Below are 83,617 nucleotides of genomic sequence, written 5' to 3'. Positions count from 1 at the left end.
CCCGGCGACGGCACACAATGGGTCCACTGGGGCATGTCGGGCGACGACTTCGCTGCCCGGGATCGGACCTACTTCGCCCAAGGGCTGCGCCTCGGCACTCTGACGACCGATAACGGGCGGCTCGCCGCAGTGTGGCGTCCGGGGGACGGCACCCAGTGGTGCAGTTGGCGGCGACACGTTGTCGACTTCAAGACCGAGGACGGCGCGTACTTCCAGCAGGGGCTCAGGATTGCGTGCCTTGACCTCGACGAAGATCCGGTTGGCGCCTACCGGTACCCGTGGAAGGGCGGGGTCGCTCACAGAGTTGGACAAGGAAACAACAACCCCGCCGGCTCCCACAATGGCAGCCAGTCCTGGGCTTTCGACTTCGACCTGCCCGCAGGCACGGAGATCCGCGCCGCCCGCGAAGGTACCGTCGAGTGGCTCCAGGAGAACCAGACAACGACCTACGACCCCAACCAGCCGACCACTCCGGCCAACACCCCGTTCCCGAACGGGAGCCTGCAGAACTGGGGCAACGCCGTACGGCTCCGCCACGCCGGCGGATTCACGACCTGGTACTTCCACATCCAGGCCAACGGTGTGCTCGTGAACGTGGGCGACCAGGTGACGCAGGGACAGGCAATCGCGCTCTCAGGCAACACGGGCCGGTCGACCGCACCGCACCTGCACTTCCAGGTGCAGGCCGACTCGACGGACTGGGGCCAGTCCGTGGCGCACACCTTCGGCGCGGACTGCGAGCAGCCGGCGACCGGGGCGTCCGTGACGTCGGACAACGTCACCTGACCGCCGCCGAGCGCGAGCTGGCCCTCGCCATGATCCTGCCAGCGCCTCCGCGCCCCTTCGGGCCGGCGTCGGTCCTGGTGGTGATGGGTGGGCGCCTGCCACCACGGGCACCGCCCACTATGGAGGCGGGGAGGATGCTTCAGCTACGAGAGTCACAGGGCGAGTATGGCGGTTCGGGTCTCAGACCTCGAAGCGGAACTCCACCACGTTCCGGCACGGAGGGCCATCTGGACTCGGCTCCGGGCGTCGGCTCAAGCTATTGGCTTGAACGACATGGTGACACGCGGTCACGGCGGCTTCTCGAAGTCTGCGCCCAGGTCACCGACTGTGTCAGTCGAATTTCGGGCGCAGCGCTTCGCGCATCTCCCTGTAGTTCGCCGGCTTCACCGCCCAGCGTTCCTCGTCCGTGTCCTCGAACGTCACCTGGTACCTGCCGGTCGTCCGGTCGAACTGCACGAGGATCTTCACGGGCAGCAGATCACCGGGCTTGTAGTGGCTCCCCAAGTACGCATGGACCGCCGATTCGATGCTCGACCAGTCACAGGCCACTGCCGTGATGACGCCGTCGGGCGAGTACGCGTACCCGTGCGCACTGCGATAGCCTTCGCCGAACTCCAGGATCATCGCTAGCGACTCCCAGCCCTCCACGGGCCCGCGCATCTCCCTGGCCAACGACGGTCCGGCCATGGCCTCGATCAACGACCGGATGAGATCGACGGTGGCGTCCTCCGACATGGTTCTCCTCGGATCCAGATTCAGACGGTCAGCAGCACCCTGCCACGAGTTCTCGCGTTTCTGACGCTGTGGTCGGCCAGGTGCGTCAACGACTCGCCCGCCTTTTCGGAGCCCTCTTGCCAGTGGATCGGCTTGCAAGGTTTCCGAGCATCGCTGGAGAGCCGCCCCAAGCGCTTTCGAGTCGGGCTCAGACCGGCCGTTGCAGAAACACGGGCCGCAACGCGCGGCAGCGGCCGGCGCGCGCCCAGGCGGCGACGTGTGCGGCCCGTTCAGGGCCGCCTTGATGCCATGCGGCAGGCGCTCGGGAAGCTCGACGGACGGCTCTCGTAACCGCTGTTGCTGTCACCGCCCCGGGGAGTGATCTTCTCGGGGGCGGTTTCCGCTGGTGGCATGTGGTGGGCGCGGCAGGTTTCGAACCTGCGACCCCTCGCTTGTAAGGCGAGTGCTCTCCCACTGAGCTACGCGCCCGGAACGCCCGTACGGCGGGCCGGAGGCTGGCAAGCTTACCCTGCCACCCGCCGGCCCGGTCGTACGGTGTGCCCGGTTGGTCAGGCCGCGACGGCCTCCGCCAGGGCCTTGCGCCAGCCCTGCTGGTCGCGGGCCTCGCCCGGCATGTTCATCTCGGCGAAGCGCACCACGCCCGCCTTGTCGATGACGAAGGTGCCCCGGTTGGCGATGCCGGCGACGTCGTTGAAGACGCCGTACGCCTGGGCGACCGCGCCGTGCGGCCAGAAGTCGGCCAGCAGCGGGAACTGGTAGCCCTCCCGGTCGGCCCAGATCTTGTGGGCGTAGACCGAGTCGACGCTGACGGTGAGCACCTGGACGTCGTCGTTGACGTACTCGTTGAGGTTGTCCCGCACCTCGCACAGCTCACCCTGGCAGATGCCGGTGAAGGCGAGCGGGTAGAAGACCAGCAGCACGGTGCGCTTGCCGCGGAAGTCCGAGAGCCGGACCTCCTGGTTGTTCTGGTCCTTGAGCACGAAGTCCGGCGCCTCGGCGCCAACCTCGATCGGCATGCGAGCTCCTCAGGATGGGGTCGGATGGGCACCAGCCTGCCACACCCGGCGATGGGCACCGCCGGGTGCCACAGAGGCGCCTACTTCTTGCCCTTGGCCCCGCGCCGCAGGACGAGGCGGGCGCCGCTCCAGTCCCGGCCGGCGTTGACGGTCGAGGTCTGCTGGAGGCCGGCGGTGGGCGCGGACTCGGCGATCTCGCTCGGCTCGACGTGCCCCTCGCGCCCGGCCTTGGGCGTGAGCAGCCACACGACACCGTTGTCGGCCAGCGGGCCGAGGGCGTCGACGAGGAGTTCGAAGAGATCACCGTCGCCGTCGCGGTACCAGACCAGCACTGCGTCGACCACCTCGTCGGTGTCCTCGTCGACCAGCTCTCCACAGCGGTCGGTCAGGGCGTCCCGGAGATCCTGGTCGACGTCGTCGTCGTATCCCATCTCCATGACGACCATCCCCGGCTCGATTCCGAACCGGTCCGCCAGGCTGCGTACCCCGTCGGCGGCCTGACCAGCGGTCGCGCTCACTGTCGCGTGCCTCCTCATCTCATCCCTGCTGGCGACGTCGTGCGACGCCGTCAGGCAAGTCCACACAGTTGTGGCTCCCCGCGCAAGTGGCGCACCGGGTGGAACGGAATTTACCGTGCCAGCAGCGTACGGGCACCCTGGGTAATTGCTTCCTCGGAGACCAGAACCTGACGCGCCGCCGGACCTAATGGTACAAACGAGTCAACTCCGGCTACCCGCCGCGCCGCCCCGACATATCCGGCGTCGACCAGGGCCGCGATCACCCCTTCGCCCACCCCGCCGGACCGGCGCGTCTCGTCCACCACCAGCACGCGGCCGGTCGCGGCGGCCTCCCGGATGATGTCCGCCACCGGCAGCGGGGCGAGCCAGCGCAGATCCACCACCCGGGCGCCGATCCCCTCGTCGGCGAGGGTCGCCGCCGCGCGTAGCGACATCCGCACCCCGTTACCGAATGTGATGATCGTGACGTCCTCGGCGGAGCCGACCCCGTAGACCCGGGCCCGCCCGATCGGCACGTGCCCGCCGGTCCACGCGCCCGGCTCGGCATAGGGGGCCAGCCACTCGCCGTCGCCGTCCGCGTAGAGGTCGCGGGTGTGGTAGAGCGCGATCGGCTCCAGGAAGACGCAGACGCTGCCGTCCACCGCCGCGCTGGCCAGGCAGGTGCGCAACATGGGCGCGGCGTCGTCCGGCCGCGCCGGCACCGCGATCACCAGGCCCGGCACGTCCCGGAGTACGGCCACCGAGTTGTCGTTGTGGAAGTGCCCGCCGAAGCCCTCCTGGTACGCCAGCCCGGCCACCCGCACCACCATCGGGTTGCGGAACGCCCCCTGCGAGAAGAACTGCATGGTCGCCGCCTCGCCGCGCACCTGGTCCTCGGCGTTGTGCAGGTACGCCAGGTACTGGATCTCCGGCACGGGCAGCATCCCAGCCAGCCCGGCGCCGAGCCCCAGCCCGAGGATCGAGGTCTCGTCGAGCAGGGTGTCGAAGACCCGGGCCGCGCCGAACCGGTCCCGCAGCCCCTTGGTCACCCCGTACACGCCGCCCTTGGCCCCGACGTCCTCGCCGAACACGGCCATCTGCGGGTGGTCGAGCATCCCGTCGGCGAGCGCGGCGTTGATGCTCTGCGCCAGGGTCAGCGGGCCGGTCAGCTCGGGCGGCTTGCCGCCGAACGCCTCCGCCCGCGCCCCGGCGCCGGGGCCGCTGGCCCGGGCCGCCGCGTCCGCCACCGCCCGGGCGACCCGCACCGGCCGGCGGGGGGCCAACGGCGCCACCACCTCGGCCGGCGCGGCGAGCTTCGGCTCGTCCAGCACCTCCTCGGCGATCCGGCGCACCAGCCAGCCGATCTCGTCGTAGCGGGCCAGCAGCTCGTCGCCGGACGCGAAGCCCGCCTCGACCAGCAGCCGTGCGGTGCCGACCAGCGGGTCCCGGTCGAGGTCGGCGGCGATCTCGTCGGCGCCGCGGTACGCGGTCTCGGCGTCCGCCCCGGCGTGCCCCATCAGCCGCACCGTCGACAGGTGCAGCACGGCCGGGCGCCGGTGCCGGCGGACCCAGGCCGCCGCCTCGGCCGCCACCTCGTACGCCCGCACCAGGTCGCCGCCGTCGGCCGCGAAGTAGCGGATGCCCGGCCTGGACCGCAGCGCGGTCTCCACCCACCCCTTCGGGGAGCGGACGCTGATGCCGAGGCCGTTGTCCTCGCAGACGAAGAGCACCGGGATGCGCAGGCCGGCGTGGTCGTACCAGCCGGCGGTGTTGAACGCGGCGGTGGCGCTGGCGTGGTTGACCGAGGCGTCGCCGAACGAGCAGACCACGATGGCGTCGGGCGGCCAGGGCGCGTGCGCCGCTCCCCCGCCGCTGCCGACCCGCACCCCCTCCCCGGCGCGCCGGCCGGCCGTGTCCAGCCGGCGCAGGCGTTCCACGGCCAGCCCCATCCCGACGGCGCGGGGCAGGTGCGAGGCGATGGTGGAGGTGGTCGGGACGACGGCCAGGTCGGCCCGGCCGAAGACCTTGTGCCGCCCGCCGGCGATCGGTTCCCGGCTGGAGGCGACCATCCCCCGCAGCACGTCGCGGGCCGCCTCGGCGCACCCAGGGGGAAGCGGCCGGTCCGCGGCGGCCCCGGCGGTCGGCGGCGTGCCGGCCGGCTTCTCCGGGCCGGGCTCGTCCGCGCGGCTGGCGTCGTCGTCGGGGGGTGCCGGGTCGGCGTCGGTGGGCCGGTCGGGCCGGGCGGCGTCGGCGGCCTGACCGGCGCGGACGCAGTAGAAGGCGCCCGAGCGGTAGTGCAGCAGCGCCGGATCGGTGGCGCGCAGGGCGGCGGCGACCGCGGCGTTCCCCTCGTGGCCGGCGGAGCCGATCGTGTAGAACCCCTCGCCGAAGCTGCGCAGCCAACGCCCCGCCAGGTCGAGCTGGCGGCTGGTCACCTGGGCGTCGAAGAGGTCCAGCACCCGGGCTCCGGTGAGCGTCGCGTCGTCGGTGACCGGCCGCGCCGGGTCACGCGGCTGGTGCGGGGCGGCCAGCGCGGCCAGCGCCTCCCGGAACCGGTCGTCGAGATCTTGCGGGGTGGTCACGTCCGACAGCATTACCGACGAGCGCCCGACTCGCCCACCCGGACACGAACGACGCGGGGCGGTTCAGGCGTCGCCGCACGACTCGGGGCAGCCGCCGTCGGAGACCTTCCACACCAGCTCGCGCAGGCTCGCCAACTCGTCGACGGTGAGCCCGGCGAGCAGTCGGGAGTCCGACATGACCTGCCGCACCCGGGCCCGCACCCGCCGGCCCTCGTCGGTCACCACCAGCGTCTTCTGCCGCCGGTCCGCCGGGTCGATCCGCCGCTCGACCAGCCCGGCCTGCTCCAGCTTGTCGACCAGGGCGGTCACGTTGGAGCGGTCGCAGCCGAGGACCGTGGCGAGGTCCCGGGCCGGCAGCGGCCGGTCGGGGTCGAGCTCGTGCAGCGCCCGGGCGGCGGCGGGGGTGAGCCCCAGCTCGCCGACCTCGACGTCCTGGTGGTGCCGCATCGCGGAGGCGACGTGCATGATCCGGCGCACCACGTCGCCGGCCAGCTCGGGCCGGTCGCCCGGAGCGGGACGGGCGGGGAGGTCGGTGTGCTGCGCCATGCCTCACATCCTACTTGCGGTTCAATAGTTGAACAGCTCTACTATCGAGCAGCTCACGCAAATCGCGATGGGCACCCGACGGAGGAGTTCCCGCATGTCCGACCTCTCGGTCCTCGCCATCTCCGGCAGCCTGCGCGACGCGTCGTTCAACACGGCGCTGATCCGGGCCGCGCAGCGCCTCGCCCCCGAGGGCATGACCATCCAGCGGTACGAGCACCTCGGCGCCATCCCGCCCTTCAGCGAGGACGTCGAGCCCGAGCCGCCCGCGCCCGTGGCGGACCTGCGGGAGCGGATCGCGGCGGCGGACGCGCTGCTCATCGCCACCCCGGAGTACAACTACGGCGTGCCGGGCGTGCTCAAGAACGCGCTCGACTGGGCGTCCCGGCCCAGCTTCCCGATCACCTCGTGGGTGTCGCCCCTGGCGCACAAGCCGGTGGCCATCATGGGCGCGGCGCCGACCGGCATGGGCACCGTACGGGCCCAGCTCCAGCTCCGGCAGCTCTTCCTCTGGACCGACTCGGCCGTGCTGAGCAAGCCGGAGATCATCGTGACGAACGCGCACGAGAAGCTGGCCCTCGACGGCACCGTCAAGGACGAGACCACCGAGGCGCTGCTCCGCGGCCTGCTCGACGCGCTGGTCACCCGCGTCCGCGTCACCCAACTCGCCACCGCCGCCTGACCGGCGACGCGGAAGGCCCACCCGGCACCGCCCCTGCCCGATGCGGGGCGGGGGCGGTCAGCCGGGGAGGAAGGAGAACCGGACGGTCCGGGTGGGGTTGTCGCCGTTGGGGTCGACCAGGCAGAGCGACTGCCAGGTGCCCAGCGCCAATCGCCCGTCCACCACGGGCAGCGTCGCGTACGGGGGGACGAACGCCGGCAGCACGTGGTCGCGCCCGTGGCCGGGCGAGCCGTGCCGGTGCCGCCAGCGGTCGTCCGTGGGCAGCAGGTCGTCGAGCGCGGTGAGCAGGTCGTCGTCGGAGCCCGAGCCGGTCTCGATGAGCGCCAGCCCGGCCGTGGCGTGCGGCACGAAGACGTGCAGCAGGCCGTCGCCCTGACCGGCGACGAACCGCTCGGCCTCCGCCGTGATGTCCCGGACGGCCGGCCGGGACCCGGTCTGGACCGTGATCACCTCACTGCGCATACGTCGCATTCTGCCCGAGGGGGTGACCAACCGCCGCCGGAGTCCCCGCCACCGGACCGGACATGGACGGGCGGATCGACTGGTGGATCGCCGGTCGCAGAAAGTTACCGACGGGTACCTGTGTTCAGCGTCGCGTCTCGGGGCGGTGGGCGTGACGGCGGGTGCCACCAGGGGGCAGGATGACGCTAGAGACCTATCCCACACAGAACCGAGGGAACGCCTGTGGCTACGGAACGCAAGCGCCCGGTGATCACCGCTGGTCTGCCGAGCCAGCTTCCGGACATCGACCCTGAAGAGACCAGCGAATGGGTCGAGTCGCTCGATGGTGTCATCGACGAGCGCGGAACCAAGCGCGCCCGCTATGTCATGCTGCGCCTGCTGGAGCGGGCCCGCGAGCGCCAGGTCGGGGTGCCGTCGCTGACCACCACCGACTACATCAACACCATCCCGCCGGAGCGCGAGCCGTGGTTCCCGGGTGACGAGCACGTGGAGCGGCGGATCCGGGCGTACGTCCGGTGGAACGCGGCCATGCTCGTGCACCGGGCGCAGCGCCCCGAGATCGGCGTCGGCGGGCACATCTCCACCTTCGCCAGCTCCGCCTCCCTCTACGAGGTGGGCTTCAACCACTTCTTCCGGGGCAAGAACCACCCGGGCGGCGGCGACCACATCTTCTACCAGGGCCACGCCTCCCCCGGCATGTACGCGCGGGCGTTCCTCGAGGGGCGGCTGACCGAGCACCAGCTCGACGGCTTCCGCCAGGAGCTGTCCCACCCGGGTGGCGGCCTGCCGTCGTACCCGCACCCGCGGCTGATGCCGGACTTCTGGGAGTTCCCCACGGTCTCCATGGGCCTGGGCGGCCTGAACGCGATCTACCAGGCGCGGTTCAACCGCTACCTGCACCACCGGGGCATCAAGGACACCTCGGACCAGCACGTATGGGCGTACCTGGGCGACGGCGAGATGGACGAGCCGGAGACGCTCGGCGCGATCGGCGTGGCCGCCCGCGAGGAGCTGGACAACCTTACCTTCGTGATCAACTGCAACCTCCAGCGGCTCGACGGGCCGGTGCGGGGCAACGGCAAGGTCATGCAGGAGCTGGAGGCGTTCTTCCGGGGCGCCGGCTGGAACGTCATCAAGGTGGTCTGGGGCCGCGAGTGGGACCCGCTGCTGGCGGCGGACACCGACGGCGCTCTGGTCAACCTGATGAACACCACGCCCGACGGCGACTACCAGACCTACAAGGCGGAGTCCGGGGCGTACGTCCGGGAGCACTTCTTCGGCCGCGACCAGCGGACCCGCAAGATGGTCGAGGACCTCAGCGACGACGAGATCTGGAACCTCAAGCGGGGCGGGCACGACTACCGCAAGCTCTACGCGGCCTACAAGGCGGCGATGGAGCACACCGGCCAGCCGACCGTGATCCTGGCCAAGACGATCAAGGGCTGGACGCTGGGCTCGCACTTCGAGGCCCGCAACGCCACGCACCAGATGAAGAAGCTGACGCTGGAGGACCTGAAGACCTTCCGCGACCGGCTCTACCTGGACATCCCGGACAAGGTGCTGGAGGACAACCCCTACCTCCCGCCGTACTACCACCCGGGCGAGAAGTCCGACGAGATCGCCTACCTCAAGGAGCGGCGCCAGCAGCTCGGCGGCTACCTGCCGTCCCGGCGGCCGGGGAGCAAGCGGCTGGCCATCCCGGGCCCGGAGCGCTTCGCCGACGTCAAGCGCGGCTCGGGCAAGCAGAAGGTGGCCACCACCATGGCCTTCGTCCGCCTGCTCAAGGACGTGATGAAGGACAAGGAGTTCGGCAAGCGCTGGGTGCCGATCATCCCGGACGAGGCCCGCACCTTCGGCATGGACTCGCTCTTCCCGACGCAGAAGATCTACTCGCCGCACGGCCAGCGCTACACCTCGGTCGACCGGGAGCTGTTCCTGTCGTACAAGGAGGCCATCGGCGGGCAGATCCTGCACGAGGGCATCAACGAGGCCGGCTCGGTCGCCTCGTTCACCGCGGCGGGCTCGTCGTACGCGACGCACGACGAGCCGATGATCCCGATGTACATCTTCTACTCGATGTTCGGGTTCCAGCGCACCGCCGACGGGCTGTGGGCCGCCGCCGACCAGATGGCCCGGGGCTTCCTGCTCGGCGCCACCGCCGGCCGCACCACGCTCAACGGTGAGGGGCTCCAGCACGAGGACGGCCACTCGCTCCTGATCGCCGCCACCAACCCGGCGGTGGTCGCGTACGATCCGGCGTTCGCGTTCGAGATCGCGCACATCCTGGAGAACGGCCTGCACCGGATGTACGGCGACGCCCAGGAGAACGTCTTCTACTACCTGACGGTCTACAACGAGCCGATCCTGCAGCCGGCCGAGCCGGCGGGCGTGGACGTCGAGGGGATCCTCAAGGGGATCTACCGCTACGCGCCGGCCCCGCAGGTGGACGGCCCGAAGGCGAACATCCTGGCCTCCGGCACGGGCATGCAGTGGGCGCTCAAGGCGCAGCAGCTGCTCGCCCAGGACTGGGGCGTGGCCGCCGACGTCTGGTCGGTGACCTCCTGGACGGAGCTGCGCCGCGACGCGGTGGAGTGCGAGGAGCACAACCTGCTCAACCCGGGCGCGGAGCAGCGGGAGCCGTACGTGGCACGGAAGCTGGCCGACGCCGACGGGCCGAAGGTCGCGGTCAGCGACTGGATGCGCGCGGTGCCGGACCTGATCGCCCGCTGGGTGCCCGGGGACTACACCTCGCTCGGCACGGACGGGTTCGGCATGTCCGACACCCGGCACGCCCTGCGCCGGCACTTCCACGTCGACGCCGAGTCCGTGGCGGTGGCGACGCTGCGGCAGCTCGCCCTGCGCGGCACGGTGCCGGCGAACGTCCCCGCCGAGGCGGCCAAGAAGTACGCCATCGAGGACGTCAACGCCGCCCCGGTCGGCGAGACCGGCGGCGACAGCTAGGTCGTCCGCGACGAGGGGCCCGGCACATCCGTGCCGGGCCCCTCGTCGTGTCTGGGGGACGAACGGTGGTGGCCCGGAGTCCCTGGCGGGGACACCGGGCCACCATCGTCGCGCGGGCGGCGCCAGGACCGGCCCGGTCAGCCGACGGCGGCCAGGTCGGTCAGCCGGGCGAGCGAGTCCTCCAGGTCGGCGCCGACCCTGCGCAGGCCGAGGCGGAGCAGGGCCGCCTTGACCGGACCGGCGGGCCACCGGACGACGATGAGCCGTACGATCGTCCCGCCCTCCTCCTCGTCGTCGGCGGTGAGCTGGACGTAGATCTCGGTGCGCGCCTCCGCCCGGGCACCGGCGCCCTTGGCGCGTTCGCGCCAGCCGATCAGGGTCGGCTCCTGGTAGGCGATCACCTCGGCCTCATGCGCCGCGCCACGGCCGGCCTGGACCAGTTGTCGCCGCCCGAAGCCCTCTCCCGAGAGCACCTCGGCCGCACGGACCCCCGCCAGCCAGGCCGGCAACTGCTCGGCCCGCTGCACGACGTTCCAGACCGCTTCCACTGGCGCCATCACGTGCGCACTGCGTTCCACGAGGATCATTTCCGTCTTTCCTCCAGTGAGGACATCCCACGATATCGGCACTCTATGCGCAAATTCGGACGTACCTGGACGTGTTCGGAAAAAGACACGCCGAAATCCATTGCGCCGCGGCGTCGTACGGCCTATGGCGCATCGCCCGGCCGACCCCTAGAGTCGCGAACACGATTCACGTACGACGGGAGGGCGCATGTCGACCGCAGCGATGCCCGAGTTCCCCGCCGGATTCCGCTGGGGAGTGTCCACCTCCGCCTACCAGATCGAGGGCGGCGTCGGCGAGGACGGACGCGGCCCGTCCATCTGGGACACGTTCGCCCACGACCCCGGCCGCATCGCCGACGGCAGCACCGGCGACGTGGCCTGCGACCACTACCACCGACACGCGGAGGACGTCGCGCTGCTGGCCGGGCTGGGCGTCTCGGCGTACCGCTTCTCCGTCGCCTGGCCCCGGGTGCGACCCACCGGCGACGGTCCGGTCAACGCCGCCGGGCTGGACTTCTACGACCGGCTGGTCGACGACCTGCTGGCCCACGACATCGACCCGGTCGCCACCCTCTTCCACTGGGACCTGCCCCAGCCCCTCGAGGACGCCGGCGGCTGGCTGGCCCGGGACACCGCCCACCGGTTCGCCGAGTACGCCGACGCCACCGCCGCCCGCCTCGGCGACCGGGTGAAGCTGTGGATCACCCTCAACGAGCCGTTCATCCACATGAGCCTCGGCCACGCCACGGGCGAGCACGCACCCGGGCGGACGCTGCTCTTCGACGCGTTCCCGGTCGCCCACCACCAGCTCCTCGGGCACGGCCTCGCCGTCGCGGCGCTGCGGGCGCGCACCACGAGCCCGGTCGCCATCGCCAACAACTACTCGCCCGTGCGGCCGGCCGGCGACAGCGACGCCGACCGGGCGGCGGGCGCGGCGTACGAGGCGCTGCACAACCGGCTCTTTACCGACCCGCTGCTCGGCCGGGGCTACCCGGTCGGGCTCGGCTTCGACGAGACCGTGGTGCGCGACGGCGACCTGGCCGTCGTCGCCGCCCCGATCGACGTGCTCGGGGTCAACTACTACAACCCGACCGGCGTACGCGCCCCGGACGAGGGCTCGCCGCTGCCGTTCGAGCTGGTGCCGCTGGACGGGTACCCGCGCACCGCGTTCGACTGGCCGGTCGCCCCCGACGGGCTGCGTGAGCTGCTCGGCTGGCTGCACCGCACGTACGGCGACGACCTGCCGCCGATCCAGGTCACCGAGAGCGGCTGCGCGTACGACGACGTGCCCGACGCCCACGGCCGGGTGCACGACCCGGAACGGATCGCGTACCTCGACGGGCACCTGCGCGCGGTACGCGCCGCGATGGACGAGGGCGTGGACGTGACCGGCTACTTCGTCTGGTCCCTGTTGGACAACTGGGAGTGGGCGGAGGGCTTCACGAAGCGCTTCGGCCTGGTGCACGTCGACTTCGACACGCAGGCCCGTACGCCCAAGTCCTCGTACGCCTGGTTCCGCGACCTGATCAGCCGGCCGTGACCACCGTCGACCCGACGCCCGGGTCGCTGCCGGCGGCGCTCGCCGAACCGACCGTGCCGGTCCGGCGGAGCTGGGTCGCGCTGGTCTTCGCCGCGAACCTCGGGGTCTGGATGGCGTTCTTCACCCCGATCCAGGTGCTGCTGCCGCAACAGGTGGAACGGATCGCGCCGGCCGACAAGGAGGCCATGCTCGCCGTGGTCACCGGGTTCGGCGCGCTCGCCGCGGTGCTCGCCAACCCCCTCGCCGGGGCGCTGTCGGACCGGACCTGCCCGCGGCTGGCCGGGCGGGAGTTCGGCCGCCGGCATGTCTGGACCGCCGGCGGCGCGGTGCTCGGCGCGGCGGCCCTGGTGCTGCTGGCCCAGCAACGCACCGTCGCCGGGGTCGCGCTCGGCTGGGTCGCCGCCCAGGTCTGCTTCAACGCGATGCTGGCCAGCCTGACCGCCGCCGTGCCGGACCGGGTGCCCGTCGCCCAGCGGGGCGGTGTCTCCGGCTGGGTGGGCATCCCCCAGGCGCTGGGGCTGGTGCTCGGGGTGGTGCTGGTCACCGCCCTGGTCACCGGCACCGCCGCCGGCTACCTGGCGGTGGCGGCGGCGGTGCTGCTGCTGTCCCTGCCGTTCGCGCTGCTCACCGCCGACGACCCGCTGCCCCGGGCGCACCGCCCGGCGCTGCGACCGCGCGCCCTGCTCGCCGCCATGTGGGTCTCGCCCCGCCGCCACCCCGACTTCGGCTGGGCCTGGATCACCCGGTTCCTGGTCCAACTCGGCAACGCGCTCGGCACGCTCTACCTGCTCTACTTCCTCACCGACGAGGTGCGCCACGCCGACCCCGAGGGCGGCCTGCTGGTGCTGATCCTGCTCTACACGGCCGGCCTGGCGGGCACCGCCGTGGTGGCCGGCCGGCTGTCGGACCGGACCGGCCGGCGCAAGGTCTTCGTCATCACCGCCGGCGGGATCATGGCCGTCGCCGCGCTGCTGCTCGCCGTCGCGCCGGTCTGGCCGGTCGCGGTGGCCGCCGCGCTGCTGCTGGGCGCCGGCTACGGCGTCTACCTGTCGGTCGACGCCGCGCTCATCACCCAGGTGCTACCGGCCGCGGCGGACCGGGCCAAGGACCTCGGCGTCATCAACATCGCCAACTCGGCCCCGCAGGTGCTCGGGCCGGCCATCTCCGCCCCGCTCGTGGTGCACCTCGGCGGCTATCCCGCGCTCTACGCGGTCACCGCGGCGGTCACCGTGCTGGGCAGCGTGCTGGTGCTGAAGATCCGCTCGGTGCCCTGAGGCGTACCCCTGGCCGAATCCGGTCGCGCGCCGCCGTAGGCTGGGGGGCGTGACGGTACGTGTACGCTTCGCCCCTTCCCCGACCGGTATGTTCCACGTCGGCGGCGCCCGCTCCGCGCTGCAGAACTGGATCTACGCCAAGCAGCAGGGCGGGGTGTTCGTGCTCCGCATCGAGGACACCGACGCGGCGCGCAACAAGCCGGAGTGGACCGAGGGCATCCTCTCGGCGCTGGACTGGATCGGCATCGAGCGCGGCAGCTACGAGGGCCCCTACTTCCAGTCCCAGTACGCCGGCGAGCACCGGGCCGCCGCCGCCCGGCTGCACGAGTCCGGCCGGGCGTACTACTGCGACTGCACCCGGGAGGCCGTGCAGGCCCGCACCGGCTCGCAGTACCAGGGCTACGACGGCTTCTGCCGCGACCGCGGCCTGCCGCCCGGCGAGGGCCGCGCCCTGCGCTTCCGCACCCCCGACGAGGGCGCGACCGTGGTGGTCGACCTGATCCGCGGCGAGCCGACGTTCGAGAACAAGCTGATCGAGGACTTCGTCATCGCCCGGGGCGACGGCTCGCCGGTGTTCCTGCTGGCCAACGTGGTCGACGACATGACCATGGGGATCACCCACGTGATCCGGGCCGAGGAGCACCTGCCCAACACGCCGAAGCAGCAGCTGCTCTGGGACGCCCTCGGCGTCAAGCCGCCGGTCTGGGCGCACGTGCCGGTGGTGGTCAACGAGAAGCGGCAGAAGCTCTCCAAGCGGCGGGACAAGGTGGCCCTGGAGGCGTACCGGGACGAGGGCTACCTCGCCGCGGCGATGCGCAACTACCTGATGCTGCTCGGCTGGGCGCCCTCCGGCGACCGGGAGATCGTCCCGTGGTCGGTGATCGAGGAGGAGTTCCGGCTGGCGGAGGTCAACCCCTCGCCGGCGTTCTTCGACGAGAAGAAGCTGCGCGCGTTCAACGGCGAGTACATCCGGGCGCTGCCGGTCGAGGAGTTCGTCGAGGCCTGCCGGCCGTGGCTGACCGGCACCGGCACGATCGCCCCGCCGCCGTGGCAGCCGGAGGAGTTCGACGCGGACGCCTTCGCGGCCGTGGCCCCGCTGGCGCAGACCCGGATCGCGGTGCTGAGCGAGATCGTGCCGAACGTCGACTTCCTCTTCCTCGCCGCGCCGCTGGTCGACGAGGCCGCCTGGGCCAAGGCGATGAAGGAGGGCTCGGCGGAGCTGCTGGACGCGGCCACGGCGGCCTTCGAGGGGCTGGAGTCCTGGGACGCGGAGACGCTGAAGTCGACGCTGGAGGCGGTCGGCGCCGAGCGCGGCCTCAAGCTCGGCAAGGCCCAGGCGCCGGTGCGCGTCGCGGTCACCGGCCGCACGGTCGGGCTGCCGCTGTTCGAGTCGCTGGAGGTGCTCGGCCGCGAGCGCACCCTGAGCCGGCTGCGGGCCGCCCGGGTCCGCCTCGTCTGACCTCGACAGACGTACCGTCAGCGCCCGGGCCGGCCCGACCGGCCCGGGCGCTGGACCGTCGGACCGTCGGGCCGGCGGTGACGGTCAGCGGCGGGCGGAGCGGCGGCGGAGCAGCAGGCCCGCCGCGAGGGCGGCCAGCGCCACGGCGCCGCCGAGCGCCCACAGCCAGCCCCGCCCCGCCGCGCCCTCGCTGCGCCCGGCCGTCGGCACCGCGGCCACGGTCGCGCCGCCCGTCGGGACGGGCGCGGCCGAGGTCGGCGCCGCGGCGTCGGTCGGCGACGGTACGGCCGAGGCCGGCGCGGTCGGACCGGTCGACGGGGGCGGTTCGGCGGGGGTGCCGGTGGTGAGGGTGAACCGCACCTCGCCGGAGACCGGGTGCCCGTCGCTGGACGCCAACCGGTAGCCGACGACGTACAGCCCCGCCCTGCCGGGCGTGAACGGGATGCTGACCCGGGAGCCGGAGAAGGTCGGCGGGCCGCCCGACGCGACCACGTTGTCCGGCCCGGTGACTGTGATCTTCGTCGTGCCCGGGTCGGGCTTCGCCAGGAACCGGAGTTCGATCCGGGTCGGCGCCTCGGCCACCCGGGCGCCGTTGCGCGGATCGCTGCCGGTCAGCGAGTTGTGCGCGGCGGCCGGCGCGGCCGGCAGCGCCAGCGACACACCGAGCGCCACGCCGACCACCACTGGCCAGGTACGTGCCGCCCGTGGGACCCTGCCCCCCATGAACCCCTCCGTAAAGGTACGATCCGCCCGCTGATCAACGGCTGCCGCTCATTAGTCGGGCCCAGATCGCAGATAGTTCCAATTACTGTTCCACGAGCTGCAACCGATCGACGTTCTGCGGAGTCTTGAGAGTGGGCACCCGATGTGTGCGGGTTCGGTCACTCCGTCGGCCAGGCAACGCGCGTGACCTGCAGCAAGCCATCCATCGAACGGGGCGAGGAGGCGGCGATGGTCCGGACGATGCGGCGACTGGTCGCGGTGCTGGCGGGCGGACTCGCGGCGACGGTCCTGTCGCTCGGCCTCGCCGGGGCGGCGAAGGCGGCGCCGAAGCCTCCGCCCGCCGCCGTGGAGATCACCGGCGAGGGCCTGGCCGAGCCGCTGCGGCTGCACGCCGACGCCCACCCGGCACACGTCGTGGCGGTCGTCGACCAGGTCAACTTCCTCGGCCGCACCGGGCAGGCCCGTGGCCCGAAGGCGGCCGACCTCGGTCCGAAGTACACGGTCGTGGTGTTCGCCGGCGACGTTCCGAAGCAGACGTACGACCTCTACCCGAAGGCGGTCGGCGGGCCGCGGGTCTACCGGCCCGCCAAGCAGCCCGACTCCCGCAAGACCACCGCGGGGTGGTTCCTCGGCCGGCTCAGCATGTCGGAGACGCTCCGCACCGCCGGTGTGCCGCTGGAGCGGCAGTACGACACGGTGAGCGGCGGCGTCGGCGGCGGCGAGCGGGTCATCCCGGAGGACGCGCTCAACCCGGCGAAGGACATCGGCGAGGCCCTCGGCGAACTTCAGCGACTGCTGCTGCTCAACGTGGCGGTGGTGCTGGTCATCACGTCCGGTCTCGCCGGGATCGCGCTGCTGGTCCGCCGCCGCACCCGCTGACGGCCGCCCCCGCCGCCGTCACACGCATCGCCGCCGGGCCCGCCGTCGCCCGACCGGCCCGTCGTAGGCCGCCCGTGGGGTCAGCACCAGCGGCGCGGCGGTCGCTCCCGGCGGACGACACGGTGCCGTGGGCGGACCGGGCCGTGCCGGTGCGCGCCGGCCCAACCGGGCAGGTCGCTGCGGCAGCCCTGCGCCGCCGCCGGCTCGACCTCGCCGGGCAGGGCCGCCTCGGCGGCACGCTGCCGGGGCGCCGGGGCGTCCTCGTCGGCGCGCTCCGCCGCACGGCCAGGGGGCTCCGGCGCATGGGCCGGGAACCCGCCGGGCAGCCGGCGGTGATGCTTGGCGGCCGCCTGCTGGTCGTGGTGGCCCGTCCGGCAGGGCTCACCCTGGGCGCAGCCGTGCTCGGCCTCCCCGTGCGCCATCCGGTCTCCTCACGCTCGCCACGCCCGCCGGGGTCGCCCGACGTGCCCTGTCACCGTACTGGCCGGCACCGACGGGCCGTGCAGCCGGACCCGGGTCAGCGCCGCGCCCGGCGCGGGAAGATCGTCTCCCAGACCGGGAAGGCGACCAGCCAGATGACGATGGCGAGGGAGAGCCGGCCGATCCAGTTCGTCAGCTCCCGGGTCCGCTCGGCGTCGTCGACCCAGACGATCGCCGCCCCGAGCAGCGCGCAGGCGATCGCCCACCCGAGCAGGCCCTTGCCCCACTCCCGCCACTCGTGCCGGGTCCGTGCCCACCCGTGCCGCGGCGGCTTGACCGGCGGCGGGCCGCTGGCGAAGCGGTACGCGAAACGCTGGTCGGCCCAGCGGACCATCGAGTGCCCGAAAGCCACCGAGAAGCCGAGGTACGCGGCGGCCAGGCCGTGGGTGACGTCCGCGATGGCGCCGCGCCGCAGGTCCAGCGCGCTCGCCGCGAGCAGCACCAGGTCCACCAGCGGTACGCAGACCAGCAGCGCGGCGCCCAGCCGCGGCCGGCGCAGCGGATACCGCGCGACCAGCCCGGCGGCGAGCACCACCCAGAACCCGATCTCGCAGGCGACGATGACTCCCAGCAGCATTTCTGCCCCTCCCCGTTCGTGCCCCACCACCCTGCCCCGCCCCGGACGCGCGACCCTCACCGCCGAAGACGAGATCTCCCTCCCTCCTTCGACGGACCCACCCCACCGCCGACTGACGCGGGACCGGCGGGAGCGGGGCGGGCGTGGTGGCGTACATCTTTTGGTGGGGGTGGGGCGGGGCGGGGTCCTCCGGCGGTCGGAGCCCGGGCGGCGGTCGGTGTGGTGGGATCGGGGCCATGCGAGCGCCGACCTGGCTCGGGCCCGGCACCGCCGGCCGGGACCTGATGCTCGCCGCCGCGTCCCTGGCCGGCGGCGCGGTCATGTACGCCCTGGGCACGCAGCCGCAGCTGTCCCGGCAGCCGGGCCTGCCGGAGCCGCTGTTCCTGCTGCCGCTGGCGGCGGCCTGCGTGGCGGTGGGCCTGCGCCGGGTCGCCACCCGGACCAGCCTGACCCTCGGCACGGTCGCGGTGGTGGTCGACCTCGCGATGGGCGGCTCGCTGGCCACCGTCCTCGTCTACACCCAGGTCCTCTACGACGCGTGCGTGTTCGGTTCGGCGCTGACCTGGCGCTGGCTGCTGCGGGTCATGGTCGGGCTGAGCGTGCTCGGCACGGCGGCGGGGGTGCTGCTGATCGGTGACTGGCGGGGTGTGGGCGTCGGGATGCCGTTGGTGCTGGCCGGGGTGCTGCCGGTGCTCACCGGGATCAGCGTGCGGCAGTACCGGGACCAGGCGGCGGCCGAGCGGGCCCGGGCCGAGCAGACCGCGCGGTTGGTGGAGCTGGACCGGCGGCAGGCGGTCGGCGCGGAACGGGCCCGGATGGCCCGGGAGCTGCACGACGTGATCGCCAACCACCTGAGCGCCGTGGCGATCCACGCCACGGCCGCGCTCTCCGTGCCGGGGCTCGACCGGGCGCAGGTCCAGTCGGCGCTGCGGGTGATCCGGGAGAACAGCGTGCAGGGCCTGGCGGAGATGCGGCAGATGATCGGCCTGCTCCGGGAGCCGGCGGGGAGCGGGTCGGCCGTCGACGCGACGGACGAGACGACCCGGGCGCGGCTGAGCGAGGTCGACGGGCTGGTCGACCGGGCCCGCGCCGCCGGGCTGGCGGTGCGGGTGACCCGGCGCGGCGAGCCCCGCCCGCTGCCGGTCGGGGTGGACCTGGCCGCGTACCGGATCGTGCAGGAGTCGCTGACCAACGCGCTCAAGCACGGCGCCGGCGAGGCCGACGTGCTGGTCGCGTACGAGCCGGCGGGGGTGGTGGTGGGCGTGGACAACCCGGTGGGTGCCGGTGGTGGCGCGCCGAGCGGCGCGGGCGCCGGCCTGATCGGGATGCGGGAGCGGGCGGTGCTGCTCAACGGGCGGTTCGCCGCCGGCCCGGCGCAGGGCCGCTGGCGGGTACGGGTGGAGCTGCCGACGGGCGAGGCGGCGTGAGGGGACGGGGCGTGTCATGGCCGAGGTGATCCGGGTGTTGCTCGCCGACGACCAGCCGGCGGTGCGGGCCGGGCTGGCGCTGATCCTGGCCGGCGCGCCCGGCGTCGCCGTGGTGGGCGAGGCCGACGACGGCGCGGAGGCCGTCCGGCTGTGCCGCGAGCTGCGGCCCGACGTGGCGGTCATGGACGTGCGGATGCCCCGGCTGGACGGCATCTCGGCCACCCGGGAGATCGTCGCCGACCGGCTCGCCGACGTGCTCGTGCTCACCACCTTCGACCTCGACGAGTACGTCTTCGGCGCGCTGCGGGCCGGCGCGGCGGGCTTCGTGCTCAAGGACATCGACGCCGAAGGGCTGGTGGCGGCGGTGCGGACGGTCGCCCGGGGCGAGGGCTTCATCGCCCCGGCGGTGACCCGCCGGCTGATCACCGCGTTCGCGGCGACCGCCCCGGCCGCCTCCGGGGCGACCCGGGCGGCGGTGGACACGCTGACCCCTCGGGAGCGGGACGTGCTGGCCTGCCTCGGGCTCGGGCTGTCCAACCAGCAGATCGCCGACCGGCTGGCGATGGCGGAGAGCACCACCAAGACCCATGTCAGCCGGATCCTCGCCAAGCTGGACCTGCGCAGCCGGGTGCAGGCCGCCATCCTGGCCCAGGAGCTGGGGCTGCCCGCTCCCCCGCCCGCCTGACCCGACCGCCGGCCCGCCCGGGGCCACCGCCGAACGCGGGCCGCCCGGCGTGAAGGTCCAGGTCGGGACGTGTCAGGCTGGAGCGGTGAGCGAGCCGGGCGGTACGGAACTGTCGGCCACGCTGCGCCGGATCGAGCGGGCGGCGGGGGCGCTGGCCACCGCCAGCGTGGCCCGGATGGACGAGGCCCTGCCCTGGTTCCGCGACCTGCCCGCCGACCACCGTTCCTGGGTGATGCTGGTGGCCCAGGCCGGCGCCCGGTCGCTGGTGCAGTGGCTGCGCGACGGCGGCGGCACGGCGGACAGCACCCAGGAGGTCTCCGACGAGGTCTTCGCCACCGCGCCGCAGGCGCTGGCCCGCTCGATCAGCCTCCAGCAGACGGTGGCGCTGATCAAGGTGATGATCGACGTCGTCGAGGAGCAGGTCTCGCACCTGGCCGCGCCGGGCGAGGAGCAGCAGTTGCGGGAGGCGGTGCTGCGGTTCTCCCGGGAGATCGCCTTCGCCGCCGCCCGCGCGTACGCCCGGGCCGCCGAGTCCCGCGGCTCCTGGGACGCCCGGTTGCAGGCGTTGCTGGTGGACGCGCTGCTGCGGGGCGACTCGCCGGACGTGCTGGCCAGCCGCGCGGCGGCGCTCGGCTGGGCGGACGCCCCGCCGGTGGCGGTGGCGGTCGGCCGCTCCCCCGGCGGCGAGGTCTCCGCCGTGCTGCACACCGTGCACCGGCAGGCCCGACGCATCGGCGCGGAGGTGATCGGCGGGGTGCACGGCGACCGGCTGGTCATCGTGCTCGGGGGCGCCGCCGATCCCGTCGCCGCCACCGTCAAGCTGCTCGGCGCGTTCGGCGACGGGCCGGTGGTGGTCGGCCCGGCCGTGCCGAGCCTGGACGAGGCGACCGAGTCGGCCCGCGCCGCGCTGGCCGGCTTCCGGGCCGCCCCCGCCTGGCCGACCGCGCCCCGGCCGGTGCCGGCGGGCGACCTGCTGCCGGAGCGCGCGCTGGCCGGTGACGGGGAGGCGCGCCGGCGGCTGCGGCACGACGTCTACGCCGCGCTCGTGCGGGCGGGCGGCGAGTTGCTGGAGACCCTCGACGCGTTCTTCGCGGCCGGCGGCACGCTGGAGAGCGCCGCCCGCGCCCTCTTCGTGCACCCGAACACGGTGCGCTACCGGCTGCGGCGGATCGCCGACGTGACCGGCTTCTCGCCGCTCGCCGCGCGGGACGCGTTCGCCCTCCAGGTGGCGCTCACCGTCGGCCGGCTCGACCCGGTGGTCCCGGTGGTCCCAACCCAGACAATGACCCCAGCCGTCAGGAAAACATCACAGTCGGGTGATGATCACCGCCGATCTTTGTAGGAACCCTCCAAAGGTTCTAGTGCGGTTTGGTCGAGGGCGGCACAGCGCTACCCGCGCGTATCCGGGAGAGTCATAGACGTGCTCGCCGTACTCTCTCCCGGCCAGGGTTCCCAGAAACCCGGCTTCCTGACCCCCTGGCTCGACCTGCCCGGCGCCGAGGCCCGTCTGCGGTGGTGGTCGGCGATGGCCGGGGTCGACCTGGTGCACCTGGGCACCGCGGCCGACGCCGACGAGATCAAGGGCACCGCCCGCACCCAGCCGCTGCTGGTCGCGGCAGCGCTGCTCGCCGCCGAACACCTGCCGATGTACGACGTCACCGTCACCGCCGGCCACAGCGTGGGCGAGCTGGGCGCGGCGACGCTCGCCGGCGTGCTGCCCGCGGAGACGGCGATCACCCTCGCCGGCGTACGCGGCCGCGAGATGGCCGCCGCCTGCGCGCTGGAGCCGACCGGGATGGCCGCCGTCCTGGGCGGGGACCCCGACGAGGTGCTCGCCACGATCGCCGCGCACGGGCTGCACCCGGCCAACCGCAACGGCGCCGGCCAGTTCGTCGCCGCCGGCGCGGTCGCGGGCCTGGAGAAGCTCGCCGCCGAGCCGCCGACCAAGGCCCGGGTGATCCGCCTCAAGGTCGCCGGCGCCTTCCACACCCCGTACATGGCCCCCGCCGAGGCGGCGCTCGCCGCCGTCGCCGCCGGGATCACCCCCGCCGACCCGACCCGGATCCTGCTGTCCAACATCGACGGCGCCGCGGTCAACCACGGGCGCGACATGGTGCAGCGCCTGGTCCGGCAGGTCACCGCGCCGGTGCGCTGGGACCTCTGCATGCGCACGCTGGCCGACCTCGGGGTGACCGGCGTGATCGAGCTGCCCCCGGCGGGCACCCTCGCGGGCCTGGTCAAGCGGGAGCTCAAGGACAGCGGCCTCCCGGAGATCGTCACCCTGAACACCCCGGACGACCTGCCCGCCGCGCGGGACCTGATCGCCCGGCACGGGATGGCGCCGAGCCACGAGCCGACCATGCAGTTCCGCGTGGTGGTGGCCCCGTCGGCCGGCACCTTCGAGCCGGCGGAGGGCCTCGCCGAGGGCGACACGCTCGACGCCGGGCAGGTCGTCGGCCACATCGCCACCCGGCAGGGCCCGGTCGAGGTGGCCGCCCACGGCAGCGGGGTGCTCACCGAGTGGCTCGCCCACCACGACGACCCGGTCGCGCCGGGCCAGCCGCTCGTTCGCATCGGAGGTCACGCATGACCGGCAGCCGGATCCTCGCCATGGGGCACTACCAGCCCTCCCGGGTGGTCACCAACGACGAGATCGCGCAGCTGGTGGAGACCAGCGACGAGTGGATCCGCGACCGGGTCGGCATCGTCACCCGGCGGATCGCCGACGGCGAGTCGGTCACCGACATGGCCGCCGCCGCCGCCGGCAAGGCGCTGGCCAACGCCGGCCTCACCGCCGCCGACATCGACCTGGTCGTCGTGGCCACCTGCAGCGCCGTCGACCGCAGCCCGAACGTCGCCTGCCGGGTCGCCGCCAAGCTCGGCATCACCGCGCCCGGGGCGTACGACATCAACACGGCCTGCTCCGGTTTCGCCTACGCGCTGGGCACGGTGGACCACGCCGTCCGGGCCGGCGCCTCGCGCAACGCCCTGGTGATCGGCGCGGAGAAGCTCTCCGACATCGTCGACTGGACGGACCGCTCCACCTGCATCATCTTCGCCGACGGCGCGGGCGCCGCGGTGGTGACGGCCACCGCCGAGGACGAGCCCGCCGGCATCGGCCCGGTGGTCTGGGGCTCGGCCCCGGAGAAGAGCGACGCGGTACGCATCGAGGGCTGGCGCCCGTACATCCAGCAGGAGGGGCAGTCGGTCTTCCGCTGGGCCACCACCGAGCTGGCGCCGCTGGCCCGGCAGGCGTGCGAGCGCGCCGGGGTGGACCCGTCGGAGCTGGCCGCCTTCGTGCCGCACCAGGCCAACGCCCGGATCATCGACGGCATCGTGAAGCGGCTCGGCATCCCGAACGCGATCATCGCCAAGGACATCGTCGAGTCCGGCAACACCTCGGCGGCGAGCGTGCCGCTGGCCCTGTCCAAGCTGGTCGAGCGGCGGGAGGTGCCCTCGGGCGCCCCGGTGCTGCTCTTCGGCTTCGGCGGCGGCCTGACCTACGCCGGTCAGGTCGTCCGCTGCCCCTGAAGCCCCTCCGGCGCGCCAGCGCCGGGGAGTGACGGCCGGCGTCGTCGGCCGTCGAGTGAAACCGATGAGAGGAACCAAACCGCAATGACCCGTGACGAGATCACCGCCGGCCTCGCCGAGATCCTCGAAGAGGTTGCCGGGGTGAACCCGGACGACGTGGCCGAGGGGAAGTCCTTCACCGACGACCTGGACGTCGACTCGCTCTCCATGGTGGAGGTCGTGGTGGCGGCCGAGGAGAAGTTCGGCGTCAAGATCCCGGACAACGAGGTGCAGAACCTGAAGACCGTCGGGGACGCCGTCAGCTACATCGAGGCGCAGTCCTGATCATGGCGCACACCGACGTCGTCGTCACCGGGCTCGGCGCGACCACTCCGCTGGGCGGGGACGTCGCGTCGACCTGGGACGCCATGCTCGCCGGCCGCTCCGGGGTGAGTGCCCTCACCCAGGAGTGGGCCGAGCAGCTGCCGGTCCGGATCGCCGCCCAGCTCGCGGTGGATCCGGCCGGCCTGCTCGACCGGGTCAAGCTGCGCCGGCTGGACCGTTCCGAGGCGATCGCGATCATCGCGGCGCAGCAGGCCTGGGCGGACGCCGGCCTGGCCGACTCCGGGCTGGACCGGGAGCGGCTGGGCGTCAGCGTCGGCTCGGGCATCGGCGGCGCGCTGACCCTGCTCGCCCAGGACGACGTTCTGGAGGCGTCCGGGCCGCGGCGGGTCTCCCCGCACACCATCCCGATGCTGATGCCGAACGGCCCCGCCGCCTGGGTGGGGCTGGAGCTGGGCGCGAAGGCGGGGGTGCACTCGGTGGCCAGCGCCTGCGCGACCGGCGCGGAGGCGATCGCGCTCGGCCTGGACATGATCCGCGCCGGCCGCGCCGACGTGGTGGTGGCCGGCGGCACCGAGGCGGTCATCCACCAGCTGCCGATCGCCGGCTTCAGCTCGATGCGGGCCATGTCGACGCGCAACGACGAGCCGGAGCGGGCCTCCCGGCCGTGGGACAAGGGCCGCGACGGCTTCGTGCTCGGCGAGGGCGCGGGCATCCTGGTGCTGGAGCGCGCGGACCACGCCGCCGCCCGGGGGGCCCGGGTGTACGCGCGCCTGGCCGGGGCCGGCATCACCTCCGACGGCTACGACATCGTGCAGCCGCACCCGGAGGGGGAGGGCGCGATCCGGGCCATCGCCAAGGCGATCGCCGACGCGGACGTCGCCAGGTCCGACATCACGCACGTCAACGCGCACGCCACGTCGACCCCGGTCGGTGACGTGGCGGAGATCAAGGCGCTGCACGAGGCGCTCGGCGACCACCCGGTGCTGTCCTCCACCAAGTCGATGTCCGGTCACCTGCTGGGCGCGGCGGGGGCGCTGGAGTCGATCGCCACCATCCTGGCGATCCGCGACAGCGTCGTACCCCCGACGATCAACCTCGACGACCCGGACGACGGCCTCACCCTGGAGGTGGCCGCGAACAAGGCGCGCCACATGGACATCCCCGCCGCGCTGAACAACTCGTTCGGCTTCGGCGGGCACAACGTGGCTCTCGTCTTCACGCGGGCCTGAGACCACAGCCTTGGAGGCTCACGTGACCACCACCGCCGTTGGTGCGGACACTTCACCCGTCGTGGACCACCGGGATCCGGAGTTGCGGCTGCGGGCGCTGTTCGATGCCGGTTCGTTGCGGTTGATGGCGCCCCGGGACACCTCCGGCGTCCTGTGGGCGCGGGGCGAGATCGACGGCACGCCGGCGATCGCGTACGCGACCGACGCCACGCGGATGGGCGGCGCGATGGGCACCGAGGGGTGCCGGCACGTCGTGGACGCCATCGACACCGCGGTGCGGGAGCGGGTGCCGGTGCTGGGGTTGTGGCACTCCGGTGGGGCCCGGCTGGCCGAGGGCGTGGTGGCGCTGGACGCGGTGGGTCAGGTGTTCGCCGCGATGGTGCGCGCGTCGGGGCGGGTGCCGCAGATCTCGGTGGTGCTGGGTCCCGCGGCCGGCGGCGCGGCGTACGGGCCGGCGCTGACCGACATCGTGGTCATGAGCGGGGCCGGACGGATCTTCGTGACCGGTCCGGAGGTGGTACGCAGCGTCACCGGTGAGCAGGTCGACATGGAGCGGCTGGGCGGGCCGGAGCCGCACGGCCGCCGCTCCGGGGTGGTCCACGTGACGTGCAAGGACGACGAGTCGGCGCTGGCCGAGGCGCGCAAGCTCGCCGCGCTGCTGGGACGCCAGGGTCGGCTGTCGCCCGACGACGTGGCGGCGGAGGGTGACCAGGGGCACGACCTGGCGGCGAAGATGCCGGTGGAGACGAACCGGGCCTACGACGTCAAGCCGGTGGTCAAGGCGCTGCTGGACGCTCCCGGGGTGGAGCTGCACGCCAAGTGGGCGCCGAACGTGGTGACCACCCTGGGCCGGTTCGCCGGCCGCACCGTCGGGGTGATCGCCAACAACCCGCTGCGCCTGGGCGGCTGCCTCGACGCCTCCAGCGCCGAGAAGGCGGCCCGGTTCGTGCGGATGTGCGACTCCCTCGGCGTGCCGCTGATCGTGCTGGTCGACGTGCCCGGCTACCTGCCCGGCCTCGGCCAGGAGTGGGACGGCGTGGTGCGCCGCGGCGCGAAGCTGCTGCACGCCTTCGCCGAGGCCGTCGTGCCGCGGGTGACCCTGGTGACCCGCAAGGCATACGGCGGCGCGTACATCGCGATGAACTCCCGCTCCCTCGGGGCGACCGCCGTGTTCGCCTGGCCCCACGCCGAGGTCGCCGTCATGGGGGCCAGCGCCGCGGTCAACATCCTGCACCGCAAGAAGCTCGCCGCCGCTCCCGCCGAGGAACGCGAGACGCTGCGCGCGCAGCTGATCGAGGAACAGACCCGGGTCGCGGGCGGCGTCAACCGCGCCCTGGAGATCGGCGTGGTCGACGACGTCATCACCCCCGCCGAGACCCGTCGCCGCATCGCCGAGGCCCTCGCCGCCGCCCCGGCGGCCCGGGGCGCGCACGGCAACATCCCGCTGTAGTCGCACGTACCGTCGAGGGGCCCGCGCTCACCCGAGCGCGGGCCCCTCGCGTCGCTCAGCCCCGGTTGCGGGGGTGTTGGCGGGCGGTCCGCTCGTTGCCCCGGCGGTAGTTGCCGGTCCACCGGGCCATCGCGAGCTGCGGGTCGTCCTCGACCTCGGCGAGGAACTCCGCCGCCCGTCCGCCGCGCAACGTGCCCGCCACCCGCCCGTGGTGGGTGATCACCACGGTGCCGTCCGACCGCTCGTCGTACGCGAAACCCTGTGCCGTTCCCATGTGCGCAGAGGGTGCCAGGTGCGGTGGGCGACCGCGAGCCCGTTTCCGGGTTGACTCTCCAGCGGCTGGAGACAGGAGGCTCTTCGACGTGGACGACCGCACCGACCTGTTCACCATCGGGCAGCTCGCCCGCCGGACCGGCCTCTCGGTCCGGACCATCCGCTTCTGGTCCGACCTCGACCTGCTGCCCCCGACCGGCCGGTCGCCGGGCGGCTACCGGCTCTACGACGCGGCCGCCGTGGCCCGGCTGGAGCTGCTGCGCTCCCTGCGCGAGCTGGGCATCGGCCTGGACGACGTACGCCGGATCGTGGACCGCCAGTCCACCGTCCGGGACGTGGCGCAGGCGCACGTCCGGGCGCTGGACGCGGAGATCCGGACGCTGCGGCTGCGCCGGGCGGTGCTGCGGTCGGTCACCCGACGTGGCAGTACGACAGAGGAGTTGAGACTCATGAACGACCTGGCCCGCCTCTCCGCCCGGGAGCGGCAGCGGATCGTCGACGACTTCGTGGCCGAGGTCTTCGACGGCGTCGACGTCGGCCTGGGCGCCGGTCTGGCCCAGGCCATGCGGGCGCTGCCGGCGGATCTGCCGGACGAGCCCACCGACGAGGAGGTGGACGCCTGGCTGGAGCTGGCCGAACTGGTGGCCGACCCGGACTTCCGCCGTCGGGTACGCGAGATGGCGGTGGCCGGGTCGGCCGACGCGACGGCGCCGCCACCGGAGCCGATGCCGTCGGTCGAGCCGGCGCGTGCGGCGCTGGCCGCCGGGATCGATCCGGCGTCGCCCGAGGCCCGGGCGGTGCTCGACGAGATGGTGGACCCGACGCTCACCCCGGACCGGCGCCGGGCGATGGCCGACGGGATCGCCGCCTTCACGGACCGGCGGGTGGAGCGGTACTGGCAGTTGATCGGGGTGCTCAATCGGCGGGAGCCGTTCCCGCCCGCGGTGCCGGCCGTGGAGTGGCTGGTCGCCGCGCTGCGCGCGGCCCGCTAGGTCAACCGGCTTGACGCCGTCCGTCCGCCCCGCTTTGATGGGCCGGCTCTCATCGTCAACGGGGAATGGACACATGGAACGACGTACCCGCGCCGCCGTGCTCGCGGCCCTGACCATCGCGCTGACCGGCGCCTGCGCCGACGCGAAGGAGACCCCGGCGGCCGGCGGCTCGCCCTCGGCGTCGGCCTCGCCGAGCACCACCGCCTCGCCGGTGGCCCCCGGCCCGCCCTGGCACGACGAGGTGGCCGCCGCGGCCGCCGGCACCACCGTCGGCCAGAAGGGCACGCCCTGCGAGCTGCCGATCACCTTCTCGCTGCCGGCCAGGTGGAAGGTCGAGGCGGTGAAGGGCTCGGCGGAGTTCGGCGAGCCGACCGTCGGCAAGGCCAGGATGCTGTGCGAACTCGACGCCCGGCCGGCCGGCGAACTCGGGTTCCTCCGGGTCTGGCGGGTCGACGGGGTCGCCGGCGGCGCCGAGGAGCACCTGAAGCACTTCGTCGAGGCGTACTCGCCGAAGGCTTCGGACGCGCAGTACCGGCGGGTGCGGGCCGGCACGCTCGACGCCGTGGAGACGAGTTACACGGCGGACGGCGACACGGACCGGGCCATCGCGTTGTCCTCCCTCTACGGCCCGGTCGTGTTGAGCCTGGACGCCCCGGACCCGGAGGACCTGCTGCCGGCGTACCAGCTGGTGAAGCAGTCGGCCCGGATCAACCGCGACTGAGGCGGTCAGCCGGCGCAGGTGGTGGCGGGCAGGCCGGGCACCGGCACCGGGGACCGGCCCTCCGGCCGCGCCTTGCCGGCCAGCACCCGGGCGAGGGCGGTCATCGACGCCCGGCTGGACGAGTACGTCGCCAGCAGGGTCGGTGACTTCGCCTTCGCCAGCACGTACGGGGTGTCCATGGCGACCGTGACGGCGGCGTCGGCGCGCAGGTCGCCGGCGCCGTCGCCGTACCCGACCAGGTGCACCACCGTGCCGCCGCTGGGCACCACCGTGACCCCGGCCGCGGTGAGCGCCTCGGTCAGCGCCGCCCGGGTGTGGTCGCGCCCGCCGGAGGAGGTGACGGTCACCGGGCCCCGGACCCCGCCGCCGCAGGCACCCCTGAACACCGTCACGGCCGCAGCCGCCAGGTCCTCCGCGGCCTTCCGGTGCGCCGGGCCGCCCAGCGTGGACAGCTCGGGCGTGGGCCGGTCGGCGAGCTTGAACTTCATGGTCAGCACCCGGGTCGCGGCGTCGACGAGGCGGGCCCGGGGCAGCGAGCCGTCGCGGAGCGCGGCGAGCAGCCCGTCGTACGCCTGGCCGACGTGCGGCGTCATCAGGATCAGGTCGTTGCCCGCCTGTAGCGCGCGCACCGCGGCCTCCCCCGGTGACCAGCGCTTCGCCGGCGGCATGTTCATCCCGTCGGTGATCACCACGCCCTCGAAGCCGAGCTGGCCGCGCAGCACGTCGGTGAGCAGCTTGCGCGAGAAGGTCGCCGCGGTGCCCGGGTCCACCGACCGGGCGTCGAGGTGGGCGGACATGACGGCCATCGCGCCGGCGTCGATGCCGGCGGAGAAGGGCGGCCAGGCACCGGTCTCCAGCGCCTTGCGGGACTGGTCGAGCACCGGCAGGTCCTTGTGCGAGTCGGCGGCGCTGTGCCCGTGGCCCGGGAAGTGCTTGACGGTGGCGGCGACGCCCTCGGCCTGCAACCCGCGGACCGCGCCGGCCACCTGCTCCGCGGTCGCCTTCGGGTCCGCCCCGTACGACCGGGAGCCGATCACGGTGCTGCGGGTGGCGAGCACGTCGGCGACCGGGGCGAAGTCGAGGTTGATGCCCATCGCGGCGAGTTCGCTGCCGGCCGCCCGCCAGGCGGCCTCGGTCAGCTCCGGCTTCCCGGCCGCGCCCGCGGCGAGGGCGCTGGGCAGCAGGGTCACCCCGTCGGTGATCCGGGTGACCACGCCGTACTCCTGGTCGGTGCCGATCAGGAACGGCGCCTGACCGGCGGGCAGCCGACCGGCGGCCTCGCGCAGGCCGGTGGTGAGCCCGCGGACCTGCTCCGGGTTGTCGACGTTGGTGGTCTCCTGGTTGCCCTTGGTCGGGTCGTCGGCGCTGAAGCCGACCAGGATCAGCCCGCCGAGCCGGTACCTGGCGATCATCTCGGCCGGGGTGTCCACCCCGGCGAGGGCCTGGTTGCCGGCCTTCGATCCGGGCGAGACCCGGGTCGCCGAGTCGCCGTAGGCGTAGGGCATCAGCACCTGGCCGACCAGGTCCTCGTCGGCGAGCGTGCCGACCAGGGCGGCGGCGCGGGCGGCCGGGTCGCCGGCGGGCAGGCTCGCGCCGGGTGTCGGGGTGGCCGCGGCGCTCGTCGACGCGGGCTCGGGACGGCGGTCCGCCGGCCCCGAGCATCCGGAGAGGAGCAGCGCGGTCAGGGCGGCGAGCGCGACGCCGGCACGTCGCGGGGTAGTCGACACGCGGCCCATCCCACCAGTTCACCCCTTATCGGGGCAACTTGACCTTCCCGCCGCCGCCGGGCCGGGGCACGCCGGACGTGGGACGTCAGCCGACGCGGGTGAGCAGGGTCACCGGGGCGCCGTCGCCGGCGTGGCGGTAGGGCTCCAGCTCGGCGTCCCAGGCGGTGCCGAGCGCCTTGTCGAGCGCGTGCGCGAGGGCCTCCGGCGCCCGCGCACCGGCCATCAGGCTGCGCAGCCGGTCCTCGCCGAGCTGGATGTCGCCGGCCGCGCCCACGGTCGCGCGGAACAGGCCGCGCCCCGGGACGTACATGAAGCGCTCGCCGTCGGCACCGGCGCTCGGCTCCTCGGTGACCTCGAAACGGATCATGGGCCACTGCCGGAGGGCAGCAGCCAGCTCGGCGCCCGTCCCCGGACGACCGGTCCACCCGCACTCGGCCCGGCGGGCGCCGGGGTCGACGGGCTGAGCCGTCCATTGCAGGTTGACCGGCGCGGCGAGGACGCGCGCGATCGCCCACTCGACGTGCGAGCACACGGCGAGCGGGGTCGAGTGGACGTATACGACGCCACGCGTTGGCACGGTGACCTCCCGGAGAGCGAGGTGCGTCTTCCCCTACGACCTCGATCACCCGAGTGGCTTCTGGAACACATGATGACTGGTGTGACGGATGGTGCGCCAGGGAATCGGAAAATTCGCCGGTCGGAATAGTCGGACGGGTGACCGCGGTTGACCCCTCCAGACGCGATGACCAGCCAGGGATCGTGGTCGTGTACAGTTCCATCGGCGGCCTGTGCCGCGCACATCTTCCGCGGGCCCACTCACCAGGTGCCGTCCGCACAGCCCCCGGACGTTCCGTCCTCCCGTACGTCTTGCAAGGAGTACCTCCGTGGCGAGCAACACCTCTAAGACCGCGCGCGCGTCAGTCCGGGCCGGCCAGGCTGGCCAGGGTGGCGCCCTCAGCGTGCTGGGCGAGTTCAAGTACCTCATCCCGCTCAACGGCGGCAAGCACGCCTACGTGCGTAACCTGACCAACGGCAAGACCGCGCACCTGCGCACCGACTCCGAGGCCTTCGTCGAGGAGATCCGGACGCTGGCCGCCGCCGGCCACGCCGCGAAGATCCGGGCCGAGATCAACAACCTCAACGCCACCCACCCGGGTGACGGCTGGGACGCCACCGAGAAGCGCCTCGTCGAGGCCGGCGTCTTCGAGGGCTGAGCCCTCCCCCACGCGACACCTGAACCGCCCGTCGGGATCATCCCGGCGGGCGGTTCCGCGTCTGTGGACAGGTGTCGCGTCTGTGGGCAGGCGGGAGGAAGGGATCTTCCGCTACGCCTCGAGCAGGGCGACCTCGCCGGTGGCCAGGTCGTAGAGGGCGCCGACCACGGCCAGCCGGCCGGCGGCGACGGGGCCGGCGAGCAGGTCGTCGGCGCGCAGCGCGGCCACCGTCCGCAGCACGTGCCGGCGGACCGCCAGCGGGTGCGCCCGCGGGTCGTCGACGCCCACCTCGGTCACCGCCGGGGCGATCTGTTCGACGAGGTGCGCCAGCGCGCCGCCCGGTGACCGCCCGCCGCGCAGCGCGTCCACGGCGGAGGCGACCGCGCCGCACCGCTCGTGCCCGAGCACCACCACCAGCGGTACGCCCAACTCCCCGACCACGTACTCGATGGAGCCGAGCACCGCCCGGTCGAGCACGTGCCCGCCGGTGCGGATCACGCAGATCGAGCCGAACGTCTGGTCGAAGATCGCCTCCAGCGGCACCCGCGAGTCGATGCAGCCGAGGAGCACCGCGTACGGCTGCTGGTCGCCGGAGGCCGCCGCGGCGGCGGTGACGTCGTGGCCGTGGATCGGCTGGCCGCTGACGAACCGGCGGTTGCCGGCGAGCAGTTCCGCCAGGGCGGCCCGGGGCGTACCGCCGGCCGCGCGCCCGGCCGGCGCGGGCCCGGGCGGCGTTGCCGGCGGCGACCCCATGCCTTTCAGCTTGGCCGGCCCGGCCGGCGCCCGGACCGGGTTGCGAATCTTCTCACCGGCACGGTTGCCGTGGTGTCATGACGGGTAGCCGGTGTTACCACCGGGTATCCCCGGTGTTGCGGACCAGCGCGGCCCTGGGGAGGTGGCGATGCCGGAGCACGTCGAGGTACGTCTTCCCGACGACGTGCGGCTGCACGTCGAGGCGACGGGGCCGGCCGACGCCGAGCTCACCGTGGTGCTGTTGCACGGCTGGACGCTGGACGGGCGGGCCTGGCACCGGCAGCTCGCCGACCTGCGGGAACGCTTCGACGGCGCGGTACGGGTGGTGGCCTACGACGCCCGCGGGCACGGCCGGTCGAGCTGCATGGCGCTGCCCACCGCCACCCTCGCCCAGCTCGGCGACGACCTGGCCGCGGTGCTGGACGAGGTGGTCCCGGACGGCCGGGTGGTGCTCGCCGGCCACTCGATGGGCGGCATGACGATCATGGAGTACGCGCACCGGCACCCCGAGCACTTCGCCGCCCGGGCCGCCGGGTTGGTCTTCGTCTCCACGACGGCCGAGGGGCACACACACACCGTCTACGGCCTGTCGCCCCGGATCGCCCGGTTGATCCGGCTCGCCGAGACCACCGGGGCCGGCGTGCTGGCCCGGTGCGGGTCCTGGCGGCCGCCCCGGGCGCTGCTGCGGGCCCTGCGCCCCAGCATCCGCTGGATGCTCTTCGGCGACCGCTGCGACCCGCACGACATCCGGCTGGTCACCTCGGCGGTGGCCCGCGCCTCGCTCCGCTCGATCGGCGGGTTCCGCGCCTCGATCGGGGCGCAGCACCGGCTGGACACCCTCGCCCGGCTCGCCCGCCTGCCGGCGGCGGCGCTGGTCGGCGACCGGGACCGGCTCACCCCGCCGCCGTGCGCCGAGTCGATCGCCGCCGCGCTGCCGGCGACAAAACTGACCGTCTGTCCGGGTGCCGGGCACATGCTGATGATGGAACGCCCCGCCGAGGTCAACGCGGCGCTGGACGGCGTGCTCCGCCAGGTGCTCGACGACGCCCGCTCCGCCGCTCCCGCCACCACCCGGGAGGGATGATGCGGGCAGGCCGGGAGGGGTGACGCGGGCAGGCCGGCAGGGGTGACGCGGGCTCCTTTCCCGCACCTCAGGCGCGGCTGGTTGCGCGCGGGCCGTACCCTCTTGCGGTTGGCCTGGCGTGGTGCGCGCGGTTCGCGCCGCCCGCCGCCGACGTCAGGAGGAGCGACCGTTGACCGACCAGACCACCCTGGCGCAGGAGACCGCCGTCGAGCAGCGGCACCTCGACCGGGTGTACGCCCGACTGGCCGAGCTGCGCCGGTCGGCGGTCCGCGCCGAGAAGGAGGGCTACCGACTCGCCCGGGTCGGCAACTTCGGGGCGCTGGTCGAGCGGGACGCGATGGTGTTCCACGCCGCGCAGCGGCGGCACGTGCTGGACGCCGAGCACGAGGGGCTGGTCTTCGGCCGGCTGGACCTGCGCGACCGCCAGGTGCTGCACGTCGGGCGGCTCGGCATCCGGGACGAGGACGCGACCACCCTGGTGGTCGACTGGCGGGCCCCGGCCGCCGCCGCCTTCTACCAGGCCACCCCGGCGGAGCCGCTGGGCGTGGTGCGGCGGCGCATGATCCAGTCCTCCGGTGAGCGGGTCACCCGGATCGAGGACGACCTGCTCGATCCCGCCGCCGCGCCCGCCGACATGGCGGTGGTCGGCGACGGCGCGCTGCTCGCCACGCTGTCGAAGGCCACCGGCCGGGGCATGCGGGACATCGTCGCCACCATCCAGCGGGAGCAGGACGAGGCCATCCGCTCCCCCGGTTCCGGGGTGACGATCGTCTCCGGCGGCCCGGGCACCGGCAAGACGGCGGTCGCCCTGCACCGGGCCGCGTACCTGCTCTACTCCGACCGCAGCCGGTACGCCGGCGGCGGCATCCTGGTGGTCGGCCCGTCCTCGGTCTTCGTCGAGTACATCGCCTCGGTGCTGCCCTCGCTCGGCGAGGACACCGCCACGCTGCACTCGCTGGGCACCCTGTTCCCGGGCATGAGCGCCACCCGTACCGACCCACCGGCCGTGGCGGCGGTCAAGGGCTCGCTGCGGATGCGCCGGGTGCTGGAACGGGCGGCCCGGGACGCGGTGCCGGACGGCCCGGCCGAGCTGCGCCTGCTCTACCGGGGCGGGCTGCTCCGGCTGGACCGCCGCGAATTGGACGCCATCCGGGAGCGGGCGATGCCCCGGGGCGCCCGCCGCAACGAGGTGCGCCGCGCCGGCTTCGACGGCGTCTTCGCCGCGCTCTGGGCGCAGGCCCGTCGGCTGGGCATCGGCCGGCTGCCCGAGCAGCGCGCGTTCGAGGACGAGATCGCCGAGCGGCCGGAGTTCCGGGAGTTCCTCAAGGCGTGGTGGCCCCGGCTGCACCCCCGGCACGTGCTGGGCTGGCTGGCCCGCCCCGACCGGCTGCGCCGGTACGCCGGCGGGATCCTCTCCGGCGCCGAGATCCGGCTGCTGACCGACGCCTACCGGAGCCTGGACCGCGCCGGGCTGACGATCGCCGACATCGCGCTGCTGGACGAGCTGGACGCGCTGCTCGGCAAGCCGATGAAGCCGGCCCGGCCGAAGCGCGACCCGTTCCAGCTGGCCGGCGGGGTCCGCGAGCTGAGCACGTTCGCCGACCGGCAGCGCGCGGCCCGCGAGGCGGCGCGGCAGCGCCCGGAGGACTACCGGGAGTACGCGCACGTCGTGGTCGACGAGTCGCAGGACGTCTCGCCGATGCAGTGGCGCATGATCGGCCGGCGCGGACGGCTGGCCTCGTGGACGGTGGTGGGCGACCCGGCGCAGACGGCGTGGACCGGCGACCCGGAGGAGCTGACCCGCGCCCGGGACCAGGCGCTGGGCCGGCGCAAGCGGCACCACTTCACCCTGACCACGAACTACCGCAACTCGGCGGAGATCTTCGCGGTGGCGGCGGCCGAGATCCGCCGGCTGCACCCGGAACTCCCGCTGCCCAGGGCGGTGCGTTCCACCGGCGTCGACCCGGTCGAGCTGGTGGTGCCGCCGGCGGAGCTGGAGACGGCCGTGGTGACGGCGGCCACGGCGCTGCTGGCCGAGGTGGAGGGCACCGTGGGCGTGATCACCCCGGTGCCCCGCCGGGACGAGGTGGCCGGGTGGCTGGGCGGCCTGGGCGCGCCGCGCCTGCAGGTGGTGACCAGCCTGGAGGCCAAGGGCATGGAGTACGACGGCGTGGTCCTGGTCGCCCCGGGCGAGATCCGGGCCGACCCGGGTTCGGGCGTACGGACGCTCTACGTCGCGCTGTCGCGGGCCACCCAGCGGCTGACCACCGTCGACCCGACCGGCTGAGTCGTCCCGGCCGCCGCCGGCAGTCACTTGCACATATTGCGATGTGAGCATAGATTGAACCGGGTCCGGACAGGTGACGGAAGGTGGGCGCGTGGGCGCAGGTCATGACCACCACCACGGGTCGGTCGCGAATGCCGCGCACCGCCACCGGGGCCGCCTCTGGGCGGCGTTCGCGCTGCTCGGCGCCCTGATGGTGGTGGAGGCGGTGGCCGCCTTCCGCACCGGCTCGCTGGCTCTGCTGAGCGACGCCGGGCACATGTTCACCGACGTGCTCGGCATCGGCATGGCGCTCGCGGCGATCACCGCGACCCGGCGCGCCGGCGCGGACCCGCAGCGCACCTTCGGCCTCTACCGGCTGGAGGTGCTGGCCGCTCTGGCCAACGCCGTGCTGCTCTCCGGCGTCGCGGTCTACGTGGTCGTCGAGGCCGTACGCCGGTTCGGCGACCCGCCGGAGGTCCTCGCCGGCCCGATGCTCGCGGTCGCCGTGCTCGGCCTGCTCGCCAACGTGGCCGCCTTCGCCCTGCTGCGGTCCGGGGCGAAGGAGAGCATCAACATGCAGGGCGCGTACCTGGAGGTGCTGGGCGACCTGCTGGGCTCACTCGGCGTGATCGGCGCGGCCCTGCTGATCGCCGTCACCGACTGGTGGTGGGCGGACCCGGTGGTCGCGGTGGCGATCGGGATGTTCATCCTGCCCCGCACCTGGCGGCTCGGGCGCGCCGCGCTGCGCATCCTGGTGCAGGCCGCGCCGGAGCACCTCGAGGTCACCAGGGTGCACGACCGGCTGGCCGCCGTGCCCGGCGTGGCCGAGGTGCACGACCTGCACGTCTGGACGCTGACCTCCGGGATGGAGGTGGCCTCGGCGCACCTGACGATGGAGCCCGGCGCCGAGGTCGGCGCGGTGCTCACCGCGGCCCGGACGGCCCTGCACGAGGACTTCCAGATCGAGCACGCGACGTTGCAGATCGAGCCGGGGGCGTCTCCCGGGGCCTGCGGGTCGGTTGAGTGGTAATGAGCACAGCCTTAAATCTGGGAGAGTATTGTTGACTTATGTCGGATTTGACGGTAAGCGGACAGGCACCCTCAGTCACGTGCGCTGCACCAGTCACACCGGCACCGGTAGGCTCGGTTCCGGCCTCCGCCAGGCGGCACCCACCGGTGCCGGCGGTGGCCGCCGCCTAATCGCCCGGCGGGGCGAACCGGGGAACCATGTTCGTGGGGTGCATCCGCGTCAGCGGTAGGGATCTTCCGTCCCGAACCCGTCAGCTAACCCGGTCGGCGGCTGACGGAAGGACACGTGTATGCCAGTGATGGCACCTGTACGACGACGCGCCGCCCGGTTGGCGGCCCTGATCGCCGCGACGCTCGCCCTCGGCGCCGCGGTCGCCCCGGTCACCACCGCCCCCGCGGCGGCCGCCTCCCGGGCCGGACTGCTCGCCGCGGCCCCCGGCCAGGACCAGGAGGGCGGCACGCCCGCCCTGCGGGCCCAGCTCGAAGCCGCCAGCAAGGGCTACCTGGACGCCAAGCGGGCGCTGGACACGTCGGTCAAGCGGCAGCAGCAGCTCGCCGCGCAGCTCAAGACGACCGAGAGCGAGCTGACCGAGCGGAACAGCAAGGTCGGCGAGATCGCCGGAGTGGCCTACCGGACCGGCCGGCTGGGGGTGGTGTCCGCCCTGCTCAACAGCAGCTCGCCGGACGGCTTCATGGACCGGGCCGCCGCCCTCGACGCGGTGGCCGCCAACGAGGACCGGGCGCTCCGCGAGCTCCAGGAGACCCGGGACCAGGCCACCCGCACCAAGCTCGCCCTGGACGGCGAGATCCGGGAACAGCGCAAGCAGGTCACGGTGATGGCCAAGCGCAAGGAGCAGGCAGAGCGGGCGCTGACGGTCGCCAACCGGTCGCAGGCGAGTGGCGGCGGGCCGGGCGGCAGCTCCACCGCGACGGCGAAGCCGGCGCCGCGCAACTCCGACGGGTCCTGGCCGTCCGAGTCGTGCAGCGTCAACGACCCCACCCCCGCCAACGGCTGCATCACCCCGCGCACCCTGCACGCGCTCAACCAGGCCAAGGCGGCCGGCTTCACCCGCTACGTCTCCTGCTACCGCCCCGGCGGCTCCGGCGAGCACCCGAAGGGCCGGGCCTGCGACTTCGCGGCACAGAAGAGCGGGTTCGGCGGCGACGCCACCGGCGGCGACAGGACGTACGGCAACAACCTGGCGGCGTACTTCGTCAAGAACGCCGACCGGCTCGCCGTGCTCTACGTGATCTGGTACAGGCAGATCTGGCTCCCCAGCAGCGGCTGGAAGTCGTACAGCGGGGCCAACGGCGACCCGTCCAGCGACCACACCAACCACGTGCACCTGTCGGTCTACTGACGCCCCGGCCCCGGTGACCCGCGAGCGGGTCACCGGGGCCGACCGCCTTCCCGCCGCCACCTTCCCGGCCGACGGCCGGGGATCTCGCCGTGTCGTCGATGCCCGGCTCAGCCGGGCGGTGACTCCGGCGGGTGCCCGCCGAGGGCGACGCCGAGCCGGGCCGCCAGCCCCAGGTGGGCCGCACGCGCCTGGCGGAAGGCGTAGCCGAAGAGCGGGACCGGCGCGGCAAGGGTGATCTCGACGTCGATCCGGACCACGCCGTCCGGCTCGGCCCGCAGTCGGGTCCGGTTGCGCACCGTGGTGGCCGGCCACTGCCGGGCCACGGTGACGATCTCGTCCGGCCCGTCGACCAGGACGTCGGCCCGGTAGGTGACCGGCAGGCGCAGCGGCCCGACGGCCAGCCGGTCGGTGATGAGGTAGCTGGCCCGCGCGCCGCGACGGGGCGACACCCGGCGGACCCGGGCGATCAGCGGGTGCAGGTCCTGCTGCCGGGCCGGGTCCGCGAGCAACCCCGCGGCGTCGGCGAGCGAGCAGCGCGCCTGGACGGTGTAGCTGAAGGAATCCCGCCTGATCACGCCGTCTCCCCACCGTCGCCGTCGCCCGATCGTCGCGCACCGGCGGCGCGCTGGCAACGGTGTGCCGCTCCGCGCGCGGATCCCGGCCGTCGATCCGCCCGGTCGGTCGTCGACAGGTGCAGCCGGGCAGCGACCTGCCCAGCCTGGCCTACGGCTACGCCTCCGGGACGGCGATCCGCGCGGCCACCGAGGCAGCCGACATCGACCTGTCGGGCCTCGGCGAGGACTGACGCCAACGGGTCACCGGCGGGACCCCTGCCGGCGGGTCAGGCGCCGGGGAGGACCTCGGGGGCGGGCGCGCCGGCGTAGTAGGGCTCGGGGGCGCCGAAGAGGCCGAGCAGGCCGGTCACCCAGAGCTGCCGGTGCACGAACCGGCTCGGCTCGGTGACGACGAGCTTGACGCCGCTCACCTCGGCGGTCTGGAAGCCGGCGACCATCGCGCTGATGCCGACGGAGTCGATGAAGGTGACGAGCCTCATGTTGAGCTCGATCCGGCTGGGGTGCCCCTTGGCCAGGACCTCGGCGATCGCCTCGCGCACCTCGTATGCGGTGTCGACGTCGATCTCGCCCCGGGGGGCGATCTCGATGACACCACCGGGCATAACCGACTTCACGATCGACAGGCTCACGCGAGCACCTCCACTCGCCCGTCCGACGGGCGCCTCATCAGTACGCGGGCCGCGACCGAGAGTATTCCTCCGACGGCCTCGGTCGCCACCCCTCGGGATGAGCAATTCGCGGATGAGGGCGCACCAAGTCGCCCTTATCCGGACTTTTCATTTCTTGTTTACCCAACGATCAGCTGCCGCTGACGCGTCGCCGACCCAGGGTAGCCGTCTCCCGCCGGCACCGCCCGGCACCCGAACTTCCTGGCGTGGCCGGCCCGCTTCCGCCCGCCGGGTTGCCCGTCCTACCTACGATCGGCCCGGAGAGCGGGCGCCACGACGGAAGGACGATCGATGATCAGGAGACTCGCCGCGCTGGCCGGTGTCGGCGCGCTGCTGGCCCTCGTGCTGGCCTGCGGCTTCGGCGGTGGCGACGATGACGACGACGATGACGACGACTTCGCGCGCGGCGTGACCGCGGTGGTCACGCTCCGCTGACCACCGCGAGGGCCACAGCCCGGTGACCGGGCTCGCCCCGCGTCCCCCGCGGGTTTGCGGAGACGTCCGGTTGGGCACAGGCGGAACGAGCGAACCATGACGCGCCGGTGAGACGTCGAAGTCCGAAGTGGCCGCCGGCTTCGGCCCGAGGAGGTAACCCACCATGTTCGGTACCAATCTGCTGGATCGCCGCGGCAAGCCCGAGCGGATCGCGGACCAGGCGTGGCAGAACCTGGTCTCGGCGGTCAGCTCCGCGGGCGACAGCGTCCGCGACACCGCCCGGTCGGCCCGCCGCGGCGGTTCCGGCCTCGCCGACGAGGCCGGCGACCTGGTGGGCTCCGCGGCGGACGAGGCGCGCCGCCGGGCCACCCTGGCCTTCGACGCGCTCGCCGGCCGCCGCCCCGCGCTGCCCTGGACGCTGCTGATCGGCGCCGCGCTGGTGGGCGCGGCGATCGGCTGGGCCGCCGGCACCGCCGCGCGGGCCGCCGGCAGCCGGGACGACCGGGCGGCGGACGACATCGAGTTCGTCGACGTGGACCGTCCCAACTCCCCCGTCGGCCTCGACGGCTGACTCACCCCGACCCATCGGGCACACCGCGGGCCCCGGTCAACCCCTGAGGGTCGGCCGGGGCCCGCGCCGTACCTCCCGGGCAGGGCACGGCCACCCGGGTCGGGTGAGGACCGCTCACCCCCGCCCGCGCCAGGATCGGTCCCGGCGGGCCCGTGTGCACAGGCAGCTATCCCGTGAGGAGTGACAGATGGCCATCGAGACGATCACCCGTACCGACCAGGACATCCAGTCCGCCGTCCTCGACGAGCTGACCTGGGAACCCCGGGTCAGGCCGCACGAGATCGGCGTGACCGTCTCCGAGGGCGTGGTCACGCTGACCGGTCGGGTCGACAGCTACGCCAAGAAGTGGGCCGCCGAACGGGCGGCGCATCGGGTCGCCCGGGTCCGGGCGGTCGCCAACGACCTCGCGGTGCGGATCGGCACCGGCGCCGAACGCGCCGACCCCGACATCGCCGCAGCGGCGGGGCACGCGCTGGAGTGGGACGCCTTCGTCCCGCTGGAGCAACTCGACGTGACGGTCTCGCAGGGCTGGGTGACGCTGCACGGCGAGGTGGACTGGGAGTACCAGCGCCGCGCCGCCGAACGGGCGGTGGCCCGGCTGACCGGCGTACGCGGGGTCAGCAACGGCATCACCGTCCGCCCCGAAACCCGGCCGGACGGGCACGCCCTGGCCGCCCGGATCGTCGACGCGCTGGCCCGCAACCGGGCCACCGAGGCGGAACGGATCACCGTCCGGGTGCACGGCGACACGGTGGTGCTCGGCGGGCTGGTCCACTCGATGCCGGAGCGGGCGGAGGTGGAACGCACCGCCTGGTGCGCCCCGGGCATCCGCGAGGTGCAGAACCACATCGCGGTCGCCCCCGTGCTGGCCTGACCCGTCCTACCCCGATCGGCCCCCGATCCCGGCGGTGCGGGCCGGCGGACGTGGCCCGACGGGCGCGCGGGTTGAACCACCCGGGCGGGGTGAGCCGCCCTCACCCCGCCCCGGGCCAGCCTGGGAGACATGACTGATCCGAAGGGGTCGACCCGAGCCGGGCGCGCCGCGCCCGGGTCCCGCACGCCGGCCACCCGGCCCGGCGCCGCACGCCTCCGGCGGGCGGACGACGACCGGTTGAGCGCGCCGGAGCGCCTCGGCACGGATCGGCGGGTGACGGCCGGATGACCACGCCACTGCAGGTCACCGCCCGCCTGCGGACCCCGGTGACCGAGCACGACCACGTCCGCGGACCGATGGACGCGCCGGTGACGATCGTCGAGTACGGCGACTTCCAGTGCCGGTTCTGCGGGGCCGCGTACCAGAACCTGCGGGAGGTGCTGCGGCAGCGGGCCGAGACGGTGCGGCTGGCGTACCGGCACTTCCCGATCACCAACATGCACCCGTACGCGGAGCACGCCGCCGAGGCCAGCGAGGCGGCCGGGCGGCGGGGACGGTTCTGGGCGATGCACGACTGGCTCTACGAGCACCAGGACCAGCTCGACCCGGTACACCTGTCGCTCGGCGTCGCGCAGCTCGGCCTGCCCGCCGACGAGGTCAACGCGGAGGTGGAGCGGCAGGCACACGGCGACCGGGTACGGCGGGACTTCGTCGGCGGCATCCGCAGCGGCGTCGAGGCCAGCCCGACCCTGTTCGTCAACGGGGTCCGCCACGACGCCGGCTACGACCTCGCGGACCTCCTGGCCGCGGTCGACGCCGCCGCCACCCCCTGACCCACCCACGCGGTCAGATCAGGTGGAGGTCGCGGGCGCGACGGACGGCTTCGCGGCGGCGGGTGGCATCGAGCTTGCGGTAGATGTTGCGGACGTGGGTCTTGACCGTGTTGACCGACAGGGACAACTCGGCGGCGATCTCCACGTTGGACAGGATGCTCTGCAGATAGCGCAGGATGGTCAGCTCCCGCTCCGTCAGCGGCTCGTCCAGCGCCGCCGCGCGCCGGTCCGCCGAAGCCCCGTCGGCCGGCGTGTCGACGCCCCGGACCAGGTCGCTGACGGTCGGCCAGTGGGCGGTGCCCGCGTCGAGGTGGGCGGCGAGCAGGTCCCGGACCCCGGGTTCGGCGCGGGTGAACACCCGCCGGAACCCCTCCGGGCCGGCCAGGTCGAGGGCCCGCTCCAGCACCCGTCCGGCCCGCCGGTCGTCGCCCGCCCGCCGCGCCAGCACCGCGTCCAGCACCGCCGCGTCCAGGCGTACGGGCAGCGGCCAGTCGGCCGAACCGGGCGCCTCCCAGTCGGGCAGCGCGTACCCGGCGGCGCGTGGGTCGCCGGCGCGCAGCTCCACCCGGGCCAGCGCGATCGCGAGCGGCGGGTCGGCCCCGTCCCGTACCCGGTCGGCGAGCAGGTGCCGGGCCGTGTCCAGGTCGCCCCGGGCCCCGCGCAGGTCCGCCTCGGCGGCCAGCAGCCAGGACGCCAGCTCAGCGGCCCGCGGCCGGTCGGCCAGCCGCTCCCGGGCCTCGGCCAGCGCCCGGTGCGCACCGGGCAGGTCGCCGGCGTCCCGCAGCAGGCCCGCCCGACACAGCGCCGCCGTCGCCGCCACGGTCGGCTCGCCCGTGGCCGGCGCGGCCAGCGCCAGGTGCGCCTCCGCCTCCTCGGGTTGGTCGCGGTGCAGCGCGACCAGGGCCAGCGCCAGGTACCCGTGCGCGCAGTCCTCCCGGCACGACCAGCCCTGGCACGGCGGCATGGCCAGGGCGTCCCGGGCCAGCGCCTCGGCGGTCCGCAGCTCGCCCCGCACGGCGTGCAGGAGCGCCGCCCGGCTGGCGCACACCAGCTCGGTACGCGGCCGCCCCGCGTCCCGGGCCGCCGCCAGCGCCCGGGCGAAGGCGGGCCCGGCGGCGGCCAGGTCGCCGTCGGCCAGGTCGGCCAGCCCGAGCGCGGTGCCGGCGACGGCACGCACGTCGGCGTCCTCGGCGGCGTCGCCGCGCGGCTCGACCGGCAGTGCGGGCGCCGGGGCGAGCAGCCAGGCGGAGGTTTCCAGCCGTTCCGGGCCGGTCGGGGACACGCCGGTCGGCCCGCCCGTCGCGGGCACGCCGGCCGGGCCGCCGACGGGCCCGCCCGTTGTTGGCACGCCGGCCCGGGATGCGTCCGCCGCGGGAGCGCCGGTCGCCGGTGGCGAGATCGGAACCGTCGAGTCCGGCGCGGGGCGGCCGGCGAGCAGCCGGGCGGCGGCGGCGCGTACCGCCTCGGGGTCGCCGGTCAGCCGGGCCAGGGTGACCTCCAGCGCGGCGACCAGCCGACGGAACCGGTCCCGGCGCGGCGCCGGCAGCGACCGGGCGGCGTCCACGGCGACGCGCAGGTGCCCGGTCGCGGCGGTCGCGTCCCCGGCCCCGGCGCGCTCGGCGGCGCAGGCGAGCGCCAGCTCCGGGTCGCGTCGCACGGCCTCCGGCGGCGGGGGCGCGGGCGCCGGTCCCCCGGGCTCGTCCCGGTCGTACGGGACCAGCTCCGGCCAGCGGGTGACGAACAGCTCGGTGGCCCGGTCCCAGTCCCCGCCGGCCAGCGCGTGCCGCAGCCCGTCGACGGGCCGCCCGTTGTCGGCGTACCAGCCGGCCGCCCGCAGGTGCAGGTCGCGCAGCTCGTCGGCGGGCAACCGGCCCAGCTCGGCCCGCAGCACGTCGGCCAGCAGCGGGTGGCAGCGGTACCAGGGCGGGCGGCTGTCGTCACGCCGGAGCAGCCCGCCGTCGCCCGCCAGGCTCGCCAGCGCCTGCTCGCCGTCGGCCCGCCCGGTGAGCGCGTCGACGAGCCCGGCGCAGACCGCGTCGGCCACGGCGGAACGCCGCAGCACGTCCCGGGCCTCCGGGGCCAGCCCGGCCAGCACCTCCTCGCGCAGGTAGCCGGCGACATCCGGCTGGTCGCCACCGAACTGCTCGGCCCAACGGGCCGGGTCGGGCTGCCCGCGCAGCGCCAGCGACGCGAACCGCAGCGCCGCCGGCCAGCCGCCGGTCCGCTCCCGCAGCCGGCGCACCCCGGCCACCGGCAGCGTCACCCCGTGCGCGGTCAGCAGGTCGGCGACCTCGTCGTCGGTGAAGGCCAGCTCCTCCGGGCCGATCTCGGTCAGCTCCCCGGCCAGCCGCAGCCGGTGCACGGCCAGCGGCAGCCCGCCACGCGCGCCGACCACCAGCCGCAGCCGCTGCTCGGCGTGGCGCAGCAGGAAGTCCACCCCGGTCAGCGCCGCCGGGTCGGTGATCCGGTGCAGGTCGTCCAGGACCAGCAGCACCGGCCGTTCCCGGGCGGCGAGGGCCGCGGCCAGCACCTCCAGCTGGTCGGGGCGGGGCGAGCGGTCGGGCACGGGCGGGCCCGGCGCGTCGTCGGCGGGATCGGCGGCCGCGCGCAGCGCCGCCGCCAGGTAGGACCAGAGCCGGTCCCCGTCGTCGCCGGCCTCCACCGACACCCACGCCGGCAACGGCCGGGCGGGACCTGCCGGGGCGTCCGCCGCCGCGCCGAAGTCGCCGGGGCTCGCGCCGGCCGCCGCCGTGTCCCGGGCGCCCTCGGCCGCGGCCGTCACCGGCCCCTCCCCCGTCCGGCCCGGGTGGCTCCCGGCCTCCCTCGCAGCCCGGAACCAGGAGGCGAGCAGCGTCGTCTTGCCCCACCCCGCCGGGGCGCAGACCAGGGTGACCGGGCCGGCCGTTCCCGCGTCCAGCGCCCGTAGCAGCCGGGGCCGCAGCAGCAGCGGCTCCGGCGGCGCGGCCGGGCTCAGCCGGGACGCCAGCAGCGGCGCCCCCGCCGGCCCGCCCGCGACCGCGACGACCCCGGTGTCCCGTACGTGCTCCGGCATCCGGCCCCACCCCCACGGACGCGTCCACTCCCCAGGCCATGCGGCGGGCGGTTACCCGGCCGGGCCCGGTTCACCCCTTCGGGGGGAGCCTGCGTCACCCGGGCCGCGGCGACCGTGGTGGCACGCGGGCGACCGGCCGCACCCGACGGCGCCCGACGGGGGTCGGTGGGGCGGAGGACACCGAGGTGGACGCGCGGGGACGGAGGGACCGGTGGGACGCATCGCGGGGATGGCCGGGGCCGGGCTCGCCCTCGGTACGACGGCCGGGGCGGCGGTGCTGCGGGCGCTGGCCGTACGCCGGCAGGGACGGGCCTGGCCCCGTGCGGCCGGGGCCGACCCGCGGCGCGCGCGCTGGCAGGTGGTGACCGTCGACCGCGCGCCCGGCGAGGTGCTGCCCGGCGGGCGCTGGCCGGAGCCCCTGCGCCGGCTCGGCGGCGCGGTGCAGGTGGAGCTGCGCCCGGCGCCCGGCTGCCGGGGCACGGAACTGGCCGCGCGGCCGCTGGCCGGCGCGACCCCGACCGGACTCGCCGCCCACCTCGTCGGCGACGATCCGGGGCTGCTGATCCGCCAGGCGCTGCGGGAGGTCAAGCAGCTCGCCGAGACCGGCGAGGTGCTCCGCGCGGACCGCTCCGCCGTCGACCGCCCGGCGCCGTGGGTGGCAGACTCGGCGGATGCGTGAGCAGCGGGCGTACGACGTCGTCCTGTTCGGGGCCACCGGCTTCACGGGCGGGCTGACCGCCGAGTACCTCGCCCGTCACGTCCCGCCCGGGTTGCGCTGGGCCCTCGCCGGGCGCAACCCCGGCAAGCTCGCCGCCGTCCGGGACCGGCTGGCCGCGATCGACCCGGCGCTGGCCGGGCTGCCCCTGCTCACCGCGGACGTCACCGATGCCGCCTCGCTGCGGGCGGTGGCCGAGAGCGCCCGGGTGGTGGCCACCACCGTCGGCCCGTACGTCCACCACGGGGAGCCGCTCGTCGCCGCCTGCGCCCGCGCCGGCACCGACTACCTGGACATCACCGGCGAACCGGAGTTCGTCGACCTGATGTACGTGCGCCACCACGACGAGGCGGTGCGCACCGGGGCGCGGCTGGTGCACGCCTGCGGCTTCGACTCGGTCCCGCACGACCTGGGCGTCTGGTTCACGCTCAAGCACCTGCCGGCCGGCGTGCCGATCACCGTCGACGGCTTCGTCCGGGCGGGCGGGCGGTTCTCCGCCGGCACGTACCACTCGGCGCTGCTCGCCTTCTCCCGGCGGGCCGAGACGTCCCGGGCGGCGCGCGAGCGCCGGCAGGTCGAGCCGCGTCCGACGGGGCGGCGGGCGCGCGCGGTGCCCGGGCGGGTCGCCCGCGACAGGGAGCTGGGCATGTGGACGGTGCCGCTGCCGACCATCGACCCGCAGGTGGTACGCCGCTCCGCCGCCGCCCGCCCCGAGTACGGCCCGGACTTCCGCTACCGGCACTTCGCCGCCGTGAAGCGGCTGCCCACCGTGCTGGCGGGCGCGGTCGGGCTGGGCGGCCTGGTCGGCCTGGTGCAGCTGCCGCCGGCCCGGCGCTGGCTGCTCGGCCGGCTCGCCGCCGGGCAGGGGCCGACGCCCCAGCAGCGGGCGAAGTCCTGGTTCCGGGTCCGGTTCGTCGGCACCGGCGGCGGCCGGCGCGTGCTGACCGAGGTGGCCGGCGGCGACCCCGGGTACGACGAGACGGCGAAGATGCTCGCCGAGTCCGCGCTCTGCCTGGCCACCGACGACCTGCCGGCGGCCTCGGGCCAGGTCACGCCGGTGACCGCGATGGGCGACGCGCTGCTGGACCGGCTGGTGCGGGCCGGAATGACGTTCCGGGTGCTCGACGAGCCCCGCTGACCCGTGGGCCCCGACCGACCGACCGACGTGACCGGCGACGAGGCCGGACACGACCGGCGGCCCGGGCGGTCGGTGGCTTGACCCTCGACCAGGTTGAGACGACAGGATCACCGCCGTGGAGAGCGACCTGCACAGCATCGGCGAGCTGGCCCGGGCCAGCGGGCTGACCGTGAGCGCCCTGCGGTTCTACGACTCGGCCGGGGTGCTGACCCCGGCCCTGGTCGACCCGGTCACCGGCTACCGCTGGTACACCGGCGACCAGGTGGCGCCCGCCCGGCTGGTGGCCGGGCTGCGCCGGGTCGGCATGCCGGTGGCCGAGATCGCCGCCGCGCTGCGGTCCGCGCCCACCGAGGTGCACCGCCTGCTGGACGCGCACCTGCGCCGCCTGGAGGACGGCCTCGCCGACGCCCGCCGCGAGATCTCCCGGATCCGTACGCTGATCGATCCCGAGGAGCGCCCGATGACCACCCGCCTCGTCCTGTCCCGGGTCGACCTGGCCGCCGCCGTGGACGCGGTCCGCTTCGCGGTCGGCACCGACCCCGACCTGCCGGTGCTGACCGGCGTGCTGTTCGACGTCGACGGCGACGGCGTACGGCTGGTGGCGACCGACCGGCACCGGATGGCCCTGGCCCGGGCGGCCGGCCGGGTCGACGGGCCGCCGGCGCGGGTGCTCGCCCCCGTCGCCTTCGTCGACGAGGCGCGGGCCCTGCTCGACACGGGCGCGGGGAGCACCCCCGAGGCACACCTGACCGTGGCCGGCGGCACGATCTCGGTCTCCGTCGCCGGCCGTACGGTCGACGCCGCCGTCCTGCCGTACGACTTCCCGGACTACGCCCGCCTGCTGCGCGCCGCCCCCGGCGACGGGCCGGCGCACCGGCTGACGGTCGATGCCGCCGCCCTGCGGTCGGCCCTGACCAGCGCCGACGCCCCCGTCGTCAGCCGCCGGCACGACGGCGCCCCGCTCGCCGTGACCGTGCTCGGGCCGGACGGCCGGGGCGGGGTGCGGCTGCTCGGGGCGGACGAGCTGGCCGGGGAGGAGGACGCGTTCCGGGTCGGCGTCAACGGCGACTACCTGCTCCAGGCCCTCGACGCCGCCGGCCCGGGGCAGTTGCTGCTGGAGCTGGACGGCCCGATCGCGCCGCTGGCCGTCCGCCGCCCCGACGACGCCGACGCCTTCTCCATCCTGATGCCGATCCGGCTCTGACCCCTCCTCGCCGACGGCGGCGGACGGTGTCCGGCCCGGCCCGGGGCGCGACCGGGCCGCGACGGTAGCATCGGTGGGTCCACCTGACGTCCGGACGGAGGCGTACGGAGCAGCATGCTCGACATGGAGTTGATCCGGAAGGATCGCGAGGCGGTGGAGACCGCGCTGGCGAAGCGACTGGATCCCGCCGAGGTCACCCGCGCCCTGGACGAGATCCAGCGGCTCGACCAGGAACGCCGTGCCCTGATCAGTGGGATCGACGCCGAGCGGCAGCGCCGCAAGGCCGAGGCGCGCGCGTACGCGCAGGCGAAGCGGGCCGGCACCGAGCCGCAGGTGACCGCCCCGGAGGCCGAGCGCAAGCAGCTCGCCGAGCTGGAGAGTCAGCTCGACGAGGTGCAGACCCGGCTGCGCGACCGGATGAGCGAGCTGCCCAACCTCCCGGCCGACGACGTGGTCGGCGGCGGCAAGGAGGCGAACCGGGTCGTCAAGACCTTCGGTGCGCCGCCGGCCATCGAGAAGGTCCGCGACCACGTGGAGCTGAGCCGCGCGCTGGGTCTGGTCGACCACGAGCGCGGCGTGAAGCTCGGCGGCTCCGGCTTCTGGATGTACACGGGCCTGGGCGCCCGGCTGGAGTGGGCGCTGGTCAACTGGTTGATCGAGCGGAACATCGAGGCCGGCTACGAGTTCCTGCTCCCGCCGCACCTGCTGCTGGACACCGCCGGCTTCGCCGCCGGCCAGTTCCCCAAGTTCTACGACGACGTCTACCACCTGGACCGGCAGTCCGCGCCGCGCGGGCAGTTCCTGCTGCCCACGGCGGAGACCGCGATCCTCGGGGCGTTCCAGGACGAGATCCTGGACACCGCGAAGCTGCCGCTGAAGGTGTTCGCCTACACCCCGTGCTACCGGCGCGAGGCGGCCGGCTCGCACTCGGACGAGCGCGGCACGGTGCGGGGCCACCAGTTCAACAAGGTGGAGATCTTCCAGTTCACCCTGCCCGACCAGGCCGACGCCGCGCTGGAGGCGATGGTCGGCCACGCGGAGAGCCTGGTCGAGGCGCTGGGCCTGCACTACCAGCGCACCCTGCTGTCGGCCGGCGACGCCAGCGCCGCGATGAGGAAGACCCTCGACATCGAGGTGTGGATGCCGAGCACGGGCAAGTACAAGGAGGTCTCGTCGGTCTCCTGGGGCGGCGACTACCAGGCCCGCCGGGCGGCCATCCGCTACCGGGAGCCGGGCGGCAAGCAGACCCGCTTCGTGCACACCCTCAACGGGTCGGCGCTGGCCACCAGCCGCCTGTTCCCGGCCATCCTGGAGCAGTTCCAGCAGCCCGACGGCTCGGTGCTGGTGCCCGAGGTGCTCCGCGACCGGTTGGGCACCGACCGCCTCACCCCGACCCGCTGACCTTCGGCCCTCGCCCCCGCCTCGCGTCTGCCGCCAGCGGGGGCGACTCGCCGTGGCGAGCCGCGGCGCCGCCCGCACGGACGACGCGGCTGTCCTTCACATCACCGCAGTGACGCATGTGCATGCGTTGACAGTCACTGCAACGCGCTTGTAATCTTTCGGAAACTTTCAGACCGGGCTGCAACTTCCCGGCAGCATCGGGCCCTCCCCCGGCCCGCCGCCGCCCCGCCCCCGCACCCCGTCAGGAGTCCTCCGATGCAGAGACGTCGACGTCTGTCGGCGATCGTCGCCCTCGGCGTGATCGCGGGCCTGATCGTCCCCGCCGCCGCGACGGCGCCCCCGGCCGCCGCGGCCCCGGCCAGCAGCAAGAAGGTCATCGCCAACCTTTTCGAGTGGAACTGGGCCTCGGTGGCGACCGAGTGCGGGACCACCCTCGGCCCCAAGGGCTACGGCTGGGTCCAGGTCTCCCCGCCCCAGGAACACGTCCGGGGCTCGCAGTGGTGGCTGGCCTACCAGCCGGTCAGCTACCGGATCGAGTCCCGCAAGGGGACCCGCGCCCAGTTCAAGTCGATGGTCGACGCCTGCCACGCCGCCGGGCTGAAGGTGATCGTGGACGCGGTGGTCAACCACATGTCCGGGCAGGACAACGGCGGCACCGGGTGGGCCGGCTCGTCGTACGGCCACTACGACTACCCCGGCATCTACCAGACGCAGGACTTCCACCACTGCGGCCGCAACGGCGGCGACGACATCGCCAACTACAACGACCGGTGGGAGGTGCAGAACTGCGAGCTGGTCAACCTCGCCGACCTGAAGACCGAGTCGGACTACGTCCGGACGCGGATCGCCGGCTACCTCAACGACCTGCTCTCGCTCGGCGTCGACGGCTTCCGGATGGACGCCAGCAAGCACATGCCGGCCGCCGACATCGCCGCCATCAAGAGCAAGCTGTCCCGCCCGGCGTACCTGGTGCAGGAGGTCATCCACGGGGCTGGCGAGCCGATCCAGCCGGGTGAGTACACCGGCAACGGCGACGTGCACGAGTTCCGCTACGGCAAGGACCTGGCCCGGGTCTTCCGCTCCGAGAAGCTCGCCTACCTGCGCAACTTCGGTGAGGGCTGGGGGCACCTGCCCAGCGGCTCGGCGGCGGTGTTCGTGGACAACCACGACACCCAGCGCGACGTGGGCGGCGTGCTGACCTACCGCGACCGGGGCATCTACGCGCTGGCCAACGCGTTCATGCTCGGCTGGCCGTACGGCTCCCCGACGGTCATGTCGAGCTACACGTTCAGCCAGCGCGACCAGGGCCCGCCCTCGGACGGCTCGGGCCGGACCCTGGACACCACCTGCTACTCCGGCTGGGAGTGCGAGCACCGCTGGCCGGTGATCGCCAACATGGTCGGCTTCCGCAACGCCACCGAGGGCGCCGGCGTCGCCAACTGGTACGACAACGGCAACAACCACATCGCCTTCAGCCGCGCCGGCAAGGGCTATCTGACGGTCAACGACGAGGACCACGCGATCACCGGCCGGTCCTACCACGCCGGGCTGCCGGCCGGCCGCTACTGCGACGTCATCCACGGCACCTTCGCCAACGGCACGTGCAGCGGGCCGGTGATCACTGTGGACGGCAACGGCTGGTTCGCCGCGAACATACCCGCCCACGACGCGGTCGCCATCCACGTCGGCGCCCGGCTCAGCTGACCCGCCACCCCACCGACGGCCCCCGTCCCCGGTCGACTTTCCGGCCAGGGCGGGGGCCTCGTCGCTCTCCACCCGTTACAGTGACTTTGTGCGTTTTGACCGAATGATCCGGCGGCGGGCGGGCCTGCTGGCCGTCGCCGTGGGCGTACCCCTGCTGCTGGCGGCCGCCGGGGCCACGGGCTGGGCACTGACCCCCGACCGCACGCCCTCCGCGCCTCCGGTCGTCGCGCCGCCCACGCCGACCGCCGCCGTGCCGAGCAGCGCGGCCCCGACGCCGGAGCGGGTGCCCGTCGCCGCGCCCGCGCCCGACGACCTGCCGGTGGTCGACTACAGCCTGGCGCCCACCGGATTCCCGGCCGACCCGGACACCCTGGACACCACGCCGCTGACCGAGGGCCTGCACCCGACCCGCGAGATCGCCGCCTACACCGCCCCCGGCGGTCGGCCGCTGGCATTCCTCGCCCCCACCATCAACGGCGTCGAGCTGACCATGCCGATCGCCCAGCGGCGCGCCGGCTGGACGGCCGTGCTGCTCCCTTCGGCCAACCGCACCCTCGCCTGGCTGCCGCCCGGCGGCTTCACCACCGTGCCGCTGCGCGGCCAGATCGTGATCGAGCGCAAGCCGCACCGGCTGACCTGGTACCGCGCCGGCCAGGCCGTCCAGTCCTGGGAGATCAGCCTCGGCCAGCGCGGCCAGGAGACCCCGCTGGGCCGGACCTTCATCCTCGGCCGCACCCCGCCGCCACAGGACGTGTACGGGGGCGTGGACATCTTCGCCCTCGGCGCGGTGCCCGACGACCCGGAGTCGGTGCCGGCCAGCCTGCGCGGGGCGCACATCGGCATACACAGCTGGTACCACGACGGCGAACTGGGCATGAAGACCACCAACGGCTGCATCCGGCTCACGAAGAGCGGGCAGCGGAAACTGCTGGCCGAGGTGCGCCCCGGCACCGAGGTGGCGGTGGTCGACGAGCTGCCCGTGCCACCCCCGACCGCCTGACGGCGTCGAGCCCGGCAACTGCTGCCGGGCTGGGCCGTCGGCTGTTGAGCAGGGTGGCGTCAGCCGCCGGCCGTGCACAGCGGCACGTCGGGGATGGTCTGCGAGCGTTTCACGATGTCCCACAGGAACTCGCTCTCCAGGTCGGCCTTGAACTTCGGCCGGCCCGGAAGGCGGTCGCCGATGAGTTTCCCCAGCTCCCCGTCGATGTTGATCCCCATGCCGAAGCCGCCCTTGATGACCAGGTCGACCCGGGTGCACCGGGCCAGCGGAGCGCCGAACGCCGAGCCGTTGGTCACCCCCGCCGCGAACCGGAACTTCGCATACGGGCCGGCGGAGGCCCCGGGCACCCCGAAGCCCAGCGAGAACTTGAACTCCGGCGCGATCACGAGCCCGCTCGGGCCGAGCGTGATGCCGCTGATCGAGTCCATCATGCTCGTGATGACGCTGAACGTGGGCACCAGTGGCGTGCCCGACTGCATGCCGAGCGCTCCCACCAGCCCCCACTTGCCGGACGCGGTGATCGTCGAGTTCTTCCCGGTCAGCGCCGTCTCGATGACCAGCTTCACCTTGCCGACCAGCACCATCGGGAGGCCGTTGACCATGATCGGTTTGTTGAAGATCTCGGCCGGCACCTCGAGTTTCACCTTGGAGTTGCTGTCCGTACCGCCGCCGAGCCCGGCCTGGAGCTTGACCTCCAGCGATTCGAGGCCGTGCAGGACAGTGCCCGGGTTCGCGGCGATGGTGCCGGCGGTCAGGGCGACGTCCGTGGCCAGCCGCAGCGTCTTGAAGCCGAGGGTGATGTCGGCGCCGAACTTCAGGTGGCTCCCTTCCTTGCGGTACACCGAGACGGTCAGCCCCTTGGCGTCGAGCGCGGTCGTCACACCCCAGTCGTTGAGGGTGACGTCCAGCTTCTCCTTGGCCGGCGACGGCAGCTTCTGGTCCGACCCGGCGATCTTCCCGACCGGCTGTTGCGGCACCGTCACGGCGGCGGGCCGGCGCGCCGGGGCTCCCGCGCGGAGGCCCGGCTCGCGGACGACGCCCGCGCCGCCGGCCGTGGCGAACACGGTCGTCGACCGCCGCGCGCCCCGGTCGCGCATGCTGACCGGTCGCAGGTCCGTGTCGGCCCGATCCGGGGTCGTGACGGTCCCGGGCAGGTCCGGGATCTCCTGGATGCCGATGCTGTCGGTGCCGATGTCCGCGACGTCGATCGCGGCGTCGACCTTGATCCGGCCGTCGCGGATGACCTCCTGCGGCTGCACCGGCACGAGCGTGACCGCGACGTCGCCGCCGACCCGCTCCTTCGCCGCGACCCGGCCGACCGCCCGCGAGGTCAGGAACATGACCTCGCCCACGTCGAGGTCGCCCAGGCCGCGCACGCCGCCGTCGATCGTCCAGACCAACCCGTCGCCGCTCACCGACCGGACGGCCGCCGCGCCGCCGTCGACCACGACCACGTCCGGCTGGTACGTGAACCCGGACGGATCCTTCGCCGGGGACTGGCCGTAGCGGGCCGTCAACTCGGTCGTCTCCCCCGAGGTCGAGGTGCCCCTCGGGGTGGACGAACAGCCGACGAGCGCCACGCAGCAGACCATCGAGAGCACGACCCACGCCCTGGTGCCGCCGCGCCCCGGCACCGGCGCGGCCGGGAACGATCGAAGCGTCATGCCGCGACGCTAGGCGCTGGCGCGCGACGCGTAATCGGTCGTTTCCCTATCCTTCGAACCCCGGATCAGCGGGGACGCTGCTCCCCCGCGCCTGTGGGCTGTCGGCGCCGGATTCTCCGGCCGGCCCGCCCGCCCACGCGTCGACCGGCGGAAGCTGGCGCGGCAGGGGCCGGCGCGGCTGCCCGGCCAGCTTCCGCCACAGGAACTCACACGTCAGCGCCCAGATGAAGGCACGCTGCTCGTTGTTCGACGCCGTACCGTGCCCGCCTTCGACGTTCTCGTAGTAGGACACGTCGTGGCCCTGCTCGCGCAGCCGGGCCGCCATCTTGCGGGCGTGCCCGGGATGCACCCGGTCGTCGCGGGTCGAGGTGATGAGAAGGACCGGCGGATACGCCGTCCCGCCACGAATGTTGTGGTACGGCGAGTACTGCCGCAGATAGGCCCAGTCCTCCTCCTGGTCCGGGTCGCCGTACTCGGCCATCCACGAGGCGCCGGCCAGCAGCCGGTGGTAGCGCCGCATGTCCAGCACCGGCACGCTCGCGACGACCGCGCCGAAGAGCGACGAATAGCGGGTCAGCATCACCCCCATGAGCAGCCCACCGTTGCTGCCGCCCTCGATGCCGAGCTGCGCCGGCGTGGTGATCCCGCGGGTCACCAGCTCGGCCGCCACCGCCGCGAAGTCCTCGTACGCCCGGGGCCGGTTCTCCCGCAGCGCGGCGCGGTGCCACCGCGGGCCGTACTCCCCGCCGCCCCGGATGTTCGCCACCACGTAGGTGCCGCCCCGGGCCAGCCATCCCCGGCCGATGATCCCGCTGTAGTGCGGGGTCTGGGAGATCTCATACCCGCCGTACCCGGTGAGCAGCGTCGGCCCGGCGGGCGCCTGCGGATCCCCCACCACGAAGTACGGCACCCGCGTGCCGTCGGCCGAGGTGGCGAAGAACTGGCGTACCACCAGGCCGTCCGCGTCGAAGGACGCCGGCTCCTGCTTGAGGGTCTCCACCCGGCCGCCGACGTGGCCGAGCCGCAACGTCGCCGGTTGGAGGAACCCTTCCGAGGCGAGCAGGTAGGCGTCGCTGTGGTCCGGGTCGGTGTCCACGATCGCGCTGTGGTCGAACTCCGGCACCCCCGCCAGCGGCTCCCGCCGCCATCCCGTCCCGCCGGGCGTCAGCACCTCCAGCCGGCTCCTCACGTCGGCGAGGATGGCCAGGATCAGATGGTTCCGGGTCCAGAAGTGGTGGCTCAGCGCCGTGCGGTCGTCCGGCCGGAAGAGCACCGCCATCTCCCGTTCCCCGGCGAGGAACGCGTCGAACCGGGCCGCCAGCAGGGTGCCTGCGGGATGGGTCACCCCGCCGACCGTCCACGGCGAGCGCAGCCGGATCAGCAGCCACTCCCGGCGTACGTCCCACTGGGCGTCCTCCGGCACGGGGATCCGAATCCGCTCGCCGGCCGCTGTCAGCAGGTAGCTTTCCGTGCGGTAGAAGTCCAGGCTGCGGCCCACGAAGTCGCGCTCGAACCCGGGCGTCGGGTCGTGCGAGGCGTACACGGCGACGTCGTCCGCGGAACCCTCGTAGACGACTTCGGCCTCGCTCAGCGGCGTGCCCCGTCGCCACCGTCGGACGGTGCGTGGGTGGCCGGAGGCGGTCAGCGAACCGGGCCCGAAGTCGGTGCCGACGTAGACGTGGTCCGCGTCGATCCAGCAGACGTCGCTCTTGGCCTCGGGCAGCGTGAAGCCGTCCTCGACGAAGGCACGGCGGGCCAGGTCGAACTCGCGCACCACGACGGCGTCGGCGCCACCCCGGGACAGGCCGACCAGGCCGCGCCGGTAGCCGGGCCGCAGGACCGTCGCCCCGCTCCAGACCCAGTTCTCGCCCTCCTCGGCGGCCAGCGCGTCGACGTCGAGCAGCACCTCCCACTCCGGCTCGGGCCGGCGGTACTGGTCGAGCGTCGTCCGCCGCCAAACCCCACGCGGATGCGTCGCGTCCCGCCAGAAGTTGTAACAGAGGCCGTCCCCACGCCACCCCGGATAGGGAATCCGTTCCTCGGCGTCGAGGACCTGCCGGAGTTCGGCCCGCAGGGCGGCGAACGCCTCGCCGCCGGTCAGCGCGGCGAGGGTTTCCGCGTTGCGGTCCCGCACCCACCGTGCGGCGTCCGCGCCATCAAGATCTTCCAGCCAGAGGTACGCGTCGGTCTCCACCGTCATGCTCGCCACCTCGCCACTATCCCCGACGAGGCAGGCACGTTCATGTCCGGTCGAGTGTCGGCATGACGACGTACGCCATCCAGGAGCTGGCGCTGATCTGCTCCACGGCGACAGGGCACCTACCGGCGTGGCATGGGAGCAGCCTTCGGGGGTATGACCGAAACATGAGGGCGAGTTTCCGGCTCGGCCGGATCGCGGGCGTGCCGGTCGGGGTCAACTGGAGCGTCCTGGTCATCTTCGTGCTGATCGCCTGGGCGCTGTCGGCCAACCAGTTCCCCCGGGCATACCCGGACCGGCCCGTGATCGCGTACGTCCTCGCGGGGCTCGCCGCGGCGGTCGTCTTCTTCCTCGGCCTGCTCGCCCACGAGGTCTCCCACGCGATCGTCGCCAAGCGCAACGGGCTGGAGGTCGGCAGCATCACGCTGTGGCTCTTCGGCGGGGTGGCCGAGCTACGCGGCGAGGCCCCCAACCCGGGCGCGGAGCTGCGCATCTCCGGCGTCGGCCCGCTGGTGAGCCTCCTGATCGGGCTCTTCTTCGGCGCGATCGCGGTGGTGCTCGCCCTGGCCGGGGTCGACGGGCTGCCGCTCGGCGCGCTGGCGTGGCTGGCCGGCATCAACGTGCTGCTGGCGGTCTTCAACGTGCTCCCCGCCGCCCCGCTGGACGGTGGGCGGCTGCTGCGCGCGGCGGTCTGGAAGGCGACCGGCGACCGGACGAAGGCGTCGGTCGTCGCCGCCCGGGCCGGCTGGGTGCTCGGCGCGCTGCTAATCGGCCTGGGGCTGTGGCAGTTCCTGGCCGGGGTCGGCTTCGGCGGGCTGTGGCTGGCCCTGATCGGCTGGTTCCTGATCGGCGCCGCCGGCATGGAGGAGCGGCAGGCCCGGATGGGCAGCGCGCTGCGGGGGGTACACGTGGCCGACGTGATGACGCCGCAGCCGCAGACCGCGTCGGGGCAGATGACCGTGGCCGACTTCGTCGACCACTACCTCTTCGCGTACCGGCACACGGCGCTGCCGCTGACCGAGGACGACCGGCCCGTCGGCCTGGTCACCCTCGACCGGGTCCGCGGCATCCCGGCGGACCGCCGGGATGCCACCACGCTGGCCGAGGTGGCCTGCCGCGCCGACGAGCTGGTGCTGGCGAGGCCGGAGGAGCCGCTCAACGACCTGCTGCCCCGGCTCAGCGAGTGCGCCGACGGGCGGGCGCTGGTGGTGACCGACGGCCGGCTGGTCGGGATCGTCTCGCCGAGCGACATCAGCCGGGCGGTGCAGCGTGGCAGCCTGCGCGAGCAGATGGCCGGCCGACCCGGCCGCTAGTCCCGGGGGAGGTAGCGGTCCAGCAGGTCGGTGCGGAACGTGCCGGCCGGGTCGAGCCGGCGCACCAGGTCGAGGAAGTCGGCGTACCGGGGCCAGGCCGCGGCGACCGCCGCCGGGGCGAGCCCGAAGACCTTGCCCCAGTGCGGGCGCGGCGCGAACGGCGCGAGCCGCTCCTCCACCGCCGTCACCACCGGCAACACCGCCGCCGGGTCGGCGATCCAGGTGAAGTGCACGGCGAGGCTGTCCCGCCCGTGGTTCGGGCTGAGCCAGAGCCCGTCGGCCGCCACCGCCCGCAGCTCGCAGACCTGGAGCACGGGCGCGATCAGGTGCGCGACCGGCGCCAACGCGGCCAGCACGGCCGCCCCCGCGCCGCGCGGCACGTGGTACTCCGACTGCAGTTCGTCGCCACTGCTCGGGGTGAACCCGAGCCGGAAGTGCGGCAGCCGCTCGTGCCACGGCCCGGGCACGCCGAGCTGTGGGGTGCAGTGCTCCGCCGGCATGCCGGGCACCGGATGTCGCGGCGCGTCGGCCGCCGTCGTGCCCAGCCAGTCCGCCGGGGGCGGGGCGGCGTCCGCGCGCTGCTTCAGCCACACCTCCCGCAGCCGCGGCCCGCGGAAGTCGGTGAAGACGCTGACGCTGTACGCGGAGGCGAACCCCGCGTCCAGCGCCTCTGGAGGCAGGCCGAGGCGGACATACTGGCACAGGTCGTACGCGGGCACCACGTCGAGGGTGAGCCGGGTGACCACGCCGAGCGCGCCGAGCGCGACGACCATCCCGGCGAACGTGTCCCCGTCCGCCGCCCGGTCCACGGTCAGCAGGTCGCCGTCGGCCGTCACCAACTCCAGCCCGGCGACGGACGTGGCCAGGTTGCCGACCGTCTCGCCCGAGCCGTGGGTGCCGGTGGCCACCGCCCCGCCCACCGAGATGTGCGGCAGGGAGGCGAGGTTGGCCAGGGCGTACCCCCGCTCGTGCAGCCGGGCGGCGAGGTCCCCGTACCGCATGGCGGCCGGCACGGTGACGGTCCGGCGGTCCGGGTCCAGCGCGACGGTCGCGGGCATCCCGGCCAGCGAGACCAGGTCGCCGGCGGTGTCCCCCAGCCGGTTGAAGGAGTGCCCGGTGCCGACCGCCCGGACGCGGTCGCTGCCCGCCACCAGCCGGCGCAACTCGTCGAGGGACGACGGCCGGTGGCGCCGGCGGGCGGCGTAGCGGACGTTGCCCGCCCAGTTGGCGCCCGGCACCGCCCCGGTCGTGCCGCCGGGCGGGACGGCGTCGCCCCGGGGGCGCGGCGGGCCGTCCGTCCGGGCCGCCCCGGCGCCGTCGAGTTCCACGTCGATCCCCCTGCCCGTGGCCGTGGTCGGGGTGCGTCGCCCGTGGACGGGTGCCCGTCGGTCGGCGACGATTACCACCGCCGTCGTCGGGGAACCCTACGCCGATGAGCAGCTACCGCGACCCCGCCCTGCGGGGCGACGTGTCCGCCTCGCGGGAGGAGATCGACCCGACCGGCGCCGGGCCGGCCCCGTCGGGGGCGCCGCCGGCCGGGGCGGACCCGCTGGGCACGACGCCCGGGCCCCGACCGACGCCCGCGCCCCCGCCCGCGCCGCACCCGGTGCCCCACCCCGGGCCGGCACCCCGGGCCGGGCGGCCGGCCGCGCGTGCCTGACGGCCACCCAGACCGGCGCGCGGCTCAGAGCTGGGGCATCACCTCGGCCGCGACCAGCTCCAGGTGGTCCAGGTCGGCCAGGTCGAGCACCTGGAGGTAGAGCCGCTCGCTGCCGATCTTCGCGTACCGGCCGATCTTGTCGACGACCTCGGCGGGGGTGCCGGCCAGGCCGTTGGCGCGCAACTCGTCGGGCTCCCGGCCGATCGCAGCCGCCCGCCGGGCCACCTCGGCGCCGTCCCGGCCGCAGCAGAGCACCAGCGCGTTGGACCAGCACAGCTCGGCCGGGTCCCGGCCCGCCTCCGCGCAGGCGTCCCGGACCCGCCCGAACTGGGCGGCCGAGTCCTCGACCGAGGCGAACGGCAGGTTGAACTCGTCGGCGTAGCGGGCGGCCAGCCGGGGCGTCCGCTTCGGGCCCATGCCGCCGAGCAGGATCGGCGGGCGCGGGTCCTGCACCGGCTTCGGCAGGGCCGGCGAGTCGCTGACCGGGTAGTACGTGCCGGCGAAGTCGAACGTCCTGCCCGGCGGCGTCGCCCAGAGCCCGGTGATGACGGCGAGCTGCTCCTCCAGCCGGTCGAAGCGCTCCCCGAGCGACGGGAAGGGGATCCCGTACGCGGTGTGCTCCTCGGCGTACCAGCCGGTGCCGATGCCCAGCTCGACCCGGCCGCCGCTCATCTGGTCGACCTGCGCCACCGTGATGGCCAGCGGGCCGGGCAGCCGGAAGGTGGCGGCGGTCATCAGCGTGCCCAGCCGGATCCGCCGGGTGTCCCGGGCCAGTCCGGCGAGGGTGGTCCACGCGTCCGTCGGGCCGGGGTCGCCGCTCACCGAGCCCATCTTCAGGTAGTGGTCGGAGCGGAAGAAGGCGCCGTAGCCGGCGTCCTCCGCGCAGCGGGCCACGGCGAGCAGGTCGTCGTAGGTCGCGCCCTGCTGGGGTTCGGTGAAGATCCGCAGTTCCATGGCCCGAGCATAGGGAGCCGGCCCGGCCCCCGCCGGAGCTCGCCCCGCCCGTACGCCGGACCTCGGCGGCACACGGCGCCACCGGGGTACGCCGCCCGCCTCGGCGGGGCTCAGAGCTGACCGAGGCCGGCCTGCCGGGCGCGCTGGATCGCCTGGCCCCGGTCGGCGACCTGGAGCTTCGTGAGCACGTTTGACAGGTGATTGCGGACGGTCTTCGGGCTGAGCGTCAACCGCCGCGCGATCACCACGTTGCTCAGCCCCTGGGCGACGAGGTCGAGCACCTCGCGCTCCCGGTCGGTCAGCTCGGGGAACGGCACCGGGCCGGCCGCCCGGGCACCGGCCAGGAAGCCCACCGCCCGGGCGGCGACCGCCGGGCCGAGCAGCACCTCGCCGTTGGCCACCGCCCGGACCGCCCGTTCCACCTCCCCCGGCGCGGCCCCCTTGAGCAGGTAGCCGCGGGCGCCGGCGCGCAGCGCCGCGAAGACGGAGTCGTCGTCGTCCAGCATGGTGACCACGAGCACCCCGATCCCGGGGTGCCGCCCGACGATCTCCCGGGTCGCCTCCACCCCGGACCGGCCGCCCAGGTGCAGATCCATGACCATGACGTCCGGGCGCAGGGTGGCGGCCACCCGCAGGGCCTCGTCGGCGTCCGCGGCCTCGCCGACCACCCGCAGGCCGGCGGTGCTCGCGAGCAGCGCGGTCATGCCGAGGCGGAAGACCGGGTGGTCGTCCACCACCGCGACCCGGATCACCCCGCCGTCCGTCCCGGTCACCGCGCCACCGCCACCGTCCGTCCCGGTCACCAGGCCAACCCCCACCGTCCGGCCCGCAGCCGGGCCACCGTCACCATCCGTCCCGATCACGACGCCACCCCCACCGTCCGGCCCGCAGCCAGGTCGACGGCCGTCCGGTCGCCGGGGCCCGGCGACGCCGCGCCGTCGGGCGTCGACACCACCGACGCTCGGCCTGGGTGCGGCGGTGGCGTTGCTGATCCTGCCTCGCGCGACGGCACCGCGACGTGCGGCGGGCTCGTCGGGCCCGTGCCGGCGGTGCCCGCGCCCTCCAGCGGCCACGGCGCGTGGTCCGGGGGCCGCTCCGCCGGGGCGCGGCTGGGCACGGCGCACCGGTCGGCGGGCACCCGGACGCTGACCAGGGTGCCCCCGGCCGGCCCCGGACCGACCGCGCACGTCCCGCCCACCCCCTCGGCCCGCTCGCGCATCGACAGCATGCCGACGCCGGGCGGTGCCCCCGGCGGGATCCCGGCCCCGTCGTCGGCGACGGTGAGCGTGAGGCCCGCCTCGTCCACGATCAGCGCGATGCGACAGGTCCGGGCGGCGGCGTGCCGGTGCGCGTTGCGCAGCGCCTCGGCCACGATGCCGTACACGGCGGTGGCCACCGGCTCGGGCAGCGGCAGCGGGTCCGCGTCGACCTCGACCAGGAGCGGCGCGCCGTCGTACCGCCGGGCCAGCTCGTGCACGGCCGGCACCAGGCCCCGCTCGCCCAGCACCGGCGGCAGCAGACCCCGGGCGAGGTCGCGGACCTGCTCGACGCTCTGGTCCATCTCGTCGCGCAGCCGGTCCAGCAGCCGGCCGGCCGCGTCCGGGTCGACGGCGAGCAGGTTCCGGGCGGCCTGCACGCCGAGCGCCACCCCGGCCAGCGCCGGCCCGAGACCGTCGTGCAGGTCCCGGCGCAGCTTGCGCCGCTCCGAGTCGCGGGCCTCGGCCAGCCGGGCCCGGGACGCGGCCAGCGCGCCGCTGGTCGCGGCGAGGCTCGCCGCGGAGGAGACCAGCGGCACCAGGTCGAGCAGCGCGGCCCGGGTGCGCCCGTCCAGCCGCTCCCCCGCCCGGGCCCACGCGGTGAGCCGGCCCACCTCGCGCTCCCCCCGGCGCAGCGGCAGCACCAGCGGCGCGCCGGGCGGCCCGGCCGACTCGGCCCGCGCGGAGCAGCCCTCGGGCCCGTCCACCTCGATGGCGCAGGCGCCGAGGCGCAACAGGTCGGTCAGGCTGCGCGCCACCTCGGTGAGCACGTCGGCCGCGTCCCCGGTCGCGCTGATGCGGTGCCCGACGCGGCGCACCACGCGCAGCGGCTCGGCCGCCGCGCCGTGGATCAGCTGGTCCACCCGGCGCTGCACCCGGATCCGGCCCGGCTGCACGCCGATCGCGACCAGCGCCGTGACGAGCGCCCCGGGCACCGCCGGGGTGGCCGGCAGCAGCGCGTCCAGCACCGACACCCCCAGCACGTACGCGGCGACCAGCAGGAACGTCATGAGGAACCAGACCAGGGTGCGACGGACGGCGATCTCGATGCCCCACAGCCGCTGCCGGAGCACCACCGCCAGTACGGCGGCCGGGAAGAACGCCTGCGAGGCGAGCATCGCGACGGGGGCCGCCTCGTCGGGCACCGGCCGGGCCCAGCCCTCCGGGAGGGCCACCGGCGCGAAGCTCAGGGCGAGCAGCAGCGTGCCGACGGCCAGCCAGCCCAGCCCGACGCGCTCGGCGGGCGCGCCCCGGCGACGGCGGGCGGCGACCCCGGCGGCGGTGAGCAGCCCGAGCGCGGGGACGGCCGCCAGCAGGGCCGGCTGCACCCGCTCGATGAACTCCGCCCATCCGGCGCTGGCGATCGGCAGCGGCGCGCCCGACCCGGCCGCGCCCGGCCCGGGCCAGGTGAGCTGGAACAACACGTAGCCGGCGACGACCATGGCGCCGGCCAGTACCGCCGCCCGGGCCGGCCGCGGCAGCCGCCCCTCCCGGACCAGCCAGGGCAGCACCACGATCAGCGAGAGCATCCCCGGCGCCCAGGCCCAGTGCCGGGCCGAGGTGAGCAGCACCGGGTCGGGCAGCCCGGGGTGCACCCCGAGCAGGTCGACGTACTGGGCGCTGAGCGCGGCGAACCCGCCGCCGAGCCCGGTGGCGGCGAGCAGCCAGGCGACCGGGTGACCCCGGCGCAGCAGGATCAGCCAGGCGACCACGCCGTAGACGGCGCAGTCGGTGAAGTCGACCAGGAAGTAGAGCTGGGACAGCCCCCAAGGCCGGCGGGCGAGCACCCAGCAGACGGCGGTGGCGACGAGCAGCAGCGCACAGCCGACGAGGACGAGCCAGGCGGCGACCGGGTGCCGGCGGTCGCCGTGGGTCGCCGCGGGCGGGGGCTGCTGGACCGACATGCCGAGAATCCTGGCAGTCGCGGGGCCGGTTGGTGATCCCCCGACGTTCCAGTCCGAATGTCGGTCCGGCGACAGTCGCTGCGATGCGGGCCGGTTCGTCCCGGCCGGGTGGACACCGCGCGGCGCGGGATGTCCCGGGCATCCGGTGCCGGTGTCCCTGGCCCCCGGGTCGCCGACGGGTCCACCGTGGTGGGTGAGCCACGACGCGAGGAGGAACCCATGGAGGAGCGGCACCGGGACGGGCTGGTCGGGGCGGTGGACGCGCTGGTCCCGGAGGTGTCCCGGCGGGCCGGGGAGATCGAGGCGGCCCGGGCGCTCCCCGCCGACCTGCTCGACGCGCTCCGGGCGGCCGGCTGCTTCCGGATGTTCGTTCCCCGCAGCCACGGCGGGTACGAGGCGGACCTGCGCACCGGGCTGCGGGTGCTGGAGACGCTGGCGCGGGCGGACGGCTCGACGGGGTGGACGGTGATGATCGGCGCGGAGACGCCGCACCTGCTGGCGATGCTGCCGCGCGACCGGTTCGACAAGCTCTACGCCGACGGGCCGGACGTGGTCGTCGCGGGCGGCTTCGCCCCGCAGGGGCGGGCCGAGCTGGCCGACGGCGGCTTCCAGGTCACCGGCCGGTGGGCGTACGCGAGCGGGGCGCGACACGCCGACTGGATCTTCGGCAACTGCGTGCTGACCGGGGACGGCGAGCCGCTGCCCGGACCGGCGGGGGCGCCGCCGGAGGTGCGTTCGATGCTCTTCCCGGCCTCCCGGTTCACGGTGCACGACACGTGGCACGCGCTGGGCCTGCGCGGCACCGGCAGCCACGACGTCGAGGTGGCCTCCGCGTTCTGCCCGGCGGAGGAGAGCTTCGACCTGTTCACCGGTGCGCCCTGCGTGCCGGGGCCGGGGTTCGTGGCGCCGCTGGTCCACTTCGTCCTGCACCTCGGTGCGGTGGCGGTCGGCATCGCGCAGGGCGCGCTGGACGACATGGTCGCGCTGCTCGACGGCGGCCGGCAGCGCCTCTACGCCCGGCAGTCGCTGGCCGACTCGCCCGCCTTCCGCCTTCAGCTCGGTCGCGCCGACCTCGACGTGCGGGCGGCGCGGGCGTTGTTGCGGGACCTGGCCGACGACCTCTGGGCGGCGTGCGCCACGGACCCGGCGGCGATCCCCGGGCTGCACCCCCGGATCTCCGCCGCCCTGCCGTGGGTGTCCGAGCGGGCCGCCGCCGCGGTCGACACCTGCTACCGGGCGGCCGGCGGCGGGGCGGCCCGGGACTCGTCCCCGCTCCAGCGGCGGTTCCGGGACATCCACACCTTCAGCCAGCACGCGGCGGCGGCCGAGGGCTGGCTCGGCAACAACGGCGCCCGGGTGCTCGGCCGGCCGGTGGAGCTGGCCTACTGACGCCGGGGCGGGGCCCGGCCGAATTTCGCCCGAGCGCCCCGGACGCCGCCCGAGCACCCCGGACGCCGCCCGGCGAACCCGGACGCCGCCCGACTGCCCCGGACGCCGCCCGGCGAACCCGGACGCCGCCCGGCGAACCCGGACGCCGCCCGGCGAACCCGCAACGTGGCGAACCGGCAGCGCAGCGCAGCGAACCCGTAGCGCCGTCCCGGTCGGCGACGACGCGTACCGCACAGTTCCACGGTGACCGCAGTCGTCTGGCTGACGGAACGGCGGTCGGGTAGCGGACAGGACGCCGGCCACCTCGGCGTCGCACTGTTGTAGCAGGTGAGAGGCGTAAGGATGGCGGGCCACATCCCATTCCTCGGGTCCGGCGGGGACAGCACCGTCCCCGCCGACGCCGCCACCACCGAGCCCGGCCCCGCGACGGCCCCCGGCGTAACGCAGCGCCGACCGGCCCGCGCACCGCGAGGCCGCGCTCCGGCAGCCACCGTCCCGGGCGCCAGGGCCGGTGCCGCCTCACCGACACCGACGTCACCCACTCCGGCGGCCGTCGGGCCGCGCGCGGCGACCCCGAGCCGAGCGCGGTCGGCGAGTCGTACCCCCGACCGGTCCCCGGCCGCGCCGTCGCGTGCCCGGCGGCCGGCCTGCGCCCGACCCCGATCCCTCCGCAGCCGGACCGGCCGTGACCACGCGCCGGAGCCGGTCCGGCGACCGAGCACGAGAGGAGCCGGCAATGGCCGCTCCCACCGCGACCGCGTCCCTGAACGCCTCTACCTACTCGCCCGGCGACCAGATGACCCTGACGGTCACCTACGGCGACGCCGACACGAAGCCGGTGACCGTCACGATCGTGGTCACCGACGCGCAGGGCAACAGCAGCGCCCCGGTCAAGGTCACCGCCGTCGTCGACCCGCTCACCGTCACCGTCACCGACGACTCGGGCCGCACCTGGACCCGGCTGTCGGACAACGGCTCGGTGGCCGTCTACCGGGCGGTGGCGTGATGCCCCGGGTCACCGTCACGGTGCGCGACAACGGCGGGCGCACCGCCACCGCCACCGCCGACTACACGATCGCTCCGCCGGTGCTGGGCGGCTACTACCTCTCCGGCGGCGCCGACCCGACGGCCGACATGGCCGGCGGGAACTTCCGCTCGCTGACCCAGTACCGCAGCCTCGCCGACGGCTACACCTTCCCCGGCTACCAGCGACCGTGGCTGGTCACGCTGGGCAAGGCCGGGGTGCGGGTGAACATGGTGCTGGAGCTGAAGCACTACGGCGCGCCCAACTTCGGGCCGCAGTCCTTCACCGTGGACGGCGTCAGCTACACCGTCCCGGCGCCCGCGATGACCATCCAGCAGCGGCCCGGCACGACCTGGCCCCGGGCGTACGGCTACAGCCAGGTCCTCGCCGGGCACTGCGACGGGCTGCTCGCCCGTGCCCTGTCCCAGTACCGGACCATGGGGTTCGGGGTGAACATCCAGCTCGCCTCCGAACTGGACACCGACCACGAGTTCGGCACCACCGAGGCGGGTGTCAGCTACACCTGGGCCCAGTCGGACGCCCGGGCGGTGCAGGCGATGACGTACATCGTTAACTGGTTCAAGGCGCGACAACTTCCCGCCGGCACCACCTTCTCGGTGGGGGTGGGCGGCTTCGACCGGGGCTGCTTCCAGCGCACCCATCCCGAGGCGCTGATGGCGAAACTCGACTTCCTCCAGTGGAACGTCTACGCCACCAGCCCCACGCACACGGCGCTGGCCCGGTTCCGCCGGGCGAAGGACTGGGCGGTGGCCGACCTCGGCCCGGTCGCGCTCTCCCGGCCGGTGATCATCGCCGAGTGGGGCGTACGGGTGGCGGAAATCCCGGACCAGGCGGCCTGGATCGCCACTGTGCCGGCCGCGATCGCCCAGCTCAACGCCGAGCGGGGCCCGAGGATCGTGTGCACCAATTATTTCAACTCCGGCTGGGGCACGCTGGCGCCGAAGCCGGCGGGGCTGGCCGCGCTGCGGGCCGCGTACGCCACCCGGCCGTACGTCTGACCGGCCCGGCGGCGTCGGGTCCCCACCCGGCGCCGCCGTCGGCAGGTCAGCCCGGCGCCGGGTTTCCACGCGTCGCCGCCGTCGGCCCGGTCGACGCCAAGGTGCAGACGGCCGCACCGGCGCGGTCAGCCCGGCCCTGCCGGCGCCGTCAACCCGGCCCTGCCGGCACGGTCAGCGGGGTGGCGGCCCGAGCAACCGGGCGAGGGCGGCGAGCAGCTCCGGCGTGGGCTCGCTGCCCCGGTGGTGCGCACGGACGGCGCTGCGGCAGGGCGTGTGCCGGACCCAGAACTCGGCGGTGGCACCGGTCGCGTCCGCCACGGTCACCGTGTCGAACGCGGTCGGCGGCGGGTAGCCCGGCCAGTCGCCGCAGTCGCTGGCCGGCACCGACCGGGCGAAGGCCGCGTTGAGCACCGGCCGGAGCGCGTCCGCCCCGTCGCGCCGGGTCTCCCCGCGCACCAGCCGGGCGGTCCCGCCGTCCACCTCGTACCGGCAGGCGGCCAACGCGACCAGCGGGGTCATCAGGACGGTGTCGTGCCCGGCCTGGTTGACCGCGATCCGGTCGGGTGGCCCGGGGTTCGAGGGGGTCAGCCGGACCCGGTCGACAGGCATGCTCGTCCGGCAGGCCGGGGTGGCGACGGTGGCCGGGTCGGTGGCGGCGGCGAGCTGCGCCCGGTACCGGTCCAGGAACGCGCCGAACAGCCGGTGGTCCAGCCCTCGCCCGTGGCTGTCGGTGACCGCGACCGCGCAGTTGTCGTCGGTCCACACGGTCACCGGCGCCCGGTCGGGGTAGCGCAGCACGTAGGCGGTCTCCTCGTATCGGCCCACCAGCGTGCACCGCAGCCCCGAGTCGGTCGGGTCGGCCACCCGGGACCGCCCGTCCGGCCCGGTCTGCCTCGGTGGCATCGCGTTGAGCAGCCCGACGATCTCGTCGACCCCGACGGTGAGCACCCGGGGGCCGACGCGGTCCGCCGCCCGCGGCCCGCCACCGACCGGTACCTGGCAGGCGGTGACCTCCACCGCGCCCGCCGGCACCAGTGGCACGTCGTCGCCGTAGCGCACCGACTCCAGCGCGGGCCGCCGGCCGATGTCGTCGGGGCAGACCGCCGCGCCGACCGGCCCGCCGGTGGCGACCGGCGCCGGCCCGGGACCGCCCCGGTCACCGGCGACGAGCTGCGGCGCTCCGACCGTCAGCCCCACCGCCAGGACCAGGGCCGCCGCCGAGCCGGCCGCCAGCCGCCGCCGGCGCCGGCGGACCCGGGAGCCGACCGCCGCCAACCGGTCCGGCGGGGCCGCCAGCGGCGGTACGGCGTCGGCGAGCAGCCGCCGGACGTCGGAGTCGTCAGAACTCATGGCACGACCTCCCGATCGGTGAACAACCGCAGATCCGGGTCGGCGCGCAGGCTGCGCAGGGCGCGCGAGGACTGCACCTTGACCGTGTTGACCGAACAGCCCAGCACCTGCGCGGTCCGCTCCACGGACAGGTCCTCGACGTACCGCAGCACCACGATCGCCCGCTGCTGGCGGCTGAGCCGGGCCAGCGCGCGGCGCACCGCGTCCCGGTCGGCCGACTCGCCGGCCACGTCCCCGGTCCCGCACGTCTCCGGCGTCGTGGCGGCCGGCACCTCGCCCCGCCACCGCCGCCGCCACCAGGAGGCGTACGTGGTGAAGAGCGCCCGCCGCAGGTACGCCTCGGGATGCCCGCCGTGGACGATGCCGGGCCAGCGCCGCCAGGCGACCGCGAGCACGGTCTGGAGCAGGTCCTCCGCCCGGCCGGCGTCTCCGGTCAGCAGCCACGCCGAGCGCAGCAGGGCGCCGGACCGGGCCGCCACGAACTCGGCGAAGCCCTCCGGTGGCGGCGGGTGCGGGCTGTCGGACATGCGTACCTCCCGCCAGGTGAACGCGGTGGCCGCGCCGGGAGGTTAACGCGGGCCCGCGCCTTTCGTGGCGGCGGCCCGCACACCCGGTTGGGTGCGCGTTCCCGGAACGGCCGCCGGCGCGATCCGGGATTCCGTCCTGACCACCCTGGACGGCCGACCCCGGCGCCCCCGGCATCACCTCCGTGTGCGGGGCGGATCGCGGAGCGTTCACCGGGCGGCGAGGGGATCGGGATCGGTCGTACAGTGTGCGGACCATTCGATCGAGGAGGGTTCCGTGACCCAGCCGCCACCGGTGCCGGGGTCCCCGGAGACCGCCGGGGGGCCCGCGGGCACCGACGGTGAGAACCCCGGGCACGCGACGCCGTACCTGCTCGTCATGCCGCCCGTCGACGGTGCGCCGCCCACCATGGTGTGGCCCGGGGCGGAGGGCACGCCCGCCTGGGCGATCCCGGTCAGCATCCCGGCGGGCACGCGCGGGTACGCCGTGTTCATTCCGCTGGTGCCGACCGCCGCCCCGACGCCGGCGGGTACGGACACCGACCCGACCGCCGCTCCGCCGACGCCGACGGGCACGGGCACCGACCCGACCGTCACCGCCCCGACGTCGGCGGACCCGGACGTCCGCCCGGCCGCCGTGCCGCAGCAGGCGGACGGCGAGGTCCGGCCGGCCGCCGTTCCGAGGCAGGCGGACCCGGACACCCGGCCATCCCCGTCGGCCGCCGCCGACGCGAAGGGCTCGCCGTCGGCCGTCGAGCCGGCGCCGGAGGCCGCGCGTGCGGCGACGGCGTCCTCCGCCGGAAACCCGTCTCCCTCGCCTGCCGGCGCGCCGCCCGCCGTCGCCACCCCGGCACACGCGGCGAGCACGCCGCCCCAACCGGCCGCCGCGCCGGCACCCGCCGCCACACCGACGCCCGTCGCCGCCCCGCCACCGACCACCGCCCCGCAGAAGGCGCCGTACGGGACCGCTACGCCGGCCGCGTGGCCGCCGTACTGGGGCTACCAGCCACCGCCGGTCCGGCCGTCGTTCCTCCAAACGCGGTGGCCGGGCCCGAAGGCGGCGCGGGACCGGTCCGTGCCGGCCGCCGTCCTCGCCGGAGCGCTGGGGCTGGCGTGCTTCGTGCCGCTGACCCGCACCGGCATCGGCTGGTTCCTGGGCTGGCTCATCCTGACCGTCGCGGTGGTCGTCGCGGTCCGCCGCACCGGCGCCGACCTGCCCCGCGCCGAGCGCTGGGTCCGCGTCGGCTGGGCGGGCGCCGCGCTGGCGCTGCTCTCGGTCCTGGCCTTCCGCAACGCCTGGTGGCTGGTGACGTTCTGCGTCCTCGGCGCGCTCGGCTGCGCGACCCTCGCGATCGTGGGCGGCCGGCTCGTACGCTCCATCCTGTTCAGCCTGGTGGCGGCGCCGTTCGCGGCGCTGCGGGGGCTGCCGTGGGTGGGCGGCCACCTCCAGGCCCCGGCGAGCCCGGGCCTGGCCCGTCGCGTCGTCGGGTCCGCCGCGGCCACGGTGGCCGCGCTGGTCGTCTTCGGCGCGCTCCTCTCGTCGGCCGACGGCGCCTTCTCCGTGGTGCTCGACGGGCTCATCCCCGAGGTCGACGCCGGCGCGAGGTTCGAATGGCTCTTCCTCGCCGGCATCGGCGGACTGAGCGCGGTCGCCGCCGTCTACACGCTGGCCGCGCCTCCCGACCTGTCGACGGTGGACCGGCCCGGCACGCCCCGCCTCGGCGTCGTGGAGTGGGCACCGGTCATCACCGCGCTGACGCTGCTGTTCGGCGGTTTCGTCGCGGTGCAGTTCACCGTCCTGTTCGGCGGAGAGCGGCACGTGCTGCGCACCGCCGGCCTCAGCTACGCCGAGTACGCGCGCAGCGGGTTCTGGCAGCTCGTCGTCGTCACGATGCTGACGCTGGCGGTGCTCGCCGGGGTGGCCCGGTGGGCACGGCGGGAGCGCCCGGTCGAGCGCCACCTGCTGCGGATCCTGCTCGGCCTGCTCAGCGCGTTCGGCTTCGTCATCGTGGTGTCGGCGCTGTCCCGGATGTACACGTACCAGAAGGTCTACAGCTTCACCGGGGAACGTCTCTTCGTGATGGCGTTCGAGCTGCTGCTCGGCACCGTCTTCCTGATGATCCTGGCGGCCGGGATCCGGTGGCGGGGAGCCTGGATCCCCCGGCTGACCGTGGCGCTCGCCGTGGCGATGCTGCTGAGCCTGGCCGTGCTCAACCCCGAGGACTACGCGGCGCGCCGCAACATCGCCCGCTACGAGCAGACGGGGAAGATCGACGCCTGGTACCTGCGGGCGCTCTCGGCCGACGCGACACCCGCCCTGTCCGGCCTGCCGGACCCGGTGCGCCGCTGCACCCTGAGCTGGATCGCGGACGACCTCGACGAGCCGGACCCCTGGTACGCCTGGAACCTGGGCCGGGTCCGGGCGCGCCAGGCGCTCGACCGGGTCGGGCCGGGCGCCGTCGGCGGCACGCGCGACTGCAAGGCCGCCGACCAGTTCGACCTGCCCAAGACCCGTCGGTGACGGACCCGACGCCCCCGGCCGGCCGGGGGCGTCGGGTCGGCCGGGTCACCAGGGCTCGGGGATGGTGATCGCCACGCAGCGCTGGGTGCCGGGAATCGGCTGGTAGCAGGCGGACGCCTCCAGGTTGTTGGTCAGGTCGGACCGGTGGAAGGACGTGCTGCCACCGTTGACGCAGGTGCCGCCGCTGGTGGTCACGCCGCCGGTGACCTTGGCCGTGGCGCAGCCGACCGTGCCGGCGGTCTTCTCCACCGTGTTCAGCGAGGAGCGCTGGTCCGAGTACTGGTGGGCGCCGTAGCCGGTCAGCCGCACGCCGGGACGGGTCACCGTGTACTGGAACGCCGTCGAGGTGTAGTACGACCAGCTCGCGCCGGTGCCCACGGTCCGCAGCTCCGGGTCGGCGGACGAACCGGGGACGAACATGGCGAAGCCCTTGTCGTGGGTGGTCGTGCCCGGGATCATCCGGTAGACGATCACCAGGAGCCCCTGGCTGTAACTGCCGGTGGAATAGGTCAGGTAGCTGCCGTTGCCGCAGGTGGTCCGGTCGGCGATGTAGCCGACGCCGTTGGCGTAGAGCATCACCCGGGCGCAGCGGGAGTCGGCGGCGGTGTCCTCGATGGTGCCGACCGTCGTGCTGGTGCCCGAGTTGTCGGTGGCGTACCCGGTCAGCCGCACGCCCGGCAGGGTGCCCGCGTACTGGTAGGCGCTGGGGTGGTAGTAACTCCACGAGGCCGACCAACCGCTGCCGGACGGCAGCGCGAACGCGGGCGAGGCGGGCAGCAGGGCGGCGACCAGTGCGGCGGCCAGGGCCGCGACCAGCATCATGCCGGTCGACCGCCAGCGGGGGTGGGTCCTCATCGCTCCTCCGATCTCCACGACGGGCGGACACCCGGCGTCAAGGATCAGGTTGACCGAGGGCGTCGGCCGCGCAGACGGCTCAGTCCTCAAGCGGACAGCCGGATCAACGTCAGCCACCGCCGGCGTGGTCGAAGGCAGGACCTTCGGTGGGTCAAACGACGGTGAGCAGCGCGTCGAGCGGCCGCGGCAAGGTATCCCGGTCAACTGCCGCCTCGACGAGCAGGCGTGCGTAGCGCAGGTTACGGCGCGAGCTGCTGCGCAGGAACCGCCACATCTGCGCTTCGGGCTCCCGGCCGCGCCAGGCGGGCTGGCTCTGGAACGAGCGGAACAATCGGAGGTCGCCCTGCGAGTCGAAGAGCGCTTCGACCCGTGCGGCACCCAGGGCGCGGATCAGCTCGTCCTCCAGATCTTTGACGCAGACGTAGAACCCGAGGTGTTCCATGTCGGTGCGTGTGCAGGGTGAGCCAACACGGGTCACCTCCAGTCCGCGCCGGAATATCTCCTCCTCACGCAGGTCACACAGACCGGCAAGTCGCACCCGGGCGCCCAGGGGGGGCCAACCTCGTCAGGAGGCGGCCGATCGCGTGCGCCCCGCCGATCGGCACGATCACGACCCGCTCCGCCTCGAGATCCCGGCCGCGACCCACTGCGGCCGTTTCCAGTGCGATCTGGTCGCTGATGCCCTCGACAAGCACCACGGCCACGGCGGACCCGACCTTCGCCAGGGCGCGGTCCGTCGCCCGGATCGAGGCGGCGTTGCCACCCAAGTGGCCGTCGAGCGCCCCGTCGGCAGACACGTCAGCTTGCCGGGTCGTGGCCATGGTCGTAATCATCGGTGATACGCCTACCGGCCGACCAGGGATTAGCCACGGCCCATCTCGTCGACACGCTCCGCACCCGACACCCCTGAGCTACGCCGTCGCCGGCTGCCCGCCATCCTCGTGCCTCTGCTCGCCGGAGCACGATCAACACGCGAGATCGGCGGAGCCGCGCGGGCTGATCGTCCGCGTGCTGGCTACACCGGCTACGTTGGGGTGAGCCGGCCGCGCTTCGAAGACGACCTGGACCAGGTGGCGGACCGCCTCGACCGGGCGACGGCTCGTGCTGCTGCGGACTCAGTGCGGACCGACGGCGTCGGCCCGGATCTTGACGCGGTTCGTCCGGGTCACCGACACCAGGACTGGCCAGGGGTGTTCCGTGGTGGGGCGGGCGGGACTCGAACCCGCGACCGAGGGATTATGAGTCCCCTGCTCTAACCGGCTGAGCTACCGCCCCGGCACCGCGCCGGATCCTATCCCGCCCGGTCGATCACCGGCCAGCACGAACCGGCGCCGTCGCTCATCGGCGTCCTCCGCATGGCAGCACGATGGGCAACGCGAGGATAACAGCGAGCAGCCGACCCGCGACGGCGGTGCTCCCCGGAGCGGGCCCGATGGCGGAATGCCCGCAGCGCCGCCTCGCCGGTGACCGTCAACGCGACGTGTCCCCGGCGACCATCACCGAGAAGCTCAACCAGGCGCGCTTGACCCGCTCCCACCACCGGCGGGCCATGGGGACCGACCGGGGTTGCGGGATGTGCTCCGGATCGCGGGCCGGCATGGCCACCTGCCGGTCGGCGGGGATCCGGGCGTCGATCGTAGGGATGGTGCCGGCAGGAAGGTCGAACATGGTCGGTTCGAGCCGCAGCGAGATGCCGTCGTGGCCGACGAACAGACGGGCGCCGTCGGGCCAGGCGAGCATCAGGGCGCAATCCGCGTACGGCACGGTGAGCGGCCCGCCCTGGCCGAGCCAGCTCACCCCGTCCGCGCCGACGCGCAGCTCGCCGGTGCCTTCCTTCTCCCGGTACGCCGTCCCGCTCACCGTCTCGACGGAGCGGGTGGGTGCTTCGGCAAAGCCGGCCCAGTCGGCGCGGTGGCCCTGGGGGACCATGAGCAGCGCGCCGGACACCACCTCTCGCGCGACCTCGTGCAGGTCGTCGGTGGTGACCGACTTCAGCTCGGCCCGCTGCTCGTCGACGGTGAGAGTGGGCTCCCCGGTCAGCACGTCGAAGGCGTACGACGGCAGCAGCGCTGTATGCACGTCGGCGCTGAGGAGGAGGTCCTGCCGCTGGGCCACGACCGCGTCGAGGTCTGCCGGCTCGATCCGGCCGACTCGCAGCTTGGCGAGCGTGTCGACGAAACCGCCCAGCACGGCGTCCTGCTTCTCCGGCAACGCGTCGGCCAGTGCCCGCAGCGTCGCGTGGCCGTCGCCGCGTGGCTCGTAGGCCGCAGTGGTCTGGTAGGAGAGTCCGGCCTCCTGCCGCAGCGAGCGGAACAGCTCGCGCTCCAGCACGCCGGCGAAGACGCTCGTGGCGGTCCGGCGCCGCAGGACGGCGTCCAGCACCACCACCCGCGAACCGCCGACGAAGTACGCGGGGGTCTGTGGCAGCGCCGACGATGCCGCCGGCACCGGCTGCCGCACGCCCGTGGGTAACGTCAGTCGCAGCCCGGCGGGTACGGTGGCTCCGGCGATCCACAGCACCGCGTTCTCCCGGGTGAACCAGCGGGCCGCCCACTGTCGCAGGTCTTCGGCGGTGATGGCGCCCAGCCCCCATTCCGGGTAGCTGGTCAGACCGAAGTCCCGGGCACCGTGGCGCCACAGCGGGATGTCGTCCACGGCCGCGCCACCCCGGCTGCTGTACTCCGTGCGCAGGATGTCCTTCTCCACCTCCAGCCGGCCGGTGGGGAGGTCGGTCAGGTTGGCGCAGACGGCGGTGAGGAAGGCGGCGACGTCCCGCTCGGAGCCCTGCATTCGGAACGTCGTGAGGACCGGCGCGGTGGCGCCGTTGACGTGGTAGCCGGCCAGACCGAGCGGAGCCAGCGCGAGGTGTTCCAGCAGGTGGGTGATGCCACTGCCGGCCAGGGTCTCGTCGGCGGTGCCGACCCGGAAGGTCAGCCCGGCGCGCATCGGCCCGCTGGTGGGAGCGAGCAGCGTGGGGACCCCGTCAACATCGAGCTGCTGGATCACGGCCGCCCGCCCTTCGCGTACGCCTGCTCGCGGAGCCGCTGGAACTGCCTGGCCGGGTCATCGCCCACGTAGCCGAACATCGCCTCGTCGCCCAGCGGTCCCATCGCGGCGAACTGTGCCGCCGCCGACTGCCACTCCTCCATCAGGCTGAACGCCTGGGCGAAGGTGCTGCGTACCTTCAACCAGCCCCAGCCGTTCCGGAACTCCCGGTGCCAGATCGACCGCTCTGCCGCCTCGTGGATCTCCCGGTGCGCCTGCGCCTCGCGTAGGTAGGCGCTGGCCGTGATGAGGTTGCCGGAGTCCAGCGCCCGCTCCAGGTGCGCCTCCACGACCAGCACCGCGTTCGGGGCGCCATCGGGCGCGGTGTCGGCGCACTCCCGGGCGAAACCGTGCGCCTGTTCCCAGGTGCCACCCCACTTCGGGCACAGCTGCTGCAACAGGGCGGCCTGCGCCGGCAGGTGGTGGGGGTGGTGCGTGGCAAGGCGGTCGTAGCGGCGACGGGCCTCCGCAAGACCGAGTTGCAGCCCTCGCGCGCTGGTGATCCGCTCCGTCCAGGCCGCCGGATCGTCCGGGTGCCGGGCGGTGACGTCGATGAGCACCTGCTCGGCCTGCCGCAGGCGCTCGTGGAACCGGGCGAACTGCTCGTCGCTGACGTAGTGGGCGCTGTAGCGGGTGCGGATCCGCCAGCCCGCCCGGATCAGGTGCGCCCCGAGGAGAGTGCCGGCGAGGGCGTCGTCCGGATCCTCGGCCACCATCTCGCGTAGGAACGGCTCGACGGAGCCGGCGTGCGCGGCGATGCCGATCAAGTGCGTCCGGCCGTGCGGGTCCAGATCCGCGAAGAGCCCGCGCAGGGTCGGCCAGTCACGCGTCGACAGAGCTAGTCGCACCGGCCGGACCTGGGCGTACGCCGCCGCCGGTTCGAAGGTGGACGGTGGGAGGGGTGCGGGCACGGCGAGGATCATAGGTGATCTTCACCGGCTCGCAGAGCCCTCCGTTCAGCCCGTGCGCAGCTCCGCCAGGACGGCCCCGGCGGCGCGCCAGCCACTGGCCAGCGCGCCCTGGATGGAGGGGCTGTCCCGGTGGTCGCCGGCCACGAACAGGCCCTCCCCCAGCGCCACCGGCTTGCGCAGCCGCCCCTGCGGCGGCGGTGCGGCGGGCAGCGCGTCCGGGACCGACACGGTGGTCAGGTGGGTCCAGTCCGCCGTGGACCGCCCGTAGAGCCGGCTCAGCTCGGACCGCACGGTCGGCTCGGGCGGGGCCGACGGGCCGACCACGGAGGTGGCGATCAGGTGCCGCCCGGCCGGCGCGTACGTCGGCGCGGCCCGGCTGACCACCACCGTGTTCGCGACGACCTCCCGCCGGTCGCCGTCGACGAGCAGGATCGGCTCGTCCAGCGGCGCCTCCTGGGCGCTGTGGTAGTACGTCGTGTAGCTGTGCGTGCGTACCGCCGGCAGGGCCGGTAGCAGCGTGGCCGCCGCCGGCGGGTCGACGGCGACCACGACGGCGCGGCAGCGGATGTCGCCGGCCTGGGTGCGGACCCGGCCGGGCGCCACCGCCGAGACCGGGGTGTCCAGGTCGATCAGTTCGGCGGGCAGCGGGTCGGCGACGGCGCGGGGCAGCGCGGCCATGCCCTCTGCGGGCAGGCCGATCCGGCCCCGGGCGAAGGATCGCAGCACCATCGACAGCACGTGGCTGGAGGTCTCCAGCTCCCGTTCGACGAAGACGCCGGAGAGGAACGGCCGCAGCAACTCCTCGATGATCGTGTCGGAGAGGCCGGCGCGGCGCAGCGCGGTCTCGGTGGTGGTCTCGGGCGCGGCGAGCAGCCGGCTTTTCGGCAGGGTCGCGCAGCCGGCGGCGAGCGCGGCGAGGCGCAGCCGGTCGCGCAGCGACCCGATGCCGGCCAGGGCGGTGCCGGGCGTGCCGGTGGGCTCGCGCAACGGGTTGACCAGGCGGGTGAGCCGGTCACCCTTGCGCACCAGCACGCCGGAGGTGAAGTGGCCGAGGCGCAGCCGGTCGACGTCGAGCAGGGTGCCGAGCCGCGGATAGGCGGTGTTGAGCACCTGGAAGCCCCGGTCGAGCAGGTAACCGTCGACCGCGTCGGTGGCCACCCGGCCGCCGAGCCGGCCGCCGGCCTCCAGCAGCCGCCACGGCACGCCGGCGCGGTGCAGCCGCCGGGCCGCGGCCAGGCCGGCCAGGCCGCCGCCGACCACGACGACGTCGGTCTCAGCGAGCATGGCGCGCCTCCCGCTCACCGTTCGTCCGGGACAACCGGCCCGGCCACCAGAGCTTCGGACCGATGTCGTACGCCAGCGCGGGCACCAGCAGCGAGCGGACGACGATGGTGTCGAGCAGCACCCCGACCGCGACCGCCACGCCCAGCTCGACCAGCACCACCAGCGGCAGCACGGCGAGCGCGGAGAACGTCGCGGCGAGCACCACCCCGGCGGAGGTGATCACGCCGCCGGTGACGGCGAGGCCGGTGAGGACGCCGGCGCGGGTCCCCCGCCTGACGGACTCCTCGCGGACCCGGCTCATCAGGAAGATGTTGTAGTCGATGCCGAGGGCGACCAGGAAGACGAAGGCGAAGAGCGGGAACGAGGTGTCCACGCCGGGGAAGTCGAGGACGTGGCGGAAGATCAGCGCGCAGAGGCCGAGGGTGGCGGCGAAGCTGAGCAGTACGGTCGCGATCAGCAGGATCGGCGCGAGGAGCGCCCGCAGCAGCAGCGCCAGGATGATCGCGATCACCGCCAGCACGACCGGGATGATCACGTTCCGGTCCCGCGTCGAGGCGTCCGACGTGTCCACGTTGATCGCGGTGAAGCCGCCGACCACGGAGTCCGAGCCGGGCACCGCGTGCACCGCCGCCCGCAGTTCCCGGACGGCCCGCTCGGCGCCGTCGCTGTCCGGCGGGTCGGCGAGCGTCGCCTCCAGTTGCACCCGGCCGTCGACGACGGTGGGCGGCGCGTTCGGGTCGGGCGGGCCGGTCCGGCCGGCGGTGACGGGCCGGACGGCGGCCACCCCGGGCACGCCGCGGGCCGTGTCGGCGACCTGCTCGGCGGCCTGCTGGTTGGTGAAGATGGTGGCGGGGCTGCCGGTGCCGGCCGGGTAGTGCCGGGCGATCACCTCCTGGCCGGCGACCGAGTCGGTGCGTTCGGTGAACAGGTCGGACTGCCCGAGCGTGGTCGCGCCGAGCTGGGTCAGCCCCAGCGCGAGCACGGCCAGCGCGAGGGTGGTGAGCACCCAGACGGGCCGGGCCCGCCGCGCCACGAAGCCGGCGGTCCGGCTCCAGATGCCGTGCTCGGTGCGCGGGTCGGCCTGGTCGGGCCGGGGCCGGCGCGGCCAGAACGCCCACCGCCCGCCGAGCACCAGCAGGGCGGGCAGGAAGGTGAGCATGACCAGCAGGGTGGCGGCGATGCCGATGGCGGCGACCGGGCCGAGCGCCCGGTTGGAGTTCAGGCTGGACAGCAGCAGGCAGAGCAGGCTCACGATCACCGTGCCGGCGGAGGCGACGATCGCCGGGGCGGCGCCCTTCCAGGCGGTCCGCATCGCGTCCCAGGGGCGCTCGTGCCGGTGCAGTTCCTCGCGGTAGCGGGCGACGAGCAGCAGCGCGTAGTCGGTGCCGGCGCCGAAGACGAGCACGGTGAGGATGCCCTGCGCCTGCCCGTTGAGCTTGATCACGTCGGCGTCGGCGAGCAGGTAGACGAAGACCGCGGCCAGCGCGAACGACATCCCGGCGGCGAGCAGCGGGAAGATCCACAGGATCGGGCTGCGGTAGACGACGAGCAGGATGACCAGCACCACGCAGAGGGTGACGACCAGCAGGGTGCTGTCGATGGCGGAGAAGACCTCGATGAGGTCGGCGAGCAGGCCGGCGGGCCCGGCCACGTCCACGGTCAGCCCGTCGCGGTCCCCGCCGGCGATGGCGCGCAGTTCCTCGACGACCGTGCCGATCCGTTCGCCGTCGGCGTCGTCGATCGGCACCACCACCTGGAGGGCCTGCCCGTCCTCGCTGGGGATCGGCGGCGGCAGCGGGCCGACCACCCCGGGCACCTGGGCGAACCGGGTGGCGTCGGCAGCCGCCCGCTGCGTGTCGGCGTCGGTGATGCCGCCGGCGCGTTCGTAGACCACCAGGGCGGGGGTGGTCTGCCGCGCGACGAACCGTCCGGCCAGCTCCTGCGCCCGGGTCGCCTCCGCGTCGGCGGGCAGGAACGAGGCGTTGTCGTTCGTGGCGACCTCGCCGAGCCGGCCGGAGAACGGCCCGGCGACGGCCCCGACGGCCAGCCACGCGAGCACGACCGCCACGGCGACGAGTGTGATCCTGCCGTGGCCTCCTCTTCCGGGCATCCGCACCCACCCCAAGAATCGACGCACCGATCGACGCAGAGGGAGTCCAGGTCGACACCGACCATCCTGCCGGGCGGGAGCGCCCGCGGTGGCGGAAACCGGGCGGCCGGCGGGGGGCGAAACATCGAGCCGTCGGCGGTCGACGGAAGCACAGAACGACGAACGCCCGCCGGCGGGGCCGACGGGCGTCAGGTGTGGAAGCTCCCCCGTTTGGACTCGAACCAAAAACCTGCCGGTTAACAGCCGGCTGCTCTGCCAATTGAGCTACGGGGGACCGCTGCGTCGTCCGGTGCGGATCTCCCCGCGCCGTGCGACGGGGACAAGAGTACAGGACTCCGGGGGGTGTTGGTCCAGGGGGTTACCCCTGCGACCCGTGCCCCACGGACACGACAATAAACCAGACAAATCGTCATCACGGCACAAGGAGGCATGAGCGGAGAGCAGGATGGGTAGTTAGCTGCGGACAGAGGAGACAGGCGCGATTTGGTCACCTCCGGCGGGGTAAGCCGCCGGACGACGGCGCGTCAGGTACGGAAGGAGCCGCCATGCGCGGAAAGATCATGTTTCTTGGCGGGCTGGCTGCGGGATTCGTCCTGGGCGCCCGTGCCGGTCGGGAGAAGTACGAGGAGCTGGTGATCCGGGGCCGCAAGGTGCTCGACCACCCGACCGTCCAGGAGGCGGCCGGCGTCGCACAGGCCCAGGCGACCCGCCTCTACAGCGAGGGCAAGGACAAGCTCGGCCAGTCGAAGCTGGGCGAGAAGCTGAGCAGCAACGGCAACAAGCAGGAGCTGACGGCCGCCGACGACGCGTTCGCCGGGACGCCGGCCACGGTGGGGGCGAAGGCGGGCTCCGGCTCGTCGGGCACCGGCTCGACGTCCGGGTCGACGTCGGCCACCACCACCCCCCGCAGCAAGCCGTCCGGCTCGGGCACCAACAACAGCACCCTCTGATCGCACCTTCGCGCGGGCCGGTCGCCAGCTGGTGACCGGCCCGCTCGTGTGCGTACGGGCACGTCACGGCGGCCCGGTTCCCATCCCGGTCGCCACTTTCGCCGATTGAAGCGAAAGTTCAGCCCATCCATCGAAAACTTCCGCCGCCAACCTCTTCACTTTGGTCCGAGGCGCAAATATCGTCCTGCGTAGAACCTGGCCAGGCTCTTGGTACTCCCCCGCGACCTCCTCAGCGACGTCCCGGCGCTGAGGCGGACCCGCCCGACCAGAGCGAGGTTCGATGCGCAGACCGATCGGCCGAAGGGCCGCCACCTACCTCAGCCTTCTCACCCTCGTCGGCGCGACGCTCGTCGCGACCGCTCAGCAGCAGCCGGCACCGGCACTCGCCGCCCCGGCACCGACCAGCAACGGCATCCAGTACAAGGTCCTCGTCTTCACCCGGTCGGCGGACGGCAGCCACCCCGCCACCGCCGCCGGCGTCGACGCGATCCGCCAGCTCGGCAACGACCGGCGCTTCACCGTCGAGGTGACCGACGACGCCCGCAAGTTCGACGAAGCGCACCTCAAGCAGTTCCGCGCCGTGGTGTTCCTGAACACCTCCGGCGACGTCCTCGCCGACGACCAGCAGGCCGCGTTCGAGCGGTACTACCGCGACGGCGGCGGCTTCGTCGGCGTCCACTCCGCGATCGAGGCCGAGCCGGGCTGGTCCTTCCTGGACGACGTGCTCGGCACCCGGGCGGTGGGCGCCGCCACGGCTGCGGCCCCGGCCACGGTCACCGTGGCCGACCGGGTGCACCCGGCCTCCGCGACCCTGCCGGAGCGCTGGGCGCACACCGACCGGTGGTACAACTTCGCGGCCAACGTCCGGGGCGTCTCGCACGTCCTGGCCACCGTGGACGAGAAGACGTACGCCGGCGGGTCGATGGGCTTCGACCACCCGGTCACCTGGTGCAAGGACCACCAGGGCGGCCGGTCCTTCTACACCGGGCTCGGCGCGACGCCGGAGAGCTTCGGCAGCACCGACCTGCGGGCCCACCTCGGCGGCGCCATCCAGTGGGCGGCCGGCGTCACCGACGGCGACTGCGGCGCCACCGTCCTGGCCAACTACCAGATGACGGTGATCGGGGCGCAGCCCAACGTCAACGAGCCGATCGGCTTCGACGTGCTCCCCGACGGCCGGGTGATCCAGACCGACCGCCGTGGCGGCGTACGCCTGCACGACCCGGAGAGCAACGAGACCACCGTGCTCGCGCAGATCCCGGTCTACACGCACAGCGAGGACGGCATGTACGGGCCGGCGATCGACCGCGAGTTCGCCACCAACCGCTGGGTCTACCTCTTCTACGCGCCCCCGCTGGACACCCCCGCCGGCGGCGCGCCGACCACCAGCACCGACCCGGCGGCCTGGGACCGGTGGAAGGGGTACTTCCAGCTCTCCCGGTACAAGTTCGTCGACGGCGAGACGCCCTCCCTGGACCTGGCCTCGGAGCAGAAGATCCTCCAGGTGCCGGTCGACCGGGGGGCCTGCTGCCACGTGGCCGGCGACATCGCCTTCGACTCGAAGAACAACCTCTGGCTGGTCACCGGCGACGACACCCCGGCCGGCGGCGGTGGCTCCGGCGGCTTCTCCCCGCACAACGACTCGGTGAGCGCCACCGGCGTCTACCAGGCGCCCTTCGTGGACGCCCGGCGCAGCTCCGCCAACACCAACGACCTGCGCGGCAAGATCCTGCGCATCTCGGTGCAGGCGGACGGCAGCTACACCGTGCCGGAGGGGAACATGTTCCCCGAGGCGGCGGACCCGGGCGACAAGACCCGCCCGGAGATCTACGCGATGGGCTTCCGGAACCCGTTCCGGATCACGCTCGACAAGAACGACGTCGCCTACGTCACCGACTACTCCCCCGACTCCTCGACCGCGGCGGTCGGCCGGGGACCGGCGGGCACCGGCCGGATGATGGTGGTCGACAAGCCGGCGAACTACGGCTGGCCGATGTGCGTGCAGCCGAACCTGCCGTACATCGAGATGAACTGGACCACCAGCCCGATCTCCCCGGTCGCGCCCTTCGACTGCGCGGCGCCGCGGAACACCTCGCGGCACAACACCGGCCTGACCGACCTGCCCGCGGTGGAGAAGTCCGAGCTCTGGTACTCGTTCCAGGCCCCGACGCCGTGCCCGGAGTCGTACCTGTCCACGCCGACGCAAACCTGTCCCGTGCTCTTCCCCGAACTCGGCACCGGCGGCGTGGGCCCGCACGGCGCGGCGAAATACGACTTCGACCCGGAGCTGAGGTCGGAGACGAAGTTCCCCGCGTACTTCGACGGCGCGATCTTCTTCGGCGAGTTCACCCGGGACACCCTCAAGGAGGTCCGGCTCGACGCCCAGGGCGACATCCTGAAGATCAACAATGTGCTGAACTGCGGGCAGGCGCCCACCACGCCGGCCAAGCCGTTCCTCTGCGACAACCCGATGGACATGAGGTGGGGCGCCGACGGCAACTTCTACCTGCTGACGTACGGCGACGGGTTCTTCAACGTCAACCCGGACGCGGCGATGCTGAAGTTCAGCTACGTCAAGGGCCTGCGGGCGCCGAACGCCGTGCTGAACGCGACCCCGACCAACGGTCACGCCCCGCTGACCGTCGCCTTCTCCAGCGAGGGGTCGAAGGACCCGGACCCGGCGGACTCCATCTCGTTCGCCTGGGACTTCGACGGCAACGGCACGACCGACTCGGTCGACCCGAACCCGACGCACACGTACACGGTCAACGGGGTCTACACCGCGCGGCTCACGGTGACCGACTCCAGCGGCAAGAGCGCGTCGGCGAACACCACGATCACGGTGGGCAACACCGCGCCGACCGTCACCGTCAACACCCCGCTCGAGGGCGGCTTCTTCCAGTGGGGTGACGGGATCCCGTGGTCGGTGACGGTCACCGACCCCGAGGACGGGCCGGTCGACTGCGCCAAGGTCGAGGTCACCTTCGTGCTCGGCCACGACGAGCACGGCCACGGCGAGGCCAACCAGTTCGGCTGCTCCGGCGTGCTGCCCACGGAGGCCGACGACGCCTCCCACGGCGGCTACATCTACGGCGTCGTCAGCGCGTCCTACACCGACGGCGGGGCGAACGGGCAGCCGGCGCTGACCACGGTGGACCAGCAGATCATCCAGGACAAGCGGCAGCAGGTGGAGTTCGCCCGGGACCAGTCCGGGACCACCGTCGGCACCAGCGCCGACACCGGCGGCGGGCAGCAGCGCGGCAGCCTCGACCCGGGCGACTGGATCGCGGTCAACAACACCGTGAACCTGACGAACATCCAGTCGGTGACGCTGCGTACCTCCGGTGGCAGCGCCGCCACCGCCGGGCAGCCGCGCTTCGGCGTCCAGTTCCGGCTCGACTCGCCCACCGGGCCGGTGGTCGCCACCGCCACGGTCAACGCGACCAGCGGCAACAACGCCTTCACCAGCACCACCGTGCCGATCACCGACCCGGGCGGCACGCACCGGCTCTACCTCGTGTTCACCACCGTCCCCGGCGGCCCGACCAGCGGTTTCGGCAACCTCAACTGGATCGAGTTCACCGGCCAGGGCATCGGCGTCACACCCTAGCCGCCGCCGTGGCCGGCTGCCGCGCGGCCGGCGGCCAACGCCCCCCCCGGCGAGGCCCGGTCACCGCCGGAGGGCCCGG

The 83,617-nt window shown here is 74.3% G+C and carries 70 protein-coding genes, 3 tRNA genes, 2 pseudogenes and 1 riboswitch; of the genes and pseudogenes, 40 read left to right on the top strand and 35 right to left on the bottom strand.

Annotated elements, in window-relative coordinates; all coding sequences use genetic code 11:
* Positions 1-786 (top strand): peptidoglycan DD-metalloendopeptidase family protein (locus tag ABZ793_RS02915; RefSeq protein ID WP_357450934.1); only part of this gene is annotated, 786 nt, incomplete at its 5' end.
* A gap of 330 nt (positions 787-1,116) precedes the next feature.
* Here ABZ793_RS02915 and ABZ793_RS02910 read toward each other — a convergent pair.
* From ABZ793_RS02910 to ABZ793_RS02885, 6 genes are all read right to left on the bottom strand, one after another.
* Positions 1,117-1,521 carry a hypothetical protein gene (locus tag ABZ793_RS02910; RefSeq protein WP_357450931.1) on the bottom strand — a complete coding sequence of 135 codons (405 nt, stop codon included), beginning with the start codon at positions 1,519-1,521 and terminating at the stop codon, positions 1,117-1,119.
* A 393-nt stretch (positions 1,522-1,914) separates the two neighbouring features.
* Positions 1,915-1,989 (bottom strand) — tRNA-Val (locus tag ABZ793_RS02905).
* Positions 1,990-2,069: 80 nt separating this feature from the next.
* A complete protein-coding gene (locus tag ABZ793_RS02900; protein WP_091104391.1) occupies positions 2,070-2,537 on the bottom strand; it encodes a peroxiredoxin in 468 nt (155 codons plus the stop codon).
* A gap of 80 nt (positions 2,538-2,617) precedes the next feature.
* Positions 2,618-3,055, bottom strand: coding sequence for a DUF3052 domain-containing protein (locus ABZ793_RS02895; RefSeq protein ID WP_357450928.1), 438 nt, complete (start codon positions 3,053-3,055; stop codon positions 2,618-2,620).
* Positions 3,056-3,165: 110 nt separating this feature from the next.
* Entirely contained in the window at positions 3,166-5,628 is a 2,463-nt protein-coding gene (locus ABZ793_RS02890) for a transketolase C-terminal domain-containing protein (RefSeq protein WP_357450925.1), read from the bottom strand.
* A 51-nt stretch (positions 5,629-5,679) separates the two neighbouring features.
* Complete coding sequence (locus ABZ793_RS02885) at positions 5,680-6,162, bottom strand: MarR family transcriptional regulator (RefSeq protein WP_357450922.1); 483 nt, start codon at positions 6,160-6,162, stop codon at positions 5,680-5,682.
* A gap of 94 nt (positions 6,163-6,256) precedes the next feature.
* On the opposite strand from ABZ793_RS02885, the gene ABZ793_RS02880 reads away from it, so the two are divergent.
* Complete coding sequence (locus ABZ793_RS02880; protein WP_350707756.1) at positions 6,257-6,841, top strand: NADPH-dependent FMN reductase; 585 nt, start codon at positions 6,257-6,259, stop codon at positions 6,839-6,841.
* Positions 6,842-6,898: 57 nt separating this feature from the next.
* Here ABZ793_RS02880 and ABZ793_RS02875 read toward each other — a convergent pair whose 3' ends face one another.
* Positions 6,899-7,303: a YjbQ family protein gene (locus ABZ793_RS02875; RefSeq protein WP_350707754.1), complete on the bottom strand. Its 405-nt coding sequence runs from the start codon at positions 7,301-7,303 to the stop codon at positions 6,899-6,901.
* Positions 7,304-7,525: 222 nt separating this feature from the next.
* On the opposite strand from ABZ793_RS02875, the gene aceE reads away from it, so the two are divergent.
* A complete protein-coding gene (gene aceE / locus ABZ793_RS02870; protein WP_357450917.1) occupies positions 7,526-10,264 on the top strand; it encodes a pyruvate dehydrogenase (acetyl-transferring), homodimeric type in 2,739 nt (912 codons plus the stop codon).
* Positions 10,265-10,401: 137 nt separating this feature from the next.
* On the opposite strand, the gene ABZ793_RS02865 is transcribed toward aceE, so the two are convergent.
* Complete coding sequence (locus ABZ793_RS02865; protein WP_350707749.1) at positions 10,402-10,851, bottom strand: SRPBCC family protein; 450 nt, start codon at positions 10,849-10,851, stop codon at positions 10,402-10,404.
* A 187-nt stretch (positions 10,852-11,038) separates the two neighbouring features.
* Between ABZ793_RS02865 and ABZ793_RS02860 the strand changes: the two genes are divergently transcribed.
* The 3 genes from ABZ793_RS02860 to gltX are packed head-to-tail and all read left to right on the top strand — an operon-like array spanning position 11,039 to position 15,103.
* Positions 11,039-12,370: a GH1 family beta-glucosidase gene (locus tag ABZ793_RS02860; protein ID WP_357450912.1), complete on the top strand. Its 1,332-nt coding sequence runs from the start codon at positions 11,039-11,041 to the stop codon at positions 12,368-12,370.
* Positions 12,367-13,644 (top strand): MFS transporter, encoded by a 1,278-nt coding sequence (locus tag ABZ793_RS02855; protein ID WP_357450909.1) that lies wholly within the window; start codon positions 12,367-12,369, stop codon positions 13,642-13,644. The genes ABZ793_RS02860 and ABZ793_RS02855 overlap by 4 nt, the downstream gene beginning before the upstream one ends.
* Positions 13,645-13,693: 49 nt before the next feature.
* Positions 13,694-15,103, top strand: a complete 1,410-nt coding sequence (gene gltX, locus ABZ793_RS02850) for a glutamate--tRNA ligase (protein WP_357450906.1) — start codon at positions 13,694-13,696, stop codon at positions 15,101-15,103.
* 84 nt (positions 15,104-15,187) lie between these two features.
* On the opposite strand, the gene ABZ793_RS02845 is transcribed toward gltX, so the two are convergent.
* The gene (locus tag ABZ793_RS02845; protein ID WP_357450902.1) at positions 15,188-15,775 is read right to left on the bottom strand and encodes a copper resistance protein CopC; all 588 of its coding nucleotides are present in this window, start codon (positions 15,773-15,775) and stop codon (positions 15,188-15,190) included.
* A gap of 279 nt (positions 15,776-16,054) precedes the next feature.
* Here ABZ793_RS02845 and ABZ793_RS02840 point away from each other — a divergent pair, with 279 nt between their 5' ends.
* Complete coding sequence (locus ABZ793_RS02840) at positions 16,055-16,705, top strand: hypothetical protein (protein ID WP_357451473.1); 651 nt, start codon at positions 16,055-16,057, stop codon at positions 16,703-16,705.
* An 80-nt stretch (positions 16,706-16,785) separates the two neighbouring features.
* Here ABZ793_RS02840 and ABZ793_RS02835 read toward each other — a convergent pair whose 3' ends face one another.
* Positions 16,786-17,127 (bottom strand): hypothetical protein, encoded by a 342-nt coding sequence (locus ABZ793_RS02835; protein WP_357450899.1) that lies wholly within the window; start codon positions 17,125-17,127, stop codon positions 16,786-16,788.
* A gap of 95 nt (positions 17,128-17,222) precedes the next feature.
* A complete protein-coding gene (locus ABZ793_RS02830) occupies positions 17,223-17,762 on the bottom strand; it encodes a hypothetical protein (protein ID WP_357450896.1) in 540 nt (179 codons plus the stop codon).
* Between the two features lie 236 nt (positions 17,763-17,998).
* On the opposite strand from ABZ793_RS02830, the gene ABZ793_RS02825 reads away from it, so the two are divergent.
* From ABZ793_RS02825 to ABZ793_RS02790, 8 genes and pseudogenes are all read left to right on the top strand, one after another.
* Entirely contained in the window at positions 17,999-19,189 is a 1,191-nt protein-coding gene (locus ABZ793_RS02825) for a histidine kinase (RefSeq protein WP_357450893.1), read from the top strand.
* A gap of 16 nt (positions 19,190-19,205) precedes the next feature.
* Positions 19,206-19,874 (top strand): response regulator transcription factor, encoded by a 669-nt coding sequence (locus tag ABZ793_RS02820; protein WP_350707734.1) that lies wholly within the window; start codon positions 19,206-19,208, stop codon positions 19,872-19,874.
* 70 nt (positions 19,875-19,944) lie between these two features.
* Positions 19,945-21,216 (top strand): annotated as a pseudogene (locus ABZ793_RS02815) (helix-turn-helix domain-containing protein); the annotation flags it as partial.
* 78 nt (positions 21,217-21,294) lie between these two features.
* The gene (locus ABZ793_RS02810) at positions 21,295-22,464 is read left to right on the top strand and encodes an acyltransferase domain-containing protein (RefSeq protein ID WP_357450889.1); all 1,170 of its coding nucleotides are present in this window, start codon (positions 21,295-21,297) and stop codon (positions 22,462-22,464) included.
* A complete protein-coding gene (locus ABZ793_RS02805) occupies positions 22,461-23,405 on the top strand; it encodes a beta-ketoacyl-ACP synthase III (RefSeq protein ID WP_357450886.1) in 945 nt (314 codons plus the stop codon). Before ABZ793_RS02810 ends, ABZ793_RS02805 begins: the two co-directional genes overlap by 4 nt.
* 84 nt (positions 23,406-23,489) lie before the next feature.
* Positions 23,490-23,729 carry an acyl carrier protein gene (locus ABZ793_RS02800; protein ID WP_007072348.1) on the top strand — a complete coding sequence of 80 codons (240 nt, stop codon included), beginning with the start codon at positions 23,490-23,492 and terminating at the stop codon, positions 23,727-23,729.
* 2 nt (positions 23,730-23,731) lie between these two features.
* Positions 23,732-24,958, top strand: a complete 1,227-nt coding sequence (fabF, locus tag ABZ793_RS02795) for a beta-ketoacyl-ACP synthase II (RefSeq protein WP_350707728.1) — start codon at positions 23,732-23,734, stop codon at positions 24,956-24,958.
* A 61-nt stretch (positions 24,959-25,019) separates the two neighbouring features.
* Positions 25,020-26,408 carry a carboxyl transferase domain-containing protein gene (locus ABZ793_RS02790; protein WP_350708019.1) on the top strand — a complete coding sequence of 463 codons (1,389 nt, stop codon included), beginning with the start codon at positions 25,020-25,022 and terminating at the stop codon, positions 26,406-26,408.
* A gap of 55 nt (positions 26,409-26,463) precedes the next feature.
* On the opposite strand, the gene ABZ793_RS02785 is transcribed toward ABZ793_RS02790, so the two are convergent.
* Complete coding sequence (locus ABZ793_RS02785; protein ID WP_357450881.1) at positions 26,464-26,682, bottom strand: hypothetical protein; 219 nt, start codon at positions 26,680-26,682, stop codon at positions 26,464-26,466.
* Between the two features lie 88 nt (positions 26,683-26,770).
* Between ABZ793_RS02785 and ABZ793_RS02780 the strand changes: the two genes are divergently transcribed.
* On the top strand, positions 26,771-27,673 hold the full coding sequence (locus ABZ793_RS02780) for a MerR family transcriptional regulator (RefSeq protein WP_357450878.1): 903 nt from the start codon (positions 26,771-26,773) through the stop codon (positions 27,671-27,673).
* Positions 27,674-27,746: 73 nt separating this feature from the next.
* Entirely contained in the window at positions 27,747-28,394 is a 648-nt protein-coding gene (locus ABZ793_RS02775; protein ID WP_357450876.1) for a lipoprotein, read from the top strand.
* Between the two features lie 5 nt (positions 28,395-28,399).
* Here ABZ793_RS02775 and ABZ793_RS02770 read toward each other — a convergent pair whose 3' ends face one another.
* Positions 28,400-30,130 carry a glycoside hydrolase family 3 protein gene (locus tag ABZ793_RS02770; RefSeq protein ID WP_357450873.1) on the bottom strand — a complete coding sequence of 577 codons (1,731 nt, stop codon included), beginning with the start codon at positions 30,128-30,130 and terminating at the stop codon, positions 28,400-28,402.
* A 76-nt stretch (positions 30,131-30,206) separates the two neighbouring features.
* On the bottom strand, positions 30,207-30,698 hold the full coding sequence (locus tag ABZ793_RS02765) for a DUF3145 domain-containing protein (protein ID WP_350683062.1): 492 nt from the start codon (positions 30,696-30,698) through the stop codon (positions 30,207-30,209).
* Positions 30,699-31,005: 307 nt separating this feature from the next.
* Here ABZ793_RS02765 and ABZ793_RS02760 point away from each other — a divergent pair, with 307 nt between their 5' ends.
* Positions 31,006-31,335, top strand: a complete 330-nt coding sequence (locus ABZ793_RS02760) for a hypothetical protein (protein ID WP_350707717.1) — start codon at positions 31,006-31,008, stop codon at positions 31,333-31,335.
* A 111-nt stretch (positions 31,336-31,446) separates the two neighbouring features.
* Here the strand turns inward: ABZ793_RS02760 and ABZ793_RS02755 are convergent, their stop codons facing one another.
* Positions 31,447-32,088, bottom strand: coding sequence for a carbonic anhydrase (locus ABZ793_RS02755; RefSeq protein ID WP_357450868.1), 642 nt, complete (start codon positions 32,086-32,088; stop codon positions 31,447-31,449).
* A gap of 148 nt (positions 32,089-32,236) precedes the next feature.
* Between ABZ793_RS02755 and ABZ793_RS02750 the strand changes: the two genes are divergently transcribed.
* From ABZ793_RS02750 to ABZ793_RS02735, 4 genes are all read left to right on the top strand, one after another.
* Entirely contained in the window at positions 32,237-33,172 is a 936-nt protein-coding gene (locus ABZ793_RS02750) for an alpha/beta hydrolase (protein ID WP_357450865.1), read from the top strand.
* Between the two features lie 169 nt (positions 33,173-33,341).
* Positions 33,342-35,459 (top strand): AAA family ATPase, encoded by a 2,118-nt coding sequence (locus tag ABZ793_RS02745; protein WP_357450862.1) that lies wholly within the window; start codon positions 33,342-33,344, stop codon positions 35,457-35,459.
* Between the two features lie 91 nt (positions 35,460-35,550).
* Positions 35,551-36,468, top strand: a complete 918-nt coding sequence (locus ABZ793_RS02740; RefSeq protein WP_357450859.1) for a cation diffusion facilitator family transporter — start codon at positions 35,551-35,553, stop codon at positions 36,466-36,468.
* Positions 36,469-36,621: 153 nt separating this feature from the next.
* Positions 36,622-36,753, top strand: a riboswitch (cyclic di-AMP (ydaO/yuaA leader).
* 13 nt (positions 36,754-36,766) lie between these two features.
* Complete coding sequence (locus ABZ793_RS02735) at positions 36,767-37,828, top strand: hypothetical protein (protein ID WP_357451470.1); 1,062 nt, start codon at positions 36,767-36,769, stop codon at positions 37,826-37,828.
* A 107-nt stretch (positions 37,829-37,935) separates the two neighbouring features.
* Here ABZ793_RS02735 and ABZ793_RS02730 read toward each other — a convergent pair whose 3' ends face one another.
* Both ABZ793_RS02730 and ABZ793_RS02725 read right to left on the bottom strand, forming a co-directional pair.
* A complete protein-coding gene (locus ABZ793_RS02730; protein WP_357450856.1) occupies positions 37,936-38,403 on the bottom strand; it encodes an SRPBCC family protein in 468 nt (155 codons plus the stop codon).
* A 266-nt stretch (positions 38,404-38,669) separates the two neighbouring features.
* Complete coding sequence (locus tag ABZ793_RS02725) at positions 38,670-39,032, bottom strand: STAS domain-containing protein (RefSeq protein WP_350707706.1); 363 nt, start codon at positions 39,030-39,032, stop codon at positions 38,670-38,672.
* Positions 39,033-39,362: 330 nt separating this feature from the next.
* Here ABZ793_RS02725 and ABZ793_RS02720 point away from each other — a divergent pair, with 330 nt between their 5' ends.
* The 4 genes from ABZ793_RS02720 to ABZ793_RS02705 all read left to right on the top strand — a co-directional run bounded on the left by ABZ793_RS02720 (position 39,363) and on the right by ABZ793_RS02705 (position 41,784).
* A complete protein-coding gene (locus tag ABZ793_RS02720) occupies positions 39,363-39,506 on the top strand; it encodes a hypothetical protein (RefSeq protein ID WP_350707704.1) in 144 nt (47 codons plus the stop codon).
* A 163-nt stretch (positions 39,507-39,669) separates the two neighbouring features.
* Positions 39,670-40,077: a hypothetical protein gene (locus ABZ793_RS02715; protein WP_357450852.1), complete on the top strand. Its 408-nt coding sequence runs from the start codon at positions 39,670-39,672 to the stop codon at positions 40,075-40,077.
* Between the two features lie 187 nt (positions 40,078-40,264).
* Positions 40,265-40,951: a BON domain-containing protein gene (locus ABZ793_RS02710; protein ID WP_357450849.1), complete on the top strand. Its 687-nt coding sequence runs from the start codon at positions 40,265-40,267 to the stop codon at positions 40,949-40,951.
* Positions 40,952-41,235: 284 nt separating this feature from the next.
* A complete protein-coding gene (locus tag ABZ793_RS02705) occupies positions 41,236-41,784 on the top strand; it encodes a thioredoxin domain-containing protein (protein ID WP_350707699.1) in 549 nt (182 codons plus the stop codon).
* A 13-nt stretch (positions 41,785-41,797) separates the two neighbouring features.
* Here ABZ793_RS02705 and ABZ793_RS02700 read toward each other — a convergent pair.
* Positions 41,798-44,910, bottom strand: a pseudogene (locus tag ABZ793_RS02700) (LuxR C-terminal-related transcriptional regulator).
* Between the two features lie 155 nt (positions 44,911-45,065).
* Between ABZ793_RS02700 and ABZ793_RS02695 the strand changes: the two are divergent.
* The 6 genes from ABZ793_RS02695 to ABZ793_RS02670 all read left to right on the top strand — a co-directional run bounded on the left by ABZ793_RS02695 (position 45,066) and on the right by ABZ793_RS02670 (position 51,998).
* Positions 45,066-45,515, top strand: coding sequence for a hypothetical protein (locus tag ABZ793_RS02695; RefSeq protein ID WP_357451467.1), 450 nt, complete (start codon positions 45,066-45,068; stop codon positions 45,513-45,515).
* Positions 45,508-46,689, top strand: a complete 1,182-nt coding sequence (locus ABZ793_RS02690; protein ID WP_357450844.1) for a saccharopine dehydrogenase NADP-binding domain-containing protein — start codon at positions 45,508-45,510, stop codon at positions 46,687-46,689. The genes ABZ793_RS02695 and ABZ793_RS02690 overlap by 8 nt, the downstream gene beginning before the upstream one ends.
* Before the next feature lie 127 nt (positions 46,690-46,816).
* Positions 46,817-47,893: a MerR family transcriptional regulator gene (locus ABZ793_RS02685; protein ID WP_357451464.1), complete on the top strand. Its 1,077-nt coding sequence runs from the start codon at positions 46,817-46,819 to the stop codon at positions 47,891-47,893.
* A 114-nt stretch (positions 47,894-48,007) separates the two neighbouring features.
* On the top strand, positions 48,008-49,294 hold the full coding sequence (gene serS / locus ABZ793_RS02680; RefSeq protein ID WP_357450841.1) for a serine--tRNA ligase: 1,287 nt from the start codon (positions 48,008-48,010) through the stop codon (positions 49,292-49,294).
* Between the two features lie 255 nt (positions 49,295-49,549).
* Positions 49,550-50,998: an alpha-amylase family glycosyl hydrolase gene (locus ABZ793_RS02675; protein WP_357450838.1), complete on the top strand. Its 1,449-nt coding sequence runs from the start codon at positions 49,550-49,552 to the stop codon at positions 50,996-50,998.
* Between the two features lie 88 nt (positions 50,999-51,086).
* Entirely contained in the window at positions 51,087-51,998 is a 912-nt protein-coding gene (locus ABZ793_RS02670) for a L,D-transpeptidase (RefSeq protein WP_357450835.1), read from the top strand.
* Positions 51,999-52,057: 59 nt separating this feature from the next.
* On the opposite strand, the gene ABZ793_RS02665 is transcribed toward ABZ793_RS02670, so the two are convergent.
* Positions 52,058-53,662 carry a hypothetical protein gene (locus ABZ793_RS02665; protein ID WP_357450833.1) on the bottom strand — a complete coding sequence of 535 codons (1,605 nt, stop codon included), beginning with the start codon at positions 53,660-53,662 and terminating at the stop codon, positions 52,058-52,060.
* A gap of 46 nt (positions 53,663-53,708) precedes the next feature.
* Complete coding sequence (locus tag ABZ793_RS02660) at positions 53,709-55,862, bottom strand: prolyl oligopeptidase family serine peptidase (RefSeq protein WP_357450831.1); 2,154 nt, start codon at positions 55,860-55,862, stop codon at positions 53,709-53,711.
* Between the two features lie 164 nt (positions 55,863-56,026).
* Here ABZ793_RS02660 and ABZ793_RS02655 point away from each other — a divergent pair, with 164 nt between their 5' ends.
* Entirely contained in the window at positions 56,027-57,172 is a 1,146-nt protein-coding gene (locus ABZ793_RS02655) for a site-2 protease family protein (RefSeq protein WP_357450829.1), read from the top strand.
* On the opposite strand, the gene ABZ793_RS02650 is transcribed toward ABZ793_RS02655, so the two are convergent.
* The gene (locus ABZ793_RS02650) at positions 57,169-58,410 is read right to left on the bottom strand and encodes an FAD-binding protein (protein WP_357451462.1); all 1,242 of its coding nucleotides are present in this window, start codon (positions 58,408-58,410) and stop codon (positions 57,169-57,171) included. The genes ABZ793_RS02655 and ABZ793_RS02650 overlap by 4 nt on opposite strands.
* Before the next feature lie 194 nt (positions 58,411-58,604).
* Here ABZ793_RS02650 and ABZ793_RS02645 point away from each other — a divergent pair, with 194 nt between their 5' ends.
* On the top strand, positions 58,605-58,832 hold the full coding sequence (locus ABZ793_RS02645; RefSeq protein ID WP_357450826.1) for a hypothetical protein: 228 nt from the start codon (positions 58,605-58,607) through the stop codon (positions 58,830-58,832).
* 24 nt (positions 58,833-58,856) lie between these two features.
* Here ABZ793_RS02645 and ABZ793_RS02640 read toward each other — a convergent pair whose 3' ends face one another.
* The 3 genes from ABZ793_RS02640 to ABZ793_RS02630 all read right to left on the bottom strand — a co-directional run bounded on the left by ABZ793_RS02640 (position 58,857) and on the right by ABZ793_RS02630 (position 62,946).
* Positions 58,857-59,786 (bottom strand): LLM class F420-dependent oxidoreductase, encoded by a 930-nt coding sequence (locus ABZ793_RS02640; protein WP_357450822.1) that lies wholly within the window; start codon positions 59,784-59,786, stop codon positions 58,857-58,859.
* 110 nt (positions 59,787-59,896) lie between these two features.
* The gene (locus ABZ793_RS02635) at positions 59,897-60,589 is read right to left on the bottom strand and encodes a response regulator transcription factor (RefSeq protein WP_350707682.1); all 693 of its coding nucleotides are present in this window, start codon (positions 60,587-60,589) and stop codon (positions 59,897-59,899) included.
* 56 nt (positions 60,590-60,645) lie between these two features.
* Positions 60,646-62,946 carry a sensor histidine kinase gene (locus ABZ793_RS02630; protein ID WP_357450818.1) on the bottom strand — a complete coding sequence of 767 codons (2,301 nt, stop codon included), beginning with the start codon at positions 62,944-62,946 and terminating at the stop codon, positions 60,646-60,648.
* Between the two features lie 219 nt (positions 62,947-63,165).
* On the opposite strand from ABZ793_RS02630, the gene ABZ793_RS02625 reads away from it, so the two are divergent.
* The 3 genes from ABZ793_RS02625 to ABZ793_RS02615 all read left to right on the top strand — a co-directional run bounded on the left by ABZ793_RS02625 (position 63,166) and on the right by ABZ793_RS02615 (position 66,378).
* Entirely contained in the window at positions 63,166-64,335 is a 1,170-nt protein-coding gene (locus ABZ793_RS02625) for an acyl-CoA dehydrogenase family protein (protein ID WP_357450815.1), read from the top strand.
* A 736-nt stretch (positions 64,336-65,071) separates the two neighbouring features.
* Entirely contained in the window at positions 65,072-65,341 is a 270-nt protein-coding gene (locus ABZ793_RS02620) for a hypothetical protein (RefSeq protein ID WP_350712507.1), read from the top strand.
* Positions 65,341-66,378 carry a hypothetical protein gene (locus tag ABZ793_RS02615; RefSeq protein ID WP_357450812.1) on the top strand — a complete coding sequence of 346 codons (1,038 nt, stop codon included), beginning with the start codon at positions 65,341-65,343 and terminating at the stop codon, positions 66,376-66,378. The genes ABZ793_RS02620 and ABZ793_RS02615 overlap by 1 nt, the downstream gene beginning before the upstream one ends.
* A gap of 171 nt (positions 66,379-66,549) precedes the next feature.
* Here ABZ793_RS02615 and ABZ793_RS02610 read toward each other — a convergent pair whose 3' ends face one another.
* A complete protein-coding gene (locus tag ABZ793_RS02610) occupies positions 66,550-67,728 on the bottom strand; it encodes a hypothetical protein (RefSeq protein WP_357450809.1) in 1,179 nt (392 codons plus the stop codon).
* Positions 67,725-68,255: a SigE family RNA polymerase sigma factor gene (locus ABZ793_RS02605; RefSeq protein ID WP_357450806.1), complete on the bottom strand. Its 531-nt coding sequence runs from the start codon at positions 68,253-68,255 to the stop codon at positions 67,725-67,727. The genes ABZ793_RS02610 and ABZ793_RS02605 overlap by 4 nt, the downstream gene beginning before the upstream one ends.
* A 274-nt stretch (positions 68,256-68,529) precedes the next feature.
* Between ABZ793_RS02605 and ABZ793_RS02600 the strand changes: the two genes are divergently transcribed.
* The gene (locus ABZ793_RS02600; RefSeq protein ID WP_357450803.1) at positions 68,530-70,773 is read left to right on the top strand and encodes a DUF4173 domain-containing protein; all 2,244 of its coding nucleotides are present in this window, start codon (positions 68,530-68,532) and stop codon (positions 70,771-70,773) included.
* Positions 70,774-70,818: 45 nt separating this feature from the next.
* Here the strand turns inward: ABZ793_RS02600 and ABZ793_RS02595 are convergent, their stop codons facing one another.
* From ABZ793_RS02595 to ABZ793_RS02555, 9 genes are all read right to left on the bottom strand, one after another.
* Positions 70,819-71,628, bottom strand: coding sequence for a hypothetical protein (locus ABZ793_RS02595; protein ID WP_357450800.1), 810 nt, complete (start codon positions 71,626-71,628; stop codon positions 70,819-70,821).
* A 151-nt stretch (positions 71,629-71,779) separates the two neighbouring features.
* Complete coding sequence (locus ABZ793_RS02590) at positions 71,780-72,070, bottom strand: hypothetical protein (protein WP_357450796.1); 291 nt, start codon at positions 72,068-72,070, stop codon at positions 71,780-71,782.
* Positions 72,071-72,143: 73 nt separating this feature from the next.
* The gene (locus ABZ793_RS02585; protein ID WP_357450793.1) at positions 72,144-72,449 is read right to left on the bottom strand and encodes a TOPRIM nucleotidyl transferase/hydrolase domain-containing protein; all 306 of its coding nucleotides are present in this window, start codon (positions 72,447-72,449) and stop codon (positions 72,144-72,146) included.
* A 377-nt stretch (positions 72,450-72,826) separates the two neighbouring features.
* Positions 72,827-72,903, bottom strand: a tRNA-Ile gene (locus ABZ793_RS02580).
* Between the two features lie 195 nt (positions 72,904-73,098).
* Entirely contained in the window at positions 73,099-74,634 is a 1,536-nt protein-coding gene (locus ABZ793_RS02575; protein WP_357450790.1) for an insulinase family protein, read from the bottom strand.
* Positions 74,631-75,584, bottom strand: coding sequence for a hypothetical protein (locus tag ABZ793_RS02570; RefSeq protein ID WP_357450787.1), 954 nt, complete (start codon positions 75,582-75,584; stop codon positions 74,631-74,633). The genes ABZ793_RS02575 and ABZ793_RS02570 overlap by 4 nt, the downstream gene beginning before the upstream one ends.
* Positions 75,585-75,629: 45 nt before the next feature.
* Positions 75,630-76,868 (bottom strand): NAD(P)/FAD-dependent oxidoreductase, encoded by a 1,239-nt coding sequence (locus tag ABZ793_RS02565; protein ID WP_357450784.1) that lies wholly within the window; start codon positions 76,866-76,868, stop codon positions 75,630-75,632.
* A complete protein-coding gene (locus ABZ793_RS02560) occupies positions 76,858-78,978 on the bottom strand; it encodes an MMPL family transporter (protein WP_357450782.1) in 2,121 nt (706 codons plus the stop codon). The genes ABZ793_RS02565 and ABZ793_RS02560 overlap by 11 nt, the downstream gene beginning before the upstream one ends.
* 201 nt (positions 78,979-79,179) lie before the next feature.
* Positions 79,180-79,252 (bottom strand) — tRNA-Asn (locus ABZ793_RS02555).
* A 271-nt stretch (positions 79,253-79,523) separates the two neighbouring features.
* Between ABZ793_RS02555 and ABZ793_RS02550 the strand changes: the two genes are divergently transcribed.
* Positions 79,524-79,928, top strand: coding sequence for a hypothetical protein (locus tag ABZ793_RS02550; RefSeq protein WP_357450779.1), 405 nt, complete (start codon positions 79,524-79,526; stop codon positions 79,926-79,928).
* Positions 79,929-80,208: 280 nt separating this feature from the next.
* A complete protein-coding gene (locus ABZ793_RS02545; protein ID WP_357450776.1) occupies positions 80,209-83,538 on the top strand; it encodes a ThuA domain-containing protein in 3,330 nt (1,109 codons plus the stop codon).
* The last annotated feature ends 79 nt before the right edge of the window (positions 83,539-83,617 follow it).

Origin of the sequence: Micromonospora sp. NPDC047465 (assembly GCF_040643125.1) — a bacterium.
GTDB lineage: Bacteria > Actinomycetota > Actinomycetes > Mycobacteriales > Micromonosporaceae > Micromonospora.
The sequence above is the reverse complement of the archived record's forward strand: the minus strand, read 5'-3'. Positions and strand labels throughout refer to the sequence as shown.

Excerpts from the sequence above, each read along its gene's own strand:
- ABZ793_RS02630 (WP_357450818.1), bottom strand. The coding sequence starts at position 62,946 with ATGTCGGTCCAGCAGCCCCCGCCCGCGGCGACCCACGGCGACCGCCGG.
- ABZ793_RS02690 (WP_357450844.1), top strand. The coding sequence starts at position 45,508 with ATGCGTGAGCAGCGGGCGTACGACGTCGTCCTGTTCGGGGCCACCGGC.
- ABZ793_RS02820 (WP_350707734.1), top strand. The coding sequence starts at position 19,206 with ATGGCCGAGGTGATCCGGGTGTTGCTCGCCGACGACCAGCCGGCGGTG.
- ABZ793_RS02655 (WP_357450829.1), top strand. The coding sequence starts at position 56,027 with ATGAGGGCGAGTTTCCGGCTCGGCCGGATCGCGGGCGTGCCGGTCGGG.
- ABZ793_RS02620 (WP_350712507.1), top strand. The coding sequence starts at position 65,072 with ATGGCCGCTCCCACCGCGACCGCGTCCCTGAACGCCTCTACCTACTCG.
- ABZ793_RS02735 (WP_357451470.1), top strand. The coding sequence starts at position 36,767 with ATGGCACCTGTACGACGACGCGCCGCCCGGTTGGCGGCCCTGATCGCC.
- ABZ793_RS02860 (WP_357450912.1), top strand. The coding sequence starts at position 11,039 with ATGTCGACCGCAGCGATGCCCGAGTTCCCCGCCGGATTCCGCTGGGGA.
- ABZ793_RS02705 (WP_350707699.1), top strand. The coding sequence starts at position 41,236 with ATGACCACGCCACTGCAGGTCACCGCCCGCCTGCGGACCCCGGTGACC.
- ABZ793_RS02545 (WP_357450776.1), top strand. The coding sequence starts at position 80,209 with ATGCGCAGACCGATCGGCCGAAGGGCCGCCACCTACCTCAGCCTTCTC.
- ABZ793_RS02755 (WP_357450868.1), bottom strand. The coding sequence starts at position 32,088 with ATGGGGTCGCCGCCGGCAACGCCGCCCGGGCCCGCGCCGGCCGGGCGC.
- ABZ793_RS02610 (WP_357450809.1), bottom strand. The coding sequence starts at position 67,728 with ATGAGTTCTGACGACTCCGACGTCCGGCGGCTGCTCGCCGACGCCGTA.
- ABZ793_RS02840 (WP_357451473.1), top strand. The coding sequence starts at position 16,055 with ATGGTCCGGACGATGCGGCGACTGGTCGCGGTGCTGGCGGGCGGACTC.
- ABZ793_RS02805 (WP_357450886.1), top strand. The coding sequence starts at position 22,461 with ATGACCGGCAGCCGGATCCTCGCCATGGGGCACTACCAGCCCTCCCGG.
- serS (WP_357450841.1), top strand. The coding sequence starts at position 48,008 with ATGCTCGACATGGAGTTGATCCGGAAGGATCGCGAGGCGGTGGAGACC.
- ABZ793_RS02770 (WP_357450873.1), bottom strand. The coding sequence starts at position 30,130 with ATGGGCCGCGTGTCGACTACCCCGCGACGTGCCGGCGTCGCGCTCGCC.
- ABZ793_RS02825 (WP_357450893.1), top strand. The coding sequence starts at position 17,999 with ATGCGAGCGCCGACCTGGCTCGGGCCCGGCACCGCCGGCCGGGACCTG.
- ABZ793_RS02750 (WP_357450865.1), top strand. The coding sequence starts at position 32,237 with ATGCCGGAGCACGTCGAGGTACGTCTTCCCGACGACGTGCGGCTGCAC.
- ABZ793_RS02880 (WP_350707756.1), top strand. The coding sequence starts at position 6,257 with ATGTCCGACCTCTCGGTCCTCGCCATCTCCGGCAGCCTGCGCGACGCG.
- ABZ793_RS02910 (WP_357450931.1), bottom strand. The coding sequence starts at position 1,521 with ATGTCGGAGGACGCCACCGTCGATCTCATCCGGTCGTTGATCGAGGCC.
- ABZ793_RS02560 (WP_357450782.1), bottom strand. The coding sequence starts at position 78,978 with ATGCCCGGAAGAGGAGGCCACGGCAGGATCACACTCGTCGCCGTGGCG.
- ABZ793_RS02715 (WP_357450852.1), top strand. The coding sequence starts at position 39,670 with ATGTTCGGTACCAATCTGCTGGATCGCCGCGGCAAGCCCGAGCGGATC.
- ABZ793_RS02900 (WP_091104391.1), bottom strand. The coding sequence starts at position 2,537 with ATGCCGATCGAGGTTGGCGCCGAGGCGCCGGACTTCGTGCTCAAGGAC.
- ABZ793_RS02565 (WP_357450784.1), bottom strand. The coding sequence starts at position 76,868 with ATGCTCGCTGAGACCGACGTCGTCGTGGTCGGCGGCGGCCTGGCCGGC.
- ABZ793_RS02720 (WP_350707704.1), top strand. The coding sequence starts at position 39,363 with ATGATCAGGAGACTCGCCGCGCTGGCCGGTGTCGGCGCGCTGCTGGCC.
- ABZ793_RS02590 (WP_357450796.1), bottom strand. The coding sequence starts at position 72,070 with ATGGAACACCTCGGGTTCTACGTCTGCGTCAAAGATCTGGAGGACGAG.
- ABZ793_RS02695 (WP_357451467.1), top strand. The coding sequence starts at position 45,066 with ATGGCCGGGGCCGGGCTCGCCCTCGGTACGACGGCCGGGGCGGCGGTG.
- ABZ793_RS02890 (WP_357450925.1), bottom strand. The coding sequence starts at position 5,628 with ATGCTGTCGGACGTGACCACCCCGCAAGATCTCGACGACCGGTTCCGG.
- ABZ793_RS02595 (WP_357450800.1), bottom strand. The coding sequence starts at position 71,628 with ATGAGGACCCACCCCCGCTGGCGGTCGACCGGCATGATGCTGGTCGCG.
- ABZ793_RS02800 (WP_007072348.1), top strand. The coding sequence starts at position 23,490 with ATGACCCGTGACGAGATCACCGCCGGCCTCGCCGAGATCCTCGAAGAG.
- ABZ793_RS02885 (WP_357450922.1), bottom strand. The coding sequence starts at position 6,162 with ATGGCGCAGCACACCGACCTCCCCGCCCGTCCCGCTCCGGGCGACCGG.
- ABZ793_RS02865 (WP_350707749.1), bottom strand. The coding sequence starts at position 10,851 with ATGATCCTCGTGGAACGCAGTGCGCACGTGATGGCGCCAGTGGAAGCG.
- ABZ793_RS02585 (WP_357450793.1), bottom strand. The coding sequence starts at position 72,449 with ATGGCCACGACCCGGCAAGCTGACGTGTCTGCCGACGGGGCGCTCGAC.
- fabF (WP_350707728.1), top strand. The coding sequence starts at position 23,732 with ATGGCGCACACCGACGTCGTCGTCACCGGGCTCGGCGCGACCACTCCG.
- ABZ793_RS02645 (WP_357450826.1), top strand. The coding sequence starts at position 58,605 with ATGAGCAGCTACCGCGACCCCGCCCTGCGGGGCGACGTGTCCGCCTCG.
- ABZ793_RS02550 (WP_357450779.1), top strand. The coding sequence starts at position 79,524 with ATGCGCGGAAAGATCATGTTTCTTGGCGGGCTGGCTGCGGGATTCGTC.
- ABZ793_RS02710 (WP_357450849.1), top strand. The coding sequence starts at position 40,265 with ATGGCCATCGAGACGATCACCCGTACCGACCAGGACATCCAGTCCGCC.
- ABZ793_RS02615 (WP_357450812.1), top strand. The coding sequence starts at position 65,341 with ATGCCCCGGGTCACCGTCACGGTGCGCGACAACGGCGGGCGCACCGCC.
- ABZ793_RS02775 (WP_357450876.1), top strand. The coding sequence starts at position 27,747 with ATGGAACGACGTACCCGCGCCGCCGTGCTCGCGGCCCTGACCATCGCG.
- ABZ793_RS02605 (WP_357450806.1), bottom strand. The coding sequence starts at position 68,255 with ATGTCCGACAGCCCGCACCCGCCGCCACCGGAGGGCTTCGCCGAGTTC.
- ABZ793_RS02675 (WP_357450838.1), top strand. The coding sequence starts at position 49,550 with ATGCAGAGACGTCGACGTCTGTCGGCGATCGTCGCCCTCGGCGTGATC.
- ABZ793_RS02660 (WP_357450831.1), bottom strand. The coding sequence starts at position 55,862 with ATGACGGTGGAGACCGACGCGTACCTCTGGCTGGAAGATCTTGATGGC.
- ABZ793_RS02785 (WP_357450881.1), bottom strand. The coding sequence starts at position 26,682 with ATGGGAACGGCACAGGGTTTCGCGTACGACGAGCGGTCGGACGGCACC.
- ABZ793_RS02625 (WP_357450815.1), top strand. The coding sequence starts at position 63,166 with ATGGAGGAGCGGCACCGGGACGGGCTGGTCGGGGCGGTGGACGCGCTG.
- ABZ793_RS02875 (WP_350707754.1), bottom strand. The coding sequence starts at position 7,303 with ATGCGCAGTGAGGTGATCACGGTCCAGACCGGGTCCCGGCCGGCCGTC.
- ABZ793_RS02835 (WP_357450899.1), bottom strand. The coding sequence starts at position 17,127 with ATGGCGCACGGGGAGGCCGAGCACGGCTGCGCCCAGGGTGAGCCCTGC.
- ABZ793_RS02640 (WP_357450822.1), bottom strand. The coding sequence starts at position 59,786 with ATGGAACTGCGGATCTTCACCGAACCCCAGCAGGGCGCGACCTACGAC.
- ABZ793_RS02665 (WP_357450833.1), bottom strand. The coding sequence starts at position 53,662 with ATGACGCTTCGATCGTTCCCGGCCGCGCCGGTGCCGGGGCGCGGCGGC.
- ABZ793_RS02830 (WP_357450896.1), bottom strand. The coding sequence starts at position 17,762 with ATGCTGCTGGGAGTCATCGTCGCCTGCGAGATCGGGTTCTGGGTGGTG.